Origin of the sequence: Enterococcus sp. DIV2449a, assembly GCF_051711225.1 — a bacterium.
Lineage (GTDB): Bacteria > Bacillota > Bacilli > Lactobacillales > Enterococcaceae > Enterococcus_D > Enterococcus_D casseliflavus.
Genome location: NZ_JBIOME010000001.1, coordinates 1 through 115,343, shown reverse-complemented (window position 1 = coordinate 115,343; position 115,343 = coordinate 1). Strand labels below are relative to the sequence as shown.

104 protein-coding genes, 1 pseudogene and 1 other annotated feature (1 of these 106 running past the window's edge) are annotated in these 115,343 nt (G+C 44.9%); of the genes and pseudogenes, 23 read left to right on the top strand and 82 right to left on the bottom strand.

Annotated elements, in window-relative coordinates; genetic code table 11:
• The 7 genes in view from fliI to flgB are tightly spaced (at most 27 nt apart) and all read right to left on the bottom strand, a layout consistent with a single transcriptional unit that may run on beyond the window.
• Nucleotides 1-550: the beginning of a flagellar protein export ATPase FliI gene (gene fliI / locus IGI76_RS00525; protein WP_005226590.1), read on the bottom strand. The gene continues 803 nt to the left of window position 1, outside the view; only the first 550 of its 1,353 coding nucleotides appear in the window; the start codon lies at nt 548-550; its stop codon lies beyond the left edge, outside the window.
• Nucleotides 547-1,305 (bottom strand): hypothetical protein, encoded by a 759-nt coding sequence (locus IGI76_RS00520; RefSeq protein WP_121260394.1) that lies wholly within the window; start codon nt 1,303-1,305, stop codon nt 547-549. Before IGI76_RS00520 ends, fliI begins: the two co-directional genes overlap by 4 nt.
• Nucleotides 1,289-2,293, bottom strand: a complete 1,005-nt coding sequence (fliG, locus tag IGI76_RS00515) for a flagellar motor switch protein FliG (RefSeq protein WP_005226586.1) — start codon at nt 2,291-2,293, stop codon at nt 1,289-1,291. The genes IGI76_RS00520 and fliG overlap by 17 nt, the downstream gene beginning before the upstream one ends.
• Nucleotides 2,294-2,303: 10 nt before the next feature.
• Complete coding sequence (fliF, locus tag IGI76_RS00510) at nt 2,304-3,926, bottom strand: flagellar basal-body MS-ring/collar protein FliF (protein ID WP_333718869.1); 1,623 nt, start codon at nt 3,924-3,926, stop codon at nt 2,304-2,306.
• A gap of 27 nt (nt 3,927-3,953) precedes the next feature.
• The gene (fliE, locus tag IGI76_RS00505; protein ID WP_081117647.1) at nt 3,954-4,277 is read right to left on the bottom strand and encodes a flagellar hook-basal body complex protein FliE; all 324 of its coding nucleotides are present in this window, start codon (nt 4,275-4,277) and stop codon (nt 3,954-3,956) included.
• A gap of 7 nt (nt 4,278-4,284) precedes the next feature.
• On the bottom strand, nt 4,285-4,701 hold the full coding sequence (flgC, locus tag IGI76_RS00500) for a flagellar basal body rod protein FlgC (protein WP_333718868.1): 417 nt from the start codon (nt 4,699-4,701) through the stop codon (nt 4,285-4,287).
• A 21-nt stretch (nt 4,702-4,722) separates the two neighbouring features.
• A complete protein-coding gene (flgB, locus tag IGI76_RS00495) occupies nt 4,723-5,082 on the bottom strand; it encodes a flagellar basal body rod protein FlgB (protein WP_017144455.1) in 360 nt (119 codons plus the stop codon).
• A gap of 620 nt (nt 5,083-5,702) precedes the next feature.
• On the opposite strand from flgB, the gene motA reads away from it, so the two are divergent.
• Nucleotides 5,703-6,467, top strand: coding sequence for a flagellar motor stator protein MotA (motA, locus tag IGI76_RS00490; protein ID WP_005232810.1), 765 nt, complete (start codon nt 5,703-5,705; stop codon nt 6,465-6,467).
• A gap of 13 nt (nt 6,468-6,480) precedes the next feature.
• Nucleotides 6,481-7,251, top strand: a complete 771-nt coding sequence (locus tag IGI76_RS00485) for an OmpA/MotB family protein (RefSeq protein WP_086294344.1) — start codon at nt 6,481-6,483, stop codon at nt 7,249-7,251.
• Nucleotides 7,252-7,284: 33 nt separating this feature from the next.
• On the opposite strand, the gene IGI76_RS00480 is transcribed toward IGI76_RS00485, so the two are convergent.
• The 3 genes from IGI76_RS00480 to IGI76_RS00470 form a co-directional block, all read right to left on the bottom strand.
• A complete protein-coding gene (locus IGI76_RS00480; protein WP_086294343.1) occupies nt 7,285-7,494 on the bottom strand; it encodes a hypothetical protein in 210 nt (69 codons plus the stop codon).
• Between the two features lie 272 nt (nt 7,495-7,766).
• A complete protein-coding gene (locus IGI76_RS00475; protein ID WP_005226571.1) occupies nt 7,767-9,812 on the bottom strand; it encodes a methyl-accepting chemotaxis protein in 2,046 nt (681 codons plus the stop codon).
• A gap of 285 nt (nt 9,813-10,097) precedes the next feature.
• Entirely contained in the window at nt 10,098-10,907 is an 810-nt protein-coding gene (locus IGI76_RS00470; protein WP_005226570.1) for an aldo/keto reductase family protein, read from the bottom strand.
• A 171-nt stretch (nt 10,908-11,078) separates the two neighbouring features.
• Between IGI76_RS00470 and IGI76_RS00465 the strand changes: the two genes are divergently transcribed.
• Nucleotides 11,079-11,471, top strand: coding sequence for a YbaN family protein (locus IGI76_RS00465; RefSeq protein WP_005226569.1), 393 nt, complete (start codon nt 11,079-11,081; stop codon nt 11,469-11,471).
• Between the two features lie 82 nt (nt 11,472-11,553).
• On the opposite strand, the gene ppdK is transcribed toward IGI76_RS00465, so the two are convergent.
• Entirely contained in the window at nt 11,554-14,187 is a 2,634-nt protein-coding gene (gene ppdK / locus IGI76_RS00460; RefSeq protein ID WP_333718867.1) for a pyruvate, phosphate dikinase, read from the bottom strand.
• A gap of 190 nt (nt 14,188-14,377) precedes the next feature.
• Here ppdK and IGI76_RS00455 point away from each other — a divergent pair, with 190 nt between their 5' ends.
• Genes IGI76_RS00455 through IGI76_RS00445 form a run of 3 tightly spaced genes read left to right on the top strand, consistent with a single transcriptional unit; the run spans nt 14,378 to nt 17,705 of the window.
• Entirely contained in the window at nt 14,378-15,013 is a 636-nt protein-coding gene (locus tag IGI76_RS00455) for a helix-turn-helix transcriptional regulator (protein WP_005232817.1), read from the top strand.
• 12 nt (nt 15,014-15,025) lie between these two features.
• On the top strand, nt 15,026-15,844 hold the full coding sequence (locus IGI76_RS00450) for a pyruvate, water dikinase regulatory protein (protein ID WP_086294341.1): 819 nt from the start codon (nt 15,026-15,028) through the stop codon (nt 15,842-15,844).
• Nucleotides 15,834-17,705, top strand: a complete 1,872-nt coding sequence (locus IGI76_RS00445; protein ID WP_333718866.1) for a fructose-1,6-bisphosphatase — start codon at nt 15,834-15,836, stop codon at nt 17,703-17,705. Before IGI76_RS00450 ends, IGI76_RS00445 begins: the two co-directional genes overlap by 11 nt.
• 33 nt (nt 17,706-17,738) lie before the next feature.
• On the opposite strand, the gene IGI76_RS00440 is transcribed toward IGI76_RS00445, so the two are convergent.
• From IGI76_RS00440 to IGI76_RS00410, 7 genes are all read right to left on the bottom strand, one after another.
• Nucleotides 17,739-18,152 (bottom strand): phosphate-starvation-inducible PsiE family protein, encoded by a 414-nt coding sequence (locus IGI76_RS00440; protein ID WP_005232820.1) that lies wholly within the window; start codon nt 18,150-18,152, stop codon nt 17,739-17,741.
• 296 nt (nt 18,153-18,448) lie between these two features.
• Nucleotides 18,449-19,015, bottom strand: coding sequence for a hypothetical protein (locus IGI76_RS00435; RefSeq protein WP_086294339.1), 567 nt, complete (start codon nt 19,013-19,015; stop codon nt 18,449-18,451).
• Between the two features lie 268 nt (nt 19,016-19,283).
• Entirely contained in the window at nt 19,284-19,787 is a 504-nt protein-coding gene (locus tag IGI76_RS00430; protein WP_005226556.1) for a general stress protein, read from the bottom strand.
• A gap of 242 nt (nt 19,788-20,029) precedes the next feature.
• A complete protein-coding gene (locus IGI76_RS00425; RefSeq protein WP_438780895.1) occupies nt 20,030-22,132 on the bottom strand; it encodes an SH3 domain-containing protein in 2,103 nt (700 codons plus the stop codon).
• A gap of 221 nt (nt 22,133-22,353) precedes the next feature.
• Complete coding sequence (locus IGI76_RS00420) at nt 22,354-23,583, bottom strand: L-lactate MFS transporter (protein WP_333718864.1); 1,230 nt, start codon at nt 23,581-23,583, stop codon at nt 22,354-22,356.
• Between the two features lie 90 nt (nt 23,584-23,673).
• Nucleotides 23,674-26,100, bottom strand: a complete 2,427-nt coding sequence (locus tag IGI76_RS00415) for a flavocytochrome c (protein WP_438780893.1) — start codon at nt 26,098-26,100, stop codon at nt 23,674-23,676.
• 18 nt (nt 26,101-26,118) lie between these two features.
• On the bottom strand, nt 26,119-26,724 hold the full coding sequence (locus IGI76_RS00410; protein WP_201690902.1) for an NADPH-dependent FMN reductase: 606 nt from the start codon (nt 26,722-26,724) through the stop codon (nt 26,119-26,121).
• Nucleotides 26,725-26,987: 263 nt separating this feature from the next.
• On the opposite strand from IGI76_RS00410, the gene IGI76_RS00405 reads away from it, so the two are divergent.
• Entirely contained in the window at nt 26,988-27,902 is a 915-nt protein-coding gene (locus IGI76_RS00405; RefSeq protein WP_438780891.1) for a LysR family transcriptional regulator, read from the top strand.
• 62 nt (nt 27,903-27,964) lie between these two features.
• Here the strand turns inward: IGI76_RS00405 and IGI76_RS00400 are convergent, their stop codons facing one another.
• The 3 genes from IGI76_RS00400 to IGI76_RS00390 all read right to left on the bottom strand — a co-directional run bounded on the left by IGI76_RS00400 (nt 27,965) and on the right by IGI76_RS00390 (nt 31,185).
• On the bottom strand, nt 27,965-28,906 hold the full coding sequence (locus IGI76_RS00400) for an FAD:protein FMN transferase (RefSeq protein ID WP_333718861.1): 942 nt from the start codon (nt 28,904-28,906) through the stop codon (nt 27,965-27,967).
• Between the two features lie 136 nt (nt 28,907-29,042).
• Complete coding sequence (locus IGI76_RS00395) at nt 29,043-30,251, bottom strand: NAD(P)/FAD-dependent oxidoreductase (protein WP_005226547.1); 1,209 nt, start codon at nt 30,249-30,251, stop codon at nt 29,043-29,045.
• Nucleotides 30,252-30,282: 31 nt separating this feature from the next.
• A complete protein-coding gene (locus IGI76_RS00390; protein ID WP_005226546.1) occupies nt 30,283-31,185 on the bottom strand; it encodes a prenyltransferase in 903 nt (300 codons plus the stop codon).
• A gap of 93 nt (nt 31,186-31,278) precedes the next feature.
• Between IGI76_RS00390 and IGI76_RS00385 the strand changes: the two genes are divergently transcribed.
• Nucleotides 31,279-32,259 (top strand): polyprenyl synthetase family protein, encoded by a 981-nt coding sequence (locus IGI76_RS00385; RefSeq protein ID WP_005226544.1) that lies wholly within the window; start codon nt 31,279-31,281, stop codon nt 32,257-32,259.
• A 54-nt stretch (nt 32,260-32,313) separates the two neighbouring features.
• On the opposite strand, the gene cydC is transcribed toward IGI76_RS00385, so the two are convergent.
• The 5 genes from cydC to IGI76_RS00360 form a co-directional block, all read right to left on the bottom strand.
• Nucleotides 32,314-34,071, bottom strand: a complete 1,758-nt coding sequence (gene cydC, locus IGI76_RS00380; RefSeq protein WP_010748518.1) for a thiol reductant ABC exporter subunit CydC — start codon at nt 34,069-34,071, stop codon at nt 32,314-32,316.
• Complete coding sequence (gene cydD / locus IGI76_RS00375; RefSeq protein ID WP_333718860.1) at nt 34,064-35,785, bottom strand: thiol reductant ABC exporter subunit CydD; 1,722 nt, start codon at nt 35,783-35,785, stop codon at nt 34,064-34,066. Before cydD ends, cydC begins: the two co-directional genes overlap by 8 nt.
• Nucleotides 35,782-36,801 carry a cytochrome d ubiquinol oxidase subunit II gene (gene cydB, locus IGI76_RS00370; RefSeq protein WP_005226530.1) on the bottom strand — a complete coding sequence of 340 codons (1,020 nt, stop codon included), beginning with the start codon at nt 36,799-36,801 and terminating at the stop codon, nt 35,782-35,784. The genes cydD and cydB overlap by 4 nt, the downstream gene beginning before the upstream one ends.
• Complete coding sequence (locus IGI76_RS00365; RefSeq protein WP_288723053.1) at nt 36,798-38,228, bottom strand: cytochrome ubiquinol oxidase subunit I; 1,431 nt, start codon at nt 38,226-38,228, stop codon at nt 36,798-36,800. The genes cydB and IGI76_RS00365 overlap by 4 nt, the downstream gene beginning before the upstream one ends.
• A gap of 188 nt (nt 38,229-38,416) precedes the next feature.
• Complete coding sequence (locus IGI76_RS00360) at nt 38,417-39,376, bottom strand: helix-turn-helix domain-containing protein (RefSeq protein WP_333718859.1); 960 nt, start codon at nt 39,374-39,376, stop codon at nt 38,417-38,419.
• A 95-nt stretch (nt 39,377-39,471) separates the two neighbouring features.
• Here IGI76_RS00360 and IGI76_RS00355 point away from each other — a divergent pair, with 95 nt between their 5' ends.
• Nucleotides 39,472-40,413, top strand: coding sequence for an ABC transporter ATP-binding protein (locus IGI76_RS00355; RefSeq protein ID WP_333718858.1), 942 nt, complete (start codon nt 39,472-39,474; stop codon nt 40,411-40,413).
• On the top strand, nt 40,410-41,162 hold the full coding sequence (locus tag IGI76_RS00350; protein WP_008376673.1) for an ABC transporter permease: 753 nt from the start codon (nt 40,410-40,412) through the stop codon (nt 41,160-41,162). Before IGI76_RS00355 ends, IGI76_RS00350 begins: the two co-directional genes overlap by 4 nt.
• Nucleotides 41,163-41,242: 80 nt before the next feature.
• Here IGI76_RS00350 and IGI76_RS00345 read toward each other — a convergent pair whose 3' ends face one another.
• From IGI76_RS00345 to IGI76_RS00325, 5 genes and pseudogenes are all read right to left on the bottom strand, one after another.
• A complete protein-coding gene (locus tag IGI76_RS00345; protein WP_333718857.1) occupies nt 41,243-42,682 on the bottom strand; it encodes a glycoside hydrolase family 1 protein in 1,440 nt (479 codons plus the stop codon).
• Between the two features lie 44 nt (nt 42,683-42,726).
• Nucleotides 42,727-43,992 (bottom strand): PTS sugar transporter subunit IIC, encoded by a 1,266-nt coding sequence (locus tag IGI76_RS00340; RefSeq protein WP_333718856.1) that lies wholly within the window; start codon nt 43,990-43,992, stop codon nt 42,727-42,729.
• Between the two features lie 110 nt (nt 43,993-44,102).
• On the bottom strand, nt 44,103-44,909 hold the full coding sequence (locus tag IGI76_RS00335) for a MurR/RpiR family transcriptional regulator (protein ID WP_167822585.1): 807 nt from the start codon (nt 44,907-44,909) through the stop codon (nt 44,103-44,105).
• A gap of 148 nt (nt 44,910-45,057) precedes the next feature.
• Nucleotides 45,058-45,348, bottom strand: a pseudogene (locus IGI76_RS00330) (type II toxin-antitoxin system RelE/ParE family toxin).
• Nucleotides 45,338-45,667, bottom strand: coding sequence for an AbrB/MazE/SpoVT family DNA-binding domain-containing protein (locus IGI76_RS00325; protein WP_218193011.1), 330 nt, complete (start codon nt 45,665-45,667; stop codon nt 45,338-45,340). The pseudogene IGI76_RS00330 and the gene IGI76_RS00325 overlap by 11 nt, the downstream one beginning before the upstream one ends.
• A 255-nt stretch (nt 45,668-45,922) precedes the next feature.
• On the opposite strand from IGI76_RS00325, the gene IGI76_RS00320 reads away from it, so the two are divergent.
• The gene (locus IGI76_RS00320) at nt 45,923-46,279 is read left to right on the top strand and encodes an MmcQ/YjbR family DNA-binding protein (protein WP_333718855.1); all 357 of its coding nucleotides are present in this window, start codon (nt 45,923-45,925) and stop codon (nt 46,277-46,279) included.
• 108 nt (nt 46,280-46,387) lie between these two features.
• Here the strand turns inward: IGI76_RS00320 and IGI76_RS00315 are convergent, their stop codons facing one another.
• From IGI76_RS00315 to IGI76_RS00255, 13 genes are all read right to left on the bottom strand, one after another.
• Nucleotides 46,388-47,830, bottom strand: coding sequence for a glycoside hydrolase family 1 protein (locus IGI76_RS00315; protein WP_333718854.1), 1,443 nt, complete (start codon nt 47,828-47,830; stop codon nt 46,388-46,390).
• 381 nt (nt 47,831-48,211) lie between these two features.
• Nucleotides 48,212-49,519: a PTS sugar transporter subunit IIC gene (locus tag IGI76_RS00310; RefSeq protein ID WP_333718853.1), complete on the bottom strand. Its 1,308-nt coding sequence runs from the start codon at nt 49,517-49,519 to the stop codon at nt 48,212-48,214.
• A gap of 325 nt (nt 49,520-49,844) precedes the next feature.
• Nucleotides 49,845-51,158, bottom strand: a complete 1,314-nt coding sequence (locus IGI76_RS00305) for a PTS sugar transporter subunit IIC (protein WP_086338869.1) — start codon at nt 51,156-51,158, stop codon at nt 49,845-49,847.
• A 7-nt stretch (nt 51,159-51,165) separates the two neighbouring features.
• Complete coding sequence (locus IGI76_RS00300; RefSeq protein ID WP_333718852.1) at nt 51,166-52,446, bottom strand: apiosidase-like domain-containing protein; 1,281 nt, start codon at nt 52,444-52,446, stop codon at nt 51,166-51,168.
• Between the two features lie 47 nt (nt 52,447-52,493).
• Nucleotides 52,494-53,351 carry an alpha/beta hydrolase gene (locus IGI76_RS00295; RefSeq protein ID WP_438780883.1) on the bottom strand — a complete coding sequence of 286 codons (858 nt, stop codon included), beginning with the start codon at nt 53,349-53,351 and terminating at the stop codon, nt 52,494-52,496.
• Between the two features lie 12 nt (nt 53,352-53,363).
• On the bottom strand, nt 53,364-54,812 hold the full coding sequence (locus tag IGI76_RS00290) for an FGGY-family carbohydrate kinase (protein WP_333718850.1): 1,449 nt from the start codon (nt 54,810-54,812) through the stop codon (nt 53,364-53,366).
• Nucleotide 54,813: 1 nt separating this feature from the next.
• Nucleotides 54,814-55,755 carry a transketolase family protein gene (locus IGI76_RS00285; RefSeq protein ID WP_333718849.1) on the bottom strand — a complete coding sequence of 314 codons (942 nt, stop codon included), beginning with the start codon at nt 55,753-55,755 and terminating at the stop codon, nt 54,814-54,816.
• Complete coding sequence (locus IGI76_RS00280; protein ID WP_333718848.1) at nt 55,742-56,578, bottom strand: transketolase; 837 nt, start codon at nt 56,576-56,578, stop codon at nt 55,742-55,744. Before IGI76_RS00280 ends, IGI76_RS00285 begins: the two co-directional genes overlap by 14 nt.
• Nucleotides 56,569-57,987: an L-fucose/L-arabinose isomerase family protein gene (locus tag IGI76_RS00275; protein WP_010748503.1), complete on the bottom strand. Its 1,419-nt coding sequence runs from the start codon at nt 57,985-57,987 to the stop codon at nt 56,569-56,571. Before IGI76_RS00275 ends, IGI76_RS00280 begins: the two co-directional genes overlap by 10 nt.
• Before the next feature lie 31 nt (nt 57,988-58,018).
• Nucleotides 58,019-58,306 carry a hypothetical protein gene (locus IGI76_RS00270; protein WP_010748502.1) on the bottom strand — a complete coding sequence of 96 codons (288 nt, stop codon included), beginning with the start codon at nt 58,304-58,306 and terminating at the stop codon, nt 58,019-58,021.
• 170 nt (nt 58,307-58,476) lie between these two features.
• Complete coding sequence (locus IGI76_RS00265) at nt 58,477-59,484, bottom strand: LacI family DNA-binding transcriptional regulator (RefSeq protein WP_010748501.1); 1,008 nt, start codon at nt 59,482-59,484, stop codon at nt 58,477-58,479.
• Between the two features lie 117 nt (nt 59,485-59,601).
• Nucleotides 59,602-61,623, bottom strand: coding sequence for a type I pullulanase (pulA, locus tag IGI76_RS00260; RefSeq protein WP_194185230.1), 2,022 nt, complete (start codon nt 61,621-61,623; stop codon nt 59,602-59,604).
• Nucleotides 61,624-61,968: 345 nt separating this feature from the next.
• Entirely contained in the window at nt 61,969-62,583 is a 615-nt protein-coding gene (locus tag IGI76_RS00255; RefSeq protein WP_179190610.1) for a TetR/AcrR family transcriptional regulator, read from the bottom strand.
• Between the two features lie 319 nt (nt 62,584-62,902).
• On the opposite strand from IGI76_RS00255, the gene IGI76_RS00250 reads away from it, so the two are divergent.
• From IGI76_RS00250 to IGI76_RS00240, 3 genes are read left to right on the top strand one after another with little or no spacing between them, the layout of a single operon-like run.
• Nucleotides 62,903-63,229 (top strand): PadR family transcriptional regulator, encoded by a 327-nt coding sequence (locus tag IGI76_RS00250; RefSeq protein ID WP_005226473.1) that lies wholly within the window; start codon nt 62,903-62,905, stop codon nt 63,227-63,229.
• Entirely contained in the window at nt 63,216-63,806 is a 591-nt protein-coding gene (locus tag IGI76_RS00245; RefSeq protein ID WP_010748498.1) for a DUF1700 domain-containing protein, read from the top strand. The genes IGI76_RS00250 and IGI76_RS00245 overlap by 14 nt, the downstream gene beginning before the upstream one ends.
• A complete protein-coding gene (locus IGI76_RS00240; protein WP_005226470.1) occupies nt 63,803-63,967 on the top strand; it encodes a hypothetical protein in 165 nt (54 codons plus the stop codon). The genes IGI76_RS00245 and IGI76_RS00240 overlap by 4 nt, the downstream gene beginning before the upstream one ends.
• A 292-nt stretch (nt 63,968-64,259) precedes the next feature.
• Here the strand turns inward: IGI76_RS00240 and IGI76_RS00235 are convergent, their stop codons facing one another.
• The gene (locus IGI76_RS00235; protein ID WP_005226468.1) at nt 64,260-64,745 is read right to left on the bottom strand and encodes a hypothetical protein; all 486 of its coding nucleotides are present in this window, start codon (nt 64,743-64,745) and stop codon (nt 64,260-64,262) included.
• A gap of 258 nt (nt 64,746-65,003) precedes the next feature.
• On the opposite strand from IGI76_RS00235, the gene IGI76_RS00230 reads away from it, so the two are divergent.
• Complete coding sequence (locus IGI76_RS00230) at nt 65,004-66,377, top strand: MFS transporter (RefSeq protein WP_194185231.1); 1,374 nt, start codon at nt 65,004-65,006, stop codon at nt 66,375-66,377.
• Nucleotides 66,378-66,498: 121 nt separating this feature from the next.
• On the opposite strand, the gene treP is transcribed toward IGI76_RS00230, so the two are convergent.
• Nucleotides 66,499-68,478 carry a PTS system trehalose-specific EIIBC component gene (gene treP, locus IGI76_RS00225; RefSeq protein WP_010748496.1) on the bottom strand — a complete coding sequence of 660 codons (1,980 nt, stop codon included), beginning with the start codon at nt 68,476-68,478 and terminating at the stop codon, nt 66,499-66,501.
• A 336-nt stretch (nt 68,479-68,814) separates the two neighbouring features.
• Here treP and IGI76_RS00220 point away from each other — a divergent pair, with 336 nt between their 5' ends.
• From IGI76_RS00220 to treR, 3 genes are read left to right on the top strand one after another with little or no spacing between them, the layout of a single operon-like run.
• A complete protein-coding gene (locus IGI76_RS00220; RefSeq protein ID WP_194185232.1) occupies nt 68,815-71,442 on the top strand; it encodes a glycoside hydrolase family 65 protein in 2,628 nt (875 codons plus the stop codon).
• Nucleotides 71,443-71,456: 14 nt separating this feature from the next.
• Nucleotides 71,457-72,107 carry a beta-phosphoglucomutase gene (gene pgmB / locus IGI76_RS00215; protein WP_010748494.1) on the top strand — a complete coding sequence of 217 codons (651 nt, stop codon included), beginning with the start codon at nt 71,457-71,459 and terminating at the stop codon, nt 72,105-72,107.
• 54 nt (nt 72,108-72,161) lie between these two features.
• Nucleotides 72,162-72,878 (top strand): trehalose operon repressor, encoded by a 717-nt coding sequence (gene treR / locus IGI76_RS00210; RefSeq protein ID WP_005226457.1) that lies wholly within the window; start codon nt 72,162-72,164, stop codon nt 72,876-72,878.
• Between the two features lie 298 nt (nt 72,879-73,176).
• Here the strand turns inward: treR and rny are convergent, their stop codons facing one another.
• The 7 genes from rny to yfmF form a co-directional block, all read right to left on the bottom strand.
• On the bottom strand, nt 73,177-74,751 hold the full coding sequence (gene rny, locus IGI76_RS00205; RefSeq protein ID WP_005232891.1) for a ribonuclease Y: 1,575 nt from the start codon (nt 74,749-74,751) through the stop codon (nt 73,177-73,179).
• Nucleotides 74,752-74,994: 243 nt separating this feature from the next.
• Complete coding sequence (gene recA, locus IGI76_RS00200) at nt 74,995-76,038, bottom strand: recombinase RecA (protein WP_005226448.1); 1,044 nt, start codon at nt 76,036-76,038, stop codon at nt 74,995-74,997.
• Between the two features lie 102 nt (nt 76,039-76,140).
• Complete coding sequence (locus IGI76_RS00195; protein ID WP_194185233.1) at nt 76,141-77,379, bottom strand: competence/damage-inducible protein A; 1,239 nt, start codon at nt 77,377-77,379, stop codon at nt 76,141-76,143.
• A 127-nt stretch (nt 77,380-77,506) separates the two neighbouring features.
• Nucleotides 77,507-78,088 (bottom strand): CDP-diacylglycerol--glycerol-3-phosphate 3-phosphatidyltransferase, encoded by a 582-nt coding sequence (pgsA, locus tag IGI76_RS00190; RefSeq protein ID WP_005226440.1) that lies wholly within the window; start codon nt 78,086-78,088, stop codon nt 77,507-77,509.
• A 132-nt stretch (nt 78,089-78,220) separates the two neighbouring features.
• Nucleotides 78,221-79,123, bottom strand: coding sequence for a helix-turn-helix domain-containing protein (locus IGI76_RS00185; protein ID WP_159161176.1), 903 nt, complete (start codon nt 79,121-79,123; stop codon nt 78,221-78,223).
• A gap of 464 nt (nt 79,124-79,587) precedes the next feature.
• On the bottom strand, nt 79,588-80,886 hold the full coding sequence (gene yfmH, locus IGI76_RS00180; RefSeq protein ID WP_438780878.1) for an EF-P 5-aminopentanol modification-associated protein YfmH: 1,299 nt from the start codon (nt 80,884-80,886) through the stop codon (nt 79,588-79,590).
• Nucleotides 80,879-82,147: an EF-P 5-aminopentanol modification-associated protein YfmF gene (gene yfmF / locus IGI76_RS00175; protein WP_010748490.1), complete on the bottom strand. Its 1,269-nt coding sequence runs from the start codon at nt 82,145-82,147 to the stop codon at nt 80,879-80,881. The genes yfmH and yfmF overlap by 8 nt, the downstream gene beginning before the upstream one ends.
• Nucleotides 82,148-82,308: 161 nt before the next feature.
• Between yfmF and mscL the strand changes: the two genes are divergently transcribed.
• Nucleotides 82,309-82,755, top strand: coding sequence for a large conductance mechanosensitive channel protein MscL (gene mscL / locus IGI76_RS00170; protein WP_005226421.1), 447 nt, complete (start codon nt 82,309-82,311; stop codon nt 82,753-82,755).
• A 95-nt stretch (nt 82,756-82,850) separates the two neighbouring features.
• Here the strand turns inward: mscL and IGI76_RS00165 are convergent, their stop codons facing one another.
• The 13 genes from IGI76_RS00165 to IGI76_RS00105 form a co-directional block, all read right to left on the bottom strand.
• Nucleotides 82,851-83,303 carry a GNAT family N-acetyltransferase gene (locus tag IGI76_RS00165; protein WP_010748489.1) on the bottom strand — a complete coding sequence of 151 codons (453 nt, stop codon included), beginning with the start codon at nt 83,301-83,303 and terminating at the stop codon, nt 82,851-82,853.
• 61 nt (nt 83,304-83,364) lie between these two features.
• Nucleotides 83,365-83,610 carry a Veg family protein gene (locus tag IGI76_RS00160; RefSeq protein WP_005226417.1) on the bottom strand — a complete coding sequence of 82 codons (246 nt, stop codon included), beginning with the start codon at nt 83,608-83,610 and terminating at the stop codon, nt 83,365-83,367.
• 87 nt (nt 83,611-83,697) lie between these two features.
• The gene (locus IGI76_RS00155) at nt 83,698-84,261 is read right to left on the bottom strand and encodes a sigma-70 family RNA polymerase sigma factor (protein ID WP_015508689.1); all 564 of its coding nucleotides are present in this window, start codon (nt 84,259-84,261) and stop codon (nt 83,698-83,700) included.
• Nucleotides 84,262-84,356: 95 nt separating this feature from the next.
• A complete protein-coding gene (locus tag IGI76_RS00150) occupies nt 84,357-84,875 on the bottom strand; it encodes an NYN domain-containing protein (RefSeq protein WP_010748486.1) in 519 nt (172 codons plus the stop codon).
• On the bottom strand, nt 84,872-85,711 hold the full coding sequence (rlmB, locus tag IGI76_RS00145; RefSeq protein WP_010748485.1) for a 23S rRNA (guanosine(2251)-2'-O)-methyltransferase RlmB: 840 nt from the start codon (nt 85,709-85,711) through the stop codon (nt 84,872-84,874). Before rlmB ends, IGI76_RS00150 begins: the two co-directional genes overlap by 4 nt.
• Entirely contained in the window at nt 85,677-86,099 is a 423-nt protein-coding gene (locus tag IGI76_RS00140; RefSeq protein ID WP_010748484.1) for a Mini-ribonuclease 3, read from the bottom strand. The genes rlmB and IGI76_RS00140 overlap by 35 nt, the downstream gene beginning before the upstream one ends.
• Complete coding sequence (gene cysS / locus IGI76_RS00135; protein ID WP_010748483.1) at nt 86,096-87,508, bottom strand: cysteine--tRNA ligase; 1,413 nt, start codon at nt 87,506-87,508, stop codon at nt 86,096-86,098. Before cysS ends, IGI76_RS00140 begins: the two co-directional genes overlap by 4 nt.
• Nucleotides 87,501-88,037 carry a serine O-acetyltransferase EpsC gene (epsC, locus tag IGI76_RS00130; RefSeq protein WP_034695645.1) on the bottom strand — a complete coding sequence of 179 codons (537 nt, stop codon included), beginning with the start codon at nt 88,035-88,037 and terminating at the stop codon, nt 87,501-87,503. Before epsC ends, cysS begins: the two co-directional genes overlap by 8 nt.
• 65 nt (nt 88,038-88,102) lie before the next feature.
• Nucleotides 88,103-88,301, bottom strand: a binding site (T-box leader).
• Entirely contained in the window at nt 88,298-89,755 is a 1,458-nt protein-coding gene (gene gltX, locus IGI76_RS00125) for a glutamate--tRNA ligase (RefSeq protein WP_010748481.1), read from the bottom strand. (Overlaps the previous feature by 4 nt.)
• Before the next feature lie 169 nt (nt 89,756-89,924).
• Nucleotides 89,925-91,064 (bottom strand): PIN/TRAM domain-containing protein, encoded by a 1,140-nt coding sequence (locus IGI76_RS00120; RefSeq protein ID WP_005226396.1) that lies wholly within the window; start codon nt 91,062-91,064, stop codon nt 89,925-89,927.
• A gap of 35 nt (nt 91,065-91,099) precedes the next feature.
• The gene (locus IGI76_RS00115) at nt 91,100-91,231 is read right to left on the bottom strand and encodes a hypothetical protein (RefSeq protein ID WP_254907872.1); all 132 of its coding nucleotides are present in this window, start codon (nt 91,229-91,231) and stop codon (nt 91,100-91,102) included.
• A gap of 1 nt (nt 91,232) precedes the next feature.
• Nucleotides 91,233-92,603, bottom strand: a complete 1,371-nt coding sequence (gene radA, locus IGI76_RS00110; protein WP_005226394.1) for a DNA repair protein RadA — start codon at nt 92,601-92,603, stop codon at nt 91,233-91,235.
• Between the two features lie 44 nt (nt 92,604-92,647).
• Nucleotides 92,648-93,157, bottom strand: coding sequence for a hypothetical protein (locus IGI76_RS00105; protein ID WP_010748479.1), 510 nt, complete (start codon nt 93,155-93,157; stop codon nt 92,648-92,650).
• Between the two features lie 189 nt (nt 93,158-93,346).
• Here IGI76_RS00105 and proB point away from each other — a divergent pair, with 189 nt between their 5' ends.
• Nucleotides 93,347-94,162: a glutamate 5-kinase gene (gene proB, locus IGI76_RS00100; protein ID WP_005226390.1), complete on the top strand. Its 816-nt coding sequence runs from the start codon at nt 93,347-93,349 to the stop codon at nt 94,160-94,162.
• Nucleotides 94,159-95,403: a glutamate-5-semialdehyde dehydrogenase gene (locus tag IGI76_RS00095; protein WP_005226389.1), complete on the top strand. Its 1,245-nt coding sequence runs from the start codon at nt 94,159-94,161 to the stop codon at nt 95,401-95,403. Before proB ends, IGI76_RS00095 begins: the two co-directional genes overlap by 4 nt.
• Nucleotides 95,404-95,506: 103 nt before the next feature.
• On the opposite strand, the gene IGI76_RS00090 is transcribed toward IGI76_RS00095, so the two are convergent.
• Nucleotides 95,507-95,908, bottom strand: a complete 402-nt coding sequence (locus IGI76_RS00090) for a DUF4809 family protein (RefSeq protein ID WP_194185235.1) — start codon at nt 95,906-95,908, stop codon at nt 95,507-95,509.
• Nucleotides 95,909-96,058: 150 nt separating this feature from the next.
• Between IGI76_RS00090 and IGI76_RS00085 the strand changes: the two genes are divergently transcribed.
• Entirely contained in the window at nt 96,059-96,262 is a 204-nt protein-coding gene (locus IGI76_RS00085; RefSeq protein WP_010748476.1) for a hypothetical protein, read from the top strand.
• A 55-nt stretch (nt 96,263-96,317) separates the two neighbouring features.
• Here the strand turns inward: IGI76_RS00085 and IGI76_RS00080 are convergent, their stop codons facing one another.
• Entirely contained in the window at nt 96,318-97,136 is an 819-nt protein-coding gene (locus IGI76_RS00080) for a ZIP family metal transporter (protein ID WP_194185236.1), read from the bottom strand.
• Between the two features lie 208 nt (nt 97,137-97,344).
• Here IGI76_RS00080 and IGI76_RS00075 point away from each other — a divergent pair, with 208 nt between their 5' ends.
• On the top strand, nt 97,345-98,967 hold the full coding sequence (locus tag IGI76_RS00075) for an ABC-F family ATP-binding cassette domain-containing protein (RefSeq protein ID WP_005226380.1): 1,623 nt from the start codon (nt 97,345-97,347) through the stop codon (nt 98,965-98,967).
• Between the two features lie 100 nt (nt 98,968-99,067).
• On the opposite strand, the gene IGI76_RS00070 is transcribed toward IGI76_RS00075, so the two are convergent.
• The 14 genes from IGI76_RS00070 to dnaA form a co-directional block, all read right to left on the bottom strand.
• Nucleotides 99,068-99,943 (bottom strand): DegV family protein, encoded by an 876-nt coding sequence (locus IGI76_RS00070; protein ID WP_194185237.1) that lies wholly within the window; start codon nt 99,941-99,943, stop codon nt 99,068-99,070.
• Between the two features lie 140 nt (nt 99,944-100,083).
• Nucleotides 100,084-101,376 (bottom strand): adenylosuccinate synthase, encoded by a 1,293-nt coding sequence (locus IGI76_RS00065; RefSeq protein ID WP_005232916.1) that lies wholly within the window; start codon nt 101,374-101,376, stop codon nt 100,084-100,086.
• 247 nt (nt 101,377-101,623) lie between these two features.
• Entirely contained in the window at nt 101,624-102,994 is a 1,371-nt protein-coding gene (gene dnaB / locus IGI76_RS00060) for a replicative DNA helicase (protein ID WP_005226374.1), read from the bottom strand.
• A gap of 108 nt (nt 102,995-103,102) precedes the next feature.
• The gene (gene rplI / locus IGI76_RS00055) at nt 103,103-103,555 is read right to left on the bottom strand and encodes a 50S ribosomal protein L9 (protein ID WP_005226371.1); all 453 of its coding nucleotides are present in this window, start codon (nt 103,553-103,555) and stop codon (nt 103,103-103,105) included.
• A gap of 15 nt (nt 103,556-103,570) precedes the next feature.
• Nucleotides 103,571-105,019, bottom strand: coding sequence for a DHH family phosphoesterase (locus IGI76_RS00050; RefSeq protein ID WP_005232918.1), 1,449 nt, complete (start codon nt 105,017-105,019; stop codon nt 103,571-103,573).
• Between the two features lie 240 nt (nt 105,020-105,259).
• The gene (gene rpsR / locus IGI76_RS00045; RefSeq protein ID WP_005226367.1) at nt 105,260-105,496 is read right to left on the bottom strand and encodes a 30S ribosomal protein S18; all 237 of its coding nucleotides are present in this window, start codon (nt 105,494-105,496) and stop codon (nt 105,260-105,262) included.
• Nucleotides 105,497-105,519: 23 nt separating this feature from the next.
• Complete coding sequence (gene ssb, locus IGI76_RS00040) at nt 105,520-106,044, bottom strand: single-stranded DNA-binding protein (RefSeq protein WP_005226365.1); 525 nt, start codon at nt 106,042-106,044, stop codon at nt 105,520-105,522.
• Between the two features lie 43 nt (nt 106,045-106,087).
• On the bottom strand, nt 106,088-106,387 hold the full coding sequence (rpsF, locus tag IGI76_RS00035; RefSeq protein WP_005226363.1) for a 30S ribosomal protein S6: 300 nt from the start codon (nt 106,385-106,387) through the stop codon (nt 106,088-106,090).
• A 263-nt stretch (nt 106,388-106,650) separates the two neighbouring features.
• Nucleotides 106,651-109,176: a DNA gyrase subunit A gene (gene gyrA, locus IGI76_RS00030; RefSeq protein ID WP_071859208.1), complete on the bottom strand. Its 2,526-nt coding sequence runs from the start codon at nt 109,174-109,176 to the stop codon at nt 106,651-106,653.
• 23 nt (nt 109,177-109,199) lie between these two features.
• Complete coding sequence (gyrB, locus tag IGI76_RS00025; RefSeq protein ID WP_005226359.1) at nt 109,200-111,149, bottom strand: DNA topoisomerase (ATP-hydrolyzing) subunit B; 1,950 nt, start codon at nt 111,147-111,149, stop codon at nt 109,200-109,202.
• Between the two features lie 5 nt (nt 111,150-111,154).
• Nucleotides 111,155-112,267 carry a DNA replication/repair protein RecF gene (gene recF, locus IGI76_RS00020; protein WP_010748471.1) on the bottom strand — a complete coding sequence of 371 codons (1,113 nt, stop codon included), beginning with the start codon at nt 112,265-112,267 and terminating at the stop codon, nt 111,155-111,157.
• Nucleotides 112,254-112,493, bottom strand: coding sequence for a S4 domain-containing protein YaaA (gene yaaA, locus IGI76_RS00015; protein ID WP_077453248.1), 240 nt, complete (start codon nt 112,491-112,493; stop codon nt 112,254-112,256). Before yaaA ends, recF begins: the two co-directional genes overlap by 14 nt.
• A 222-nt stretch (nt 112,494-112,715) precedes the next feature.
• The gene (gene dnaN, locus IGI76_RS00010; protein ID WP_005226354.1) at nt 112,716-113,846 is read right to left on the bottom strand and encodes a DNA polymerase III subunit beta; all 1,131 of its coding nucleotides are present in this window, start codon (nt 113,844-113,846) and stop codon (nt 112,716-112,718) included.
• Between the two features lie 159 nt (nt 113,847-114,005).
• A complete protein-coding gene (gene dnaA / locus IGI76_RS00005; protein ID WP_194185239.1) occupies nt 114,006-115,343 on the bottom strand; it encodes a chromosomal replication initiator protein DnaA in 1,338 nt (445 codons plus the stop codon).

Below are 115,343 nucleotides of genomic sequence, written 5' to 3'. Positions count from 1 at the left end.
AACGAGCCAACATCCCCAATAAAGTACTCTTACCGACCCCGCTGCCGGCAAAAATGCCGATCCGTTGGCCAAGGCCGACGGTCAAAAGACCATCGATCGCCCGGACACCTGTCGGCATGATCTCAGCGATTTTTTGACGGCGAAAGGGGTCAGGAGAATCTTGACTAACTGGATATTCTGGCGCACTTTCCAGCTCCAGCGCCATATCTAACGGTCGCCCTAGTCCATCTAAGGTGTGCCCTAGCAACGTATCATCGATTTTTACCGTCAATGATTTGCCAGTTGGCCGCACCAAACAGCCCGGTCCGATGCCTTCTAGCTGATCAAGGGGCATCAGGAGCACGGTTTTTTTCACAAAGCCTACGACTTCGGCTAAGGCTGTATGTGTCTTGTTTTGCAATGCGACTTCACAGATTTCCCCTATGAAAACCGCCAGCCCTTCGACTTTGATCAGCAGACCTACGACTTCGCTGACTTTGCCGTAGGTGGTAAAAAAAGGCTGTGCTTGCGCCGTTTTGCGCAGCGCTGTGATCGGTAATTCAAACGTCATTCCTTCACACTGCTTTCTAGAAATTGGCTCAAAAAGCGAGCGATTTCTTTCCTCAATTCAAAAACCACCAAGGCATTTTCAGATTCGATACAAAAATCGTGTTCCGCCAAGCTGTCATCTGCCATGAGTAAATAGCGAAACCCGCTGATCGTCTGCTTTTTGGTTTCCAACAATTCTCGCACCCCTGCAAGATGCTGCTCTTGGCTGCGAACAGTCACAAATTGATCGGGTTGTTCAAATTGCCATAGCACAGACTCCACAAAAGGCAGGAAGCCTGCTTGCTCGTCTGTAAAACGTTGATTGATCAAGGCTTCAGCGATTGCCGTGCCATAAGCGATCATCTCTTGCTTTTTCTCTGAGCGAAAGGCGTTGATCTCAGAGACGGCTTCAGCGACATTGGCTTGGGCTTGGGCCATCAATGCTTGCGCGGCTTCTTTGCTGGCATTGAGTCCTTCTTGATAGCCTTGTTGAAAGCCGTCTGCTTGTCCTGCTTGAAAGCCTTCCGTTCTCGCTTCTGCTAGAATTTGCGCCGCTTGTTCTTGTGCATCGGTCAAAATCTGCTGCTTCAAGGCTTCCATTTGCTGCAGATGCCGTTCCTGCTCCAACTGGCGTGCACGTCTAGCCGCTTGCAGTTCTGGGTCTAAGCTTGGTTTCTCAATCGGCGCTTTGATGGTCGTATCCGTCAAAATACTGCGCGCAGCTTCGGTCGTTTTGACCGCCTGCTGCTTCAATAAACTGCTATTTGACCACTGCATCTTGGTCGCCCCTTCCGATGTAGATCTCACCGGTTTCATCTAGCCGTCGAATCACAGCCACCACACTTTGTTGGGCTTCTTCTACAGCAGACAAGCGGGTAGGACCCATAAATTGAATTTCTTCTTGCAGATTTTCCACCGCCCGTGATGAGAGGTTGGAGAAAATAAAGTTCTTGATGTCATCGGTCGTGCCTTTAAGCGCTAAGACTAACACATCGTTTTGAACATCTCGCAAGACTTTTTGAACATCCAAGCGATCGAGGGTCACGATATCCTCGAAAGTAAACAAGCTGGATTTCACTTCGTTGGATAGTTCCGGTTGCCGCTTTTCTAAGTCGTTCAAAATGTTCTTTTCGGTGCTGCGGCTGACTGAGTTCAAGATTTCTACCAGTGTGTGCACACCACCGACATTTTCCGTATCGTTCTCAATGTAATTCGAGAATTTGTTCTCGATCACTTTTTCGATCCGTTCGATCACCAAAGGCGACGTACTGGAGATCGTCCCGATCCGTTCAGCGATCTCCACTTGCAAATGATCGGGAAACTGTGACAAGACGCTGGCCGCTTTGTCCGGCTGCATGTAGCACAAAATCAACGCTACCGTTTGTGGATGTTCGCCGATCAACAGATTGGTCAACTGTTGAACATCGGCTTTGCGAGCGATATTAAAGGGCCGTTCCCGCAGCTGGATCTGAGTCAATACGTCAATGACTTCTTTGGCTTTTTGAGGGCCTAATGCTTGGTTCAGCAAATTTTTGGCATAATCGATCCCGCCGTCTAAGACGTATTTGCGGGCCGTTGCGGTATGAGAAAATTCCTCCAATACTTGATCCCGCTCTTCGGGACTGACAAAGTCGATGTTGGCGATCTCATAGCTCACTTTTTGTATAAATGATTCTGGCAGCAGCTTCATGATCTTTGCAGAGGTATCTGATCCTAGAGAGATCAGAAGAATCGCTGCTTTTTTTACCCCGTCTATTGTATCCATGGCTGCCCCCTTATTTTTCTTTCATCCAAGCTTTGATCAATTCCGCCGCTACTTCAGGATTGCTTTCGGCATAATTTCTAGCCGTTTGGTCCAATGTTGGTTCTCCTGAATGTTCTGCTGCGGCTTCTTGTGTGGATGCTTCTGGCACCGCTGGTTTCGTTTCAGCAGACCGATTGCCGACACCGCCAAAAACGACTTCTTGTGCAACTGGGTTACTCGCTCCGGTGCTGACTGCGGACGGTTGTGCAAAGGAGACCATCTCCTCCGTCACATCGACTTCCAGCTCGTCTTCTTTGCGTCGGCGTCGGATCACGCCAACGATCATTAAGATCACCAAGAACAAGGTCAACACGATACCGCCGATAATGGCGTACTTGAGATAACCTTTGGCAGCTGCAATCGGTTCATTCCCTTGCGGATCAGCGGCTGGATCAACCTCTGCTTGGGCAAAGTCAAATCCTTGGATCGCGATTTGATCGCCACGGTCATTGTCATAGCCGACGGCACTAGCAATCAACTGCTGCAATTCTGCTTGATCTGCTTGCGAAAGGTTCGCATTGATCACGATCGAACTAGTCATTCGTTCGATCATGCCAGGGGCCGTAATAGTCGTAGTGGTCTCGGTATCCAATTCATTTTCAACGGAGCGACTGTAGGAATTGTTCCCCTCTCCATCCGTGCCCGTCACATTGGAGACATTGTCATCCACCGTCCCTGTTTGGGCTTCTTGGACGGTCCCTTGCGAACCAGCAGCCTGCACTGTCTCATTCTTGATCTCTGGGTCATCATAAGTAACTTTCTTCCGCTCAATCGAGTCAAAATTCAAGTCTAAATTGATCGACACTTGGAATTTGTCTGCACCATAGATCGGTGTCAGCAACTTCGCTACTTTTTCTTCTAGCGTTTTTTCATAGGAATCTTTGATGGCAATGTATTTATTGTTCAGGCCACTTAATTGACTGGCTTCATCTTCGGTTCTCGTCAAGGTATTGCCCGCGCTATCAACGACTTTTACATTTTCAGGCTTCAGCTTTTCCACTGCGCCGGAAGTCAAGGTAACGATCCCTTGCACGGACTCGTCTGAGATCTGCTGATTTTTCATGGTCAACACGATGGAGGCGGTTGGCGCACTTTCCTCAGAAGAAAAGACACTTTCTTCTGGCATCACGAGTAAAACTTTGGCGGATTTGACCGCATCGATCGACTCGATTGCTCGCTGTAGTTCGCCCGTTACTGCCCGTTGATACATGATTTTGCGGTCTTCGTCGGTTGTCATCATGTTGGCATCATCAAATAATTCAAAGCCTGTACTGGTATTTGGTAACTTATTGTCCACGGCAAGATTGATGCGGTATTCATCGACTTGGTCCTTATCGATCAAAATCGTCGTTCCATTGTCAGCTAATTTGTAGGCGATCTGCTGTTCCTCCAAATCCTTGCTGATCGTTCCCGCATCGGCATCGCTTAGATCCGTAAACAAGATACCGTATTCAATTCGCGTATTTAAATAATAAACAGCTGCTGTGATTCCGAGAACGCTGATAACGGAAAGAACAACGATCATTTTCTTTAAAGAGCTTTGCATTTGCCAACGGTCTTTGAGTTGTTCTGTCCATTCTTTCACTTTATCCATCATTTATCCTTATTCCCTCACCCACTGCTAAAACTGCATATTTTTCACGTCATTGTAAGCTTCTAAACACTTGTTTCGTACTTGAACGGCTGTTTGTAGCGCCAGTTGCGCCTCCGTCATGCGAATCATCACATTGCCTAGATCGCTTTCATCGCCGGTGATCAAATTTACAGTATCTTGATCCATGACCGCCGTTTTTTGATTCAACTGATCGACCGCATGGGTCAAGTAAGAAGAAAACTGATTTTCCTTGGCGCCTGCAACACTGGTCTCGTTTGAAGCAGCCCCCGTGCCTAGTGTCCGCAAAACGTTTTGGTAGTCTGTTAATCCTGTCGTTAAAAGTCCATCCATTTTCTCGTTACCCCTTTGATATTTCTAATGCTTTTTTCAAGATCGTTTTGTTCATTTCTGAAGCAGAGACATTGGCTTCGTACGTTCGAACCGCCTGCAACATTGCCACCATTTCATCGGCAATATCCACATTTGATTGACCGATATATCCCTCGTCGTTGGCAGCGGGATTGGTAGGATCATAGGTCAGCTTTTCTGTCTCATCGGCAGCGATCCCCGTCACTTTGACACCGTATGTAGCCGGTGTACCTTCACGGCTATTTTTTAAATTTTCTGAAAAAAGAATACTCTTTTTTTGATAAGCCGCGGTTGTTTGTGTTTGATTCGTATTTACATTTGCGATATTGCTGGAGATCGTATCTAGTTTTAACCGTTCCAATGCTAAACCGCTCGCGTTGATCGTTAGTCCGTTAAACATACCCATTTGTTTTTCCTGCGCTTTCTATCAATTACTCAATACAAGGTTCATCATTTGCAAGCGTCCGTTGACTTGTGCGGTCAATGCACTGTAATATAACCCATTGGCTGCTTGATCCAACATCTCCACTTCAAGATCCACGTTATTGCCGTTGTCTTTGATGCTGGTAGTTGCATTTTCAGTGATTTTCGGTTTTACTTGAGAAACTGACGCTTCGGTTGCAGCGTCGGTCCCTGACGAAGCGAGTGCCTGCTTTAATTCGCTTTCAAACACGATGCGTTTTGCTTTGTACCCATCCGTATTGACATTGGCGATATTAGACGAAATCAATTCTGCGCGTTGGGCAGAAACGTTCATGGCTGTTTTTAATAAATCATAGGTATCCAACAATAATTGCTCCTTCCACCTTCTGTACCAAACGTTTTTTTCAGCGATGGAACAGAAACAAATATATTTATTTATTTTTTTGTTATAGATTAAAAAAACAAGAAGACGTGATGTCATTATAGTAGAATTATTTTTATTTTACAATTTGATTTTTGCAACTTTACGGATATGACATTTAAGTTACAACCATGTTATGTTATTTGTTAAACACTGTTTCATCGCAATTTCGTCCCCAGTTATAAAAAGTAAACGATCGATATAAAGCGTTTTACAAGCATATCTATGCTTTTTGATCAAAAGATGATTTTTGATAAAAAAACAAGCATTATTCGAAAAATTGATTAAAACATTTTCATTTGTGCTGAATGACATGACAAACCCTGAGAAACGCTTCACGAAAAAAAACGGTACCATCTATAAATATTCACAAAAATTGCAAGCTGTACCATTTCAAAAATTTGCCGCAACTTGCCCAAAAAACAACAAAAAAAGAAGAAGCTGAAAATTTATTTTAGTTATTTTTAGGATTATTTTTTTTTGCTATTAAGAATGATTTTAATTCACCGATAAAATAAATGAGGGTTTAAAACCTGGAAATAGAATTTAGGAGGACGCAACAAATGGATTTTTTCTTGCTGATCGGTATTATTTTAGGATTGATATCTGTGGTGGTTGGGATGATTGTAAAAGGTGCCAATGTGGCCGTTTTGATCAATCCGGCAGCCGCGATCATCATTTTCGTCGGTGTGATCGCAGCCGTTATCAATTCATTTCCCAGCAGTGATATCAAAAAAATCCCGAAGATCTTCGGCGTTCTGCTGAAAAATAAAGAATACGACTTAAAAACAACCATCAATACCATCGTTGAATTAGCCAACCAAGCCCGGCGCGATGGTTTGTTATCTCTTGAAGGTGCCATCCAAAACTTAGAAGATCCTTTTTTAAAAAAGGGCTTGGAAATGGTGGTTGATGGCATCGCCGCCGAACAGATCCAAGAAATCATGGAGAATGAGATCTATGGGATCGAAGAACGGCATCGCATCGGCTCGGCTATTTTTAAAACCGCCGGCACGAGTTCCCCGACCTTAGGGGTGTTAGGAGCCGTGATCGGGCTGATTGGGGCGCTAGGTAATTTAGAGGATGTAGAGGCATTGGGGCACATGATCTCGGCGGCCTTCGTGGCGACCCTTTATGGTATTTTCTTCGGCTATGTCCTGTTCATTCCCTTTAGCTCACGCCTGACCTTGAAATCGGAGCAAGAGGTCCAAATGATGTCGATCATCGTGGAAGGGGTCTTAGCGATCCAAGCCGGACAATCGCCGAAAAGCATTGAGAAAAAATTATACAGCTTGATCGATCCGAAAAAACGGCAAGAACAATTATAAAGGGTGAAGCGACATGAAGCGAAAAAAGAAACATGAAGAACATGTAGACGAAGCGTGGCTTTTGCCTTACTCGGATATGTTGACCTTGCTGCTGGCTTTGTTCATCGTCATGTTTGCCATGGCGAAAGTCGATGATGAGAAGTTCCAAGAAATCCGAAGCGAATTCGGCACCATCCTTTCCAGCCACCACAGCAATTCATCTGTGATTGGGTCAGTGATCGATATGGGCGAGACCACGCCGCGAAAAAAAGCCGCCACTTCTGCCGAAGCACAAGCGCAAGAAGCAGCGGTTCGGACCCAACTAGAAAATCAGCAACTAGAAAAAATCAGCGACCAGCTGTCACAAGAGCTGGCAGCTTCTGGCTTAAAAGAGCAGACAGAAGTCCGCTTGGAATCCGATGGCTTGCATATCACGCTTGCCAGCAGTATCTTGTTTGCCTCTGGCAGCGCCGAGATCACGGACACCACTCGTCAGTCACTGGATCTACTATCGGACTCACTGAAAAAACTAAAAGCCAACAAAATCGTGATCGCTGGGCATACCGATAACGTACCTGAAAAAGGCAATGGCCGCTACCAATCTAACTGGGATCTTAGTTCCGCTCGGGCCATTACCGTTATGGAGTACTTCATCAGCAAAGGCGCCGTTTTAGAAAAAAATGCTGCCATCCAAGCCTTTGCCGATACCGAACCGAAAGCCGATAATAACACCCCCCAAGGCCGCTCGGAAAACCGCCGCGTGGAGATGATCATTCAGCGGACTGAAACGGCAGTTGCTCAATAAATAACCTTTTCCAATTAAAAAAACGATCCCCTTTCAAAGGCGATCGTTTTTTTTATCTATAAATAAATTGTAGTAGCCGTAACAAATGATGACAATGCCCACCAATGTGAAACGGTCAATAAAAGGAATCTCAAAAACCATAAAAAGCAACCCTTTTAAGCCTAAAATGATGATACCCATAACTAGCATCAGCCAAGAGGCGAGACGAATCAATTGGTATTCTTTTCCAAAAATCTTCAGCAACCGTACCCCTCCTTTTCTCAACTTAAAGTGTACGCTTTCTTAATGAGCAATCACAGTTGACCTGTCTGATGTTGCTGCTTGGCAAAAGTCGACAGCCATTGGTTGCTTCTTCTCATTATAACAGATGCTTCATGCCTCACCCTACGGTTCCCTAACTGACCTTCTTTTTTGCAGTTGGACAATTCTGATTTAACCTTACACATCAAAAAAACCCCATTACCAACGAATTTATTGGGAATGGGGGGGATGATCAGCTTTCGCTAGTCAATCATTTATTTTTCCACTTCAAACCGATTGGTCAATCGCTTCAACTCTTCTGCAATGTCCCTGAGATCGGCCACATGGTTGGTAAATTCATCCATGGTTGCCAAGACTTCTTCTGCATTTGCGGAAACTTCTTGTGTACCAGCGGCATTTTCTTCCGTTGATGCGGAAATGTTTTCTAAGTTTTCCAGTACACTGTTTTGAATGTTTTCGATACGAGCACTGGCTGCTTCAATATGATGGATGCCTTCGATCATATAGCTGCTGCGTTGGAAAACTTCTTTTGAAGAGGAGATCGCTTCTTTGATCAGGTTGGTTTGGCGAACGCCGCCTTTGACAGATGCCGACGTTTGTTTGACCATTTGACTAGACTGCTCACGAATTTCTTCAATGATCGCTTCGATCTCTTTGGTAGAAGCCTTGCTTTGTTCCGCCAATTTACGGATCTCAGCAGCTACGACGGCAAAGCCTTTGCCCGACTCACCTGCACTTGCGGCTTCGATCGATGCATTCAAGGCTAGCAAGTTGGTTTGGTAAGAAATATCGTTGATGACCCCAATGATCGAGTTGATGTTTTGGATACTATCATTCATTCCCGTCATGTTCGACATCAAGCGCTCCATCTGTGCCAACTCTTGTCGCCAGCTGTCATCGACTTGATCCATGATCGTTAAGTTTTCTTGATTGATCTTCGTAGATTCTTGCGACTTGCTGCTCATGCCGCCAACATTTTCTCGTAATTCTTTCACGACTTGCGACAGATTTTGCATTTGTGACACGCTGTATTCTGTTTCTTGGGCTTGAGCACCGGTCACTTCAGCAATACCCGTAATGGTTTGAGAGACTTCTTCTGTCGCAATATTGGTTTGTTTTGACAATTCTAATAAAGAATCCGACATTCCTGCGACACTGTTGCTTTCTTTTTGTACTTTTTGGATCAATGCACCCGTGCCTTCGATCATCACATTGTAATTGTCCGCCATTTGCTGGATCTCATTGCCTGCTTTGTCTGGATATACAACTCGGCGTGCCAATTGATCCCATGTCCATTTTTCGCCTTTGGCTCTTTTGGTTTTGCTCATCTTCTCTAGTTTGCCTTCACCGACTTTTCTAAAGTAACGATTGAAGCAATCGATGATCGCTGCGACTACTTTGATCGCGGCATAAGAAACCAGTCCTACAAAGAGCAGCATCAAGATCGTAACGATAATGGTGGTGCGGACTAACGCTCCTAACTCTTTGTCTAGATCACTAGCTTTGACTTCGGAGTACGCCCAAACATTGGAATCAGCAGACTTGTCATACAACACATCGTTGACTTTATTCGAGTCGCCTAAGCCAACCATGCCTGTCGGGTTTTTAGCTTCTTTGATTTTTTGGAACACTTCTTCTTCTTTGATATTCTTACCGATTTGTTTGGTGTTTTTTGAGGTCACGATGACCCCAGATTCTGAAACTAAGGTGACATTCCCAGTCCGCCCTACGGTAAAGGAAGACAAGATGTTTTGAATGCTTTCATAGGAAACATCGACGCTTAAAACCCCCACTTGATTATGGGAATTTTTGACCCTGATCGAAGCCGACGTCACAAATTGATTCGACACTGTATCTAAATAAGGTGCTGTCCAATACACTTCTCCTTCGGCTTTTACGGCCCCTTTGTACCATGGCCGAATCGTAGGCTTATAATCATCTGGTAAGGGATTGAAGGTTACATATTCATCATCTTCTGTTCCAAAAGTCACCGCTAAGAAGCTGTTGCTTCCAGCAATCGCTAAAGAAAGATCTGAACGGATGCGTCCCATGCTGAATTCTGTTTTCATCGCTGGCAGTTCAGCCATTGATTTCAATTTGCTTTCCGTCGATCGGCGCAAACTCTTTTCTTCCGCCAAGATCAAATTGACGGCACTTTCTTTGTTCAAATCATTTCGTTCAATCAATAAGTTCTTGGTGGTTAAATAGGAACTTGTCAGCATGACAATGATCGGGATCCCCGCAACCAGCATCAAGGTGATCATCACATAAATTCCTATCGTCTTTTTTCTTTTTTTCACAACTGTGCCACTCCTTCATTTCCAATTTCACACGATCCAATGAAGACTCGTCCGTAGACGACCCTTAGTAAGGATAATCGGTTATTTCTTTGAATGATTAAGAGGGTTCATTGGCAGAAACGGCTGCAAGCGCATTTTCTTTTTTGCTAAGGCTTACGGTTGCTGATCTAACGAATAGAAAAGCTCCTCAGTCATGAAGGAGCGTTGCGACTGCATAAAAATAGCCAGCACGGAAGTTTCCGCACTGGCTGTAGGGGCCCCTTTAATGGGGCTGCTTTTTATTGCCTATAATTCTTTGATGACAGCTTTTTCTTCCGCAGTCAAAGCGAAATCAAAGAGCGCTAAATTTTCGGCTTGATGTTTTTCTGAATGGGATTTCGGAATCACGATCACCCCACGCTCGATTTGGTAACGCAAGACCACTTGGCTCCAGGTTTTTTGATACGCTTCACCGATTTGGGTCAAGGTTTCCCGAGCCGCTTCTGAAATCCGTGAAAGTGGCCCCCAGGCTTCTGGAACTACCTGATTGGCTAAGGAATAGGCGATGATCGCATCGTTCCACTTGCCTGGATGCGATTCGATTTGATTGACCGCTGGTTTGATCCGACTGTTTGCCAATAAATAGCTAAGTTCTTCTTCTTGGAAATTGGACACCCCGATCGCTTTTAAGACCCCTTTATCGACATAAGCCTCAAGAACCGCCCAGACAGCGGCGATCTCTGCCAAGTTGTCCCACGGATGATGGATCAAATAAAGATCGATCGATTCCGTCTGCAAGGCTGCTAAACTCGCTTCGACTGACGCTTTCACGGCAGCTGCATCTTGCGTATGCTCTGGTTTCCCAGGAATCTTAGAAGTCAGGAAAAATTCGCTGCGGTCGATCCCGCTTTCTTTGATGGCTTTGCCTACTACGGCTTCGTTGCGGTAAGAAATCGCCGTATCAAAATGCCGATACCCAAGCTTGATGGCAGTCAACAGCTCTGTCGTATCATCATTGATCGCACCTTGGTATTCTCGGTTTTCTTTCCCAAATGTATTCGTCCCGCTGCCGATCACTGGAATCTGAATGCCGGTATTCAATTCAATCGTTTCCATGCTGCTTCCCCCTTTGTGTTGTTTCTAGTCTATCAAAAAAGCAGGAGTAAGGGGAAGAAAAACTCTTATTGCCGCTAAAAACGGGGAAAAGCACAAAACGCATGTTCAAGCAGCCCCTCCTCCGTTATACTGAGGGTAAGACACGAAACACCCAAATAAGGAGGGTTACTTTTGAAAAAAACACTGTTTTTTCTTTGTGGATCACTGACATTCGGTCTAGGTACGTTAGGAATCTTTTTGCCTTTCTTACCTACAACGGTCTTTTACTTGCTGACGGCTTATTTCTGGCTGCGGAGTTCCGATACCTATTATCAACGCTTGGTTCAATCAGAAAATTATCAAAAATACATTGAAAAACCACTCGTACAAAAACAGCTGAGCACCAAGGGAATGGTTCGGATGTTTGCCATGATGCTGGTAGTCTTTGCAATTCCTGCACTATTGATCCCTAATCTGCTGGTACGTTTCGTCCTCGCTGCCATCTACCTCGCCCATGTCATTGGGATCACTTGGTATTTAAAAGGACGCAAACCCGCGATTCAAAAAACGGATCAGCCCCTGTAAGAACGACGCTGCACGAACACACCGTAATCCACCAAGCAGGCGAGCCTTGCTAGTGGACTGCGGTGTATTTTTTTCTCCTATTTTAGCGGGAGCCCACTGACGCCTCTTCGATGATGGGGGCGGATTGGGCGATCGCTAACCAGGCAGCAGGGATTCGGTATGGGGAGCAAGAAACATAGTCGATGCCGATCTCTCGCAAAAATGCAATGGAATAGGGATCGCTGCCGACTTCGCCACAAACACCGATCGAGTGCTCTGGCTGACGATCTCTTACGCCAGTGATCGCTTGGCGCATCAAGGTGCCAACACCCGCCTGATCTAAGTGCTGGTAAGGATCTTCCTGTAAGATCCCCGACTGCAAATAGGCTTGAATAAAGCTGCCTGCATCATCCCGCGAAAAGCCAAACGTCATTTGGGTCAAGTCATTGGTACCAAAACTAAAGAACGCAGCATCTTCAGCACACTCCCCAGCGATCAAGCACGCTCTAGGTGTCTCGATCATCATGCCGATCTCGATGTGCAATGGTTGCTGCAGGGTTGCTTCTGCTTGAGCGATCACCTGTGTCAACGTCGCTTTCAACACCTGCAGCTCTGCGGGCAAACTGATCAGGGGCAATAAGATCGCCGCCTCTACCTCGACTCCTTGCTGCCGCAATTCCACAGCCGCTTCACAAATCGCCGCTGTTTGCATTTCATAAATTTCTGGATAGCTCAGTCCTAAACGGCTGCCGCGATGCCCCATCATGGGATTGACCTCTTGCAGCTCGTCAATTCGCCGCTCGATCACTGCCAATGATTTTTGACTACGGCGAGCCATTTCAAGGCGTTCATGCTCATGGGGCAAAAATTCATGAAGTGGTGGATCTAATAAACGAATCGTGCACTTCTTTCCTTGCGCGGCCTGCAGCATTTCTTGGAAATCGGCTTTTTGATAAGCCTTGATCTCAGCCAACGCCTTCAATCGTTCCGCCTTCGTTTCCGCCAAGATGACTTCCCGCATTTTCCACAAACGCTCTTCCCCAAAAAACATATGCTCCGTCCGTGCCAGACCGATGCCCGCTGCCCCAAAGGCCAGCGCAGCCTCAATGTCATTTTTCGTTTCCGCATTTGCGTAAACCTTTAGATCTGCCTGGGCTTGTGCCCACGTCAAAAGCTGATCCAGCAAGACCCGCTCCTGGACACTGGTCATAGGCAGCTGCCCTTGATACAGTTTGCCAGTGCTGCCGTCTACCGAAAGCACGTCACCTTCTTCAATCAGCAGCTCGCCGCAGCGAGCCTGCTTCAAAAATACATCGACACTTAATGCCTCGCACCCTACCACACAGCAGACCCCCAGACCACGGGCGACCACCGCTGCATGCGAAGTCATCCCCCCACGAGCGGTAATGATCGCTTCACTCACCACCATGCCTTCAATATCTTCAGGTGAGGTTTCCTGCCGCAGCAACAGGACTTTTTCTCCTGCGCGGCTGGCTTTTTCCGCCGCCTCTGCAGTGAAATAGACATGTCCTGAAGCTGCTCCTGGACTAGCCGGCAAGCCCTGCGCAAAGGCTTTGGCTTGCTGTAAGGCTTCGGGGGCAAATAACGGGTGCAGCAATTGATCGATCATTTCTGGTGCGATGCGATCTAGTGCTTGCCTGATAGTGATCCGACCTTCTGCGACCATATCCGTTGCGATTTGCGCTGCGGCAGCGGCGGTTCGTTTGCCGTTTCTCGTTTGCAAGACAAACAGCTGGCCGTCATCGATGGTAAACTCAATGTCTTGCATGTCTTGATAGTGATCCTCCAAACGCTCAGCCAGTTGCTTTAATTCCTGATAGATCATGGGATGCTGCTGTGCCAACGCTTGGATCGGTTGCGGTGTACGAATCCCTGCAACCACATCTTCCCCTTGGGCACACACTAAAAATTCGCCGAAAAGTCCCGGTTCCCCGGTTGCTGGATTGCGGGTGAAGGCGACACCCGTCCCGCTATTTATCCCGCTGTTACCAAAAACCATTTCTTGAATCGTTACGGCAGTCCCTAGATCATCAGGGATGCGATGGAGAGATCGGTAGGTCTTGGCCCGTGGGTTGTTCCATGAGCGAAAAACCGCCGTGATGGCTGCCAACAATTGCTGAAACGGGTCTTGCGGAAACGCTTCTTGAGTATGTTCCATATAAATACTTTGAAACACGCGGCAGATCATTTGCCAATCATTGCCGGTCATCATTTGGTCTGACGCATAATTCTGCTGTTTCTTATAATCTGTCAAGTAGGCTTCAAAGTGCTCTTTTGCTACACCTTTCACCACATCCCCATACATCTGGATCAAGCGGCGGTAACAATCATAAGCAAAAACGGGGTCCCCCGTCTGCTGAGCCAAGCCTTGGACGGTTTCATCATTCAACCCAAGGTTTAAGATCGTATCCATCATCCCTGGCATGGAAAACTTAGCCCCACTGCGGACAGAAACCAACAACGGCGACTGCAGTCCGCCAAATGTTTTGTTGCTGCGGACTGCCAATTCTTCGATGGCAGCTTTGACTTGCTTGATGATCGCCTCAGGAAGAACCTGTTCTTCTAAATAGGTCAGGCAAATAGTCGCAGGGACGATAAATCCCTGGGGAACAGGCAAACCCAAATTGGTCATCTCCGCAAGATTTGCCCCTTTCCCGCCTAATAGTGCTTTTTGCTCTTTTGTGCCTTCTGAAAACCATACGACTGCTTTTTCCATCATGTTCCTCCTTTTAAATGTTATATACCATTTCGATTAATTAGCAGTATATAGTATGACACATTTAATCGTCAAGCTGAAAAAAGAAAACTTTTAAGGGATTTATCCTTTTTAAAAGAGAAGGATTGCCTTTTTATTCGGAAAATCATATAATCAATAGCATAGCACATAAAAGAAAGAAGGTGACACATTGGAATTAAGCCAAAGACAAATGAAAATCATTGAGATCGTCAAAGAGCATCAGCCGATCAGTGGGGAGACCATTGCGAAGCAGTTGGGCTTGAGCCGCGCAACCTTGCGGAATGACTTATCGATTTTGACCATGACCGGTTTATTAGACGCCCGACCGAAAGTCGGCTATTTCTATACAGGACAAACCGTTGAGCCTTTGCTTTTCGAAAAACTCTATCATACCAAAGTTGCAGAAGTCATGATCCCGCCGTTGCTGATCTCACAAACGGTCTCCGTTTATGAAGCGGTCACGACTTTGTTTATGTACGATGTCGGTTCCCTCTATGTCAAAAATGACCAAGACGAGCTGATTGGGGTCCTCTCCCGCAAAGACCTACTGCGCTTTGCGATCAGCAATGCCGCACCAGAAAAAACACCTGTAGCGATGATCATGACTCGCATGCCAAACATCGTGACCATCACACCCGAAGAAACGATTTTGACGGCTGGTACGTTGTTAGGGCGACATGAAGTCGATACCTTGCCTGTGGTCGATCCGCAGGAACCAAAAAAAGTCATCGGCAAAATCACGAAGACACGGCTGATGAATTACTTTATTCAAGCAGGCAATGACAGTGACAACACACACTTTTAGGGGGCAAAAACAATGAAGAACGTTCGAATATATTTGATTTCAGATTCCGTAGGCGAAACGGCACAAAAGCTGATCGCAGCCGTTTCCGCGCAGTTTCCCACGATCGACCTTTCAGACATCCAGCTCTTTCCCTTTACTAATGATGAAGAGAGCTTAGGCGAGATCCTCAAAGATGCCTTGCTAGACAAATCGATCGTCGTTACCACCTTAGTCAATAAAGAATTAGTCGCCTTTGTTGATGCCTTTGCCAAGCGGACTGGTTTGCAGTATGTCGACTTTATGTCGCCCTTGACCACGATGCTGGAAAAAACATTCGGTTTAGAAGCCGTCCAAGAGCCTGGTGCCTTGCATCGCTTGAACCAAGCATATTTCAGCCGGGTGGCAGCGATGGAATTTGCGGTGAAATACGACGACGGCAAAGACCCACGGGGATTTCTCGATGCTGACTTTGTCCTCTTAGGGGTTTCGCGAACCTCGAAGACACCATTGAGTTTATACATGGCAAACCGCGGCTACAAAGTGGCAAATCTGCCTTTGATTCCTGAAGTTGCTTTGCCAGCCGAAGTGCACCAAGTCGACCCGCGAAAAATGGTCGGTTTGACCACGAATCCAGAATCTCTGACCGAGATTCGGCGATCCCGAATGCATTCATTGGGCTTAAAAGAAGAGACCCATTACACCAATTGTGAACGAATCGAAGCAGAATTAGCTTACGCGAATGAATGGTTCAAAAAGCTGAACATTCCGGTGATCGATGTCAGCAAACGCTCCATTGAAGAAAGCGCGATGCTGATTGAAGAACAAGCCAAAGAACAGGTCCATGTTCAATAAAGACGCCTTGGCAAACCTGACCGAGATCATCAACTTGGAAGCCATCCAGCAGCTGCCGAAAGCCACCGAGCACTTTGTCAGCGATCTGCATGGTGAATACGATGCCTTTGACCATATTTTGCGGAATGGTTCTGGCAGTATCCGAGAAAAAGTCGAGATTTTGTTTACTGGCGTCTTGACGAAAGAAGAACAGACCGAACTTTGTTTTGTCATTTATTATCCAGAGGAGCTATTACAAGAACAGGCATGGACCCCTGCCGATTGGCGCTTAAAGATGGCACAGCTAGTGAAAGTTGCCCGCTTTACTTCCAGTAAATACACACGCTCCAAGGTACGCAAAGCACTGCCGTCTTCTTTTGCTTATATCTTAGAAGAACTGTTGTACCAATATGATGCTGACTTCAATAAAGAAGCTTACTATCGGGCGATTTTTGATAAGATCATTGAATTAGAGGCAGCCCCGCTTTTTTGCCAAGAACTGGCGTACTTGATTCAGCGCTTCGTAGTGGATCATCTCCACGTCTTAGGCGATATTTATGATCGCGGACCAGCGCCAGACAAAATCGTCGATCGCTTGATGACTTTGCCCTCACTGGATATTCAGCTAGGCAACCATGATATTTTGTGGATCGGCAGCTTTTGCGGCTCGCTGCCCTGTTTGGCCAATACGATCCGCATCGCTGCTCGCTACGGCAATCTGGCATTATTACAAGATGGTTATGGGATCGATCTATCAAAAGCACTGGCTTTTAGCCAAAAATATTACACAGAAAATGAAGGCTTTTATCCGCAAAAAACAGTGGACCCTTTATCAAGCCAGCAAAAAAAAGCAGCCATGCTTTTGCAACAGGCGTTTGCCATCATCCAATTCAAAGTCGAAGCAGCCGTGATCCAGCGGCGACCAGCATTTGCGATGGCAGAGCGCTGCTTGTTGCATCGCTTGTCTCAAGATCGGCAACAAATCCAGCTAGACCAGACCTATCCTTTGATCAACGGCTGTTTTCAACTAGTAGATCCCGATGATCCTTACCGTTTGACAGCAGAAGAACATGAGGTACTGCAAGATTTGCTGAGCCAATTTCAACGCTCGCCTCGCTTAGCTGCGCATATGCGCTTTTTAGTTGAGCATGGCACATTGTATCAGCGCTTCAACGACAACCTGCTGTATCACGGCTGCCTGCCTTGTCAGGAAAACGGCGATTTCCTGGCCTTTACTTTCCAGCAGCAGCCCTTAGCAGGCAAAGCGTTGATGGACTTTTTTCAGCAATGTTTGCAGGAAAGCTTTGCCCAACCAGAAAAGCAAACAGACCTTGCCACCGATATGATCTGGTATCTTTGGTGCGGCGAAGGCTCTTCCCTCTTTGGCAAAAAAGCCATGAAAACCTTTGAGCGCTACTTTATAGCAGATCGCAACACCCATACGGAACAAAAAAATGCCTATTATTCTTTAAGGGAAAACGAAGACTTCTGCTGCCGTGTCCTAGCTGCCTTCGGTCTGCCGCCGACAGGTCACATCATCAATGGCCATACCCCTGTCAAAGTGCGTAAAGGCGAGACGCCCATCAAGGCAAATGGTCGTTTATTGGTGATCGATGGCGGACTCTCTCGCTCCTATCAATCCGTCACAGGCATTGCTGGTTACACGCTGTTGTCAAATTCCTTCGGCATGACCTTAGCAGCCCATCAACCCTTTACAGATCGCCAGCAAGCCATCCAGCAGCGACGTGACATCGTCACTCAGAAAAAAATCGTCGTGCGGCAAACGGAAAGAACAACGGTAGGCCAAACAGATATCGGCAAGCGGCTGCAGCAAGAAAGTCGAGTGCATTTTGAAGAATTAAAAAATCATCCGATCCCTTGACGAGTCATTCGTCAACCAATCGGATGATTTTTTTTACAGTCCTTTGGAACTATGAAAGGCTTTGAGTTTTTCCAACGCCTGCAGCACAATGATCAAGACCAAGATCGCTAACGCCAAAAAGAGCGTTTCTAACCCTTTTCCTTGCGCTAAAAGCAGCTCTCTTAAAATTGCTGTGATACTGATCAAAATCAAGTAACGCACCGGAATATGGTGACCTTCTTTTACGTAACGCAATAACATCAAAATAATTTCCAGTAAAATAAACAATGTGGCGATCTCTTCGATCAATAAAGAAAGATCGCTAACTTCATGCAGTGGGATCACATGGACAACGATTTTGTAGATCGCTTCCGCCATCACCACCAAAACCAACAGAACCAACAGTCCTAACATAATATCAACCACAACACTAATCAATTTTTCGAAGTGCTTAAAATACTTTCCCATAACACCCCTCCTCGCACTTATTATAGCGAAACTACTCAGAATCACTTTATGATATGCTTGCAAGTGCAGTTTTTTTATGGAGGCAGTGAATAAAAACGTAAGACAGCTCTTTTCTGTCCCAGCAATCCTCCAAAAAACCTTCCTCTTTGCTACTTTTTGAAGTCTCAGAGTGAGGAATCGCGCATCCTTCGTGCACTTGGTGTGTTCGTGGCTCTGAACATAAGCAAATAAAAAAGCTAGGCACAAGGCCTAGCTGAAATGGTCCCTTTAGATGAGATTGATTTTTACAGTCAGGCTCAGTGAGCCCCTTCGACTGTTAGATCAACATTTTCACTCGTATCTTCCGCGGCTTCGTCGTCGCTATTGGAGGTTTCTGAAGACGGCTCAGTCGTTTCACTGCTGGAGCTGCTTGTTGTAGTACTGGTCGAACTCGTACTGGAAGAGCTTGAAGAACTGCTGCTAGCGCTACTGCTAGAAGTATCGCTAGTGGTGGTTGATCCGCCACTCGGCGCGGTACTCGAACTGCTTTCGCTACTTGCTGAAGTGCTGACGCTAGGCTCTGTCTCTGCTTCACTTACAGAAACAGACGTGCCTTCATTTGTCGACGCTTCGATCGAGCGACTAGTCGTTGAAGAAGGTGTATACGAACTAACACTGGCTTCATAAAAAATCTGACTGGAATCAGAGGTTTCTTCGATACTGCTGCTTGCGGTCTGGTAAGGTGGCTCGGAGGAACTACTGGAAGAATCTCGAACAAAGGGCGCGGCAACAAAGGCATTGGCATCTTGATTGATTGCCACACTCAAAAAAACCGCAACAAAACAACTGACTAATGCCGACTGCATATTGAACTTGAATTTCATCGCACTCCCCATCCTTTCCCAAAAATATGGTTGGACCTTCCGTCAATGATCTATCTCATTCTTATATTATACAAAAAAAAGCAATCGTCAACAAATTAAGTTTTATTTTCAAAGATGACAAAGACATGAATGCCCGTTGCGCAACAAAAAAAGCCCGAGGGCGACGGTCGATCACCTGCGGGCCCATCCCTTCACTAAGGGTTGGCAGGTGCGACGGATGCTCGTTCCCCTGGCTTTAATGGTTCCTTTACTTAAGAAATTCTTTTACTTATAAGTTTCGCAGATGATTCGGGTCATGGATCGGTGCTTCAATATCACTGTCTCCCATGCGCGGTGTTGGATGAACGGACTCATCGGGCATCGCTGTTTCACCTGGTAACGGTTGATCGATGATTGGCTCAGTATCTGCATCACGATCCGTTATTTTGTCCATCGGCTGATAATCGTAGACGCCGACAACGAGTTTGTCTCGTTCGATGTCATCTCGGTAGCCGTATAATGGATCATGTTCATCGTCTCTGTGATCCGAATCGCCAAAAGAAAACGCATCTTTGATTTTTTCCCAAAGCGAACGATCTTCGTCTTCACTAGCAGCATGCTCCACTTCCACATCATCGATGGATTCTAACCCAAATTGATCGATGACTGTTTGATTCGCATACAGCACGATATCGTCTTTGCCATAGCCTTCGTTTGTCAATTGCTCAATAACCGGTAATACTTCTGTTCGAGTGTCGTAACTGCCAATAATCGTTAGGTTTCTGTTGTGCATGTGAAATCCTCCTTATTTTGTGTACGCTTCGATTGTTCTGGTTCTGAAGCAATTCTTTTAAAACTAGCAATTTCTATTGCTTCTTTCATTCTAACGCAGGGTTCTATGATTGACCAAATAGTTTGATTGCGCTTACGAAAAACAAGCGGTTTCTTGAAAAAAAAACTAGCTGCTCCGGAAGAAGCGGATCCATCATAAAAAAACCGCGTGAGCCAATGGCTTGCACGCGGTTTTTTTGCTTGTTACTTGGAAACGATCAGTTTTTGACCGACAAAGATCGTATAGCTGCTGTTGATGTTGTTCCATGATGCGAGTTGGCTGATGCTGGTGTTATATTTTTGTGCCAGTGACCATAAGCTGTCCCCTGATTTCACCGTGTGCGTCTTCGTTGAACTGCTGCTGGTATTCGTATTAGAAGACCCACTGCTAGCAGACGTCAAGTAGGCACCACTGACCCAGCCTTTGCCAGAAACATAATACCATTTGTTCGTGCCATTGACGGTCGTCCCGGTTTTTGTTGCGGTAACCGTGACGGTTGCTCCTTTACTTAAAGAACCAGTAATACTACTGCTGGTAGAAGCATCGGAACGAACATTTAAAATCTCGGTGGTTTTCATTTGCTGATTTGTGGTTGTTGAACCGTTATTATTGGAAGAGCTGCTGGTTGTTGTCAAGTAGGCACCACTGACCCAACCTTTGCCAGAAACGTAGTACCACGTTTTATTGCCTTCCACTGAAGTGCCGTTCTTTTTCGCTGTCACGGTAACGGTCACCCCTTGACCAAGCGTTGTCACGACACGGCTGCTGGTAGAAGCATCGGAGCGGACATTCAATGCGGCCGTCGTTTTCATTTGTTGATTGATACTTGAACCATTGTCTTCTTTTTCCGCTTCAGAAGCATTATTGTTGGTCACTTCAGTAAGGTAGGCACCGCTGACCCAACCTTTGCCAGAGACATAATACCAATTTTTGTTGCCGTTGACTGATGTGCCGGTTTTCATAGAAGTGGCTGTAAAGGTCGTGCCTTTGCTAAGTGATCCTACCACTGATCCGCTAGTAGAAGCGCTGGAACGAATATTCATCGCTTCCGTCGTCTTCATTTTTTTGTTGATCGTCGTGCCAGAATTGCTATTGTCAGAACCGGTGTTGCCTGATCCGCTATTGTTATTTGAAGAATCGGTCGAAACCTTCGTCAAATATGCACCGCTGACCCAGCCTTTGCCAGAAATTTTATACCACGTGGTGTTGCCGTTGACGCTGGTGCCCGTTTTGGTCGCCGTTGCCGTAAACGTCGTATTGGCTGCTAACGAACCAGTAATAGAGGCACTGGTGGAGGCATCCGAACGAATATTCATGGATGACGTGGTTTTCATTTGCTGATTGATCGCTGTTTCATCACTGACGATCGTTTCATTGCTATTGCCGCCGCCTGCATTTGAGCTGCCAGTGTCATATTGCGTTAAATTATACGTACTGATCAAATTGTTTAATTTGCTGGCATAAGAAGTATCGGTTGCATACCGCCCTTGCAGCCAAGCGGTCGCTTGCGTGTAAGAGGTCGTATTGCTTTTCCACGCACCTCTGTAATAGTAGTTGCCGCTAGAAAAACTCGTATTGCGCAACACATACGCATTGTCTTCAAAAGACTCTTTTAATGATGGGTATTTCCGAAACTTGGCGCTGATCAAATAATAATTGCCTGAACCATCATCTTCATACGTATCCATTGTCACGTATTGGCCATTATAGCTACCTTTGATCCCAAACATATTGTTGGCCGTGGTCGTCAAAGTTGATGCGCCCCAGCCAGATTCCAAAATCGCTTGTGCCATCATGACAGAGGCATACAGATCGTTTGCTGCCGCCACTTCCGTTGCATAGCCGCAAATCTGACTGATAAAGGCAGCCGGATCGATCGTTGCCCGTGAAAATAATGCCCGACTAGTCAAATCAGAAAGGGCTGATGGTACTTCATCTGCTTCTAAGACTTCATCACTAGCGACTGTTGTGCGTTCTGTCGTCGCTGTTTCTGATCCCTCAGTAACTGCTTCAGCTCCTGACTCCTCCGTTATTTCCGAAGTTTCTTCGGTCACAACAGGTGCTGTCGTCGATTCTGTCGTTTCCTCAACCGGCGTGCTGTCGGTTTCTGGTGTAGTGTTTGTTGTTTGTTCAACGACCTTAAGGTCATTGCTGGTTTCTGTCGTTGCCGTTTCAGCCGCATGCCCTAAGGTCGGGATAAACGTTGATCCCGCTACTAAAGTAGTAGCCATCGTAATACTTTTTTGGGTATATTGCGTGCGCTTCAAGCGCTTTTCTAAGCGGCGTCGTTCTTTACGAATTGTCATTTAATCCCTCCGTCGTATTAGCCTTTTTTTATTGTAACACGATTTATTAAAAAATGGGGGGTTAAGATGAAAAAACAGTGAAATCAACGAGATAAATTCTTGCTATGAAACAGTTTTCTCTTTTGCTTCATCAGCCAATACTCTGTTCTAAAAAAAGAAAAAAGAGTTGTTTTAGCACCAAAAAAGCAGCCTTTATCAAAAAGACTACTTTTGGTGAATTGTTATTTAATAACAGGTGCGGGCTTTTTGGCTTTTTTTAGCATCGCATAGCCTATGTTGAGAACAAGCCCAAAAACGGCCAAGAAAATTGCCGTATAGAAGGCTTTTGTATAATCTCCTTGGTTACTTTCTGCGATTGCTGCTGCCACTCTGGGGCCAAAGAATGCCGCCGTAGAATAACCAATAAAGACGATTCCATAGTTGACCCCTTGATTGATCGGTCCGTAATTTTCCATAACGATCGATGGGAATACCCCCATCACGCCCCCGAAGCACAGTCCTAAACCGATGATCCCGACAGTGAAGATCACAGTTGTTTGACCAAGCGTCAACAAGAATAAGGACAATGCCACCACGCCATAGATGATCATCAACGTATTCGTCCGACCAATTTTATCAGAAACGGTGCCCCAAAGGATACGACCAAAACAGTTGCTCAAAGAGTACAAGCTGACATAAAAGGCAGCGGCCGCTGCCGTCAAACCAAACATACTTTGCCCGATCACTGAGGCGTTGGAAGCAATCATCAAACCTGAGAAAGCCCCTACCCCTAACATAACGATAATCAAGTAAAAAGTTGGTGTCTTCAGCATGTCCAACCAATTTAGATTGATTTGAGGACCATTTTTTCCTTGATCCGCTGGTTGCCAACCTGCTGGACAGTAATTTTCTGGTGCTTTACGAATAAATAGACTAGCCACCAAGACGATCACGATATAGGCAATTCCTAAAATCCGAAACGCCGCTAAGACATCTTGTGATTCGATCAAACGATTCGCAATCGGTGCGGCAATAATCGCTGCCCCACCCATACCTGCTGTGATCAAGCCCGAAGCCAGTCCCCGTTTATCCGGGAATAACCGAATCGTATTGCTTAAACAAGCCGAATAGGCAAAGCCTTGCCCTAAACCAGCAAAGACTCCATAAGTCAGGTACAGCATAGCGGGTGAGTTGACCAAACCCGTCAGGAAGAAACCCGCTCCGAACAACACGCCTCCACCAGCGATGACCCATCTAGCGGCTCCTCGGTCTGTCAGCAAACCACCCAAAATCATGGTAATCGGGCCAACTGCGGCATTGATGGTAAAGGCTAGCATGATCTCTTCCATGGACCAACCTTTTAATTGACTAAGAGGTCCTGCAAAGACACTAAAGGCATATACAGCGCCCGTACACAGCAACACTGCGGTCGAAGCGATCAGAATCAGCCAGCGATTGATTTTTGTTTCCATTTTTTCTCTCCTTTGTTTTAAGCATGTTACTTTATTCACATGTTTTTTCAAAAGCTAGCGCGCGTGTCGAGACACAACGCGCAAGGCTTTTTATTCGAGATGTTCTGCGACTGCTGTTTTTCCAGCAATTCGGCCAAAAGTAAAGATGTCTGTCAACGAGTTGCCGCCTAAGCGATTGCCAGCATGGATCCCCCCAGCAACTTCCCCTGCTGCATACAGTCCTTCAATGATTTGATCTTCCTTCGTCAACACATGGGTTTGCGGATCGATCTTCAATCCTCCCATCGTGTGGTGAACCGCTGGTTTTCTTGGTGTGGCATAGAAAGGTGCTTTTTCCACTTTCAAGTCGAAAACATCTTTGCCAAACTCTGGGTCTTTCCCAGCATCCACATAGCTGTTGTATTTCGCAACGGTCGCTTCTAAGACGGTTGGATCGACATTGATCTGCTCTGCCAGGCCAGCCAAGGTCTCACTACGGAACAGCGTACCAGCAGCTACTTGCTTATCGATTTTTTCTTGGCTCGTGTTATAAGCGGTTTTCTTGATCTCTTCATCCGCGATCAAATAGAACAATCCGCCATTATCGATTGCCGCTTGGGTCAATACATCGCGGCTTTCGTACTCATTGACAAAGCGCTCACCCTTTTGATTGACCATCACAAAGTTAGCTGGCGGCACTTGCAGCCCACTGAATAAAGCCCCTGTGTTCGGATCAGATACGGGCATCATTTGTGAAAAGCCCATGCCAACAAGGTCCGCGCCAGCACTTTCCCCTAGTTTGATCCCGTCACCAGTGATCGCTGGTGAATTTGACGTTTTGATATCGTCTTCGATCTCTGTCCAATAGGTATTATATTGTTTCAACATTTTGGTGTTCGCTCCGAACCCGCCGGAAGCCAAAATCACTGCTTTGGCATGGATTGTGATTTTTTGACCGTTACGGCCTTCCCCGATGATTCCAGTAACCTTACCATCTTCGATCAATAATTCTTTGACAGGCGTATCGGTTAAAATCGTTCCCCCATGTTCTTTCACGAATTGATGCAAAGCCGATACAAAGGCATACCCTTCGTTTTTGACTGGTTTATGCCCACGGCGCCATTTCGCTCCTACTGGCATATCGACATTGTTCATATCAAATTCTACGCCGATTTCTTCTAACCATTTCACTGAGGCCAATGCTTGATCCGTCAAGATTTTCACTAGCTCGTACTTCCCATAGATCGGTTGCCCATTCAAATCTTTTCGTTTTCCGCCTAGATAAGTTTGGATTCGATGCCACAAAGCAGAATCAAACAAGTATTCTTTTTCTGGCGTCGTTTCTGAAAGATACGCAGTGATTTGTTCCTTCAAAGCTTTGAAGTCTGGCAAGTATTCTGCATCGATGTCTTGTTCATCGATCGTCAGAACTTCTTCTAAAGCACTGCGTTCGCCAGGCAATGCGGAGAAGCCGTTTTGCCATTTTGGATCCGCAGCATTCATCGGTCCGCCAGTACGTACGGTATTGCCGCCGATCGCTGGGAATTTTTCTACTAAGATCACGTCTTTATTGGCTTGCAGCACACTGGCAGCTGCACTCAGACCTGCGCCGCCGCCACCTACGACAACGACATCGGTAGTATACGTTTCATCTTCTGTTTGCAAAGCACTGGCGGCTTTTGGACGTTTGCGCAAGACATCTGGGTTCGCACCAGCCATTTTCACGGCTTTTGCTACCCCATCGACGACACCGTTACTAGTAACCGAAGCACCAGAGATCGCATCGACATTTAAGGTTTGCCCTTCAATAATCTCTTGAGGAATCCGTACGAAAACGACATCAGCGATCCCTTCTGATTCACCAGACGTATCGATATCGATGGCTTCGATCCGTTCTTCGCTCAATTTGACGACCATTGGTAGATCCCCGTTATGTCCTGGTGCTGTGACGGTGTATTCACCAGGCTCATAAACGACTTCTTCTGGTACGTTCAACAAATTAGCGACTTCCGTAAACCGAACGAACTTGCGGAAACAGCTTTCCAAAAAGTCGATCGTTCGTTGATCTTTTAAATTGCCTTGTTCATCAAAGGCTTGATGCGCACGCCCCAGCAAGAACTCATTTCCTGGCATGACTGTCGCATTGACACCTGGAGCGTCAAGGATTTGGCGCAAATGAAGCTGTGCTCGGGAGGAGCCTTGCACATCGTAGGATGCGCCGACGATCATCACTGGTTTGCCATCAAAGGGATGGAGATTGAAGGAGAGCCATTCCAAGACGCTTTTCAATGCGGAAGGAATCGAATGGTTATGCTCTGGTGTTGCGATAATCACTCCATCGGCTGCTAAAATCTTGCTATTTAACCGTTGGATCACTTCGCTATTGGTTTGATCTTGTGTTTCATTGAACATTGGAACATCCTTGATTTCCAGCAGTTCAATTTCTGCTAGGGCAGCAAATTCTCGCTGCATAAACGCTACTAATTGGCGATTGGTCGATTTTTTGGCGTTCGTTCCGATTAGGCCGACAAATTTCATGACTAGTTCCTCTCTTTCTTATGCTTGTTCCCACGAAAATTTCTTTGCTCGTTCTTTAGCCTTTGAATATTCACTGACCAGACGGTTCGTGATTTCGACGAACAAGACAAATTCATTGAAACAGTCTTCTAGTTCGGCAACTTTTTCGTTATCGATCAAGTTTCCTTGTTCATCGAAGGCTTGCATGGAATGCCCTAACAAAAATTCCGCACTCGGCATGATTCGGGCTTTTACTTCAGGCGCATCTAAGATCTGACGCAAGTGGGCTTGGGCTCTCGATGAACCTAATGCACCAAGAGAAGCACCCGTGATCATCACTGGTTTATCGATCAAAGGCCGCGTCGTATAAGAAAGCCATTCGATCATGCTTTTTAACACCGCTGGGATCGAGTGGTCGTATTCTGGTGTACTGATGATTACCCCATCTGCTGCTTCGATCTTCTCTGACAAGGCTTGGACTGCCGCTGGTGCCGTCCGATCTTCTGGTTCATTAAATGCCGGCAGATCACTGATTTCGCAAAGTTCGATCTCCGCTTGGTCACTAAAATGGCTTTGAATAAATTGCAGTAAGCGACGGTTGGTCGAACGCGTCGAGTTGGTTCCTACGATTCCAATCAATTTCATTATCATCTCTCCTAATTGTGAATAATTTAACATTTAACAAAAAATAAAAAGTTTTTGACCATTGGCTTTGATTTCTTTTTTCAATCGTTTCTCAAGTTGATTTTTACGACCTACTGAGATGAAAGGCTTCTTCCTAAACAAAAAAATCTTCCCCAAGTACCCATTAAGTGTACGGCTGAATTCTTTATTTGTGAAATATTTATTTAATTATCCATCGATAACAAATTTGTTATAATAAGAAAAATGACTAGGAGGACCACGCAATGGCACTTAAAGATTCCCATCTGATGCTGCAATACCTCGATACCTTGCTAAAACATAGCAACTATACCAAAGCCGCCAAAGACCTCTACATCTCACAGCCTTACTTGACACAAACCGTGAAACGTGCCGAACAAGAGCTAGGGACCCCCATCATCAATCGGCAGCCGGGTCATTTTCAACTGACGGAAGCTGGTAAAATCTATTATCAATATCTGGAAACCTTGGAAACAGAGTCTGCCAAATTGAAAAGTCGGCTGTCTTGGTATACCGCGACCGAGAAGCGTTCTTTGCGCTTAGGCATCTTGCCAAGCCTTGGTTCTTACCTGCTGCCGCTCTTTTTGCCTGCGTATTATGAACACTATCCCAACGTGCACTTTTTCTTGCGGGAAGACCTGCCGAAGCACAATGAAAAACGCCTGCTGAATGGGCAGCTGGACTTTTTTATCGGACAAAATCCTGAGACGATCGCACCGAATCTAACGGTCCACAGTACCAATCAAGAACGGTATCTAGCGATCATTCCGCCTTGTTCTTCCCTGTATCAACTAGGGAGGCGGTATTTAGCGCCTGATTCATTGGCCGTCAAAGACTTGCTGCAAAGTCCATTGATTTTGACCGCCAGCGGCTCGGCGATTCGGCGCCAAATCGATCAATTGCTGCAAAAATACAAAGTAGAGGCGACCGTTCTCATAGAAAGCAGCAATATTTATACAGCAGCAGCATTGGCAGAAAACAATCTTGGGATTGCGATCGTACCCGAAAGCGTGCTGCAAGCAGCGACTGCGACCCCTTTTAATCTTTATCCGATGCCAGAGGAACTCTTGTCCCTCACCTATTTTATTGCCCATCAAGCCGAACGGGCATTGTCAAACAGCGAAGCCGAATTGATCGAGACCTTTTTGCAACACGTCTAGCTTTCTTTTTACAAAAAAACAAGCAGCCACCACCTATATTCCTAGGTGATCGCTGCTTGTTTTCATTCTGCTGTTGGCGTTTCGATCAAACGGGCTAATTCTTGCGGATAGATCAACTCTCCATGTTTGGTAATGATTAACCCAGTGATTCCTTCTAACGGCGCCAGCTCCTGCAAGATGGCTTGTGGCTCTTTGCCGAACAAGCGGGTCGTCCAAATCTCTCCATCAACCGATTGGTCGGAGAGAATCGTGACACTGGCAATGGCTGACTCTAACGGATAGCCCGTATCTCGATCAAAAATATGATGATAGGTCTTGCCCGCTACCTGATAGGTTCGTTCATAGATCCCTGATGTAACGACTGATTGATTACGAACCTTCAACGCTGCGACAAAATTCCCTCTTGGCAAGAAAGGGTTTTGGATCCCGATCCGCCAATAGCCATCTTGATGGCTCGGGGCATCGCCGTAAGTCACCACATTGCCTCCAAGATCGATCAAAGCGGCTGTGACACCAACCTGTTTGAAATAGGTCATCAACAAATCAGCAAAATATCCTTTTGCCACAGCCCCTAGATCAAGCTTCATGCCAGCAGCTAACCCGACGGTCTGCAGCGTTTCATCCAAAACGATTTTGGCAGGATCAGTCTTTGGCAGCAGCTCCGCGATTTTCTCAGGCGTTGGTAGATGGGCATCTTGGAACCCGATCCGCCATTCCTGCACCAAAGGACCGATGGCAATATTTAAGTAGCTATCTTTGGGTACGCTATGGGCTTTCCCTAGTGCGATCAATTCAAACAATTCCTGTGTGGCAGCGATCGTTCCTTGTCCTGCCTGCTGATTGATCTGCATCAACTCCGACGTCGGGTCATTGGCACTAAAACGCTGTTCAAAGGCCGCAGCTCTTTTGGCTGCTTCCTCTAAAATCACTTCTGGGGTTTCATGCTGCACCCAAATCGTGATCACTGTTCCCATTCCCTGTAACACTCGTTGGCCTTCTGGCATTGTCCTTGCTCCTTTGTTCTGTTCTTTTGGCTATTATAGCAGTTTCTGGGAGAAAAAAGTAGTCTGCGGGATACCCCTGCTGCTTTTTTTGAAAAAAAACTGCGAGGTCAACCTCGCAGTCTCCTGTTTCTATTGCTCAATGATAAAAGTCGAAGCGGCCTTTCGCCAATACTTCTTTGACCCCACCGGTTTGGTACAAGGAACGGTCCATAATGGCTTTTTTCACCACGGAAGCGGGATAGCCTTTGATGCCCATTTTCCCTACTAAGCCAAAGGCATGGGTATTGCCGATCGACGCCACTGAACCTAATGATTCAAAGTGGAAATCTGCTGGTTTTTCCCCGTTCATTTGACGTAAGATATTTTTACCCGCATGCTGCCCCATCTTCAAAGCGATTTGAGCCGTTGTTGGATACGGGCGATTGGTCGCTGGGTCCATGACTGCTGAAACATCACCGACAACATAGACGTTACTATGATCAGGGTCTGTTAGGTCTTGATTGACCATCACGCGACCACGACGAGCAGAAAAGTCTGATTCAGCCATCACATGGCTACCGCTGACGCCTGTGGTCCAAACGATAGTTTTGGCTGATAATTCTGCTGTTGCTCCTGTATCGGCATCATTTTGATAGACAACGACACCTGGTTTGATTGCTTTGATGGGTTTACCTGTCAGGAAGTTTACGCCCCATTTAACAAGATTTTTGATCCCGTAATCCGATAGTTTTTCATCAAACATCGGTAATAAACGAGTCACTGCTTCGACACAATACAGTTTGATGTCTTCTGGTTTGACGCCTGCTGCTTTCGCAAAGGTTTTACGGTTTTCCACCAATGAACCTAGCAATTCGATTCCCGTGAAACCAGCACCGCAGACAACGATTTTTAGGTAGTCAGGATTTTGTGTTTCTTTGTATGCCTTCATTTGTTTCAACAAATGATGATAGATGTTTTCTGCGGAGTCGACATCCACCATTTCCAACGCATGCTCCTCGACACCAGGGATCCCAAATGATTCTGATTCAAAGCCTAACGCCACGATTAAATAATCATAGGTGCACGTGGATTGATCTTTAAAAACGATCACTTGCTGGTTACGATCGATCGACGCCACTTCCTTTTGAACAAAGGTGGTCTTTTGGGGACGAACGACATCATTGATGGGATAGCAAATGCGGTCTCTTGGTTGCGTACCGGCCGCAACTTCATGAAGATCGGTTGCCTCATAATGATAATCGTTTTTGTCGATCAATGTGATGTGAAACGCTTCTTTTGCTCCTTGCAGTACGTGCAATGCTCGCAATCCAGCATACCCTGCTCCTAAAATGACAACTTCCTTCATGTTTCCTTACTTCCTTTCTTTGCTGTAAAAATTATAAAATCAAACCAATCGCAAAACTCAGCACTTGTACGCATGCTCCGACCGCAAGGATCCGAACGGCACAAATGAAGGTCTCTCTTTTGATTTGTTTTTGCATAAATCGTTTTGTCTGCTGCCAGACAAAGGGCGCCGCGAAAAAGGTCAGAACCAGTGACCAAGGCGCAATGTTGAGGGCAACTGAGGCAATGATCGCAACAAACGCCAAGACGTTCATTGTGATAAATAATTTCAACGCACGGGCTTTACCAAGGTAATGCACCAGCGTATAGCGCTCATTTTTTTCATCCTCTTCCAGATCACAAATGTTGTTTGCCAGCATCAAGTTGGCGATCCATAATGTGTTGGGTAATGAGATCAAGAAAATACTGCCAATCGTGGCAATGTTCCATTCAAAGGTTTGATAGGCATTAAGGTAGACACAGATCAATGAGATCATAAAGCCCATCGTAAAGCCAGAAAAGAACTCGCCTAAAGGCAAACTAGAAAGCGGCCGTGGACCAGAGGAATAAAAGATCCCGACTAGGTAACAATACAGTCCCATCCAAAAGAGCGGCCAACCAACCACCATTGCCAAGGCGATTCCCATGGCGGCGGAAACGATGATCATGGAGACCATCAACCAAAAAACCAATTTGACAGACAACTGTTCCCGACCAATGATATTGGTCTTTTCTTTGTAATCATGCCCTTCTGTGGCATGATGGTAATCGTTGTAGTTATCTAAAATATCCACCGCCATATTGAAGATCAGCATGGCAATGAAATACAATAGGACATAGCCAAGATGAATCGTTTGATAATTGTACCAGCTGTAGCAGACACCAATGAAAAATGGCAAAATACTGGCGGTTTTTGCTTTAAATTCGACAAGTTCTAAAAATACAGGTAGCGTCACAACTTCACCTCCTTTAGTGAGTGCATTAAACTAGTCAATCACGCCCCTTTACGCTAGAATAAGGGCTGAATGACTGTTAGAAAGGGTTATACTATGTTTGACTTTTGGATCGATTATCCGACGATCGAACAACGATTGAAAACCGTATGTTCCATCATTGAAGAACACGTTACTGTTCGTAACAAAGAGATACAAGATGTTTTGATCGACTTTACTTATTCAGGTGGAAAAATGCTGCGGCCAGCGCTCTTTTTTTTGTTTGCTGACTTAGGCGATCCCCATTATAAAAAAACCGACCAATTAACAAAAATTGCTGCTTCTCTAGAAATTTTACACATGGCCACTTTGATCCATGACGACATTATTGACGATTCGCCGCTGCGGCGCAGTCAAGTCACTGTTCAAGCCAAATACGGCAAGGATATCGCGGTCTACACGGGTGATCTTTTGTTCACCCAATTTTTTGAGCTTTTGATCGAAAGTATGAATGGCTCCCCGTTTTTAAAAACCAACGCACAAGCCATGAAACGACTCCTTTTAGGTGAACTTGATCAAATGCACACTCGCTACAACATCCATGAATCGATTGACGACTATCTGCAAAGCATCAACGGCAAAACCGCTGAACTGTTTTGGCTCGCTTGTCTCGAAGGCGCTCATTTTGGCGGCCTCGACACAGAAAACCAAGAGCGGGCGGGTGAGATCGGTCGCAACATCGGGATCGCCTTTCAAGTATTCGACGATATTCTCGACTACACCTCTGATAGTGGCACCTTGAAAAAACCGATTCTAGAAGATTTGGCACAAGGAGTCTATACCTTACCGCTGCTATTTGCCAAAGAACAGGCACCTGCAGCATTCGCTCCTTATTTGAATAAAAAAGCAGCACTCTCCTTGGCAGAAGCCCAAGAAGTTGCGGATCTTGTCGTCCGTTACGGCGGTGTTGAAAAAGCGCGCGCTTTCGCGGTCACCTACACGCAAAAAGCCTTAGACGACATCGATCTGCTGCCCGAAGCACCTAGCAAAGCCAAAATTCGTTCATTAACTGAACTGCTCTTGCAGCGCAATTACTGAGCCATAGAGCAATGAGAAGAAAAGCGTCCATCACTGATTGATGGACGCTCTTTTTTATCGTCGTCCTTGGTCAATGGCCAATAAGTGTTGAAAATGTTTGTTTTCTGCTGCCAATTCGGCAGGTGTTCCGCTCATGGTCAACTGGCCATCTTCAATAAAAAGCACACGGTCCATCATCGAAATTCCTTGCAAGTGGTGGGTGATCCAAATGATCGTTTTGTTCTCCAGCACTTGGAAAAAGGTTTCGAGCACGCCTTGCTCCGTGATCGGGTCTAAGCCGACGGTTGGCTCGTCCAATAAGATGATCGGAGTGTCTTTTAGCAAGATCCGCGCCAATGCCAAACGATGCCGTTCTCCACCAGAAAAACGCAAGCCGGCTTCATCCACCATCGTCGCCAAGCCGTTAGGCAAAGCTGCCACCATTTCTTTCAACCCGACTTGCTCCAGTACGCGCCAGACTTCTTCTTCCGAAGCCGACTCATTGCCTAGCCGAATATTATTCAAGACGGTCGTATGGAAAAGATAGGGACTTTGATTGATAACACCGATCAAGTCACTGATCGACTCACTCAATGCCGTCACAGGCACGTCGTTTAAGGTGATCGACCCTTGCGTCGGTTGCAGATCACCTCGCAACAAGGAGGCAAAGGTACTTTTCCCAGAACCGCTGCGACCAAGGATCGCTAGTTTTTGATGCGCAGGAATCGTTAGATCCAGCCCATGAAGCACTTCTTTGCCTTCAGGATACTGAAAATGCAAGTCCTTGACTGTGATCGACACGAGGCCCGTCACTTCAGGTACTGACGGTTGCTCCATGGAGACTTGGCGATTTTCTTCTGGTAATGCATTGAAGCGATCGATGGAGTCTTTGTAGCGATTGGTTTCTTGAGCAGCAGACGGTAATGGCGCAAATGCATCAACTAAAGGAAAGACACACAGGACAAAGGCAGCGATCCAGTTGGCTGCTCCTCCGTGGTTACCTGGAAAGCGAATGCTGGTCCAAAGCAGCAATGCGACAGCGATCACTCCAAAGATGCTTTGTAAAAGAAAATCCCGTCGGCGATCAAAGGACAGCATCTGTTCATCCACCGCCCGCAACTGTGTTTCCAGTTCCTTATGGGCAGCCACGTACTCGCTGCCTCTTTGAGAGAAGACCCAATCAGAAACCCCTAATACATTATCCGTCAGTGTCGTATACAAGTTGTTTTTCATGTGTTTTTGCTTTTCTTGCCGCGCGCCGTTGATGATCACCGACCAAAGCGGCAAGACAAAGACGATGATCCCTAATAGCAGCAGCATGACCAAAGCAAACCACCAAGAAAAATAGCCGAGTCCAATGATCAAGAACGCATACAAGATCCAAGCGATCACAGTAGGAAAGATCGTCCGCAAATACAGGTTTTGAATATGGTTGATATCTTCTGCCAATAAGCCCAAGATATCCCCCGTGCGATGTGCTTGCTTAAAGAAGATCGCATCTTTTTCTACTACGTTGTACAATTTCAAACGTAAATTAGAGGTCATGCGCAAGACCCAGCTATGACTGGTCAACCGTTCCAAATAGCGAAAGACTGGACGGCCGATCCCAAACGCTCGGGTCAGTACGATGGGGATGTAAACCAATAGAATGTTTTCTGGGATCGATGCCGAGCGGCTGATCAGGTACCCCGAATTAAACATCAGTGCCCCACCACAGAAAAAGGTCAAGAAGCCTAGGAATAAGGCCAGCGCCAAAACGTTTTTGTATTTTGACAAGAAAGGCTTGACCCACGTATCAGTTTTCAATGAGCGCAATAAGCCGATTTTATTCAAGCTGTTCCCTCCTCATTCCATTAACTAGTTCTGTAAAAGCACCTTGCTTTTGCTGCAGTTGTGCCAAGGTCCCTTGTTCCACGATTTTTCCTTGATCCATCACGATGATTTCATCCATTTCCTCCATCCAGTGCAAGCGATGGGTTGCAAAAAAGACTAAACGGTTTTCCATCAGCGGTAGCATCCGTTCCTTTAAGGCCACTTCGGTTTCAATATCCAAATGAGCCGTTGGTTCATCAAACAAAAGAATCTTTCGTTGCTGGTCTAAAAAGGCACGGGCTAGAGCGATCCGTTGGGCTTGTCCGCCACTTAGATGCCGTTCCCCTTCTCCTAACATCGTATCCAACCCTTGCGGCAGCTCCGCCAAAAGCTCAGTCAAGCCTGCCACTTCAATGGCTTTCAGTACGGCTTCTTTGGTAGCTGTCGGCTGATAAAACGCGACATTTTCCTGCAAGGTCAACCGATAGATATAAGGATTTTGCGGAATATAGATCAGCTGTTCTTGCCAGCTTGCTTGGCGAAAGGCCGTGGTCTTCGCCCCTCCGAGAGTGATCTCGCCACTGTCTGGCACGAGAAAGCCACTCAAGGTATTGATCAAGGTAGACTTGCCAGAACCGCTCAGACCGATGATCCCGATCTTTTTGAAGCCAGTCACGTTCAAGTTGATATCCGTCAAAGCCGCTTTTTCCTCGTAGGAAAACGCCAGCTGATCGATCGTTAACTGGGCGTCTTCCTGCCAACGAGGCACCGTTACTGCCGGTACTTGGGCTTCGGGCTGATGCAAAATCTCCGTCACCGCAGTCATCGCATTTTTCCCGTCTAAGGTTGCATGATAATCACTGGAAAAGTCGCGGATCGGCAAGAAGTATTCTGGTGCTAAAATCAAGATGGTTAACGCTGGAAACAGCAAGATTCCTTCATTGATCAGCCGTAAGCCTAGCAAGACTGCCACGACGGCAATCGATAAGGTCGTGAAAAAGTCTAAGGCGAAGGTCGATAAAATACCGACTTTTAATGAAGCCATCGTCGCTTTCCGAAACCGTTCGCTGGAAGCAAAGATACTCTTGCCATATTTTTTACTGACCCCAAACAATTTCAGCGTGTCGATTCCTCGCAGGGAGTCGATGAAATGATTGGACAGTAATTGAAACGTTCGGTATTGTTTTTCCGCTTTGCTTTGCGCGGCATAGCCCAAGATGATCATAAAAATGATGATCAAGGGGAACACCAACAGCAAGACCAAGCCAGATTCCCAATCCAGATAAAAAACGAGTGCCAAAATGACCCAAGGAATGATCGACATATTCATGATTTTGGCAAGAATCAATTTCAAGTAGTTTTCGACTTGGTTGATCCCTTCCAAGACCATCGTTGTTACATTCCCCGTCCCTTGCTGTTGTGCGATCTGAGGACCGACCCGAAACAATTTCTCCAACAATTGATCCCGCAGATCGGCGGCTTGCTGGTAACTGTAATCATCGAGTCTTTTGGAACGGAAATAGATAACGGCTTGTCGGGCGATAAACGAACAAAAGAACAGCAGAATCCAGCCCCACTGTTCCTCTAATGGTCGTCCTTCCCATAAGCCAGTGATGGCACGTGCCAATCCATACGCCTGCCCAATAATGAAGAGCGCCTGCAGGAACGAAAGTCCCGCAAGCAGCCCTAAAAGTTGTTTCATTCCTGGGAGCTTCATGATTTGTTTATCAATCATTTATACCCCTCCAACGCCTCCGTATGACTGATCCGTTTACGGAAGATATAGTAACTCCAAGCCGTATAGGCCAAGACGAAAGGCAAGATCGTCAGTGAAAGATAACTCATGATCTTCAATGTGTAGCGGCTTGAAGACGCATCAGCGATCAACAGGTCATAGCTTGAATCGATCGAACTGATCAAGACTCTTGGGAATAACCCTGTGAAGATCAATGCCACCAAAGCGATCAACGTTAAGCCACTCGCAATGAAAGCCATCATTTCTTTGCCTTTAAAGACGCCGATATTTGCAATCAGTGTCAGTACAACGATCACAAGCAGCAAACCAAGCGTTGTCGCAAAATGATTCTCGAAGAAATCCGTTTGGAAGTAAAGCATCACAGCAAAGACGACTAAGCCTGCATATAAGATGCCATAAAAAATACTTGCATAGTTGCGTGCCCGTGCCCGAATCGGACCTTCCGTTTTCAAAGCGATATAGTTTAATCCGTGCAAGTAGCACAACAAGGTCAACGCGATCCCGCCAACGATTGAAAAGGGATTGACGTAATCCGTAAAGGTTGCCGTCATGTTGCCATCTTCACCCAAAGGCATTCCTTGGATCATGCTGACAAACATCAGACCGAAGAAAAACGGTACGATCGTACTGCCGATCGTCAACGTCCAGTTCCAAATGTTTTTGTGTTCTTTCGGGAAGTTTGCTCGAAACTCAAAGGAAACACCGCGAATGATCAACCCGACTAAGATCAATAACAAAATCAAATAAAAACCGCTGAACAAAGAAGCATACCAGTATGGAAACGAGGCGAACATCGCTCCGCCAGCGGTCAATAGCCACACTTCATTGCCATCCCAGACAGGCCCGATCGTTTTAACGATCTGGTCTTTTTCCTCTTCATTGTGGGCCAATGTCTGCACAGACATCCCCACACCAAAGTCAAACCCTTCTAAGAAGAAGAATCCGGAAAATAAAAGCCCAATCAACGTGAACCATAGTAATTGCAGACCGGTCATCCTTCAAACGCCTCCTTATCAAATGGGTCTTCGTACCCTTCTTGGTTGTCTCCTTGGCTGATTTCGCCGAAGGCTTCTTTTTCAGGTCCATGATCCATTTCCCGTTTCACAAGATAGACCATCGTTCCGCCTAAGCCAGAGAATAAGAGGAAGTAAACGATGTTTGAGATCAAGAGTGAGGTCACGGAAACGTTTGGTGACACACTATCTTCGATCGTAAACAAGCCGTAAACCGTCCATGGGTAACGCCCTAACTCCGTGATCAGCCAACCAGCTGTATTGGCAATAAATGGGGTGAACAAAGTGATTGCCACTACCCAAAGTAACCAGCGTTTTTCAAAGAGCCATGGTTTCTTCTTACGCGTAAAATACAACCCCAGACCAGAAACCAACAGCATCAAGGCACCAAAACCAGCCATGATCCGGAAGCTCCAAAAGAGTGTGTTGACCGGCGGGTAGTAATTACGGTCGCCGTAGGTTTCAATCAATTGCTGATTGACCGTATCCATCCCATCGATGGAGCCGAAGGGTTCATTGAAGGCTAAGATACTCAACATATAGGGAATCGAAACACCGAAGACTTGGTGATGTTCTGCTTCATTCGCCCAAGCAACGACGGTCCAAGCCGCAGGACTCCCGGTATCTTCATAAGTTCCTTCCATTGCGGCAAATTTCATTGGTTGTTCTTCAACCAAGTATTTCATTTGTTCATCCCCGGCTAGCAAGACGGTGAATGAACCGAACAATGCCACCGCAAAACCGATCCGCATTGATTTTTTGAAGAAGTCGCGGTCAATGTCTTTGTCTTTCTTCAACAGACGAAAGGCTGATAAACCAGCAACAATGATCCCACCCATCGTGATGGCAGCGGTGATCACGTGTAAAAACTCATACCACACCTGTGGATTTGCCAATAATGCACCGAAGTCAGTCATTTCTGCCCGGCCATTGTTCAAGGTATACCCCACTGGATGCTGCATAAAACTATTGGCAGCTAAGATCCAAAACGCCGATAGCATCGAACCTAGCGTCACCAACCAGAAAAAGGTGGCGTGCAGCTTGGGACTGACCCGATCCCATGTAAAGATCCACAATCCTAAGAACGTCGATTCTAAGAAGAACGCCAACAAAGCTTCTAAAGCCAAGGGCGCACCAAAAATATCCCCGACAAAACGAGAATAGTCTGACCAGTTCATCCCAAATTGAAATTCTTGAATGATCCCTGTCACGACCCCGACAGCAAAACTCAATAGAAAAATATTCCCCCAAAACTTCGTCATCCGGCGATATTTTTCATCTTTTTTGATCACATAAAGTGTCTCCATAATTGCAACGACGACACCAGTTCCGATCGAAAACGGTACAAAGAAAAAGTGAAAAATCGTCGTCATCGCAAACTGGATTCGCGCTAGTGTCACAATATCCATCCTACATCCTCCTATTTCATAAAAAAGTACATTAAAATAATTCTAAATAAAGAAAAATTCCAACTTCGAATATACTCCTCTAATCAGTAAAAAAGAAGCAAATTGCTTGCATTTACTGATTTTTAATCACTTCCTCTCCGATTCTTAAACATAAGGCGCTTTCATCAGCGGAATACAGCTTATTCTAGCTACTCCCAGCCATAACGGGTTCCTTCAGAAAGCAATGGATCACTCAATAAAATCCCCGGAAACTCTTCTTTCAATACAGATGTGCTTAATAATTGATACATAGCAAACGTGTTCTTCATCCCTAATATTTCCAGCTGATCTAACGTTTGCTGCATCAAGTCCGCCGCTTGTGCCTTATTTTGTTTTAATAGATGCGTCCAGCCTTCAAAAAACGGCATAAAGATCGCTTGTTCAAGGTGTTCTTTTTCATAAACATGATCTCGCCATAAATGAAAGGTCTTTTCCGCATAATTCGCCTCGTCGAAAACAGCAAAGACAGAAAATACCGTCTCAAACGTGTTGTACAAAATATCTTCATTGCCAGGAATTTTTGCAAAGCGCTGACTCTTTTTGATGGCGATCGTCAAGCAGCGCCAAAGCAAAGCTGGCTCCATCGAAATTGCTACGCGGGCAAACAGCCGCAGCTCATAAACACCCCATGTATCGGTATTCAGCAAGTAATGCTTGGCAGAGTCCAGACAGTAATTGTGTTTCAGGTAAGCCTCCTCGATGGGCACCCCTTTAAAAAGCTCCTCTTTCATCAAGTAGTCAAAACGGATCAGTTGTAAGAAGTGGTCCAGCTCCAAGGAGTAATGCTGTTGAAAGTACGTGGTCAGCTTTTGATATTTCTTTTTTAATTTAGGTACTTCATCAATGGATTCGATCCCCATCGAACGGACATAGTCAACCATTAGCTTTTGAGCCTCCGAATGATGCTCCCCCGTATGTAGCAGCTGAAATTCGGCAAAACTCACTTCTAGTTTATCTAGCAAACGATGAAATCGTTCGCAGGAAATCGTCGTTTTGCCATTTTCAAATTGCGATAACAAAGACATCGACAATTGTTCATCCACTAATTCCTTCAACAGCAAGCCTTTGCTTTTGCGAAGCTCTTTCACTGTCGCACCATAATTGTTCATTTTTTCACCTTCTTTTTCAATATATTGAAATAAGCAGTTGCTTTTCCCGAAGAGCCTTTATAGTTGAATTATCTTATAGAAACGAGGGAAAAGCTATGGATACCCATATAAAAAAGAAAATGCTTCACGTGAAACATTTGCAAAAAAGTTTCAAAAACAAAACCGTTTTGAAAGAGGTCACTTTTGACGTCACTCCTGGCGAAGTATTTGTCTTACTAGGATCAAACGGCGCTGGAAAAACCACTTTAGTCAAAATTTTGTCCACTATCCTACCTTTTGACCAAGGAACCGCGCTGATCGATGGGATCGACTTGACCAAAGATCCAGCAGCGATTCGCAAAAAAATCAGTCTGACAGGGCAATTTTCCGCCGTCGATCAAGAACTGACCGGACGAGAAAACTTGCTGATGATTGCTGCCTTGCGCCATGTCAAAAACAAACAGTTTATCGTCCAACATTTGTTAGAGCGTTTTGATTTGGTGGATGCCAGCAACCGACTAGTCAAAAATTATTCTGGTGGCATGCGACGACGCTTAGACATCGCCATGAGTTTTATCGGCGAACCTGACCTGCTCTTTTTGGATGAACCAACGACCGGGTTAGACCCGCAAAACCGCTTAGCCACATGGCACATGATCAAAGAGATCGCCGCTCAAGGACGAACGATTTTTCTGACGACCCAATACCTCGAAGAAGCTGAATTTTTAGCAGACCAAGTCGCCATCTTGCATGAAGGGAAAATCATCTTGCAAGGAACACCAACGGAAGTCAAAGCACTGCACCCTTCGCAAACAATGGAAATCAGCGTATTGACGAAAGAACACTTGCAGACCGTGCGTCAGCATCTGTCTGATTTTCCGCTGCAAGTCAATGAGTCCAGTCTCTCTCTGGCATTCCCCGTCAGTCAAGACTTCCAGCATTCCTTCACGCTGTTGCAGGAACTTAATCAACTACCGATCACTATCACTAGTTTTAATCAAAAGAATGCTTCGTTAGAAGATATTTTTCTAACACTTGTCCAAGGAGGAAACCAATGAAAGCAATTATAGAAACCAACACCTTATTCAAACGCAACCTCTTGCTATCGATTCGCAGTATGGAGACTTTGCTAAGTGGGATTTTGACCCCAGCGATTTTAATGATCCTCTTCGTCTATGTTTTCGGGGGAGCCATGAACGTCGGCGATACCTCTTATGTCGATTTTGTCGTTCCTGGTGTTCTCGTCCAATGTATCGCCCAAAGCGCCTCCTCCGTTGGGGTAACGGTGACGGAAGATTTGAAATCCGGCATGGTGGAACGGCTGATGACCTTGAACATCTCTAACTCAGCCTTTTTAAACGGGCATGTCTTCGCCGCGACCCTTCGGAGCTTGATCAGCACCTTGGTCGTGTTGATCGTTGCCATGGTCATCGGTTTTCGCCCTCAAGCCACAGTTGCTGGCTGGGGACTCGCCTTCCTATTGATCTTTTGCTTCACCTTCGCTTTTACTTGGGTCTCCGTTCTGGTTGGTCTCATCGCCAAAAGCCCCGAGACAGCGACCTTGTTTACTGTCTTGATCACCCTTTTGCCCTACTTAAGCTCTGGTTTCGTCCCTACGGAAACCATGCCGCGCCCATTAGCCATTTTTGCTGAATACCAACCAATGTCGCCGATCATCCATTCTTTGCGCGGGCTTTTGTTAAACTTAAAAGATACCACCTTGATCAGTGCCTTTAGCTGGTGTGGCGGTATCGTAGTGGTGAGCTGGTTCTTGGCACGAATGCTTTATCAGAAACGGTTACGCTGATGGCGCTGGCTCCCTTTTTTGACTCTCTTATAAAAAAACGGCAACGACTAAGCTCCTGCTTCGTCGTTGCCGCTTATTTTTTAATCGAGGACTTCTCCGTTAGAAGCCGTCACTTTCTTATACCAGTCAAAGCTGGCTTTTTTGTACCGTTTTCCTGAACCATTGCCCCAATCATCTAGATCCACGTAAATGAACCCATACCGCTTGCTCATTTCTGATGAGGAGCAGCTGACAAGATCGATCGGTCCCCAAGGATAGTAGCCGATCAGTTCTACGCCATCATAGATTGCTTCTTTCATTTGTTCAATGTGCTGTTTCAGAAAATCAATGCGATACGTATCATCGATCGTCCCTTCTTCATTCAATGTCTCATAAAAGCCCATACCATTTTCTGTGATCATGATCGGCAATTGGTACCGATCATAATACTCATTCAAAGCGATCCGCAGCCCAATCGGATCAATTGCCCAGCCCCAATCATTTGCTTCTAAATAAGGGTTAGGCGAAGCTGCATCTTCTTTCCCGTAGTTTTCACTATGAATGATTCGCGTGTAGTAATAGGAGAAAGAAACAAAATCAACCGTATGCTTAAAGTCCGCTTCATCGTTTTCCCCAAATTGAATCTCGATGCCGTTTTCTTCAAAAAAGCGATAGGCATAATTCGGATAAGTTCCCCGCACAAGTACATCTGAATAATAATATTCCATTTGATTATTTTTGAGAGCACTCAAAACATCCAACGGTTTACAAGTAGCTGGATAAACATTGCCATAATAAGACATCATACCAATTTGAAAAGAAGGATCAATTTCTTTCCCTATTTTGATCGCTCTCGCACATGCTACCAATTCATTGTGAACTCCTTGGTACTTAGCTTGCTTCAGATTGTCGACTCGGTCAGCGGGAATACCAAGGTGGTTAAACGATTCGTGGGTAATCAAGTTCATTTGATTGACTAAGATCCAATATTTGACCTTCCCTTGATACCGTTTGAATACGACTTGCGCAAAATGAACAAAGAAATCAATCAGTTTACGATTTGACCAGCCGTCATAAGCCATCGCTAAATGGATCGGCATTTCATAATGAGACAAGGTGATCAAGGGTTCCATGCCGTTTTCAAGGATACAATCGATCAATTCGTCATAAAAGCGCAACCCTTCTTCGTTAGGCGTTTGCTCGTCTCCCTTTGGAAAAATCCTCGCCCAGCTAATAGATGTTCGAAACGAATTCATGCCTGTTTCTGCCAAGAGTGCCAGATCCTCACGAAATGTATGGTAAAAATCGATCCCATCCCGTTTCGGGTAACGCCCTTCTTGATCATTTAAAGCAAATTCTACGTCTGCCGTCGTTATTTCTTTGTTGCTTTTCTTTTTTATATCGATATCATCACGAAAGCGATTGATGTCTGCCACGCTCCAGCCTTTTCCCCCTTCAAGATAGGCCCCTTCTAATTGATTTGCGGCAACTGCACCTCCCCAATAAAAATCGGTAGGAAATTGCTTCTTATTTTTCTTCATGTCATTGCTCCTCTTCTCAAAATTTGATTACTCGCCTCTTAGACTTATGCTTCGGTTTGACCTTCTTCAAGCACTAATTTGCGCTCATAGGCCTTGAAGAAAGGATAATAAATGCCCAAATAAATCAAGAAATTCACCACTACTAAGACAGCACCACGAATGCTGGCTGTTGCGATCACTGCCGAAAAAATACTCGGAACCGTCCACACAGCCGCTAATGGATACGCCATTCCGGGAACAAGGTTGGACACAAAAGCGAAATAGGTCACGAAAGTGGTCACGATTGGTGCCACGACAAAGGGAATCGCCAGCGCTGGATTCAAAACGATCGGCAACCCAAACAACAACGGCTCATTGATGTTGAAGACCCCAGGAATAAAACTGAGACGACCAAGCTGTTTTAAAAATTTTGATTTGGAGAAACACATCATTGCGCAAAGTGCTAAGGTTCCTCCGCCACCGCCGATCCATAAGAAAGTAAAGATAAACGGCTGTACCCCCAGATTGGGAATCGCTTGTCCGGCTTGTGCTGCTGCCATGTTTGCTTCAGAATTGACTAGCCAGATCGGCAACATCACCGTCGCTAATATTTGCGGATGAATTCCGAATAGCCACATGATACAAGTCAATCCTACATAGACCAAAGGTGCTGCTAACGAGTTGGAAGAAACACTTAACAATGGTGTGATCAAACTTGCAATCAGGGCATTGATGTCAAAGCTGATCAAGTGAACAATGATCCAAACGATCGTCATTGAAAAAAACACGGGTATAATCACTTCAAAACTGCTGCTGACATTCGTAGGGACTTGCTCTGGCAGTTTAAACCCAATATTGTATTTTTTACAAAGGCGCATGCACTCGACTGCTAATATAGCTGTCAAAATACTAGCAAACATGCCTTCTCCTCCAAGATATTGCGTCGAGATAAACGTTCCTTCATCTAAAGAAGTGAAGGTCAATGTAGTAAAAAAGGTAAAAATTGCAGAAACGCCCCCTGCCAAACTATCCAGTTGGTAGCTTTGCGCTAATCGTGCGCCAATGCCAAAAGCTGCATAGATCGAAAGCAGTCCCATGCTCATATTGAAGGGAATGATCAGTTTTGCCACTAAGTCGGGATGATTGCCCATAAATGATACATACGATTGAGGCCATGGAATATACGGAAGCAATAAAAAGATCGATCCGATCACTGTGATTGGAATCGTTGCGATCAACCCATCGCGAACAGCACTCAAGTGACGTTGGTTAGAAAGTTTCATCATTGGCGGCATCACTTTGGTTTCAATAAATTGCATTAATTTATCCATCAGTAAATCCTCCTAAATTTTTTAAGATATATCTTAACTTGAATATAAGCGCTTTCTCATAAGGAAACAATAAAAGCTATTTTCCAAAAATGGAAAATAGCTTTTTACGTTTACTCTTTTCTCATATTCATAATCATAAAAATCATCCATAGATGAAGCACTTTTTGCGAGTAATAATTCGACGACATCAATGGAACGACCTCTTTAAACAAGACACGCTCTTCAAAGAGACTGCTTTGAGCGGCTTGCTCGCTGAACGTCAATAAAACTTTCTGACAGGTATTTTTTTCAAGCAAGTAGGCCTTTTTGTCGATCCAGCTACCTGTTAGATTGATCACAAAACAGATATCTGTTTCCTGCAATACTTGATCAATCAGCTGGTCTTCCGCATTACGGTTCACTTCAAAAACGATATAGCCCATTTGACTAAGCAGTTCCCGTAGGAGATTAACAACCGAAAAAGAATAGCTGTTACCCAAGATCGCCACTCGTTTTTTTCGTTTCATTTCTTCTGCAATCCGTGTGCATTGGTGTTGATCAAATTGGTCAAAAATCTGTTTTTGGACCATGTACTCTCGGGCTAAAAATTGGTCAACCATTTCAGATACTTCACTCTTTGTATCGAGATTCGCTAGCATCCCTTCAAACATCGTATTCGCCAAATGGTACTCTTGTTCAAAATAAATCGTGAGGTCATTACGCATTTCTTTAAAACTAGCATAACCAAGTTTCTTACAAAATTTAGTGATACTGGCCGGGGTCGTCTGTGCAGCATAGGCGATTTCTTCAATATAGATCGCAGGAAATTCATCGATTCGCTCAATTAAAAGTTTTGTTATCAAAAAATTCAAATCGTATTTTTTGCATTTAAATAGATGTTCATTTAAACGAATGTATACTTGACTTGTCGTTTTCATAGCGACCACCTCACTTGCTTATTTACGCTGCTGGTTTCTTCTATCTTAGCATAGGCATCCATTTCTTAGAACCTTTCACTTATCGTACTTTTAATAGAAAGCAAAAAAAGAGTCCGCCTACGCGCAACTCTTCGATTCAGATCCCCAGTTATTTCATTAACTGCTTTAACTGTCCATAAAAATTCTCATGGGTGCCACATAACAAGTCTGGAATCACTTAGTTATCGATCACATCATAAGCAATACGATAGGTTGTCCTTGCATACTTAAAACCCTTTGACCAGATTTCAGCTAAATCGCCAGTTTTTTGATCGCCGCTATACGGTTCGACAGCTATTTCATCATAAATGACATGAAGAAACTTTTGTTTCAGCGGTTTCTCCTTCAACTTTTTTAAATAATTCACTACTTGTCTAGATGGAATCACCTCATAAGCCAGTTTCAGTTGCCAACTCCTCTTTGGTCATTGCTTTCCCGTCGGTAGCAGTCTCCTTTGCAATTGTCTTAAATGAAGAAATCAGCTTACTCTTACGCGCTTTAAATTCGGATAAAATATCTTCGTGTTCGTATCCCTCATTAATAATATCAGTCAAGATATCTTCACTGAAATCATCGAATGGCTTTACCGGTTCAATAAATTCATACAAGATTCCATTTTCTACTAGCTTTGCTTCTACTTCCACACCATTGGGAATACCAAAGTCTTTGGGCACCGTCAACATAATGGAATTCCCTTGTTTTCTTGTTTTCGTAATCATCGTTACACCCCTCCCTCTGCTTTAGTAATTACTCTGTAAGAACATTATATCATAATCGAATGTAATGATAAGTAATGCCGAAAGCTGAGTGTCAAATTGAGAAAATAAATCGCCTGCTACTTTGCCTTATTTATGACTATCGACAAAGCAGGTGATATGGCCTATTAAACCAAAGAGCCCAATCTTCTTTTCCAGCGAAATATCGGCAAAAATACGGTATACTGGATATGATTGAATAAAAAGGCAGGGATACCCATGGATCTTAAAAACCGTCTGATCGCCTTCGCTCAGACCTTCAATGATGTTCAGATCGACCATCCATTTGCAAAGTTTCCCGAGTACCAAGTCTTGCGGCACCGTAAAAGCGGTAAATGGTTTGGCTTGCTGATGACTGTAGAAAAGAAAAAATTAGGCTTGGAAGGAACGGAAATGATCGAAATTTTAGATGTCAAAGCGGCGCCCGAAATGGTTTCGATCATCAATCAAAGTCGCGGCTATTTACCCGCTTATCACATGAATAAAAACCATTGGCTCACCGCATTACTAGATGGCTCTGTATCAGAAAAACAACTCCAATCTTTGTTACGAGACAGCTATGAACGTACCCGTTAAACCCAAATATCACCAAAAAACCGATCAACGACGCGCCTGTATAGGAGCACCGTTGATCGGTTTTCTTTTATAACGGATCCTGTGTCATCCGTGAGTCTAACGAAACACTTAGGCCAACTCTTCTCCGTTTGTTGCAATGACTTGTTTGTACCAATCGAAGGATTTTTTCTTGGAACGATCCATCGTGCCGTTGCCTTCGTCATCAAAGTCAACATAAATAAAGCCATAGCGTTTGCTCATTTCGCCTGTTGAAGCACTGACAAGGTCGATACAGCCCCATGGGGTGTAACCGATCAAGTCTACGCCATCAGCGATCGCTTCCCCCATTGCTTCAATGTGGCGGCGCAAGTAATCGATACGATAATCATCTTCGATCTTACCTTCTTCGTTAAAGGTATCAATGGCTCCTAAGCCGTTTTCCACGATAAACAACGGTTTTTGGTAACGATCATACAGTTCATTCAACGCGATGCGCAGCCCTTCTGGGTCGATTTGCCAGCCCCATTCACTTGCTTCTAAGAATGGATTGCGAACGCCGCCCAACAAGTTTCCTTGCACTTCATCGGCTTCTTCTGTGGTGATATCCACGGCAGAAGACATGTAATAGCTGAAGCCAACATAGTCAACAGTATGTTCAGCGATCAAGGCTAAGTCTTCTTCGGTAATCTCAAGATCCTCTTTATTGACGCCGTGTTCTCTGTACAAACGATCCGTAAAGGATGGGTATTTTCCACGTACTTGCACGTCGGCACAGTAGTAGTTGAAGGCTTGATTATGGATCATCGTCGCCACTTGGTTGACTGGGTTCGCATCAATGCTGTAAGTCGTTGCATAAATGATCATACAACCAATCTGTAACTCTGGGTTTAATTCATGGCCGATTTTGACTGCCTTACTGCTGGCAACAAATTGATTGTGCCACGCTTGGATCACGTTTGTAAAGTCGCTGGCACCCGTGCTGTTGACCATTCCTTGACTCAATGCGGAGAAATGGAACGCAGAGTTGATCTCATTGAAGGTCATCCAGTATTTGACTTTGCTGTGGAACCGTTCCAAGACGACTTTTGCAAAACGTTCATAGAAATCGATCAATGCTCGATTTTTCCAGCCACCGTATTCTTTGGCTAAATGCAAAGGCATTTCATAGTGAGAGATCGTAACCACTGGCTCGATCCCGTATTTCAAACATTCATCGATCAGCGCATCGTAAAATGCTAGCCCAGCTTCGTTTGGTGTCGTTTCATCGCCATTTGGAAAAATACGTGTCCATGCGATGGAAAAACGATAGCTCTTGAAGCCCATTTCTGCAAACAACGCAATGTCTTCTTTGAAACGGTCATAATGGTCGATCCCGCGATGATTTGGGTAGGTGTATTTGTCCTCATCGATCGTCCAATCAAACGTATCACTGCCTAAAATCGCTAAACGCTGTTTGCCACCAGGCATTGCATCCGCCACTGACAATCCTTTGCCATCGCGATCGAACGCCCCTTCTAATTGATTCGCTGCGGTCGCGCCGCCCCATAAGAAATTTTCTGGAAATTTTGCCATTTGCTCGTTCTCCTTTTGTTTTCTTTTGATAAACCTACCTAGCTGATTACTGAAAAATCCCCGATAAAAAACAAAAAACCTAAATAAGAGCCGCTGCTAAAACGAGAAGAGCGCTTTCTTATTTAGGTCTTGCCTGATCGAGTCAGTAACAATCCACGTGGGTTTTCTTTCTTTAACTATAGCACTAACTCGGTGGCTTGTCATCATAAAATCGGTTTCTTTTAACCAGCGATCTTTTGAAAAAAGGGGAAATTTAACCAGTAAACCCTGTCAAATTAGCTTCTTTTAAAGAGTTTTTTATGAGTAGCCATTAAACAATTTCCTAACAATTACTGTTGACCCTTTCTATACGTTTAAGCAACTCCCTTTGATCTTCAACCATCAAGAAATCACTCGATCCATGCTTTGTTCTGCTGCTTTTTCTTGCGTTTCTTGCGCCAATTCTTGTTCGGCATTTTTCTTATCCAAAATGCGGACAAATGGGTAATAGATCAAGGCACACAAAGGAATCATCAGTAACTGAGCTACCCCGAGTTTCCAACTTCCTTGCAGAATACCTGAGAGAACGATCGGGGCACCAAAAGGCACTTGCATCCCGATAGGAATTGGTAAAATATTCGTGATGGTTAAGATATAGCCAATCACCACGCAAACAACTGGGCTTAAAATGTAGGGAATCGCCAGAATCGGGTTCATTACGATCGGTAATCCGAAGATCAGCGGTTCATGAATCCCGAAAAGTGCTCCTGGTGCTCCCAGCTTCCCGATAATTTTGAATTGTTTACTCTTTGATAAAAAGAGTAAAACTACTACTAGACCAAGCATGGCGGAAAAATTAGCATAAATACTCCAAAAAGAACCAGTCACTAAGTTAGGCATCGGTTCTCCTGCTTGATAAGCAGCCAAATTCTCAAGATCCAGAGCAGTCATTATTGGACGAATAACCGCTAATACAACGATTGCTCCGTGAATCCCAAAGACCCACAACAACTGCATGATCAATAAGGCGATACAAATCGACCAAATCGAACCTCCAAGACTTTGCAGTGGAATTTGTAGAATCGTGTATACAAATTGATGGAAACTACCGAATTCCGTCATCTTCCACAAACCGGCTGTTATCGTAAATAAGACTGCTACTAACACTGCTGGAACCAGTCCCGAAAATGTTTTGGCAATCGTTGGTGGTACACCCTCCGGCATCGTGATAACCAAGTTTTTATCGACAAAAAACACATACAAACGGGCAGTTAAGACACCCACGATCATCGCCGCAAACAACCCTCTAGCCCCTAGCCAGTCAAAGGTCAAGGCATTGATCACAAGCTCTCCATCTTCAAAAACACTGATTGGTGTTAAGACTAAAAAGGAAAATAAGGAAACAAAACCAGGGATCAAGCCTTCTTTTCCATACAAGCCTGCCAATTTGTAAGCGATGGAAAAAGCGGCATAAATAGCTAATGCATTTGTCGTAAATTGTGCCGGTAAGGCGATAATATCGCGAAACGGGGCAATCATTGATTGATAGACTTCGATTTGCATGGAAGACAACAGTGTACTGAATGCGCCGATGATCATGACCGGCAATAGCGACATCAATCCATTAGAGATTGCTTGCATATACTTATTTTGCTGAATCTTACTTGCGTAGTACTGGCCTTTTTCGGTGAACTTCTCTGCGAAAGTCATATAATACACTCCTTTTTGATCTGTGTCCGAGAAACAAAACGTCTTGATAGCAATTGTGGGGGAGCAGCTGGTCTTTTTTTAAAAAGACCCACACTGAGTAAAATCAAAAATCAGAAAATCTATTTGTGTCACATTTGCATTGGGATCATCGGCGTTTCCCCGAACCATTCGATTACTAAGTAGATCAATCAGAGCCTATCTGCTTTCGGGAATGGCCGATCATTGACTGGATTCATCGTCTTAAGAAATCAAGTGTGCAAAAATTCACCTTGTCCCTTGTTGAAGAAGAACAAGGTCTTGCCTTTTACGCATTGTTCCCCTGAAGTCAGACGGTTTCTCCAGCTGGATCGATACTTTCAGTTTGAACCTCCGCTTGCGCTGCTTCTGCTTCCGTTTTTAATTTTCCTTTATCTAATATTTTGACAAAAGGAATGTACAGCAAGCAGCCTGCCAAAACGCAAACGACTTGTAGAACTGCGACCTGCCAGCCTCCAGCTAGAAACCCATTTAGAAAAATCGGTGTGCCAAAGGGAACTTGTACGCCACTAAGTCGTGGGACGATCCCACTCCAGATCGCTAGGTATGCTACAAGCACTTGAACCAATGGTGTTAATATGAACGGAATCGCCATGATTGGATTCAAAATCAGCGGTAAGCCAAAAATCACCGGCTCATTAATGGTGAACAATCCAGGAACGGCACTTAGGTTAGCGACTGTCCGTGATTGTTTTGATTTCGCCAACAGCAAAATAACGATAATCAATGACAATGTTCCCCCAGCCCCACCAATACCAGCAAACAAATCATAAAACGACTTGCTCAAAATATTTGGCAGCTCGGAACGAGCAACACCGCTAGCTAAAGCATCCATATTTTCCACATCCATTGGTAAGTACAAAGCGGTGACAAAGCTACCCACCACCAACGAACCATGGATACCGAAGAACCATAGCACCATTTGGATCAGTACAATAAATAGCAACGAACCGACACTAGAAGACAAGCTTTGCAGCGGCATTGCCAAGATTTGATAGATGAAATCTGAGAATGAGCCATAAGAAGTAAAACTGAATGCCCAGCTAATGACGATCGCGGTAAACCCAGAAATAATTGCTGGAATCAAACCGGCGAAGGTATCCGTCACAAATTGCGGCACGCCTGCTGGCATTTTGATGGCGATATTTTTTTCTAAAATAAAGCAGTACAAACGAGCAAAGACTAAGCCACAGATCATAGCGGTAAACAAGCCTTGAGCACCGAGTTTGCTCATGTCGAGGGTCGTTGTTTCCTCTAAGGTAACCATTGGCGTCATCATCAAAAAGGCAAACAGTGAAACGATGCCGGCAGGAACCGCCGACTGCTTAAATTCTGTCGCTAAACGGTGACCGACCAGAAAGGAAGCGTACACGGAGATAACCCCGACGGTCATACTGTAACCGACGGAAAAATAGCCGCCAATATTGATCGAATTGATAAAGTCTGTCCATCCTTGAATCGGCAAAACTGCTAACAATAAGGCGATCGAACCAATAATGTTGATCGGCAGCGTCGCCATCAACCCGTTTGAAATTGCCTTTAAATACCGATTGTTGGAGATTTTATCTGCAAATACTAACACCTTATCCATATATTTATCCATTTTCTTTTCACTCCTTTATTTGGATGACAAACAATACATCTTCATGACAATTGTGGGGATGGAAAACAGTGATACCATCGGTAACTGTCAGTTTTGGTTTCAAGAAACGATTGGTATTCAAATCGATCAATGTGACAGTCGCTGTAGAAAGATCTCCTTGCAGGCGAACTGTTGTATTGCTTGGCAAGTAAAGCAACGCATCCTTCGATCCTGCGATGGCTGCCATACGAATCTGTTCATCTGCATCGATCAAGCGCTCTTGGCAAGGCACAAGCTCCTGAATATTTAATAATTCGAATAATTGCTTGATAAAGCCATAGTCATCTGCCCCAGGAAAAGATAAAGCTTCTGGCCAAATCATCGGACGGTCAAACGCTTCCCCGATTTCTTCCGCAAAGGTCGCCGTCGGGGTTTGCCAACTCCAGATGCCGTGGGCACCGTACGTGATCCCAGCCGAGCCGCCGGCTAACAGTGATTGCCATGCTGCTTTGCGGACATCTTTTTGACCAAATCGACCGTATACGTGACGGGCATAGCCCATTTGTTCATAGCAAGGTTCTGAGTTGATGATCGGCAGCTGCGGTTCTCGTTGATAAAAACGCTCTGCCAAATAATAAGGCATATTCAAAAAGGCGCTGTTATGACCTGATTGGTATAAAAATAAGTCCAAATGTTCGACGATAGGTTCAGGGATTTCTTCAAAACGTCCCTTGATATGAATCGTTTTCAGGGTATTGGGCGAATGCTTTTCAAAGAAAGCAAAGGCTTCTAGATACGTATCGATGGTTGGCTGTGTTGGGAAATCCGTATCGCCACCAATAAAGTAGATCGGATGGAAGGCATCAAACGTCTTAATCACTTTTTGATAGTAGACCTGGCGGCAATCCTCCGGCAACACGTTGCGTTCTTTGTCCAACTGGCTAGCCCACGTGCCGGCGACATAGTTTGACCACAAGACGACCAATGCTAAAGTAAAGCCTTTCTCATCGGCAATTTTACAAAGACGCTGAGCCCGTTCGAAATAGGCATCCTCCCAAACAGTAAAATCAAAGACGCCCGCATCAACAGGAAACGGCAAGCAGTCAAATTGACCACGGCTGCGATCCCATTGCGGTAACACATTGATTTGTAGGGTATTGAAGCCCTGCTCTTTGCGTTTGTCTAAGTAGGTGATCCAGTCATTTTCTTGAATACTTGTAAAGGCACTCCAGCAAGTATCGGCTAAATAAAAGAAATGCTGGCCGTCTCGCAATAAGGTGCGTTTGTTTTGGCTCACGGTGATTTTCACGGTGGTGCTCTCCTTTCATTGGCACAAGTTGTGCACTGGCGGTTTTTTTAATCAATATAACTGCTGAGCCAGCCCTCGCACAGCTCAAACCATTTAGCGACATGGGTATTGAGGTGACTTGGCTTGCGTGCCGTTGTTCGATCCGCTAATGCCAGTCCGTGTTCGCCTTTTTCAAAAATATGCAGTTCAAATGGAATCTCTGCTTCTCTTAATTTGACCGCCAACTTCAACGAGTGCGCCACATCGACTAAGACGTCTTCCGTCGTATGCCAGAGAAACATCGGAGGTGTCCACTGATCGACATGATACAAAATGTTCATGGATTGAATGGCTTCTTCCGTGGGTTGTTTACTCCCAAAAAAGCGTTCGTTGGCAGTTAAAGGTACTTCGATCAGACTAGCGGCAAAGCCCAGATCATCGATTGGAAAGGCATGCTCTTGATAAACCAATGGGTAGCCGGCGATCGCCAAATTCACTTTCAGTAAGTCACTGCTAACGCCCAACGCTTCTGCCAGCTCAGCATCGTGCCAGCGCGTCGCTAACTGCAACGCTAGATGTCCGCCTGCTGAAAAACCGCAAACGATGATTTGCTCCTCATCCACCAACCATTCTTGAGCATGCGCACGAATGATCTTGACGGTTTGGGCGGCTTCCATCAAGGCATTGTGGGGAACGTTTTTCACTTGGTCACCGGTGGTGTACCATAAAACAACGCTATTTAGCCCGATACTATTGAATTTCAAGGCAATGACTTCCGCCTCTCGATCACTGGTAAATGCGTAGCCGCCGCCTGGACAGACGATCACTAGCGGTCGTTTCTTGCCGACATTGTACTCTTTGGATTGGTGCAATAAATAGGTATCCACGTAAGCCGTTTGATTCAATTGGATTCGTTGGGTCTCCATATAGTTCCTCCTTTATCCTTCACTAAAAGCAGCTGATTTCTCAATGAACCGTTTCCATTTTTCATATTTCAAACGGATCACGGCCTGTTCGGCTTGCGGAACGATCGTGGTTTGCTGAATAGCTGGTTCATTCATGGTTGGATTGGCAACAAGCATCGTGCCGATGGCTGAAAATTCTTCGACTTCGCTGACGATGACGGGTTTATTGATCAAAGTCGCCAATAAGCTCATCAAGGCGCGGTTTTTCGAAACACCGCCATCGATCATTACCTGATTGATCAGTCGTTCAGCGACTTCTTCCATCACATCGATCACTGCTTTGATTTGAAAAATGATGCTTTCTAAAACGGCTTTCAACAGCTTATGAGTCGTCGTTGTGCGTTTCATGCCGACAAAGCTGGCAGTCATCGTATTATCCCAAAAAGGGGCACCCATTCCTTGCAATGCTGGGATAAAATAGATGTCTTCTTGACTGTCATTGGTCAGCACTTCTTGACAGATCTCAGCTACATCTGGCAGCGGAGCCACTTGCTCACTGAACCAGTTGATGGCGTCACCACAGGAACGGATGATGCCTTCTAGCGCAAACGCTGTTTCCTGGCTAGTTTGCCAGCCGACCGTCGTCAAAATGCGGCGATCCCGCAACGTCTGCTCCTGCTGCACTTGCATCATGATCGAACAACCGGTGCCCATCGTGATTTTTACATCCCCAAGGCTTTGACAACCTTCCCCGAATAATGCCGCTTGTGAATCGGCTAAGATCCCTTTGATAGGGATTCCGTGATAGCTACCGAAAACCGTATCAGCAGGTTTGATCGCTGGCAAGTCTGCTAGATGGATGCCAAAAAGTTTGACGAGTTCTGCATCCCAACGGCCCTCTTCAATATTGTAAAACAATGTTCGGCAAGCGTTGCTGGCTTCTGTCGCAAATACTTTCCCTTGCGTTAAATTCCACAACAGCCAGCTGTCCATCGTACCGATCGCCAACTCGCCAGTTCCCGACTTTTCCTTGATGGCCGATAATTCTTGTGCCAGCCATTTCACTTTGGTGCCAGAAAAATACGGGTCTAAGCGTAAACCGGTCTTTTGATTGATCGTCCTTTCCCAGCCTTGTGCCGTCAATTCTTCACAAATCGCGGCACTGCGGTTGCATTGCCACACGATCGCATTGTACAGGGGATTTCCAGTCAATCGGTCCCATGCAACGATCGTTTCTCGCTGATTGGTCAATGACAAGGAAACGATTTGATCTGTAGTGATCGCTTGTTCTTGAAACACTTGTGCCAGCAATTCTTGGACATTTTGCCAAATCTCGAGGGGATCATGTTCGACCCACCCGACTTTTGGATAAATTTGGCGGTGTTTTTTATCGTAACGCTGCAGGATTTTCCCTTCTTGAAACAGTAAGAGCTTGGTACCGGATGTACTCTGATCTAAAACCAGCTGATAGGTCTTGTCCATCTTAAGCTCCTAGAAACGCAACCGCTGTTTTCACTATGGAGGCACCGTCTAATCCATAATGGGCAAACAGTTCTGACGAAGAACCAGTAATCAAGGCTTCATCCGGAAAAGCAATGATTTTTTGTCGAATGTCCGTTTCTTCTGCCAGCGTTTCCGCCACGGCAGCTCCTAAGCCGTTGTATCGGCTGTGTTCTTCCACAGTGATCACGGTGCCTGTTTCTTTCGCCACTCGTTTGACCGTTTCTGAATCAAAGGGCTTCAAGGAATGAACATTTAAAACGGTAGCAGTGATGCCTTGTTTTTCCAATAGCTCAGCAGCATCCAACGCTTGGCGCACGGTTTCGCCGGTGGCGATCAATGCGACATCTTGACCACTTCTCAGCTCAATGGCTTTGCCGATCTCAAAAGGATAATCTGCAGAATCATAACAATCTTCAACAGGATTACGACCGAGACGGATATAGGCTGGTTCATTTGATGCCGCTAAGGCTTTAAACATTTGGATCGTTTCAAAGCGATCTGCTGGCAACAGCACTTGCAAATTAGGGATCGCTCGTGCCACTGCGATGTCTTGCAAGGAATGATGACTCATGCCTAATGCCCCATAGCTGACACCGCCGCTGATGCCTACGAGTTTGACATTTTTATTCGAATACGCGACATCGACTTTGATCTGCTCGATACTGCGCATGCTGAGAAAACAAGCAGGAGAGGCAACGAAAGGGCGTTTGCCCATATGGGCTAAGCCGGCCGCAATACTGACGATGTTTTGCTCTGCGATCCCTACTTCCACCAATTGTGTCGGTAATTCCTTGGCAAAAGCTGCTAACGAAGCGGAACCACGAGAATCACTGGTCAACACCGTGATCGCAGGATTCTTTTTTCCTTCTTCAATCAATACGTCGCACATCGCTTGGCGATTGGCAATATTATTTTTTCCCATGAGTCAAAACCTCCATTTGCTGATCAAGTTCGGCAATGGCTTGTGCAAGCTCTTCTGCAGTTGGCACTTTATGATGCCATTGCGCTTGATTTTCGGCTACAGAATAGCCTTTGCCTTTGATGGTTTTAGCAATGATCAGCTTCGGCTGATTGGGCTGATGCGGTTTTTCTAATGCAGCCACCAAGGCAGCCATATCATTGCCATCAACGATATGCACATCCCAACCAAAGGCACGCCATTTTTCATCTAGCGGCTCCACTGCCATCACATCTTCCGAGGCGCCAGTGATCTGCAAGCCGTTGCGATCAATGATGGCGGTCAAATTGTCCAGCTGATAGTTGGCAGCCGCCATGGCTCCTTCCCATACCGAGCCTTCTGCTAATTCGCCATCTCCCAACAACGTATAGGTTTGATACGTGCGGTGATCCAGTTTGCCTGCCAAGGCGATCCCTACTGCGACGGGTAAGCCGTGACCTAGCGAACCAGTATTCATCTCAACCCCAGCTACTTTATTGTTTGGATGACCGATCAGTCGTGAACCAAATTGCGAAAAGGTGGCTAATTCTTCTTTCGGCAAAAAACCTTTGTCCGCTAAAACGGCCCATAATACTTCTGCAGCATGTCCTTTACTTTGGATATACTGGTCACGATCTTGCTTTTGAGGATCTTTCGCATCGACATTCATTATCCGATAATACAAGGCCACTAAAATATCGGTACAAGAAAGATCCGAACCAGTATGACCCGTTTTTGCTTGATAGATCAGCTCTAACACGGATTTTCGAATCGTTAAAGCCTTCATCTCCAGCTCGTTTATTTCCATGATTGATCCCCTCTCAAGTATGCTTTGACGTCTTCTTCGATTGGATCATAAAAATCTGGCTGCACACCGATGTATTTGCACGCTTCGTACAAGATCGGCACCACATTTTTTCTGACCGCCGCAACATGATGAATATAAGGGCCTTCAACGAGTTTGAATTCCAAGCGATTCAAATTCGCAAATTCCAGATAGAGATAGGTCCCTTGATTGTATGGGCCATCGATCCCTTTACCAGTGCCCATCAGCAGTGAGTACTCGCCGTTGTCCCCATCAAAGCGACACAGCGTATACTCGTCTTTGATTGCCCGAAAAGCGACTGATCCTGGATAGTCAAAAACAAAATGCCGTTGCGGCAAGATTGGTTTGGTCTCTGCGGTGGAATAAGCAAAAACTCCTAAGTGCTGCAGCAATTCGCCATTCTCGTTTTCTGGATGGCGGCAGTTGACATCCGCAAAGATTGCTCGGTGTTCCCCCAACGAAGCGGCTTCGACCAACAGTTCCGAGATCGCCCCATGGACATCCGTCTCACAGACAAAAGGCAAACCTTCTTCTTGTAACAGCGACAAGGAGGCATACGGTAAAATACCGATTTCGTCTTGTAAGGCCGTCCAACACTGGATGACTCCTGCATTGCAGCCGTAGCTTTCACATAAGTTTTGCAAAGCCACTTTAAGGGCTGCCACCATCTCCAAATCTTTCGCCGAAATTTGGACTTCCGTATTGGTTTCGAAATAATCAATGACTGCTTGCACTTTATCTGGCTGCTGTTCTTTGACTTTCTTGATTTCTTGCACCACTTCTTGGATCGGTACTGGTGATAGCGAAATATTGAAACGCTCCAATAGTTCGCCTTCGTTGCAGATCACAGTCCAAAAATCAAAGGGACGTGGGCCAACTTGCAAGATTCGTGTTTGTTTGAAGGTCTTGACGACATTGCAGACTTTGATAAAGTCTTGCAAGCCGCGGGCAAATTCTGGTGAATCAATATCAGAATTTTTGACATAGGTGAAAGGTACCTTGAAACGGCGCAAGACTTTCCCAATAGCGAAAAGACCGCATTGCGTATCCCGCAAACGTGAACCGTCGGCGGCTGGCGTCTCATCTTTAGGTCCCCACAGTAAGACGGGGACATCTAGTTTTTTGGCTAGACGAGCACAGGCATATTCCGTACCAAAGTTTTCATTGGCTAGAAAAAGACCGTCGATCTTCGCTGCTTTGAATTTTTCGGCGATTTTTTCAACCCCTTCATCATCGTATAGTAAGCCGTCTTCGTTGATATCTAAAATATCTACATAATCAATGGCAAGTTCGTCCATTTTTTGTCGTGTCAGATTGGCGTACTCAATGGCTGCTTCTGCACTAAACAAATTTCTTCTAGTCGGGGCGAACCCGATGGTTACTTTATCCATAAAACCACCCTTTGCGTTTTAGTATATTTAGCTAAATTTTTATTTCTTCGACGATTCGTGCTACATTTTTGCTCAGAAATTCCTCATCCGTCAGTAAAACGATTTTTTTATCAGGAAAGGCTGCGGCGACTTTCGCTTGATTGAAGCGGGTTTGAGGAGCTAAAATCAAAAAATCATAGTCATTCCCCACCATAAATATTTCTGAAAAAGGCGCGGAATTGACTTGGTAATGCTGTTCATCCGCTAGTTGCTCTTTGAGCGCTTTGACGAGCAGTGCACTGGAGAGCCCAGTGGCACAAAAGAGACCGATCTGTGTCATCTATTCACTTCCTCAAAATGTAATCCCTTACTTTTTACACCTTAAATATAGCACAAGCTAAATATTTTGCAATAGTTTTAGATAAATATTTTTGTTTAATAACTAAAAAAGGACAAAACGCTTGCTAAACGTTTTGTCCTTCTTCTTATTTTTCATATTATTTTTTATTCTTAATTGATGCTTTCGCGTTCGACGATCGTCGTGGCGACCAGCATTTTCAGATGGTTTTCATCTTCACTCGTGATTTTCTCGATCAAGCGTCGCACGGCTTGGCGACCAAGGTACACTTTATCTACTTTGACGGTGGTCAGTGGTGGGTTGCAAAATTCCGCCAAAGGAATATCATCGAACCCAACAATGGTCAACGGATGATCGGGAAACACTTCGCGAATGGCTTTCATGGCACCGATGGCGATATTGTCATTGACCGCAAAAAAAGCGCTTGGCAACGGTCGCTGATCGGCACGCAAGGATTCCAAATAGACCTTCATGTCTTGATAGGAGCCTTCCAAGGTGGGTTCTACTAAGGCTTCCGTCTCTTCATAATGGATCAGATCATGCTCTTGGATCGCTTGGATGAACCCTTGCTTGCGTTCCCGAAAGTTGTTGATTTGAAAGGTTGAATTGATGATGCCGATGTCACGGTGGCCTTTTTCGATCATCTTTTCAACGATCTCATAGGCACTGTCACGATTATTGATGGCGACAAAATCAAAGTCCTGCGAATTAAACACCGTATCTAAAATCACTAACGGTACTTCCAAATGGCGAAAGACTGCTAAATCTTGTTTTTCCAATTCCGTTCCTAACAATAGCAAACCATCTGCTAATTCTGGACGGATCTTTTCAATCGGGTCTTCTTCTGGTGCCAGTGTGATATGGGAAATGACCAGTTCATAGCCTAACGCACTGCACTCCATTTCGATTCCTCGGATCAATTCAGAAAAGAAAGGCGTATCCCCTACGACATTTCCTTGTTTGTTCATTACGACAAATTTGATTTTTTGGCTTTCCGTTTTTTTAATTTCTCGCTGATCAAAATACCCCATATCACGAGCGATCTTCAAGATCGCTTGCCGTTTTTGTTCACTGATCCCCTTACGATTGTTGATCGCATTAGAGACTGTTCCGCTGGAAACGCCAGCTTTTCGGGCAATATCAGAGATCACAACTTTCATTTGCTCACCGCTTTCTGCTTCTCATTCTGTTAAAAGTATAGCAAAAGAATTGTTTTTTTACTACCAAAAAAGCTAAAACAAACTAAAATTTTTAGTTTGTTTTAGCTTCTACTTTGATTAGTTACTTTGTTCCGCCAAAATGCAGAAGGACAATGGGTCGATGGTTATCCTTGGCGCTGCTACGCCGCGAGAAGCGATCCCAGCTCCTTTGGGGTCAGCAACGAGGTGCCAAGAAGTATTTTCTGTTGTCGTCGGTAAGTCAAAGGACCAGCTTTCTTCCGTGCTGTTGAGTAAAACGAACAAGGAACGCCATGGATGCTGTTTGTCACGATTGGGTACTTGATACGCCAAGCGATTTTCATCCTTTGTCTCATAAAAGACCATGCTTTCAGTCGTTTGGGTCGTGGCATCTCTCAATGGTGCATAGGACTGCCGCAATGCCCACAAGCCCCGATACAGCTCGCGCAATTCTTTGAAGGTTTTGGCACGTGCCCAATCCAGCTGATTGACTACCAGTGGCGAACGGAAGGAGTTTTCATCGCCTTCTTTGGTACGGCCAAATTCTTCCCCAGCTTGGGTCAGCACGGCTCCTTGGCTAGTAAACAAAATGGCTGCTGCTAGTTTGTTACGGGCTAAAAGCTCACGATCAAAATCATAATTTCTTTCCTTCGCTGAAGCTTGCATGGTTGCCACCAGTTTGTCCCATAAGGTCAAATTATCATGGACTGACGCATAGGCGATCACTTGGCGGGACGATTTTGCCCAACGCTCGGCGCCTTCTTGCCCAGCAACTTTCGTATTTCCTTGAATCGCCGTTGCCAAATTTGCTGCATAAAAGGTTTGCTTGACTTGCGGTTGACCATTCATTCCTTGAATAAACGCGCCGTCTGTTTCTTCAAAGACATCGCCTTTGATACTGTCTCTTAAATCATTGCTAAAAACCGCAACGCCTTCTGACAGTGCCCAAACATTGCTTTTGTTCGCTGGGATATTCGGCTGAATAATTTGATTGCTGCCGGCATCCCATGGCTCGCCGTATAAAATCACATGGCTGAAGCCGGCATCATCTAGGCGTTGCCGCAACTGGTTCATGGTTTCCACATCGATCAAGCCCATCAAATCAAAACGAAAGCCGTCGATTTTGTATTCTTGCGCCCAATATAAAACTGAATCAATGATAAATTTGCGCATCATTTTCCGTTCAGAAGCCACTTCATTGCCGCAAGCAGAACCGTCCGCAAAATTCCCCGCATCATCTTGGCGGTAGTAATAATCAGGCACCGTCAAATTAAACCATGATTCTTCTGTGATCGCAGTGTGATTGAAGACCACATCCATTACAACGCCGATGGCTTCTTCATGCAGCGATTGGATCATTTGCTTGCATTCACGAATCCGCGCCTTGGGATCACTAGGATCAGAAGCGTATCGTCCTTCAGGGACATTGTAATTTTTCGGATCATAGCCCCAGTTGTAGGCAGACGAAGTTTCATCATTGTCAAAATCGAAGATCGGCAGCAGATGAACATAATTGATCCCCAGCTCTTTTAAATAAGCCATGCCAGTTGGTTGACTTTCATCCCCCACCAGATGGGTCTTTTTTTCAGTAAAGGCTAAATATTTCCCGCGATTTTCTGGTGAAATCCCGCTGTTTTCGGCGCCACTGAAATCTTCGACATGCAATTCCCAAATATAGGCATCTGTGATCGATTGCTGACCGACGCCGTGAGTCTCCTGCCAGCCTTCAGGATCTGTTTCCTTTAAATCAATGATGGCCCCACGGTTCCCGTTGATCCCTACTGCCTTGGCATAAAGATCCACCGCTTCGACTTTTTGACCGTCTCGTTGAAATTCAAACGTATAAAACAGCTCTTTGACGGTTTCTTCCGTCGTGACTTGCCAACAGTTGTCTTCTTGGACCATTGGCAGTGTCAGCAGGCGATCGTCAGTCCCAGCGACACCGCTTTGATAAATCAATACTGAAACAGCCTCTGCCTCTGGTGACCAGCATTTGAACGTGGTTTGCTGTCCTTGAAAAGTCACACCAAGATCATTCCCGTGATACGTATGTTCTTCTAAAAAACCGATCCTGCGATCGATCGCAATCTTTTTTTCTCCATACTGCGTGTTTTGTCCCATCAAAATTCCTCCATTCAACGTTGCTAACTATAAAACCCAGTTACTTTTCTGCTATTTCTACCTTCTCATATTTCTTGAAAATTGCCAACAATAAGCCGCCTTTTCTTTGACCTAAAAATAAGCCTTAACACTACAGACAAGCCCTTTTCTTATTTTGCTAAACGACTCCGCACCTCTTTTTATCAAAAGAAAAACCCCCACTCGTTGAACGGCTCTTAAAGAATAGCTATTGCTTCTAATCTTTAAGATCACTGCTCCGATGGGGATTGTTGAAAAAGAAGAAATCAATAATGGCAATGATAGCTGTCACAATATTCTGAAATCTCTTCCTCTCTTTCTCGCTATCTATTGATCACTTACAGCTAGACCTGATTCGAGTAAGGTTTTAGGTAAATCACCTTGATAAAAATCGACTGGTTCATGAAGGACTCGCTGCCAATAATTTTGTGTCTCTTTCAAAAAATTAGCATTATCTTGCGTATTTCCTTCACGAATAAACAGCAATACCAACCCACTAAAAAAGATCAAGGCTTCTTCATGATATTTTCTCAGATCGCTTTTATGCGCACATTGAAAAACAGCTGATTCAGCAATTGCTTCTTGAAAATAAGCAAAAGAACGCTCTTTTATGTAAGGACCACAGCCAATATCATTTAAAAAAAGTGCGAAAAAGAGGTTACGATTGCGGCTGGCAAATACGTAATAGTCCTGCCAAAAGCTGTATAAGGAATCGAGTGTCTCTTCTGACTCTTTTTTTGTTTCGTGAATGTCGCGAAATACATCATCAACCATCGCCTGTTTATAATTTTGCATGTTTGAAAAATTTAAATAGATCGGTTGGGTCGATGTTCGTGCATATTTAGCAATGTCGCGGACAGTGATTGGTCGATAAAGATATTCCACCAGATATTTTTTTAAGCAATTGATCAAATATTTTTTCGTAATCGTTGCTTTTCTCATAATACCCCTTCCTTTCTGGACGTCACCAATTCTTGCTGATGTTCGTCTCATTCACTTTGACTACTTGCAGCTTTTAGAAGCACAACCAACGCCCATTTTCTTACTGAAAGTAATCTTTATACTTCTACTTTAACAAAAAAGAGCACGTTAACCTATACTTTCCGCCGATTTTCTTAATTTTATTTTTTATTTTTGACCATTTTATTAAAGAAACTCTTGTTGTCTTATGGTGCTCAGACTTAAGGCTGATTTTGACTGGTGCTGCTTGTGGAATGATACTATGTAATGTATAGTATGAGTATGAACAGGAGGAGAGCCTTTGGATGCCCAATTAAAAAAAGGATTATTGGAAATTTGTGTTTTGGCTTATTTGCAGCATGGTGACTCTTATGGCTATGAATTAGTCAAAAACATATCTCCTTTACTGCCAATCTCAGAATCAACGCTCTATCCTATCTTGAAGCGCTTAGAAGCCAGCCGAGCGGTTGAGACTTATAATAAAAGCCATCAAGGACGGACCCGAAAATATTACCGCTTGACCAAAATCGGAAAACAGCGGATCGACGATTTTTTAACCAACGACTGGCCCCAATTGACATTGATCCAGCGATTTATTAAAGGAGGAACATTAGATGAACAGAGTTGATTTTATCAAGGCATTGGCTGCGGAATTATCTGAAAAAGTCAGACCTAGCGAGATTCATCAGCTGATCAACTATTATGACGAGATGATCGAAGATTTGATGGAAGAAGGATACACCGAAGAAGAAGCCGTGGCACGCCTTGGCTCCCCAAAAGAACTGATCCAAGCAGTTACCGAAACGGAAGAGGTCGTAGTAGAGATTCCCCGCCGCTTTCATCCCTTTTTGCTCTTGATTTTAGTACTGGGCTTCCCATTGTGGGGCAGCCTCTTGTTAAGTGCCGCTTTGCTGATCCTAAGCTTTTTAATAATCATCTGGTGTGTGCCTTTCACCACTGGCATGATTGGTGTCACTACGTTTATCGGTGGGATCGCCAGCGTTGTCTTAAGTCCCATGCTGATGGCGGATGGTTTCTATCTCTTTTTAAGTCAATTAGGCATGGGGATTTTCTTATTTGGTTTAGGGCTGCTTTGCCTGATCGCCACTTATAGTATGAGCCGACCTTTTTCCCGTCTTACCCACTCCCTTGTCGTTTGGCCGAAATCATTTGTTCAAAACTATCGAAAGAAGGCAGTCCTATGATCAAAATCAATAAGCGCTTTTTCGTTTTTCTCAGTCTGTTGTTTATTATTCTCGGACTGGTCATCACCTTTATCGGTTTTTCAATGTCAGGCTACTCACCTGATGCCTACCATATTGAGCATCGTCGCTGGTATCAACTCGTTGGTTTCTATACGGAATAACAGACGGAAAATAATTATAAGTTGATTTTTTCGTCAGAAAAACTAGCAATTTGCATTAATTTCATGTATCGGTGAAAAAATTGAACTTCTCTTTTTGACGGAACCATATTACTATATAGGTACATCCTGTATCCTATTTCATAGGGTAACCAGAAAAACCCATACCATCCTATGGGTTTTTTTGCTGTCTATAAAAGCAAAAAAACGTGCCGCAAGTCCAGGTATCGCCAAGCCAGCTGTTTTAGCTAACCTTGGCAGAACCTGTCTGCAGTACGTTTTTTCTAATGATCGATTATTCCCCTAGTACTGGCTGTTCTTGCACAGTGCCAATAGGAAACAAGGCGCGAAACACCCGGCGAACGATTGGACCTGCAATGAACAATTGCAACGGCAATGCGACGATCACATTTTTCCCAATGTTGCTTAGCCAATTGACGAACACCGAGTGATCAGGGTTTGGGTGCATCAACGCACCAAAGAGTGACATACAGATCACCATGCCGGCGATCATCAATGAAGAAATCAAACCGATTTTTTTCCAAGTAGCTGATTGATGGTCCAAAAATCGAAACGCCAAACCTTTTGCCGGACCAGAAACAATGAACCAATCCAAAATAAAGGCGACACAAAGGGCTAATGGCAATTCATTCCACGCCAATTGGAATGCCAATGCCGAAACACCGACTTGAAACATGAGGTTATAAACACTCATAAAATACACCATGAAAATACACATAAGTGTCGTATAGATCAAACTTTCTTTTTTATTGATGGGCATGTAACAACTTCCTTTCTCTTTTTCGTACTCGACTATTCTAGCAGAAGAAAATTTTTCGTGTAAGTAAAAGTTTGAAAACTTTCAAAAAAGTTTTTTGCTATTTTTTTATCCACTTCTCTTGACACTTTCTTATGAAGTCAGTAGAATAGCGATAGATTAAATCGTACAGATAACAAGCGGGTTCGCTTGTCGAGAGAGAGGCGGTTTCTATGAGAATAGAAACGGTCTCTTTTTTTGCGAATTTTTAGAGGTGAGAATATGGAAAACAACAAAAAACTCGTGGGGGCGATCCTCGCAACCGGATTGATGTCATTTGCAGGTGTGCTGATTGAAACAGCCATGAATGTAACGTTTCCGACATTGATCGATCAATTTACGCTTTCAACATCCGATGTTCAATGGGTGACGACCATCTACTTACTGGTCATCTCCATCATTGTCCCAATATCGACCTACCTTTTGAAACGCTTCTCATTGAGAACCTTGTTTCTAGCTGCCAACGCCTTTTTCCTTGTTGGCTTGGTGATCGACTTTTTATCGCCGACGTTTGCCATTTTGCTGATTGGCCGCTTTTTCCAAGGTGCCAGCACAGGGATCGCACTGCCTTTGATGTTCCACATCATTTTGACTTACTCCCCCTTTGAAAAACGGGGAGCGGCAATCGGCTTAGGGAATTTGACCACTTCCATCGCTCCAGCGATCGGACCGACATATGGGGGCTTATTGACCGCCCATTGGTCTTGGAATGTGATCTTTCTTTTCTTGATCCCAGTCTTGCTGATCTCCCTAGTACTCGGCCTTTACTCGATCCCTAAAACGGCTGGGGCAAAAGACACTTCCCTGGATTTACTGAGTGTATTAGGAATCGTCTTGATGTTCAGCGGCTTCTTATTGTTCTTGAATCAAGTAGGCACCTTAGCGAGTCTACTGCCGCTGCTTTTCGGTTTCATTGGTGCTGGCTTGTTTTATCAACGCTCAAAAGGCCCGAACCCTTTGATTCGTTTGGCTGTTTTGAAAAACCGTAGCTTCAGTTTGTTTCTGTTTGGCTTTCTTGTTTGTCAGTTCCTTTTACTGGGCATTTCCTTTGTCTTGCCGAACTTTGTCCAACTCGTCTTGGGAAAAGATGCCTTTACTGCAGGATTAGTTATGCTTCCTGGGGCGGCGATCGGGGCGATCCTTGCGCCGATCTCTGGTCGGTTGCTGGATAAAGTTGGACCGAAAAAACCGATCCTGTCTGGTTTGACGTTGATTGCCATCGGTTGGCTCGCCTTAGCCCTCGTTTTGCGTTCGCCTTTCATTTGGAGCCTAGTTGCTGGACATGTCTTTTACATGATCGGGATCGGCTTAGCCTACAGCAATATGATGACCACCGGCTTAAACAAGCTGACTCCTGCGTTGTACGCGGACGGTAATGCGATCTTTAATACGCTGCAGCAATTTTCTGGTGCAGTGGCGACGGCTGTGGTGGCGACCATTATCAATTTGGCACAAAATGCGGCGACCGATTACACCCAAGGGACGGTCATCGGCTCTCAAATCGCCTTATTCTTTTTGTGGGCCTTAGTCTTACTGACTTTCCTATTAACGATCAACTACTTCCGCAAAAGCACCGACAAAAAAGCCGTCAGCTAACTGCGGCTTTACCCATTGAAAACCAAGAAAAAAGCCGCTCTCCCTTGAGGGCGGCCATAAAAAAATCCGCTTCCGATCCCCCTTCTTAGTCAAAGGGCGCTCTCGGAAACGGATTATTTTTTTAGTTTAATTCAGCGGAACCAACCGCTGTTTTGGCTGTCACTGTGCCTGTGGTCGTCAATGAAAGCTGACGCACTTTTTCGGCATTCGTGATGACTGTTAAAACATCTGTCTGTTTGCCAGCTGCGGTCACTGCATCTAGATCCATCACTGCAATCTTCGTTTCTGGTGTGACCGTGTCACCTTCAGAAACAAGGACCTCAAATGGCGCACCTTTTAATTCCACAGTATCTAAGCCCATATGAACAAGAACTTCCGCGCCACCAGGCGTTAAAATCCCAATTGCATGCTTTGTTTCAAAAATGCTAGAGATCGTACCTGCAACAGGAGCATAAATCGTTCCATTCGTTGGCTGAACAGCAAAGCCGTCACCCATCATTTTTTGAGAAAAGACAGGATCAGAAACTTCAGTGATGGCAACTACTTTCCCATCAGCTGGAGCATAAAGGGTTTCTTCTGAAACTTGTGCTGCTTCTGGGGCTGCAGTTGTCGGTGCAGCCGTCGTTGGTGCAACAACCGCTGCTGCAGCTGTATCAGCAGCCAATTGCGGTTCTAATTTATTTAAGAAGGTAACTTTTCTAAAGATGATGGTGCAAACAAACGTGATGGCAATCGTCACCGCCATTGAGATGAAGACCATTGGATAGTTTTCAATTTTAAATGATAAGAAGCCAGGCAGTCCCCCTACACCAATACCTAATGCACGGGTATTCGTTGCAGTGATCAGCATTCCACCAAAGGCAGAACCTACCATTGCTGCGACAAATGGGTAAACATATTTCAAATTGATCCCGAACATCGCTGGTTCAGTAACCCCCATGTAAGCAGAAATCGTTGCTGGAACAGAGACTTGTTCTTCTTTTTTATTGCCACGGTGAAGGAACCAAATCGCCAATACTGCCGTACCTTGCGCAATATTTGACAGCATGATCATTGGCCAAAGGTTGGTTGTCCCAAAATCCGCTACTAATTGAGAGTCGATCGCTAGCGTTGTATGATGCAATCCGGTAATAACCAAAGGCGCATACAAGCCACCGAAAATGAAACCAAATAACCAGTTTAATGGTGAGGTCAAGCCAGCATTTACGACCCAAGAAATGCCTGATCCGATTTGCCAACCGATTGGACCTAACACCATGTGGGCTGCTAAAATAGTTGGCAGCAATGAGAACAATGGAACGAAGATCATTGAAACCGCTTCTGGAATCCATTTCCGGAAGAATCTTTCAAGATAAACCAATAAGAAACCTGCCAGCATTGCTGGGATCACTTGTGCTTGATACCCAATTTTATCAATAGTGAAGAACCCGAAGTCCCACGTATAATTTTGAGCAATTTCTGCAGCAGAAGTTGAACTTACTGAATAAGCATTTAATAATTGCGGTGAAACCAATGTAATCCCTAAAACAATCCCTAATATTTGCGTGGTTCCCATCTTACGTGTAATACTCCAAGTAATCCCTACTGGTAGAAAGTGAAAGATGGCTTCACAGGGCAGCCATAAAAAGCCGTTGACACCGTTCCAAAAAGTAGAAGCTTGTGTAATGGTTTGTCCACCTAGAGCTTCTAGCGGTACACCTTCTAAGAAATTTCTCAGCCCTAGCATCAAACCACCGACAATAATCGCTGGTAATAACGGGGTAAAGATCTCAGCTAACGTAGCGATCGCTCGTTGCACGATATTTTGATTGTTTTTTGCAATCGCTTTACTTTGTTCTTTAGAAACACCTTCTATTCCTGATACATCGGTAAAATCATTGTAAAACGTTGAGACATCATTGCCGATAATGACTTGGAATTGTCCCGCATTGGTAAACATTCCTTTGACACTTGGAATTTCTTCAATTGCCTTTTCGTTTGCTTTTGACTGATCGTTCAAAACAAAACGCATCCGTGTCGCGCAATGTGTTACTGCGGCGATATTTTCTTTGCCGCCAACATATTCCAGCAGCTTCTCAGCATCATCACGATACTTTCCCATAATTAATAAACCCCTTTCATCTCCACTTGTATATATATGTTTTGATTACGCACTAATCATAACTTGATAATTTTGATATTGCAAGCGTTTCAAACCAATTTTTTTTACTTTTTCTATAAACAATACAAGCAAATAGCAAAGGTACCATATAAAAACCTTGATAAATAAACGTTTTTTAAAATGTTTCATTAATATAAAATAATATTGCCAACAACTTTATTTACTGTTTATTTGACAAAAAAGAATAAAAAAACAGGCTAGATAAATTGAAATAGCTTACAATTTACGTTATAATCATTTTGCATGTATAGACAAGTTTAAAGGAGGACAACTACTGTGAATACGATTATATTATCTAAGGAACAATGGCTGTTAACGGATCAAACTGGTACGACCTATCCGTTTTCTGGGACTGACAGTGAACGCGTTGCCGCACTGACCGCGCAGCTGCAGCAAATGGAAGGTGGCGGGATCGTCTCTGAATCGCTGGTGTTTACAAATGAAGAAGGGACTTTTTCACTGGACCAATGGTTGACAGAAAAATTGAATCGTCCCTTTGTTTGCACTACGAAAGAACAGTATGAAGAAAAAACTGCTGAAATTCCTTGGCGCCTCGAATACTATGGCTACACCCCTGGTAAAGATGAATACTCGGTGGAGTCACTTTTAACCGTCGGTAACGGCTATTTAGGGCTGCGAGGCACAACGCCTGAGATGACCATTTGTGAAGCGAACTATCCAGGACTGTATTTAGCAAGTCTTTACAATACGGTGGAATCGGATGTTTCTGGTCATACCATCAGCAATGAAGACTTCGTCAATGCACCGAATCTGCAAAAAATGTACGTAAAGATCGATGATGAAGTGATCGATATCGCCAACAATCAGCTCCTTTCCTTTAAACGGACATTGGATCTGAAGACCGGCTTGTTCCAATCAGTGGCAGAAATTGAAACCAAAAAACAAAAGCGTCTGCGAATCGAAACGAAGAAGATCGCCAATATGCAAGACGTTCACCAATACAGCTTGGTCTATCAGTTTACCCCGCTGAACTTTTCTGGCACCGTTACCTTCGTCAGTGAAGCCGACGGATCGGTCTATAACTATAACGTCGCTCGTTACCGTAGTTTAACCAACCAGCATTTGACCGTGAAAGAGGCAGCAGCTGAACAAAACAAAGCGCATTTAGTGGTCACCACTAACCAATCACAGATTACCGTTGTCCAATCCTCTGAACTGTTTTCACAGGACCTGCCATTGGCTGAGCTGCAAGCTGAAACAAATGACCAGCTCATCCGTCAGCAAGTAACCCTTGAGGTGACGGAAGGACAAACTTATCGGGTCGAAAAATCAGTCACTGTTGCCGCTTATCGCCAAGAAGAGCCGCAACCGGCATTTACGTTTTCTTCCTTAGCATTACCTGATTTTGCGACGATGTATACCGCCTCAAAACAAGCCTGGGCTGAATTATGGGCAAAAGCGGCCATCGAAGTCACTGGTGACTTGATGTCGCAAAAAATGCTGAATCTGCATACGTATCATCTGCTGGTCTCCGCAGCACCGAATGCTTATCAGGAGTCCTTAGATGCCAGTATCACTGCCCGTGGCCTACATGGTGAAGCCTATCGCGGTCATATTTTCTGGGATGAACTGTTTATCTTACCGTTTTACATTCTACATTTTCCTGACACCGCCAAAGAAATTCTGCTGTATCGCTACCGCCGCTTAGCTGCTGCCAAAAAAGATGCCCAAAAAGCTGGCTACCAAGGCGCCATGTTCCCATGGCAATCAGGATTGGATGGCAGTGAGCAATCCCAAGAACTGCATTTGAACCCTATCAGCGGCGAATGGAAAGAAGATCACAGTCGCTTGCAACGCCATGTCTCCTTAGCGATCGCTTATAACATTTGGCAATACTGGCACAACACGCAAGATCGAGTCTTCATGGAACAATATGGGTTAGAATTGATGTTAGAAGTCGCTCATTTCTGGCAAAGTGCTGCCACCTGGGATGATGCTGCTCAACGTTACTTTATCGATAAAGTCATGGGACCAGATGAATTTCATGAAAGCTACCCAAATAGTGAACAAGGCGGCTTGAAAAACAACGCCTATACCAATATGATGGTAGTATGGTTGTTTGAAGAGATCGAGAACCTTCAACAACAACTTTCAGCAGAGAGCTTCCAAGCGGTATTAGAGAAAACGGCTTTAACCCCTGCAGATATTGCTGCTATGGCAGATATTCGTACCAAGCTGGGCTTAGAGATCGATCCAGAAGGCATCATTGCACAATTTGAAGGGTACTTCCAGCTGGAAGATCTGGATTGGGCTCACTACAAAGAGAAATATGGCAACATCTATCGGATGGACCGCATCTTGAACGCTGAAGGCAAGAGTGCTGACAGCTACAAAGTCGCGAAACAAGCGGATAGTTTGATGATTTTCTACAATTTCTCAAAAGAGCAAGTCAATCAGATTTTGGCAGATCTTTCTTACCAGCTGCCAACAGACTATATTGAAAAAAATCTCCATTATTACTTGGCTCGTACCTCCCACGGCTCGACGTTGTCACGCATCGTTCATGCCCAGTTGGCGGCAATGGTAGATGATCAGGAGTTGGCTTGGTCATTATACCAAGAAGCCCTCTCTTCTGATTACCGTGATATCCAAGGCGGGACTACAGCAGAAGGCATTCACGCCGGTGTCATGGCTGCTACGTTGTTTATTCCATTAACCACTTTTGCTGGGATCGATATTCGAGAGGAGCAGCTGCAGATCACGCCAAACTTGCCGAAAGCTTGGGACAGCTTAGCCTTTCAGCTAGAAGTTCGCGGCACCCGCTTTGCGATGAATGTTACACATGAAACATTGACGATTACCGCTGATCAGCCAGTCATGATCTTAGTGAATGGGCAACAAGTTTCTCTAGAAGCAAAGAAAGAAGCAACGATTACTTACTAAAAGGAGTGTTACACATGAAAAAAGGATTTATTTTTGATTTAGACGGCGTTATCACGGATACGGCCAAATACCACTACATTGCATGGAAAGAATTAGCTGCGGAGATCGGGATCGAGATCGATTTGAAGTTCAACGAGCAGTTAAAAGGCATCAGCCGCATGGACTCTTTAGAGCGAATCTTAACCCTAGGCAACAAAAATGATGCCTACACAGAAGTCGAAAAAGAAGCGTTAGCGACGAAGAAAAATACCCACTATGTACAATTGTTACAAAGCTTGACTCCTGATGATCTATTGCCAGGGGTGAAGACATTCCTTGATGAAGCCAAAGCAAAAAACATTCCTTGTGCGATCGCTTCGGCATCCAAAAATGCGCCGTTTATTTTGGACAAACTTGGGGTCATGCAAGACTTTGATACGATCGTTGACCCAGCAACCTTGAAAAAAGGCAAACCAGATCCAGAGATCTTTATCCAAGCAGCGCTGGCACTAGGCATTGAACCGGCAGAAGCAGTTGGCTTTGAAGATGCTCAAGCTGGGATCGACGGCATCAAAGCTGCTGGTATGTATGCGGTAGGCGTTTATTCAGGAGAAGAATTACACGGTGCAGATGTGATCGTTGAAAAATTAACGGACCTAAACATTGACGAACTTTTGGCGAAATAGTCGATTGCATTTCCAAATTGGCCTCGCTATAATAGCCAAAGAGGGGGCAATCCGATGAACAAGTTCAAAGAAATATTTTTAGATTTAGAACAAAAAATTCTAGCAAACGAATACCCTCCGCATTCTTTGCTGCCTAGCGAAAACCAATTGATCAAAACTTATGGTGTCTCCCGCGAGACTGTCCGTAAGGCATTGAATTTATTGCGGGATGCTGGTTATATCCAAAAGAAACAAGGGAAAGGTTCGATCGTTTTAGACTTGAATCGCTTTGATTTCCCGATTTCTGGCTTGACGAGTTTTCGAGAGCTGCAAGATACCCAACGCATTCCTAGTGAAACAAAGGTTGTCGAGATCCGCAAGATCGCCGTTTCGCCAAAGCTGCACGAGACCACTGGTTGGCCTGTTGCTTCTGAGGCATGGAAACTGATCCGTCAGCGGAGAATTGATGGAGAAGTGGTGATTTTGGATAAAGATTACCTTGATGCTTCTATCATCGAAGAGTTGCCAGAAAACCGAGCGAAAGTATCGATTTTTGATTACTTTGAAAATGATCTTGGCCTTGAGATCGCTTATGCACAAAAAGAAATCACTGTTGACCCCGTCAACAAAGAATTGCGGGATCTAATGGATCTGCGTCCTGAAGATCAGCATGTCGTTACGGTTCGCAGCCTCGTGTATCTAGAAGACACGCGCTGTTTTGAATACACCGAATCGATCCACCGACTGGATAAATTCCGCTTTGTGGACTTTGCCCGCCGACGCAAGATTTGATGGACGTATAGACGTGAAACACATGAAACAGACCTGGACTTCCCCGAGAAGTCTGGGTCTGTTTTGTTTTTCAATAGCCCCCGACTCGATAATACTGGATCGATCCTCCCATTTTTCGCCTCTGTCGCTATCGAGCCATCCTTTTGCTTGTTCGTTGTTCTGTTGCCGACGAATAAAAAAGGCACGATCATTTATGGGACTGATGAAATAGAGTCGATTTTGCACAACTCAGCCGTCCTTATTGACAATCAGCTACACAAAAAAGCAGTATCCTCTCAGAGGATACTGCTTTTGCTTGCTATTTGGCGTAATCCGTTGCGCGGGTCTCGCGAATAACGGTTACTTTGATATGACCTGGGTAATCCAAATCGTCTTCGATCTTCTTGCGGATGTCGCGAACCAATCGTACAGCATCCAAATCAGAAATCTCTTCTGGTTTGACCATTACACGGACTTCACGTCCGGCTTGGACTGCAAAACTGGAATCGACCCCTTTGAAGCCGTTGGCGATATTTTCTAGGTTTTGCAAGCGGCGAATATAATTTTCCAATGATTCGCTGCGGGCACCTGGACGGGCTGCTGACAAGGCATCTGCGGCTGCAACTAAAACAGAGATAACCGATGTTGCTTCAACATCTCCATGGTGAGAAGCAATCGCATTGATCACCACACCATTTTCTTTGTATTTGGCAGCTAACTCAGCCCCGATCTCAACGTGAGAGCCTTCAATTTCATGGTCAAGGGCTTTCCCGATATCATGCAAGAGTCCGGCACGTTTGGCTAACTGGATATCTTCGCCTAATTCTGCGGCAAGAACACCGGTTAGTTTTGCGACTTCGATCGAGTGGTTCAAGACGTTTTGTCCGTAGCTGGTACGGAAACGCAAACGACCTAAAATCTTGATCAAGTCTGGATGAAGGGTGTGGGCGCCGACTTCAAAGGCTGCTTGTTCCCCATATTCACGAATATGCTCATCCATTTCTTTCCGAGATTTTTCGACCATTTCTTCAATTCGAGCTGGATGGATCCGGCCGTCTTGAATCAGTTTTTCAAGGGTCATACGAGCAATTTCACGGCGAATCGGATCAAATCCTGATAAGACGACTGCTTCTGGCGTGTCATCAATGATCAAATCGATCCCTGTCAATGTTTCAAGGGTGCGAATGTTCCGACCTTCTCTTCCGATGATTCGACCTTTCATCTCATCGTTTGGTAATGATACGACCGATACCGTGGTTTCAGACACTTGGTCTGCGGCACAACGTTGGATTGCTAAGGACAAGAGATTTTTTGCTTTTCGATCTGCTTCTTCCTTCGCACGCTGTTCAGATTCTTTGACCATGATCGTTAATTCATGGTTCAATTCCTCTTCCGTTGATTTCATGATCAACTCTTTTGCTTCATCTCTAGACAGCGCAGCGATGCGCTCTAATTCTTTCTGTTGTCCATCGATTAAGTTTTCTACTTCTTTTTCTCGCTCGTCAATTAATTGTTGTTTCTCACTAAGTCTGCCTTCTTTATCTTCAAGTGAGCGTTCTCGTTTTTCCAAAGAATCGTCCTTACGATCAAGAACTTGTTCTCTTTGGAGTAAACGATTTTCTTGTGATTTTAAATCAAGTTTGCTTTCTTTCAACTCACTTTCAATCTCTGACCGATACTTCTGATTTTCTTCCTTAGCTTCTAACAATGCTTCTTTTTTAAGAGTTTCTGCTTCTTTCTTAGCGCTTTCGATAATTCCAGCTGCAGAATTTTGGGCGCCGTTGATTTCTTTCTCATGACGAGATTTCGTCACATAAACTCCTAATCCAAGACCGACAATTAAACCGATGATAGCGAGGAGAATGTAAAGTAGTTCCAATGAATCCACCTCCATACTATCTTTTTAAATATTTTGTAATTTTGATTAACAAAGGATAACAAAATTATCAATTCGCTACTTCTTATGTGGAAATCCACATACGTTTATTCTACTGTTTGAACCCAAGAGTGTCAACTTTAAATAATAAAGTAAACTTTCGCAACCCTTCCTTTTTACGGATGTTTTTTCAACAATGGACGAATCTAGCAAAAAGCCACAAAAAAGCCAAACAACGAGGTTGTTTGGCTTTTTCAAGACTTAGTCGTCTAATGGTAATTCTTCTTGCGCTTCCTCAAGGGTTACGGTCTCTCCTGTTCCAATCCCGTAAGCATCGCGGACGCGAGCAGAAACTTCTAACATCATTTCTTGGTGTTCACGCATGTAGTTTTTGGCGTTTTCACGACCTTGACCGATACGATCCCCTTTATAGGCATACCACGCACCGCTTTTATCGACGATGTCTTGTTCCACAGCCATATCCAGCAATTCGCCTTCTTGGGAAATCCCTTGACCATACATCATGTCGACTTCTGCTACTTTAAATGGTGGCGCTACTTTGTTTTTGACTACTTTGATCTTCGTGCGGTTCCCGATGATATCTGTACCGGATTTCAATTGCTCAGCACGACGTACTTCCAAACGGATGGTTGAATAGAATTTCAACGCACGGCCACCAGGCGTCGTTTCTGGATTCCCGAACATGATCCCAACTTTTTCCCGAATTTGGTTGATAAAGATCGCGATCGTTTTCGTTTTGTTGATGGAACCAGAAAGTTTCCGTAATGCTTGTGACATCAAACGTGCTTGCAAACCAACGTGGGTATCACCCATTTCACCGTCGATCTCCGCCCGTGGGACTAAAGCTGCTACCGAGTCAATGACCACGATATCAACCGCACCACTTGAAACTAAGGCGTCAGCGATCTCTAATCCTTGTTCCCCTGTATCTGGTTGTGATAACAAAAGATCATCGATATTTACACCTAATTTTTGCGCATATTGAGGATCTAACGCATGTTCGGCATCGATAAATGCTGCTGTTCCGCCATTTTTTTGGACTTCCGCAATGGCATGTAAAGCAACTGTCGTTTTACCAGAACTTTCTGGGCCGTAAACTTCTACGATCCGTCCTCGTGGGTAACCACCTACACCTAATGCAACATCCAAGGCCAATGAACCACTTGGGATCGTTGAAATTTGTTGATCAACTTTTTCGCCAAGCTTCATGATGGCACCTTTACCATAGTTCTTTTCAATCTTCTTTAGTGCAGCATCTAAGGCTGCTTTACGATCATCTGCCAAACGGATAATCCTCCTTATATTCATCACTTTCGTGTGTCGTTCATAAGATAATAATAGTCCTTCTGACGGGAAATTGCAAGAAAAAACGAACAAACATTCGCATTAATTTAATAATTCCTTACGTATTTGATTTAAGCCCGCCATGACAGCACTATGCCGAATATAGGCGCGGTCGCGGTTGAAGTGATACAGCTGGCTCGAGACGCCTTTGTCAGAAGCTAAGGCGATCCAAACGGTACCTTTAGGCTGACCTTCTAACTCGTCTGGACCAGCAACACCCGTAAACGCCACCGCATAATCGGTCTCGGCTTGTTTGCGGGCATAGACGGCCATTGCTTCCGCACACTCCTGACTAACAGTCCCATAGCTTTCCAAAAGCCCTGGATCGATGCCTAAGAGCTTGCTTTTTGTTGCAGCAGAATATGTCACGAACCCACCGGGAAACACCTCAGAGACGCCAGGAATCCCTCCTAGGGTCGCTTGGAACAAACCAGCGGTCAAACTTTCCGCTGCGGTGACGGTTTTCTTTTTCTCGATCAGTCGCTCGACGACTGTTTCTGCCAGCGAATTTTGTTCCCCATACCCATAGAAATACGCACCGACCCGTGCTTGGACGGTTTCTTCTAACGCATCCAATTGTTTGATCCCTTGCGCCTCGTCTGCGGTTTTGACCGTCAGACGCAGCGTGACCTCATTGGGTTTGGCATAAGGAGCGATGGTGGGATTGACTTGATTCTCGATCAAATCGGCCAATTCTGTGACCAACGCCGATTCCCCGATCCCGTAATAGCGCAAAACGCGAGAAAGCAAGACTTCTTCTTGGGGAAACTGCTCTAATAGAAGTGGTTTTGCGTGGGTAAGAAACATCGCCTGCAGTTCACTTGGTGGTCCCGGCAGCAGCAAATAACTGGTAGCGGTTGTCTGATAAAAGATCCCGATCGCTAGTCCATTGGGATTTGGCAAAGACACACCGTCTTTAAAAACGAGGGTCTGCCGCAAATTGTTTTCCGTCATTCTCCGTTGACTGTTTTCAAAGAAGGCTTTCAATTGGTGATAACCTGGTTCATCTCTGACTAACTCTTGTCCCACATGACGGGCAGTGACTTGTTTCGTCAAGTCATCGTCGGTGGGCCCTAAACCGCCACATAATACGATCAAGTCGCTGCGTTTGTCGGCGATCGTCAGCAATTCCTCTAAGCGATTGGGGTTGTCCCCGACAACACTATGATAAAAAACATCGATCCCAAGACTTGCCAGTTCTTCTGACAAGAAGGTCGCGTTCGTATTCACCACCTGTCCTAAAAGTAATTCGGTCCCGACTGCAATAATTTCTGCTTTCATTCGTTTACTCCTTCATTTATCAGATACGTAAAAGTCTTTCATATTGACAAAAAAAGTCCAGAAAACTTCTGAACTTTCGTGACTTGTATCCTTGTTTTTATCGCTTCTTTATCTAGATCTAGAAATTTTACATAGAATCTTTAAAAACATTCGTATTTTTTATGAAATAATCGACCCCGGAATAGATCGTGAAGATCAAACATAGATACAACATGATTTGATCGATAGGCAAACCGATCATTGAAAAGGGAATGTTGTTCAAGAACAAGAAAATGATCGCAACCATTTGTGTCGCGGTTTTGATTTTCCCTGGCCACGCAGCAGCCATGACTTCCCCGCTTTGTTCCACTAACAACAAGCGTAAACCCGTCACTGCCAACTCGCGGCAAACGATGATCGAAACTACCCAGCCTGGGGCTTTGTCTAATTCAACCAGCATGATAAAAGCCGTCATGACGAGCATTTTATCTGCTAACGGGTCAGCAAACTTCCCGAAGTTGGTAACAAGGCCTCTGGAACGAGCGATCTTGCCATCTAGCCAGTCTGTAATGCTGGCTGCCGCAAAAAGGATCGCTGCAATAAGGTGCGTGTTTTCTAATTGTGTCGTACCAACGGTCAGCGTGCCAAGATCGATTGGCAAAACCAAGACCAAAATAAAGATGGGGATCATAATGATCCGTAATACAGTTAATTGATTGGGTAAATTCACGAAATAGACTCCTCTCTGCCGACTATTGTACGAAATAACGGCAAATCATGCCACTACTTCTGCTTTTCAATGGTCGGATGCAACAGATAACTTTTTAGCTAATGATACCTCAATAAGGCGCATTTGTCAGATTTATGCCGCATCGTCTTGGTATTCAATCACGAGGCGGACTGTCTTTTGTAACAATTCAAATTGCGGGTCAGAAAAGTCCACTTCCTGACCATTGGCAGTGATGGAGATATTTTGACTTGCGCCCAGGGTCAAGGTCGCATTCGTGGCGCCTTCTGGCAGCGTCATCGATTGCGTTTCTCCCGCTTGAACAGTGTATTGGTACACATAAGCGTTGTCGACTTGTACACCGACCCAACAAGAAGCATCTAGCCCAGTAAATGCTAATTCAATAGGATTTTCCGCATCTTTCATCGTGATCGTGATCGACGATTGCGTCGAATCACTGGCAGTCATCGTCATTTTCGCTTCGCTGGATTCCGTCGTACTTGAAGACTCCGTCACTTCACTCGAAGTACTGGTTTCTTCCGTACTTGACGTGGTGGAAGCGGTAGACGCTGAATTTTCTACCACAAGAGAAGAGCTTCCTTGGATCATCGGCGTTGTATTCCGGTCTTGCCAAGCCATGTAGCCCACGATACTCACGATCGTAATGGCCACCAAGCCTAATAGAATCATCGGCAAATAGCGGACGACAAATGAGCCGCTTTTTTCTTCTACGTGCTGTGCTTTTCGTGAGCCGCTGACGGTTTCAGGCTGCGGTCTTTTTGGTAAGGGGGCGTCTAACGTATCTTTGCCATCAAAAACGGCTACCAATTTGTCGCCGTCTTCTCCAACCGCTGCTGCATATTGGCGAATAAACGCACGGACATAAAAAGTGCCTGGCAATTGATCAAAACGCTCTGCTTCAATTGCTTCTAAATAGCGTTTTTGGATCTTTGTCATTTGTTGTAATTCAATCAATGAAATGTTTTTATCTAAACGGGCTTGCCGTAATTTTGCTCCAATCGTTGTTTCGTTGGCCACTCGATCATCTACTCCAGTCTTTTATTCATCTTTAAAAAAAGCCCTAAAATCGCTTCGCTGCTTGTCGTAAGGTCAGCAAAGCTGCTCTATCATTTTAAAACAGGGGTTCCCTGTATACGTCAATAAAAAAAACTCCGTCACGCAGATTGCCATCTGGGCGCGCCGTCTACTAAATATAACATTTTTTCCGTGATTTTTTGTAAAAAAACAAAAAAAGATTTTGCTTCAATAATTAAAGAATACCATAAAATAAAAAGTCTGAGGATAGCCTAACCACAACTCGCAAACAAATTTTAATACTTTTCGCCAAATTGGCATCAAATTGCAAGAAAAAACCACCTTTTGACGCAAAAAGAAAACACTGAATGACTCAGGAGTTGGCCAGCCCTTGTTCTGTTGGGCGTTCCTCCTTGAATCAGTCAGTGTCGCTTAGATGACAGCTGTTTGACAAAACCAGCCTTCGCTTAGGCTTTTTCTGTTGGATACATGTAAAAACGACTAAACGCTTTGGGGTCGATAAAGGAACGAGCCGCTTGCTGGACATCTTCCAAAGTGATCGATTGGATCACTTCTGGCAGATCAAAGAGCGTCGTTTCACCAAATAAACTTTGGGTAAACTGGTTTGCGATAAACTCCAGTGAGTTCAGTGATTGGAAATATTTCCCTAGCATTTTCTTCTTCAATAACGTCAAGTTTTCTTCATTGATCTCTGGATCTTGCGGGAAATTCATTACGATCGCTTCGATCTCTGCCAACATTTTTTCTGGCTCTTCAGAATCCCCCGAGAAGTCGGCAAAGTAAAAGCCGCGATCCAAGTTCACTTCAAACCCAAATGTGTCGTCGATGATGCCTTGATCATACAAATGCAAATAATTGGCGGAAGTATTGCCTAACACCAATTGGCAGAAAAGATTCAACGCATTTTTGAAGCGCAAGAGCTCTCTTCCTGATTTCGGCAGTTTGTTCAAGTCTCCTTTGATCCCTAATACACCTTTGGCACGTGTCACTGGCATGGTAAGACTTGATTCTGCTTGAATATCGGCAAAGGTTTCTTCAGGAAACTGGCGAATGATCGCCTGCGTTTCTGGAAAGGTCTTGGCCGCTTGATTGGTCCGAATCCACGCCATCGTTTCTTCAGGATCGATATTGCCTACCACAAAAAGCGTCATGTTGCTTGGGTGATAGAAGGTATTGTAGCAAAGATACAAGTCTTCTGCGGTGATCTGCGCAATGCTTTCCACCGTACCAGCGATATCGATATGCAAGGGGTGCTTCGGATACAGATTTTTGATGATGCCGAAAAACTGCTGCCAGTTTGGATCGTCATCATACATTTGGATTTCTTGACCAATGATCCCTTTTTCTTTTTCGACGGTTTCTTCTGTGAAATACGGGGCTTGAACGAAATCGATCAACGTTTCAAGGTTCAGCTTGATTTGATCGGTTGCCGAAAAAAGGTAGCTGGTTTTCGTGAAACTGGTAAAGGCATTGGCAGAAGCCCCCTGCTGACCAAAGGTATGAAAGACATCGCCGTCTTCTTTTTCAAACAGTTTGTGCTCTAGAAAATGGGCAATGCCATCAGGGACTCGATGCAATGCTTCGGGTGAAAACCCGAAATGATTGTCGACAGAGCCATAGTTCGTACTGAAAAGTCCGTAAGTTTTATGGAAATCGGCTTTTGGCAGCAAATAAACTTTCAAGCCGTTTGGCAATACTTCTTCATAAAGGGTCTCATTGATTTGCTGATAGACTTTTTTATTCATGGGTCGTCTCCTTATCCAGGAAGAATACAGCTTGCAAGGACACGTTTTGAGCCAATGCTTGGACATCTGCCACGGTCACTTGTGCCAATTTCTGCATAAATTCATCTTCCGTCATTTTCGTATTCGGTACCCACTGATTCAGATAGGCTGTTTCGATCAGTGCTTGTGGGTTATCCAATGAAAGCAAGTACTGGTTTTTCAACATCGCTTTTGTTTGCGCCAGTTCTTCCGCGGTGACTTCGCCACGCTGCAAGCTTTGCAGCTGCTGTTCGATCAATTTGAAGACCTTATCGCGGTTTTTGCCATCGATCCCCGTTTGGACCGACAAATACCCACGAAACGTATCGATACTGCTAGAAGCATAATACGCCAAACTTTCTTTCTCTCGGACATTCATAAACAGTTTTGAATGAGGGAATCCGCCAAACAACCCGTTGAAGACCATAAAGGCGATCCGCTCGGTTTGGTCATAATACACGCCAGTATGATAGCCTAAGTTCAATTTGGCTTGGATGATTGGTTCTCGCAAGATTTTCTCGCGAATGATGTTTTCCGCCGCTTGCTGATAAAAGACCGGCATTGCTTGGTCTGGCCGATCGGTAAAGGCCATGTTTTGGAAGAGCGCCGCAACTTCTGCTTCAACCACATCGCCGATCACGAAAATATCGATTTGATCATTGTCCATCATTGAGCGATAGGTTTGGTAAAGCTCTTTTGCGGTCACAGCTTCTAAGTCTTGGGGACGGCCAAAGCTCGGATACTTCTGATTCTGATCGTTTTCGAAATACAACTCTTGCAGCCCTAAAGAAGCCAATGCTTGCTTATCTTCTGCCACGCTGTTCATATAGGCGATCAAGTTGTGCTTTTCGATGGTGAAGTTCTTTTCTTCAAACTGTTCCTCGTGGGCATTCGGATGGAACAAAACTTCTGCTAAAAAAGCGGCTGCTTGCGGCAATACTGCTTCATCTGACACGTACTTCCCGTTGACAAAGGACATCGCTGCATTGATTTGATGCAGATTGCCCCGTTTGTTAACATTCATACCAAAGCTGGCACCGTAAAGCTCTGCCAGCTGACTGCTAAATGCGGTCTGTGTCGGATAAGCCAAACTAGTCGTTTCTAATAAACTGGTCAATAAGGTCCGTTTGGCGGTCATTTCAGCCTGCAATGGTGCAGTAAACCGAACGAAAAAACGGATCGTTTTATACTTTTTGGTCGGTAGCACCGTTAACCGAACACCTTTTTTTAATTCAATAGACATGTGACACCCCTTCTAGAAGCAAAATTATCTCTTCAATTATAGCATAGCTGACAAACTTTCTCCTCGGCTCACTGATCAAACCTGTTGCAGCGAGCGTTTTTTTTTATAAATCCCGCGTTTTTCGCTATACTGTCAGTAAGATTTAGAAGGGAGGATACAGGATGATTAAAGAATTTAAAGAATTTATTTTACGAGGAAACGTCATTGACTTGGCGATCGGGGTCGTGATCGGGAGTGCCTTCACCGCAATCGTCACTAGTTTAGTTGAAGGATTGCTGACACCATTGGTTTCATGGATCTTATCACTCTTTGGTAACGCAGATGCCTTTTCTGGCTTGGTCTTTGAACCAGCCAAAAATGTGGTCTTTGATTTCGGCCGCGTAATTACTGCCATTATTACGTTCTTGATTACCGCATTTGTCTTGTTCTTGATTGTCAAAGCAGTCAACAAACTACGCAATCTGAAACAACAACCTGAGGAAGAAGAAGTACCAGAAGTCACTGCAGAGGATTATTTAGAAGAGATTCGTGACCTTCTAAAAGCGCAAACGCCTCCTGCCAACACTGTGGATCCACGTCCAACATCATTGGATGATACGATCCGATAAAAAAACGGCTCTTAGTCAATAAGGTCGAAAGAAGCGATTCGGATTCATCCGATCCATCAATCATAGCGCTAAAAGAAGCAAGCACGCGAACCTCGCTAGAGAGTCGCTGTGCTTGCTTCTTTTTTCATCCCGACATGCAGGATCCCGTCTTCATAAAAAGGCGGTGTAATGGTTTTAAAGCCATACTGGCCGTAGAATTTTTCTAAGTGGGCTTGTGCTTCGATCTCAATAGGCAAAGCTGGATAACACTGCTCAATGCGATGCAAAACTTCTTTGATCAGACGATGGCCTTCTTTTTGCCCCCGGTATGCTGGTGCCACAATGACCCGACCAAAATGCACCGTTTGTTCCTGCTGGAAAATACGGGCGTACGAAACGATCTGCCCTTCCTCATCAAGGGCCCATAAATGTTTGGCTTGTGCATCGATCGCATCGATCTCTTGATACGCACACGCTTGTTCCACCACAAAAACCGCTGTACGCAAACGGGCAAGCTGATAAAACTCCACCCCAGTCATTTCCCCTAACTCTTTTAGAAAAAACGCCATCCCATCACTCCTTATCTTATTGAACCAAAAAAGAGTCAACAAAGTGTCAACTCTTCTTGTTTCAAACAGCTTCTGATAAAAATTCAATCTCAACAGTTCTAGTTAAAATATCTGAATAACTATAAGAAACCCGCTCGAATGAATTCTCATTTGGATCCAAATCTACAACAAAAACTGAAGGATAAGTTTCTGTCAAAACGCCGCGACGTTCAGTTTGACGCTTACGTCCAGTCTGAGCAACTAGCATAATCTCACTACCGATACGGCCTTCTAAATCTTTCTTGATCGTAGCTAAAGTTGTTGGCATCGCATTCACCTCGAGCATCATCATACCACGAAAAGCAGAAAATTTCAAGTTTACCATAAAATAATTCTACTTTCAATAAGATTTTTGTTAAACACCCTTGATAAGCGCTATCAACTTTGTCCGACCGCGACTGAAAGCGCTTTTTATTTTTTCATAAGGCAGCTTTTCTTGAGCGGCAATCTGATCAAGTTCTAATCCTTTTAAATAATTCATTATAACCATTCGTTCTAAAGACGATAAACTTTTCGGATACTCTGCCAACGATTCATTAACGAACAAGTAGGTCTCTGCAGTTTCCGCACAGCGATTATGATCGGTCAAAAACCGATTGCCTTCTTGTAAAAGCTTTTCTTCCAGCGAGCAGGCATCGACTTGGGCTTTGCGTTTTTGGGCATGTTGCGCCCGCAACAGGCTGCAGATACGGTTCTCAAAGGAACGCTTAAACAAGATACCGATGGTCGTTCCTTTGTCCTTATCGTAAGTCTTTAGACACTTATTAAAAACGATCCTGCCTTCTTGCAGCCAATCGTCTAAGTCATAATCCCGCAGATAATATTTTTTATGCAAAATCTCAACGATCGGTCGATATTTTCTGAACAACTCTTCAAATCTATCTGAACGGTGCGATACTTGTCTTTCCTTTGTGCGCATCGAGATCACTCCTTTTGTTTTTGTTTCATTTGCTACAAAAGGAGCGTATCATAAATGGCTGGGACATCTTCTAATTTACCAGACCAACTTTGTCCCTAACTAAGGTCTTGCAATTTCTTTTCAAGTTCGGCTAATTGTTCAGGTGACCAAGGGGAATTGCGTCGAAAATTTTCAAATCGCAAGTCGGTTTGATGCTCGTGGATGTCTTTTTCCGTTTTTTCCACGCTTTTGTACAATTCCCGTGCCGAAGTTCGCAAAGCACCTTGAGAGAAGATCACCCACTGTTCGGCTAAATCGCTGGTAGCGACGGTGACTTGCGTCAATCGATTGTTTAATTCACCAGCGATTCGTTCGATGTAGCTGTCGGCGGTCTCTCCTTCTTCGGTAAAAATAACTTCCAGCTGATATTTGGTGTAACTTTGGGTCACACCAGGCACCAGTTGGGCGTCAAAAACAACGATGATTTTCAACCCTTCATATTTTGCATAATTCGACAGCCGATTCAGTAAGGCTTCTCGGGCATCTTCTAAACGGTCCTGATTTTTCAAAAGAACCAGCTCCGGCCAAGCGCCAATCATATTGTAGCCATCCACGATCAGCAAAGGGGTTTTCATTGGGACGCCCCATTTCGGCTAGTAAAGGCCTGATACATCAACAAGCCTGCCGCCACACTGGCATTTAAGCTCTGCACGTGCCCAGTCATTGGGATCGTCAGCATTTGATCCACTTCTTTTTTCAAACCTTCCCCCATGCCGCGTCCTTCGTTGCCGATGATCAAACCGACCGCCCCTTGGGCATTCCATGTGCGGTAATCACTGCCACTCATATCCGTACCGAAGATCCAAAAACCAGCTTTTTTCAGCTGCTGGACTGCTTGGGTCAAGTTGGTCACGCGGGCCACAGGGATATGTTCCACTGCGCCGGTCGACGTTTTCACCACGATTGGCGTGATCCCCACCGCACGGTGTTTTGGAATGATGATCCCGTCTACGCCGCTGGCATCAGCGGTTCGCATGATGGAGCCGAAATTATGGGGATCTTCTAGATTATCTAAAATCAGATACAGCGGCTGTTCTTTCGTTTGGGCCAACAATTCATCCAAGGTCAAATACTGATAAGGGGTGATCGCCAAGATCATGCCTTGATGGACCCCTTGGTCACTCATCGTATCCAGCTTTTGTTTTGGCACCCATTTGACTGGAACTGCCTGTTCCCGCGCCATTTCTTTCAAACGATCGATTTTTTCTCCCCGTGCTTCTTCGGAAAGAAACAGCTTGTTGCCTCGCCCTTCTTTCAAGGCTTCAGCAACCGCATGATAGCCGAAGACAAAATTATCTTCGATGGCTTCTCCAGCGGCTTCTTTGCGGCGATCCGGTCTATTTTCTTGTCTGGCTTCTGATCGGCCAGCTGTTTTTTTATTTGGACGCTTTCTTTGCGGTTTTTCTCGCATCTTCTTCTCCTACTTTCTTTATACACCAGTCTATTAGCTCGTCTAAGCGTTCTTTTTGCTGCGTGAGGTGCAAATACCCGATCAGCGATTCAAAGCCAGTAGCGATACGATACGTCGTGACATCGGCATTTTTGGCACCCGTATGGCTTTTACTATTACGGCCGCGGCGGTAAAAATCATATTCTTCTTCGGTCAGGATCTCTTCATCCAACATCTTTTGGATCAATGCCGCTTGGGCTTTGGCCGACACATAGTGGGTCGCCATATGGTGCAGTTGGTTCGGGCGGGTTTGGCCTTGGGCGACTAAATAATCGCGAATATAGACTTCATAGACCGCATCCCCCACATAGGCCAATGCCAAACCATTCAATTGTTTATAATCTCTCATGCTTCTCGTCTCCATCGGGTTCCTTGCGGGGTATCTTCTAAGATGATCCCTTGTTCTTTCAACTCATCACGGATTTGGTCGCTGCGGGCAAAATCTTTGGCTTTGCGTGCGGCGATCCGTTCATTGATCAGCTGTTCGATTTCTTCATCCAGCAATTCTTCGGATACAAAATAAATCCCGAAAATCGTCAGCCATTCGCTGAATTTGGCTAATCCAGCGGCTAATAAAGCCAAATCTGTTTCTGGGTCTTCGCTAGCTAAGTTCAGCCACTTCGCCAATTCATAGACCACAGTGATCCCGTTAGCCGCATTGAAATCGTCGTCCATTTCTTTGACGAAACGTTCTTCAAATTCTTCCAGAACCGCTGCATTGACTTCCTCATCGCTGGCTTGATAATGACTGCTATTCAAGCGGAATTTGGCATTTTCATAGGTCGTCCGCAATTTTTGCAGGTTGGTTTGTGCTTCATGCAAGGTAGTCTCACTGTATTTGATTGGTCGGCGGTACTGGGTCGTTGCCAAAAAGAAACGCAGCACCTGCGGATCAACTTTTTTGACCATCTCATGCACCGTGACGAAGTTGCCCAGTGACTTACTCATTTTTTCTTCGTCTTCACCGATCGTCACATAGCCGTTATGCATCCAATAGTTGGCAAAGGTCTTGCCAGTTTTCGCCTCGCTTTGGGCGATCTCATTTTCATGATGCGGGAAGGTCAAGTCTTGTCCGCCTCCATGAATATCGATGGTCTCGCCTAGGTGTTTGGTCGCCATCACCGAGCATTCGATATGCCAGCCAGGACGACCGACTCCCCAAGGAGATTCCCAAGCGATCTCATCGCCTTTTGCCGCTTTCCACAAAGCAAAATCCAACGGATCTTCCTTGATTTTTTGTTCTTCACCGGTCCGCTGACTTGCGCCGACTTCCAGCTCATCGATGGATTGGTCGCTTAATTGCCCATAGTGAGCAAATTTGCGGGTACGGTAATAAACATCGCCATTGACTGGATAGGCATAGCCTTTTTCTACAAGAGCAGCAATAAAGGCAATGATGTCTTCGATATGATCCATCACACGAGGATTCATCGTAGCAGGTTTGACGTTCAGCGCTGCGGTATCTTCATTGAAGGCGTTGATAAAACGCTCTGCCACTTCTGGGGCCGTCGTGCCTAATTCTTTTGCCGCACGAATGATTTTATCATCGACATCGGTAAAATTCATCAAATAGTCCACTGTATAGCCGCGGTATTCAAAATAACGGCGCACGGTATCAAACGACACAGTACTGCGGCCATTCCCGATATGGATGTAGTTATAGACGGTGGGTCCGCAAACATACATTTTTACTTTCTTTTCTTCTAATGGCTGAAACACTTCTTTTTCCCGTGTCAGCGTATTATAGATTTTAATCATCGTGGATAACCTTCTTTCCTTTGATTCGAACGATCTTTGCTGGGATTCCGACAGCAGTTGCTTCTGCAGGGATATCCTTCAAAACCACTGCATTGGCGCCGATCTTTGCACGCTCACCGATCGTGACAGGGCCTAAGATCTGCGCATGGGCTGAGAGAAACGCACCGGTTTTAACCGTGGGATGACGCTTGCCCCGCTCTTTACCGGTTCCCCCTAAGGTGACACCGTGAAACAAGACGACATCATCTTCAATGATCGCCGTTTCCCCGATCACGACGCCCATCCCATGATCGATAAAGACCCCTTGGCCGATCTGCGCACCAGGATGAATCTCGATCCCAGTCAAGAAACGCCAAAACTGGGCCGTCAGTTTTGCCAAAAAATACCAGCGATGCTGAAACAAAAAATGCGACCAACGATGCCAAAACAAGGCATGAAATCCTGGGTATGTGATGATGATCTCCAACGTTGATCGTACCGATGGATCATGTTTTTTTGTTGCCGCAATTGCTTTTTTGAACCAAGTCATCTTCTCACCTACTTTATCCAAACTTCTTGATACGAAAAAAGCGTCTTTCAAATAAGTTTCCTTATTCAAAAGACGCTTTTTTGCGTGGTCCCACTTTTGTTCGCAGTTCGGCACTGCCTTCAAGCGGGTAACGTCCGCTGCTTCGTCTTTGACTTGCGCCAAAGCCACTCCTAGGTGCATTTCCTAGCCTTTTTTGACCACTCTCACCTTCCGTGGTCTCTCTGAAAAAAATCGGCTAGTACTTCGTCTATTCGCTGTGTTTATAACACGTTATTCAAATGATCAAGGGCTTTTTCTTTCCCTAATAATTCAACGGTATCTGGTAGTTCTGGTCCGTGGGTTTGGCCTGAGACCGCCACGCGGATCGGCATGAATAAATTCTTGCCTTTGATGCCTGTTTCTTTTTGGATCTCTTTGATGGCTGCTTTGACTGCCGCAGCCTCAACGACTGGCATCGCCTGTAATTTTTCTTTAAAGGCTGTCAAAACCGTCGGTACAGTTTCTCCTGCTAAGACTTCTTTGGCTGCATCATCTAATTCAGGGTGTTCTTCGAAGAACAATTCCGAAAGGTCGACGATTTGTGCCGCAAAACTCATTTGCGGTTGATACAAGGAAACGATTTTTTTCAACCAAGCAGCTTTTTCTTCGGTCAATGTTTCTTCGATGCGACCGGCTTTTGCCAAGTAAGGGACGCACATTGCCGTCAATTCATCCAGATCCATTTGTTTCATGTACTGGTTATTGACCCATTCCAACTTCTTGGCATCGAAGGCAGCTGGTGATTTGCTCAACCGTTCAGGATCAAAGATTTTGATCAATTCTTCTTGAGAGAAGATTTCTTCTTCCCCTACTGGTGACCAGCCTAAAAGTGCAATGAAGTTGAACATAGCGTCTGGTAGATAACCCAACTCACGGTATTGCTCGATGAATTGGAGAATCGATTCGTCCCGTTTGCTTAATTTTTTCCCGGTTTCGCTATTGATGATCAACGTCATATGCCCGAATTCTGGTGCTTGCCAGCCAAATGCTTCATAGATCATCAACTGTTTTGGTGTGTTGGCGATGTGGTCATCTCCACGCAGCACATGGGTGATTTTCATATGATGGTCATCGACTGCTACTGCAAAGTTGTAAGTCGGCATACCGTCACGTTTTTGAATGACAAAATCGCCACCGACATTATCTGATTCAAAAACGATCTCGCCTTTGACCATGTCGTGGAATTTGTATTCAGTATTGCGAGAGACACGGAAACGAATCACTGGTTTCAAGCCTTGTGCTTCTTTGTCGGCTTGCTCTTCTGGTGTTAAGTTGGCACATTTCCCTGCATAATGGGGCATTTCGCCACGAGCTCTTTGGCCTTCACGTTCGGCTTCCAATTCTTCTTCCGTACAATAACACTTATACGCACGATTGCTTGCAAGCAATTGATCGATCAGTGGTTGGTAGATATCGCCGCGTTCTGATTGACGATACGGACCGTATTCTCCTGGATTTTCAGGTGATTCGTCCCAATCCATTCCTAACCATTGCAAGTTTTCAAGCTGGCTTTTTTCACCATCTTCAATGTTTCTTTTTTGATCGGTGTCTTCGATTCGGATAATAAATTCACCGTCATTATGACGAGCAAACAAATAATTGAATAAAGCCGTCCGAGCATTCCCGATGTGTAAATGTCCTGTTGGACTTGGCGCGTAACGTACACGTACTTTTGTCATTGTTTTCCTCTTCCTTCATCTGATTTCCAAGCCAGCCAAGCTGCTTGGGGCTTATTGTTCAGTTTAGTGGGAAAGACCCGCGTAAAAAACAGAACCCTCAAGTTGAATTGTACAATCAATAACCCAATTAGTAAAGGCAGCTGGCATATTTTACGCCAGCTGCCTAGGATTATTTCTCTGATTTCGATCCTTCTTTGTTGTCGATGCCGCGACCAGAATGGGCTGGTTTGGCAAAAATCATCCGCCCAGCTGCCGTTTGCAAGGCGCTGGTGACGATCACTTCGATGTGTTCATTCATGTAATGCTGGCCATCTTCCACCACGACCATCGTCCCGTCATCTAGATAAGCGACCCCTTGCTGGCGCTCCGTGCCAGCTTTCACCACTAAGACGTGCATGCTTTCTCCTGGAATCACCACTGGTTTGACCGCATTGGCTAACGCATTGATATTCAAGACAGGCACATTTTGAAATTCAGAAACTTTGTTTAGATTGTAATCATTGGTCACGACGACACCATCCAGCATCTTCGCTAACTTGATCAGCTTGCTATCGACTTCGGAGATGTCTTCAAAATCGCCTTCATACATCTCAACTGCGATGCCTTCTTCTTTTTGCAAAGCATTCAAAATATCCAAGCCGCGGCGGCCCCGAACCCGTTTCAAACTATCGCCAGAATCTGCGATGTATTGCAATTCATACAAGACAAAATTCGGGATCAGCAAGACGCCTTCTAAAAAGCCCGTTTTAGCAATGTCATAGATCCGACCATCAATGATCACGCTGGTATCCAAAATTTTGTATTTGTGGAAATGGTCCGCGATTTTTCTTTCCAGCATCTGCTGTTCATCTTGCTCTTGGGGCTCTGCCTTTTTGTTTTTTGGGGCAAAGACTTTTTTCCATTCATCGATCCGTGTCGTCCCGATCTGAAAACCGAGATACCCTAACAGGACCATCACTAAGATTGGGGCGATCCCGTTGATAAAAGGAATATCCCAATTGTAAAAAGGAATCGACACGATCACACCGATCATCAGACCGATGATCGAACCAATTGCGCCAAACAAGAGATAGGTTAAGCTCAATTCACTTAGTTTTTCTTCAATTTTGCGAATACCGGCTGCAATATATTTCGCTAATAGTAAAGATAATAAAAAGAAAATAAGGGCTCCAAGCAAACTATTAGTGATGTTATTATTCAGCCATTCATTTTGGGTTTGCCCAATGGCTTGCCATGCGATAGGCATCAGTGAGATCCCCAGACTTGCTCCGGCAAGTACCATTAGTGCGGTAATGACTCGTTTCTGCATACATGTTCCTCCATACTCCAGTAAGTTTCTTTTGTTCAAAAATCCGTGCTGCCAGACAGGCTCCTTCCGCCAGTCAGCGGCTGTCGGTCGGTTGGTTCAAACGAATGAATCAGCAGCGTCAGGGCAAGAGGAGAGGCGATTGCCCCTTGCTCTTGCATTGACTCCACTTTAACGGAAGACTTTCCGCAAGGTTTCGGCTAAGGTAGACACGCCTTCGACTTCGATGCCTTTGGGCGGCTGCCAGCCAGTCAGATTATTTTTCGGCAAATAAACTTTCGTAAAACCTAGTTTTTGCACCTCTTTGACCCGTTGCTCGATCGCGTTGACTCGGCGAATCTCACCCGTCAAGCCAATTTCACCGATAAAACACTCCGTCGGGCTGGTGCCTTTTTCTTTGTAGCTAGACGCGATACTAACAGCGATCGCTAGATCGATCGCGGGTTCATTTAATTTGACCCCGCCGGCTGCTTTTAAGTAGGCATCTTGATTTTGCAGCAGCAAGCCTGCCCGTTTTTCTAAAACCGCCATGATCAGCGAGACGCGGTTGAAGTCTAGCCCCGTCGTCGTGCGTTTGGCATTGCCGAACATCGTTGGCGTGACCAGTGCTTGGATTTCCACCAAGATTGGCCGACTGCCTTCCATTGCCACTACGATCGCCGATCCAGTTGCGCCTTCTAAGCGTTCTTCCAAAAAGACTTGTGACGGATTGGCGACTTCTTTCAACCCGCCTTCTTCCATTTCAAAAATCCCGATCTCATTGGTGGACCCAAAGCGGTTTTTTACGGCCCGCAAAATTCGAAAACTGTGGTGCTTTTCGCCTTCGAAATACAAGACGGTATCCACCATATGCTCCAGCATCCGCGGTCCTGCGATCGAGCCTTCCTTCGTCACGTGGCCAACGATAAAGATGGCGATGCCATTGGTTTTGGCGATTTTCAGCAATTCTGCGGTCGTTTCTCGCACTTGGCTGACACTGCCTGCCACGCTGGTGATATCCGGTTGGGTCATGGTTTGGATCGAATCGATGATCACATAATCTGGGCGGATGTTTTCGATCGCTTTACTGATCTCTGACATGTCCGTTTCCCCATAGAGATAAAATTCTGTGTCGATGGCGCCTAAGCGCTGCGCCCGCATTTTGATTTGTTCGGCACTTTCTTCTCCTGACACATACAAGACCGTCCCGCCGATCGCTGCTAATTGCTGGGAAACTTGCAAGAGCAGCGTCGATTTTCCGATCCCTGGATCCCCACCGATCAAAATCAAGGAGCCTGGGACCACGCCGCCGCCTAAGACGCGATTCAACTCAGCAAGTTTCGTTTGGACTCGCGGTTCTTTTTTCGGTACGACATCGGCGATTTTCGTCGGCTGCATCTTTTGCCCCGTCAATGTCGTACGTACTCGACGATCGGCGGTTTCTTGGATCACTTCTTCCACCATTGAATTCCAGCTGCCGCAATTGGGGCATTTCCCTAAATATTTAGGGGAACTATACCCACAATTTTGACAGACAAATTGACTTTTTGCTTTTTTTGCCATTGATCTCCTCCACTACTTCTATCAAACAGACCCCCAGGCAGGATTTACTGATTCGAGGAGCCAAAGCCGCCGGTTCGGCTGGCAGTGGTTGTATCTTGATCAGCTTTTAAGAACGGCAAGAAAATTCCTTGGCCGATCCGTTCGCCTTTTTTAATGACGACATCTGTGGGGCCGAAATTGGTAAACTGAAACATGATATGCCCTTCATTATCTGGATTGTCATAGTAATCGCTGTCGATGACGCCGACACCATTCGTCAAGACTAAGAAACGTTTCAAAGGATTGCTGGAACGATTTGTCAGCTGCAAATACTCGTCTTCCCCCATATAGGCTTTGATCCCCGTGGGAATCAAGGTTGGCTTCAACTGTTTTGCGGTCTCTTTCGCAAAAAGCGCTTTGACCCCGTCGATCACGCCCGCTTTCCAAATGCTTGGCACCACGATTTCTTCCGCTGCTTCAAAGTCGTAACCAGCCGCATGATGGGTGGCACGTTGAGGCAAGGTGATGCTTTTTTCTTTATATGCTGTAATAATTTCAAATCCTCGTAATTTCATGGGTTCCTCCAATAATAAAACATATAGCTATTTTAGCATAGGAAGAACTATTTTCTTCATGGAAAACACAATTATCGAAAAGTCTTTACAATTTCTTCGTTTAAAAATAGCCCAAAAAGAAAAAAGGACATGACGAAACGCCCGTTTGCGAGTACAATAGAAAAAATATCAAAAAATAGGCGGTGGCATATGCGCGCAGATCTTTCAAACAAAAACCGAATCGTTGTAAAAATCGGCACCAGCTCGTTGATTTATCCCAATGGTGCCATCAATCTAGCTGGCATCGATGAATTAGCCTTTGTCTTAGCAGCTTTGCAAAACCAAGGCAAAGAAATCATCTTAGTTTCTTCTGGTGCGATCGGTGTTGGCATGAACAAGTTGAATTTGAAAGAACGACCCGTGGAGATCCCGCAGCAGCAAGCCGTGGCCGCCGTTGGCCAATCGGAACTGATGACGATCTACAACCAGCGTTTTCAAAGCTATAGCCAGCAGACTGCACAGATCCTGCTGACCAGAGACATCATCGAATTTCCCCAAAGCCGTCAAAACGTTAGCAACACCTTAGAGCAATTACTTACGATGGGGATCATCCCGATCATTAATGAAAACGACACGGTAGCAGTGGATGAATTGGATCATCTCACCAAATTCGGCGACAATGACCAGCTGTCAGCGATCGTCGCTCAGTTGACGAAAGCCGAGCTTTTGATCATGCTTTCTGATATCGACGGCTTTTATTCCGCCAATCCGCTGAATGATCCTGAGGCCGTTTTGTATTCCGAGATCAATGAAATCACCCCAGAACTTTTAGAACAAGCTACGGGAAAAGGCAGTCCTTATGGAACCGGCGGTATGACCAGTAAACTAAAAGCCGCCCAACGTATCTTAGACTTGAACAGTCACATGCTGCTGGCTAACGGCAAGCAGCCGAAAATTATTTTTGACTTGCTCGCAGGGGAACCTGTCGGCACCCACTTTTATCAACGAACGGAGGATGAGCAATGAGCAACTTGCAAACGATCGGTCAACAAGCTCAAGCAAGCGCCCAGACATTAAGCTTACTGAGTGCCAGTGAAAAAAACCACCTACTGGCAGCGATGGCCGATGCTTTAGAAAAAGCTGCCGAGACGATTTTAGCTGCTAATCAACAAGATCTAGCCGCCGCAAAAGCCAAAGGAACCAGCCAGACGATGCTGGATCGACTGTTGCTGACAGAACAACGGATCACCGAGATGGCTAACGGCATCCGAGAAGTCGCCCAATTGCCCGACCCAATCGGTGCCGTGGATAAAATGTGGCGCAATGCTGACGATCTTTTGATTGGTCAACAACGAGTGCCTTTAGGGGTCATCGGCATCATCTACGAAGCCCGCCCTAATGTCACCACTGACGCAGCTAGTCTGTGTTTCAAATCAGGAAATGCCGTGATTTTGCGTGGTGGAAAGGAAGCCTTCCACTCCAATCAAGTCCTCGTGACTATTTTACAAGAGGCTTTAGCTGCCAATGGACACTCCCGCCATGCGATCCAGTTTATCGAAGACACGAGCCACGAAACAGCGGCTGAGCTGATGCGGCTGACAGATTACTTGGATGTTTTGATCCCTCGGGGAGGCGCCGGCTTGATTCGTCGTGTCAAAGAGACCGCCACGGTGCCAGTGATCGAAACCGGCACCGGCAACAATCATATCTACATCGACCAAGCAGCCCAGCTGCCGATGGCACTGGCGATCGTCACGAATGCAAAGACTCAACGCCCTTCTGTCTGCAATGCCATCGAAACGATCCTCGTCCATGAAGCAGTGGCAGCGGAGTTTTTGCCTATGGTAGAAAAGCAGTTTGCCGATCAAGTCGAATTGCGAGGGGATCAAAAAGCATTGGCGTTTTTGAACAATGCACAGCTTGCCACTGAAGAGGACTGGGCAACCGAGTTTTTAGACTATATCTTAGCGATCAAAGTGGTGGCTTCGCTAGAAGAAGCCATTGCTCACATCAATCGCTACAATACGAAGCACTCCGAAGCGATCATCACCGATGATTATTTCGCTTCCCAACGCTTTTTGAAAGAAGTTGATGCGGCGGCGGTTTACGTCAATGCCTCGACCCGTTTCACGGATGGCTTTATGTTTGGCTTTGGTGCCGAGATCGGCATCTCGACGCAAAAACTCCATGCTCGTGGGCCAATGGGGTTAGAAGCACTGACTTCTACCAAATACATTATTTATGGCGAAGGCCAGATCCGTAAGTAACGATACGAAAAAACAGCCACTTGCTGTCATGACTTCCAATAGTTAGACTAAAAAGCTAACTTTAAAAGGTCGGTACATGCGCAAGCGGCTTTTTTTCGTCCTCTTATGCTTGTGCAGCCCGCAGAACGAAGGAAAGCGGTTCGATGCCAAACAATTCTGTCAGCACTCGATTGGTTGTGGCAAAAACGTCAGCTTCGCAACTCTTTTTCGGACAAGCAATCGTCTGTCCTTTGCTGGAAAACGTATCCTGACGGCTGCCCTCTACGAAAATTACTTCTTGCGTTCCTTTTTGATAGATCAATCCTTCGTCTTCTTCTAATAATAAGCGAGTCTGCCACTGATTGATCTGGGCAATTGGCATCACCAATGCAGCAGCATCCAAGTTTTCTAACGAAAAACTACGACCCTCCGGCAGCTGCAGCGTGAAGGTATTGAGTTCATAAGGCAAACAGGCATTGCACCCTCCTTCTGTGATGACTTGGCTCGTGAGAATTTCTGCATTCATTCTTTTTGACTCCTTTCATGATTCATTCATGTTTAGTTTATCACAAACCTATGGCGCACGGCGGAGCAATTATTCCGTCTTAAGTTGGATGTGTTTCTTTTTCTTTCTTGCTATGCTAGGGATAAGAAAAAAAGTCTAGGAGGAGTCACAATGAATACAGAAAGTTTATTAGGAAGAATCGTTACTGTCGTGGCAGTTTTAATCGCAGCATCCCTTGTTTTATCCGTTGTATTAGGCATTATTGGTGGGTTGATCGGATTGGTCTTCCGTTTCGGGATTCCTTTGCTGCTAGCCGTTTTGATCGTTCGCTGGTTAACATCGATTCGCCAAAAGCCAAGAAAATATTATCGTTAATTACAAGTAAATCAAAAACACCTGACTTTTGGAAAGTCAGGTGTTTTTTTATCGATCAGCCTAATGCTACATCTAAAACCATCATTAAGATAAAGCCTAGCATGACGCCAAAGACCGCAAAATGGCGGCGACTAGACAAGGTTTGCTGCGCTTCTGGAATCAATTCTTCCACCACTACATAGATCATAGCACCCGCTGCAAAAGCCAACGCATACGGCAAGACAGCGGACATACTCGTTACTAGCAAAGCCCCGATCACACCGGCGATCGGTTCTACGATCCCTGACGCTTGCCCATACATAAAGGCTTTGGTTCGGCTTAACCCTTCTTGGCGCAAGGGGATCGAAACGGCTGCGCCTTCTGGAAAATTCTGGATCCCGATCCCGATCGCTACCGAAATCGCCGCTAAGATCGCTGCTCGCGGATCATCGGCACTAGCCGCCGCCCCAAACGCTACCCCTACCGCCAAGCCTTCTGGGATATTATGCAGCGTGATGGAAAAGACCAGCAAGATCGTTCGCTTCAAATGACTGGGCAAACCTTCTGTTTCATGATTCGGCCCAAAATGCATATGCGGGAGCGTCTTATCTGCTGCATATAGAAACAAACCACCCAAACCAAACCCGATGCTGACCACAAGCCACGGAATGTCGCCATTTTCTTCGGCTCGTGCGATCGCAGGATCTAATAACGACCAGAAACTAGCAGCGATCATCACGCCAGAGGCAAACCCCAGCATCGTATTCAGGACATTTTTATTGATTTCTTTGAAGAAAAAGACTAGCGCTGCCCCAAGCGCCGTCATACCATACGTAAAGATCGTCCCCGCCAGCGCTTGCTGCCATGGCGATAATCCAACCAACCAATCCACCATTCGTCTGCTCCTTTGTCTAACTATTCTACCAATACTCTAGCATAGGAAGCCGTCAGGTTCTACTAGGAAGGCAGCAGCAGCCAAAATTTTTCTTTCACCAGCCCTAAGCCTTTCCTGATGAAATCCTCGGCTTTACTTGAAAGTTTCAACATTCATCGCTATAATGCTAGGAGACTCCATGTCAATTTATATAAAGTGAGGAAAAGAATTGATTACAGTAAGTGATGTAAGTTTGCATTTTTCAGACCGCAAACTGTTTGATGATGTTAATATTAAGTTTACGCCTGGTAATTGTTATGGTTTGATTGGTGCAAATGGTGCTGGTAAATCAACTTTTTTAAAAATTTTATCTGGTGAGATCCAACCTTCGACTGGGAATGTTTCTTTAGGTCCTGATGAACGGATGGCTGTCTTGAAACAGAACCACTATGATTACGAAGAGTTTCCAGTGATCGAAACGGTCATCATGGGCCACAAACGTCTCTACGAAGTGATGAAAGAAAAAGACGCGATCTACATGAAGGAAGACTTTTCTGATGAAGATGGGATTCGTGCCGCCGAACTAGAAGGCGAATTTGCGGAACTTGATGGTTGGGAAGCAGAGCCCGAAGCAGCTGTTCTTTTGCAAGGCTTGAACATTCCCGATGAATTGCATCATGTCTTGATGAAAGATCTAACTGCTGGTCAACGGGTGAAAGTCTTACTGGCACAAGCCCTTTTCGGTAAGCCAGACGTCTTGCTCCTAGATGAGCCTACCAACGGATTGGATATCCAATCTATCAACTGGTTAGAAGAGTTTCTGATCAACTTTGACAACACCGTCATTGTTGTTTCACATGACCGCCACTTCTTAAATAAAGTTTGTACCCATATGGCCGATCTAGACTTCGGCAAAATCAAATTGTTTGTCGGCAACTATGATTTCTGGTTGGAATCAAGCCAATTAGCTGCGAAATTACAATCCCAATCAAATGCCAAAAAAGAAGAGCAGATCAAAGAACTGCAAGACTTTATCGCACGCTTTAGTGCCAATGCATCAAAATCCAAACAAGCAACATCTCGGAAAAAAATGTTGGATAAAATCACTCTTGATGATATTCAACCTTCGTCTCGCCGCTACCCGTTTGTCGGTTTTAAACCAGAACGTGAAATCGGGAATGACTTGCTGCAAGTCGACAATGTCAGTGTGACGATCGACGGCAAAAAGATTTTAGACAATATCTCTTTCACCTTGAACAAAGACGACAAAGTCGCTTTTGTTGCCAATAGCGATATCACCACCACAACGCTATTCAAAGTCATCATGGGGGAAATCACTCCTGATACAGGTAGTGTTCGTTGGGGCGTGACCACGCAGCATGCGTACTTGCCAAAAGATACGACCAGCGAATTTGATACGGATACCCCGATCGTTGATTGGTTGCGTCAATACGCAAGCAAAGAAGAAGACGACAATACCTTCTTGCGCAGCTTCCTAGGTCGCATGTTGTTCTCTGGTGACGAAGTATTAAAACCCGTCAACGTTCTTTCCGGGGGCGAAAAAGTTCGCTGCATGTTGTCGAAAATGATGCTTTCAAAAGCCAACGTATTGGTATTGGATGATCCAACCAATCACTTGGACTTAGAATCGATCACCGCATTAAACGATGGCTTGATGGCCTTCACCGGCTCATTGTTGTTTGCTTCTCATGACCACCAATTTATTCAAACCCTTGCGAACCGTATCATTGCGGTCTCTAGCAAAGGCGTGGTGGATCGTGCCGAAACGACCTACGATGAATTCTTAGAAAACAAAGATGTCCAAAAACGCGTAGCAGAAATGAATCAATAAGCTGCTTTTGAAAAAAAGAACGCTCCAGTTGCCCGCCACCAAGGCTGCAACTGGAGCGTTTCTTTTATTTTTCCTAGGTGCTTCGGGTATTTTTGGCAGGTTACGCTTGTTCTAAACGGGCTTTGCCGAATGAAAACAGCGCCAAGCAGCCGTAGCCGGTATGACTGGAGATCGTTGGACCTAATGGATAATGATGAATAATAATGTCAGGAATTTTTTCGGTCAAACGTTTGATGACTTTCTCCGCCGCTTCGGCATCGCCAGCATTGGCAAAATAAACCGTATTGGTTTTTGATTCGTGAAGATTGGCGATGGTTTGATCTACGATTTTTTGGATCGCTTTGTTGCGTCCCCGCACTCGATCAACGCTGCGTAATTTTCCCGCAGTATCGACGGTAATGATTGGTTTCACGTTCAGCAATCCGCCGATCGCTGCCGCTGTTTTTGAGATTCTGCCGCCGCGTTCCAATTGTTTTAAATCGTCGACGGTGACCCATGAATCTAAACGCAGTTTGTTTTCTTCTACCCATTGGCTGACTTCTAGCAACGAACGTCCTTGGGCTTTTTGTTGGGCTGCTTCAGCCACTAAGAAGCCTTCGCCTAAACTCGCAGAGCGCGTATCGATCAAGGTGATCGCAACTTCTTTGTATTCTTCTTTTAGTAAGGCTACGGCTTGGACGGCACTTTGGAATGAGCCGCTCATTCCTGAAGAAAAACCTAAATAAAGGATCGGTGTGCCCGCTTCGACATACGGCCGAAAATACTCCATATAACGTCCGACATTGATTTGAGAAGTTGTCGGCTGCGCATGCTCTTTTAGTTTTCCTAAAAACCATTCCGTATCAAATTCTTTGCCCATATCATCGATATATTCTTTGCCGTCTAATTCGATCAGCATCGGAATATACGCAACATCTAGCTCCGCTAATCTTGCTGCTGGTAAATCACAGCAGGAATCTGTCATGATTTGAAACATGGTTTCACCCCTCTCGTTACCCCCTATTATAGCAAAAAAAGAACAAGACAGAAGAAATTCTCATCAAAAGCAGCCAAACTTATCGTTGACTGCTTTTGACACAGGAGTTCTTCGTCTTGTTCTGAAGCTTTTGCGTCAGATTAGATTTGCGCCCAAACACTTTCTAAGATGTTGGTTTGGCTGCGATCTGGTCCTACCGAGAAGGTCGAAATGCGGACACCGACTAATTCAGAGATGCGGTGAACGTAATTGCGTGCATTTTCTGGCAGATCTGCTAATGTTTTGCAGCCAGTAATGTCTTCAGACCAGCCAGGAAGTTCTTCGTAGACTGGTTTGCAGCGGTTCAACTCTTTCAAGCTTGCTGGGTAATGATAGATCAATTCGCCGTCTAGTTCATAAGCGGTACAGATCTTCACGGTTTCTAAACCGCTCAAAACATCGATCGAGTTAAGGGATAGGTTTGTAATCCCTGAGACCCGTTTTGAATGGCGCATCACGACGGTATCAAACCAGCCCACACGGCGAGGACGTCCTGTCGTTGTTCCGTATTCACGACCGATCTTACGAATTTGTTCACCTGTTTCATCAAACAGTTCCGTTGGGAAAGGACCATCTCCTACCCGAGAAGTGTAAGCTTTGCAGACACCAACGACTTTGTTGATTTTTGAAGGACCCACACCACTACCAATGGTGACACCTCCAGCAACAGGGTTGGATGATGTCACGAAAGGATAGGTTCCTTGGTCGATATCCAGCATCACGCCTTGTGCCCCTTCAAATAAAACCCGTTTGCCTTCATCTAAGGCATCGTTAAGGATCACCGAAGTATCCGTCACATATTTTTTGATTTGTTGGCCATATTCGTAATACTCTTCAAAAATGTCTTCAAAAGCGATTGGCTCTGCGTCAAACATTTTCACGAATTGACGATTTTTTTCTTCTAAGTTGATACGCAGACGTTCTTCAAAAATTTCTTTGTCTAAAAGATCAGCGATCCGAATGCCGACTCTGGCAGCTTTATCCATATAGGCTGGTCCGATCCCTTTGATCGTGGTACCGATCTTGTTGTCACCTTTGGCATCTTCTTGCAGCTGATCCAAATGGATATGGTAAGGTAAAATAACATGTGCACGATCAGAAATCTTTAAGTTTTCTGTTATTATATTGTTTTCTTTCAAGTATGCTAATTCTTTAACTAATGATTTCGGGTTCACAACGACCCCGTTTCCAATGACACTGATTTTATCTGCATAAAAGATCCCAGAAGGAATCAAATGCAGTTTATAGGTCACACCGTCAAATTTAATCGTATGGCCGGCATTGTCTCCACCTTGATAACGTGCAATGACTTCCGCGTTTTCACTCAAAAAGTCCGTAATCTTTCCTTTACCTTCATCGCCCCATTGTGTACCTACTACTACTACAGATGACATATAATGACCTCTTTCTTTAATTAGTGCATTCCTTAAGTATTGTAACAAGATTCGCAAGCTCTTTCAATCTAAAATCGAATAATCGTTTTAAATTCTCATTTTTCAGGGGTAAAAAACGAACTATTTTCTTCTCAACAATTATTTATACACGTAAAAACGAATAAAGTCAGCACATAAAAAAAGCCCTGCTGCCATCAGCGCAATGCAGACGGCTGCAGGAGCCTTGGTTTCTCACATCGTTGGTGTCTTACCCGAACTCTTCTCGCGGCGAGACCGAGGAGAACTTATTGTATTCTTTGATAAATAGAAGTTCGACGGTCCCCCGGGCACCACTCCGGTTTTTCTCGATAATGACTTCGATCACATTGTTGTTTTGTTGTTCTTCTGGTTCATCGTCATCGTCGCCTTCGCTGCGGTAGTAGTCATCTCGGTACAAGAAAGCAACGATATCGGCATCCTGCTCAATCGATCCTGATTCTCGGATATCACTTAAAACAGGACGCTTGTCTTGTCGTTGTTCCACACCCCGAGAAAGCTGAGACAGTGCGATCACTGGCACTTTTAATTCCTTCGCCAGTTTCTTTAATTGGCGAGAGATCTCAGAGACTTCTTGTTGGCGGTTTTCGCGACCCGTTCCTTCAATCAGCTGCAAGTAGTCGATCAAAATCAAGCCGAGATTGCCTTTTTCTTGCGCCAGTTTCCGACAACGTGCCCGAATCTCAGAGATCTTGATCCCAGGGGTATCATCGATATAGATATTGGCGTTAGAAAGACTGCCCATGGCAACGATCAAATTGCGCCACTCTTCTTCTGAGAGCTGCCCCGTCCGCAAGTGACTGGCCTCAATCGAGCCTTCCGCACACAGCATCCGATTGACCAATGATTCAGCCCCCATTTCCAGACTAAAGATCGCTACGGAACGATCGGTTTTCGTTCCGACATTTTGCGCGATATTCAAGGCAAACGCGGTTTTCCCTACCGCGGGGCGGGCAGCGAGAATAATCAGCTCTTCTTTTTGCAGCCCCGCCGTCATTTTGTCTAAAGCCGCATAACCCGTAGGTAATCCGGTGATTTCTTCATTGTTTTGCGCCAACTGATCGATCGTTTCGATCGTCCGATTCAAGACTTCCGCTATCGATTGGAAGCCATTGCTATTGCGCTTTTCGGATACTTCTAAAATACTTTTTTCTGCTTGATCAATGATCGACTGCACATCTTCATCTTGTTCAAAGCCTTTGGTTACGATGCGGCTCGCTGTTTGGATCAGATTGCGTAACGTGGCTTTGTCGTCAACGATCTTCGCATAATAAGCAATACTTGCTGCTGATGGTGAAGCTTGACTCAATTCAGTCAGATACGTCAGGCCGCCAACATCTTCAAGACTGTTGCTTTTTTCAATTTCTGCTTTCAACGTAATCAAGTCGATCGATTCACTACGGTCGTTCAACTGGATCATTGCTTGAAAAATTATTTGATGGCTGCGGCGATAAAAATCTTCTGGGGCGATTACTTCCATTGCATCGATGATCGCATCGGCATCTAAAAAGACTGCCCCTAGGACCGCTTGTTCCGCTTCAATATCTTGTGGGGGAACTTGATTTTGCCAAACTTCATTCATGCCATTCGCTCCTTCGTCCATTCATTCTACAAGATTCCCATCCAAAGTACAAGATTGCTTGGACGTTTGCCGAAAAAAACCCCAACATGTGACTGTTGGGAGTAATGCTTATTCTTGGATGGTATGAACATTGATCGTTGCTGTTACTTGTGGGTGCAATTTTACAGGTACTTGCGTAAAGCCTAATGCACGGATCGGCTGATCCAATTCGATTTTGCGTTTGTCGATCTTGATTTTATATTGCTTGTTCAAGGCATCTGCGATTTGTTTTGATGGGATCGAACCGAACAAGCGGCCATCTTCCCCTGCTTTGGCATTGATCTTCACAACGGTTTCTTCCTTTTCAAGAAGTGCTTTTAACTCTTTCGCTTCTGCTAAGACTTCTGCGTCTTGTTTTTCTTTGGCTTTTTGTTTGCCTTTTAATTCTGCCATGCTTTCATTGTTGGCAGGTTTGGCTAAGTTGTTTTTGATCAGAAAGTTTTGTGCGTAGCCATTAGGGACTTCCTTGATATCGCCTTTTTTGCCTTTGCCTTTGACATCTTGTAAGAAAATAACTTTCATCTTGGTCACTCCTTGTTATTGTTCATTTTTCGTTAATTCCGCTCGCAGCTGGTTTTCTACATCACCAATGCTGCTGTTCTTTATTTGCGTGGCTGCGTTGGTAAAATGTCCGCCGCCGCCTAATGCCTCCATCAAGGTTTGTACATTGACTTTACCAGTGCTTCTAGCACTGATACCGATCAAATCTCCTGGTTGTTTCGTAATGACAAATGCGGCATGGATCCCATTGATCGATAGCAGAGTATCGGCCGCTTTCGCAACGGTGACACTATCGTACACCCGATCTTCATCCGCTGCAGCAATCACGATATCTTCTCGGAAATGCTGGCTGCGAGAAACCAATTCACTGATCATCAAATAGGAATCGAGATCCGTACTCAACATGTATTGAACCAATGACGTATCTGCGCCTTGGTTTTTCAAATAACCAGCAATATCAAAGGTCCGACCAGTGGTTCGCACCGTGAAGTTCTTCGTATCCACGTAGATGCCCGCTAATAAAGAAGTCGTAATAAATTTCGGGACTTGCGATCTGCGAGAAGCACGATACTGGATTAATTCTGCTACCAGTTCCGATGCCGAAGACGCGGAAGATTCAATATACGTCAATAGTGGCTTATCGGGAAACTCATCCCCGCGACGATGGTGATCGATCACTGCGATTTTGTCAAATTCATCATAGACCGCTTGCGAGATCGACATCGATGGCTTATGGTAATCTACCATCACTAGCACACTTTCTTCATTTGATAAATTAACTGCTTCTTCCCCAGTGATCACAAATCGTTCCAGCTCGGGGTATTTTTTCAATTCTTCCAATGCCCGCTGAATGTCTGCGGTGATCTCTTTTGGATTTAAAATGATGTAGCATTCTTTGTCGCTCATCATCGCCATGTAAGCCACCCCAAAAGCCGAACCTAAGGCATCCATGTCTGGGTAACGATGACCCATGATAAAGATCCGCTGGTTTTCAGCAAAAATCTTTCTCAACGCCGTACTCATGGCACGCGAACGAACACGCGTTCTCTTTGGTGTGCCGTCTGTATTGCCGCCAAAGAATTGCGGTTTCGCTTCTTCTTTGGCTTCTTTTAAAACGACTTGATCGCCGCCGCGAACTAACGCAATGTCGAGATTGTTTTGTGCCACTTCCCCGATCTCTTCAAAAGACTCTTCCCCGTAGGAGATTCCCATACTGATCGTTAATGCCAGATCATTTTTTTCCGCAACTTGCCGTACTCTAGTCAAAAATTGGAATTTTTCTTCCTTCATCCGCTCAATATCTGAATACTTCGCGACGAAAAGAAACCGCTCGGAATTGATTCGTTTGTAAAAAACATGATTCTCACTTGCCCAATCAGAAATCAATGTTGTGATCAGCGAGTTCAAATAAGAAACTTGTTTGTCGTCTTTTTTCTCAATCAAATCATCGTAATTATCAATTGAAATCAACCCAATTGCTGCCATCTTTTTTACCCCTCAATGTATCATCCCATTTTTTTGAAGCTTTGTTCCTTATTTTACCACAAAACAATCAAATAGGCGATTGATGCAAAAAAGTTCCACGTGAAACTTTTTTGGTGAAACAACCAGGAAAAAATTTCTATCATTCGTTATTCTATCTATATATAAAATAACAAGTTACTCTTCGATGGATAAAAAAATTGACAAGCTTCAAAAGAAACTTGTCAATGAAAATCATTCGATTTATTCTTCGCCTACGAATGGAAGTAATCCCATGATACGCGCACGTTTGATTGCAATGGTAAGTTTGCGTTGGTTTTTCGCACCAGTACCAGTTACACGACGTGGTAAGATTTTACCGCGTTCTGAAATGAAACGTTTTAGTAATTCAATATCTTTATAATCGATATGTTCAATATGGTTTGCAGCAATGTAGTCTACTTTACGACGTTTGCGTCCGCCTCTTCTTTGTTGTGCCATCCTATTTCCCTCCTATCAATTTCTTAGAATGGTAAATCATCGTCTGAAATGTCGATTGATGAGTTTCCGAATGGATCGGAGTTGTCTCGATCAAAATTAGGCATTCCTGATGGTTGAGAGGATTGAGTTTGATTTGAGTTATTGTTACCAAATCCAGAAGAACTGTTTGAGTTATACGTATTGTTACTGCCAGATCCGCTATCAGTTGTGCGTCTTTGCTCGGAAGCATTCCGCGACTCTAATAATTGGAAGTTGTCAGCAACGACTTCTGTTACATAAACACGTTGGCCTTGTTGGTTGTCGTATGAACGGGTTTGAATACGTCCAGTAACCCCTAATAAAGTTCCTTTGCGTGCATAGTTTGCTAATGTTTCCGCTGGTTTTCTCCAAATAACACAGTTGATGAAATCAGCTTCGCGCTCTCCACTTTGGTTGGTAAAATTGCGGTTTACCGCCAAGGTAAAGGTTGCGACACCAGTGCCATTAGAAGTGTAACGTAAATCAGGATCTTTGGTTAGTCTTCCTACTAGTACAACATTATTAATCAAAGTTCATCATCTCCTCATCGCTTTTGTTTCATGTGAAACAATATTATGCTTCTTCTTTGACAATCATGTGACGGATAATGTCATCATTGATTTTTGCAAGACGGTCAAACTCGTTGATTGCACTTGCAGTTGTTGAAGAAGAAACTTTAACGATGTGATAGATACCCTCACGGAATCCATCCATTTCATACGCTAGACGGCGTTTTTGCCAATCTTTTGATTCGATAACTTCAGCGCCGTTATCAGTTAAGATTGAGTCAAAACGAGCGATCAATGCGGCTTTTGCTTCTTCATCAATGTTTGGACGAATGATATATAAAATCTCATATTTCGTGTTTTCCATTGATTTTTCACCTCCCTGTGGACTTTGGCCCCTAGTTTTCTAGGAGCAGAGAGAGTGGTCTAATTAGACTACTCACAAATAATTATTATACACTTTTTTCGTCCTTACTGCAAGCTGTTTTTTTGCGTCCCTGCATCTACCCATCACCGCAAACAATCGCTTACACTGATAAATACGTCAGCTGCTGCCGATTTTTTGAAAAAGAGTAAGAAGACAGCAAGCTGCAGGTTCGCAGGTTGCTGTCTTCCTAGAAAACGTATTGCTTATTCTTGTGTATCCGTAGTGTCTTCCGTTGTTTCTTCCACAACTGGCACGTCTTGTACCGCTGTTTCTTCAGCAGTCGCTAGTTCTTCTTCGACTTCTGGTTCAACTGTTGCCATCGTCACTACTTTGGCATTATTTTCCATCTTCATCAAACGAACCCCTAAGGTTGCCCGACCAGTTTGGGAAACAGTCGCTACATTGAAACGAATCAAGACGCCTTTATCGGTGATCACCATGATGTCTTCCTCACCGCTGACCGTCGTCAAGCCGGCTAATGGACCGTTTTTCGCCGTAATGTTGGCTGTTTTGATCCCTTTTCCGCCCCGACCTTTGATTGGGTATTCAGAGCCTTTGGTACGCTTGCCATAGCCGTTCTCAGTGATGACCAAGACTTCACTGTCTTCTGTGATCACAGCGGCGCCTACCACGTAGTCTCCGTCTCTTAGACGAATGCCTCGCACACCAGCAGCTGTTCGGCCCATATCCCGCACAAGCGCTTCTTTGAAGGTCACAGAGTAGCCATCGTGGGTTCCGATGATCACGACATCTTCGCCGTGGGTTTCAATTACATTGACCAACTCATCATTTTCCCGAAGACCGATCGCAATCAGACCATTGGCACGGATATTTGAAAAGGCGGTCACTGAGGTCCGTTTGACCACACCTAGACGCGTCGTGAAGAACAAGTAGCGTCCTTCTTGAGGCCCACCAGAAGCCGAAATGATCGCTTCGATCCGTTCGCTAGAATCGATCCCTAGGAGATTGATCACAGGGATCCCTTTGGCTGCCCGACCATACTCAGGAATTTCATAGCCTTTGGCTTTGTAAACTTTCCCTTTATTGGTGAAGAACAGTAATGTGTCATGAGTCGAACAAGAAACCAACGTCTTCACGAAGTCTTCATCGTGGATCCCCATTCCTTGAACGCCACGTCCGCCGCGGCGTTGTGCACGGAATTCAGACTTAGCTACTCGTTTGATGTACCCATTGTTCGTCAAGGTAATGACGATTTCTTCTTCTTCGATCAAATCTTCATCTTCAAGACTTAAGACTTCCCCAACCAATAATTCAGTCCGGCGATCATCACCAAAGCGTTGGCCTAATTCTTGCAACTCCGTTTGGATGATCTCTAGGACTCGTTGTGGATTTGCTAAAATGTCTGTCAAATCAGCGATAAATTCTAACAAGCCTTGGTACTCGTTTTCGATCTTGTCACGTTCCAAACCAGTCAAGCGACGCAAACGCATATCTAAAATCGCTTGCGCTTGGCGATCGGACAATTTGAAGCGCTCCATCATGCTATTTTTCGCTTCATCATCAGAATTTGATGCCCGGATCAAAGCAATGATCTCATCGATATGATCCAATGCGATCCGTAATCCTTCCAAGATGTGGGCACGAGCTTCTGCTTTGTTTTTATCAAACTGTGTCCGACGAGTCACCACTTCTTGTTGGTGCTCGATGTAGTTTTCTAAAATTCGTTTCAAGCTCAAAATCTTCGGCACGCCTTTTTCAATGGCTAACATATTAAAGCCAAAAGAAGATTGCAGTGCAGTCATTTTGTAGAGATTGTTTAAGATCACCGACGCACTGACGTCGCGACGAACATCGATCACGATCCGCATGCCTTCACGAGATGATTCATCCCGCAGATCGGTGATTCCTTCGATCCGTTTGTCACGGTGCAGCTCAGAGATCCGTTCGATCAACTTCGCTTTATTGACCATATACGGCAATTCAGTCACTAAGATCCGTTCTTTGCCGTTGGGCATTTCAGTCACTTCGACTTTTCCGCGAACAGTGATCGAACCTTTCCCTGTTTCATAGGCACGGCGAATACCGGATTTTCCCATCACGATCCCGCCAGTTGGGAAGTCTGGTCCTGGTAGGACTTCCATCAATTCACTCGTTGTGACTTCTGGATTTTCCATCAATAGATCGATAGCTGCAATGACTTCATTCAAGTTATGAGGAGGGATATTGGTCGCCATCCCAACAGCGATCCCAGTCGTCCCGTTGACCAAAAGGTTCGGGAAGCGGGCAGGTAATACCGCTGGTTCTCGTTCTGTATCATCATAGTTGCTTTGGAAATCAACGGTATCTTTGTTGATGTCCCGCAGCATCTCCATCGCCAGTTTACTCATGCGGGCTTCGGTATACCGCATCGCAGCGGCACCGTCACCATCGACTGAACCAAAGTTTCCGTGGCCATCGACTAGCATGTAGCGATAGCTAAAGGGCTGTGCCATCCGCACCATTGATTCATAGATCGCACTGTCCCCATGGGGATGGTATTTCCCCATGACATCGCCGACGATCCGGGCTGATTTTTTATGGGGCTTATCTGGTGTGACCCCTAATTCATTCATTCCATATAAAATTCGGCGGTGAACCGGCTTTAAGCCATCCCGCACATCTGGTAAAGCCCTAGCAACAATTACACTCATTGCATAATCGATAAAGGACTCGCGCATTTCACTGGTCAGATTGACGTCATGAATATTTTGTTTTGCTTCTTCACTCAAGCTGTTTCCTCCTCTACGATTGGCTAGATGTCAAGATTTTTCACGTAGTGCGCGTTTTCTTCGATAAAGGCCCGTCTTGGTTCGACGCGATCCCCCATCAGCATTTCAAAAATTTGATCGGCTTCTATGGCATCATCTACGCTGACCCGCAGCATCATCCGGTTTTCAGGGTCCATCGTGGTTTCCCATAACTGGTGGTCATCCATTTCCCCTAGACCTTTGTAGCGTTGAACCGTTGGTTTTGGTGTCGCAGGCAGTGATTCAATCGTATTTTTCAAATCTTGTTCGGCATTCTTGCCGGGTTGGATATAGTGGATATTTTTCCCTTGTTTGACACCGTACAATGGCGGTTGTGCGATATATACATAACCAGCTTCAACGATTGGACGCATATAACGATAGAACAGCGTCAAAAGTAGGGTCCGGATATGGGCACCATCGACATCGGCATCGGTCATGATAACTAGCTTGTGGTAACGGGCTTTTGCTACATCAAAATCAGCACCAAACCCAGTTCCCATTGCCGTAAACAGCGAACGGATCTCTTCGTTTGCTAAGATTTTGTCCATGCTGGCTTTTTCGACATTTAAAATTTTCCCGCGGATCGGTAAGATCGCTTGGAATTCGCGACTGCGGCCTTGTTTTGCTGAACCGCCGGCAGAATCTCCTTCGACGATAAACAATTCGCATTTTTCTGGATCATTACTGGAACAGTCGGCTAATTTCCCAGGTAAGTTACTGATTTCTAACGCACCTTTTCGGCGAGTCATTTCCCGCGCACGTTTGGCTGCTTGACGGGCTTTTGATGCCAAAAGTCCTTTTTCCACGACTTGACGACCCACATTCGGGTTTTCCATCAAGAATTTCGTGAAATGTTCGGAAAAAAGACGATCAGTGACTGTCCGCACTTCGGAATTTCCTAATTTGGTTTTCGTTTGTCCCTCAAACTGAGGATCTGGATGCTTGATAGAGATAACTGCCGTCAATCCTTCCCGAACATCTTCTCCGGTCAGGTTTTCGTCGTTTTCTTTCATCAATTTTGACTTGCGGGCGTAATCATTGATCACCCGTGTCAAGGCAGTCTTAAACCCGAATTCATGGGTTCCGCCTTCATAGGTATGGATGTTGTTGGCAAAACTCAACAGGTTGCTGTGGTAGCTATCGGTATATTGCATGGAAACTTCAACCGTGATTCCTTGTTGTTCTCCTTCTAAGTAGATCGGATCTGGGAAAATCACTGTCTTACTTGCATTCAAATGCTCCACATAGCTCTTGATCCCGCCATCGTAATGATATTCTTTCAAGACGGGTTTTTCTTCCCGTTTGTCTTCGATCGAGATTTTTAAGCCACGGTTCAAGAAGGCTAATTCCCGAACCCGTGTCGCTAATTTATCAAAATTGAATACGGTTGTTTCCGTAAAGATCTCTGGATCTGGAACAAAGTGGACGGTCGTTCCGTGGCGGTCGGTTTCATCAATCACTTTCAAGTCATCAACGACTGCCCCACGATGGTATTCTTGATAATACACTTTGCCTTCTTTATAGACTTTTACGTCTAAAGTCGTGGATAACGCATTAACGACGGAGGAACCTACCCCGTGCAGTCCACCAGATACTTTGTAGCCGCCACCGCCGAATTTCCCGCCGGCATGCAGGATCGTAAAGACGGTTTCTACCGCTGGACGGCCTGTTTTGGCTTGGATATCAACGGGGATCCCCCGACCGTCATCGACGACCGTAATACTATTATCTGGTTCAATGATCACTTGAATACTTGAGGCAAAGCCTGCTAGTGCTTCATCGATCGAGTTATCGACGATTTCCCATACTAAGTGGTGCAAACCTTCTGAACTGGTAGAACCAATGTACATCCCAGGTCGTTTGCGGACGGCTTCTAGTCCTTCCAACACTTGGATCTGACTGGCATCATAGGCTTTCGCACGTTCAACTAAGCTTTTTTCTTCTTCTGTCATTCAGTCTATTCTCCTTTAATATGTCCTTGCTCTACATAAAAAATCTCTGCTTCCACAGACATTTTGTCTTTCACATGTTCTAATGTCGTCGTTGTCAGAAAGGTCTGAACTTTTCCTTCAATGGTCTCCAATAAATGCAGTTGTCGGGAATCATCCAGCTCACTCATGACGTCATCTAATAAAAGGACGGGATATTCCCCCGTTTCTTCTTTCATCAAATCGATTTCTGCCAATTTAACACTTAAGGCGGTCGTTCGCTGCTGTCCTTGCGAACCAAAGGTCTGAACATTTTTCTCATTGATCAAAAAATCCAGATCGTCTCGATGCGGACCTGCCAACGTGACTTGCCGAAATCGTTCACGGTCTTTGACTAGTGCCAAAGCTTTGACAAATTGCTGTTGGATCTCCTCCAGCGTACTCGCCTCACCGGGCACATTCGATAAGTAGTCGATCTGCAAGGTTTCTTTTCCTTGGCTGATCTTTTGGTGCAGCTGATTTGCCCAATACGCCAAGCGCTGAACAAACCGTTGTCTGGCTAAAATGATTTTACTGCCGAAAGCCACCAGCTGTTCCGTTAAAACATCTAAATAGATCTCATCGGTCTGTTTTTTTTCATTCAGCTGTTTTAAGTATTGATTGCGCTGTTTCAAAACGGATTGGTATTGAACGAGATCATAAAGATAGATTGGATCGATCTGCCCTATTTCCATATCGAGAAATTTGCGGCGGACTTGGGGACTTCCTTTTACAAGGGAGAGGTCTTCTGGAGCAAATAAAATGACATTCAACTGCCCTATGTAACTACTGAGCTTTTTTTGCTCAATGTGGTTTACTTTCGTTTTTCGTCCTTTTTTTGACAAAAACAGTTCTAACGGGATCGTTGAGCGTCCCCGACTGACACTGCCAGAGATCCGCGCCCCTTCTGTGTCCCAGCGGATAAGCTCTTGCTCGCTGGAGGTGCGGTGGCTTTTGGTCATCGCCAATACATAGATGCTTTCTAAAATATTGGTTTTTCCTTGCGCGTTTTCGCCTAAAAAAATGACCAGACCTTTCTCAAAAGTCAGTGTCAGCGAATCATAGTTCCGATAATTGCTTAAATGCAACTCATTCAGCCGCATCGGCGTCTTCCTTCTTCACCATAAAAAAAGTACCTTCATCAGGTAGCTCAATACGCATTCCCGCATACAATTTGCGCCCTCGTCGATTTTCTGGCTCGCCGTCGACAAAAACGGTGTGCTCTGCAAGGTACCATTTCGCTTGGCCGCCGCTGCTGATCACACTGACTTCTTTGAGCATTTGTCCAAGTGTCATGTATTCCGTTTCTAACGGTATTTGCATTTTCATAATTCCCCTCAATTCTATCAAAGAGCGTTTAGCTCTATTATACTCTTTTTTTGCCAAGAAAACAAATTCATCGGCATATTTTTCATTCTCAGAAGACTTACTGCTTTTAGACAAAAAAGAAGCCAAAATAGAAAAAAGGGCTTAAAAACGATTTTAAGCCCTTTTAACTCATTTATTCATTTTCAGATGATTGTTTCAACTTTTTTCAAAAGACATGAAAAACTAGTTGGTTCGCACCGGTGTGATCAGCTGGATAAAGCTGCCTTTGCTCTCTGTTGGCTCCAATGTAAAGGGACGGATCGCTGAGATAAAGCGGATCACGATGCTCGTGTCACCAAAGGCTCGGAGTGCTGCTTTCATATAGTCAGGATTGAAAGAGATCTCTAATGGGTCGCCGGTCACTTTTTCAAAAGAAAGATCTTCTTCGACTTTCCCGATTTCTGGTGAGTTTCCATATAAGACAACGGCTTCTTCGGAGATCGCCAAACGAACGATGTTGTTACGGCCTTCATGAGAAAGCAATGACGCCCGTTCGATGGCTTGTAACAATTCTGGGACAGAAAATTCAATCTCAGTATTGAAGCTTGAAGGAATCAGACGGTTGGTATCTGGGTAAGTTCCTTCCAATAAACGAGAATAGAATTTCATGGTTTTCGTTTGGAACAACACTTGGTTATCCATAATGCTGATTTGGATCGCTTCTTCTTCATCTGTTAAGGAACGAGAAAGTTCCGTTAAGCTTTTGCCAGGAATCACGATGTTGAAGGCTGTTTCTCCGCTTTCCAATGGAATCACCCGTTGGCTCAAACGGTGTGAGTCCGTCGCAACAGCTAATAATTTTTGATTTTCTAAGACAAAGTGAACCCCAGTCAAGATCGGACGGCTTTCGTGTTGCGAAACCGCAAAGACTGTTTCACTAACGACCTTATTCAATACGTGCGCTGGAATCTCGATCGAATCTTGACTTTCGACAACTGGTAAATGTGGATAACTATCGGCATCCAAGCCGTTGACGGTAAAGTTGGCTTTTCCAGAAGTGATCGCTACTTGATTATTGTCTAATACTTCTAAGGTTAAGGTACTTTCAGGCAAACGACGAACGATTTCACTGAAGAAACGTGCTTGTAAAACGATCGCTCCTGTTTTTTCGATTTGCATTTGCGCTTTTTCGTTTTCCACACTTAAAAAAGTTTCAATGGAAATATCGGCGTTGCTCCCAGTCATGGTCAATCCTTTTTCTGAAAGGGATAATTTTACTCCAGTTAAGATCGGGATGGTGGTTTTGGTTGAAATCGCCCGTTGGACAGTTTGTAATTCTTGCATGAACTCTGTTCGGTTTAAAGTTAGCTTCATAGCGATACTCCTTTAATTTATAGTTATTAAATAAAAGTAATAGTAGTAATAGGCTTGTTAGTAATGTGGATAACTCGAGAAAAGAGTGATTAGACTAACGAAAATGCCTGTGAATAACTTGTGGACAACTTTTTTGGTTCTTCTTTTCTTATCCACAGATCAGCTGAAGAGGATTTGTTTGATTTCAGCGATCTCATTTTTGATCGTGGGATCTGTTTCGACTAAATGCTGAATTTTTTCATGGGCATGAATGACCGTTGTATGGTCTTTGCCGCCAAATTCGCCGCCGATTTTTGGTAAAGAACTATCGGTCAGTTCTCGAGAGAGATACATCGCGATCTGCCGTGGGACCACGATGCCTTTGACCCGTTTTTTCCCTTTTAAATCATTGACATGAATGTGATAGTATTTTGCGACTTCTTCTTGGATTTGCAAAATCGAAACTTGGGTCGAGCCATGGCTTGATTTCAAGGCTTTGATGGCTTCAGCTGCCAAGCTCGTTGTAATGTCTGAGTTTTGCATCGTAGCAAAAGCTTGCACCCGCACGAGTGCTCCTTCAAGTTCTCGGATATTCGAATCGATCTGCCCAGCGATATAACTTAAGGTATCGTCGGGGATCTCCAAGCGTTCGGCTTCGGCTTTTTTCCGCAAAATCGCAGTCCGCGTCTCTAGATCCGGCGGGGTGATATCAACGGATAAGCCCCAAGCAAAACGGGAAACCAAACGTTCCGGCAAAGTCGGGATCTCATTTGGCAAACGATCACTTGTCAAGACGATCTGTTTATTATTGCGATACAGTTCTTCGAAGGTATTAAAGAATTCTTCTTGGGTTCCTTCTTTATTGACTAAGAATTGAATATCATCCACCAGCAAAAGATCAACATTGCGGTATTCGTTTCGAAAATCTTCCATTTTGTTCTTTTGAATAGAAGTAATGAAATCATTGGTGAAATTTTCACTACTAACATACTTGATTTTGGCATTGGGACGTTTCAGCAACATTTGATGACCGATCGCGTGCATCAAGTGGGTTTTCCCTAAACCAACGCCACCATAGAAGAACAGCGGATTATAAATAGACCCAGGATCTTCTGCAACAACTAAAGCAGCAGCGTGGGCCATCTGATTGCCTTTCCCGATGACAAAGGTATCAAATGTGTATTTTTCATTTAAGATCGATTTCGGCGGCCGCTCGTTTTCTTCTGCAACTGTTTGAATAGTAGAAGGGGCTGTTTTTAAAGCTTCTGCTTCTTCGACAGTCACAAAACTAGGAATCAATTCTTCACCAGTTTTCATAAATCCCATTTCAACAATTTTGGCAGCTAGATTTTTTTCCCAATAAGATTTATGAAGATCGCTGGGTACTTCGATCAGCAGCTGATTTTTTTCAAACGACAAGACATTGGCAGTCTCGATCCAAGCACTATAACTGGCCGGATTCAGCTCTTCTTTAAAGGAACGTTGAAGATCTTGCCAAATAGAATCAGCAGATGGCAT

What these genes read in the sequence shown, in the direction of transcription:
- IGI76_RS00520 (WP_121260394.1), bottom strand. Translation starts at nt 1,305, where the DNA reads ATGCAGTGGTCAAATAGCAGTTTATTGAAGCAGCAGGCGGTCAAAACG.
- fliG (WP_005226586.1), bottom strand. Translation starts at nt 2,293, where the DNA reads ATGGATACAATAGACGGGGTAAAAAAAGCAGCGATTCTTCTGATCTCT.
- fliF (WP_333718869.1), bottom strand. Translation starts at nt 3,926, where the DNA reads ATGGATAAAGTGAAAGAATGGACAGAACAACTCAAAGACCGTTGGCAA.
- fliE (WP_081117647.1), bottom strand. Translation starts at nt 4,277, where the DNA reads ATGGATGGACTTTTAACGACAGGATTAACAGACTACCAAAACGTTTTG.
- flgC (WP_333718868.1), bottom strand. Translation starts at nt 4,701, where the DNA reads ATGGGTATGTTTAACGGACTAACGATCAACGCGAGCGGTTTAGCATTG.
- motA (WP_005232810.1), top strand. Translation starts at nt 5,703, where the DNA reads ATGGATTTTTTCTTGCTGATCGGTATTATTTTAGGATTGATATCTGTG.
- IGI76_RS00485 (WP_086294344.1), top strand. Translation starts at nt 6,481, where the DNA reads ATGAAGCGAAAAAAGAAACATGAAGAACATGTAGACGAAGCGTGGCTT.
- IGI76_RS00470 (WP_005226570.1), bottom strand. Translation starts at nt 10,907, where the DNA reads ATGGAAACGATTGAATTGAATACCGGCATTCAGATTCCAGTGATCGGC.
- ppdK (WP_333718867.1), bottom strand. Translation starts at nt 14,187, where the DNA reads ATGGAAAAAGCAGTCGTATGGTTTTCAGAAGGCACAAAAGAGCAAAAA.
- IGI76_RS00450 (WP_086294341.1), top strand. Translation starts at nt 15,026, where the DNA reads ATGAAGAACGTTCGAATATATTTGATTTCAGATTCCGTAGGCGAAACG.
- IGI76_RS00445 (WP_333718866.1), top strand. Translation starts at nt 15,834, where the DNA reads ATGTTCAATAAAGACGCCTTGGCAAACCTGACCGAGATCATCAACTTG.
- IGI76_RS00440 (WP_005232820.1), bottom strand. Translation starts at nt 18,152, where the DNA reads ATGGGAAAGTATTTTAAGCACTTCGAAAAATTGATTAGTGTTGTGGTT.
- IGI76_RS00435 (WP_086294339.1), bottom strand. Translation starts at nt 19,015, where the DNA reads ATGAAATTCAAGTTCAATATGCAGTCGGCATTAGTCAGTTGTTTTGTT.
- IGI76_RS00430 (WP_005226556.1), bottom strand. Translation starts at nt 19,787, where the DNA reads ATGCACAACAGAAACCTAACGATTATTGGCAGTTACGACACTCGAACA.
- IGI76_RS00425 (WP_438780895.1), bottom strand. Translation starts at nt 22,132, where the DNA reads ATGACAATTCGTAAAGAACGACGCCGCTTAGAAAAGCGCTTGAAGCGC.
- IGI76_RS00420 (WP_333718864.1), bottom strand. Translation starts at nt 23,583, where the DNA reads ATGGAAACAAAAATCAATCGCTGGCTGATTCTGATCGCTTCGACCGCA.
- IGI76_RS00415 (WP_438780893.1), bottom strand. Translation starts at nt 26,100, where the DNA reads ATGAAATTTGTCGGCCTAATCGGAACGAACGCCAAAAAATCGACCAAT.
- IGI76_RS00410 (WP_201690902.1), bottom strand. Translation starts at nt 26,724, where the DNA reads ATGAAATTGATTGGAATCGTAGGAACCAACTCGACGCGTTCGACCAAC.
- IGI76_RS00405 (WP_438780891.1), top strand. Translation starts at nt 26,988, where the DNA reads ATGGCACTTAAAGATTCCCATCTGATGCTGCAATACCTCGATACCTTG.
- IGI76_RS00400 (WP_333718861.1), bottom strand. Translation starts at nt 28,906, where the DNA reads ATGCCAGAAGGCCAACGAGTGTTACAGGGAATGGGAACAGTGATCACG.
- IGI76_RS00395 (WP_005226547.1), bottom strand. Translation starts at nt 30,251, where the DNA reads ATGAAGGAAGTTGTCATTTTAGGAGCAGGGTATGCTGGATTGCGAGCA.
- IGI76_RS00385 (WP_005226544.1), top strand. Translation starts at nt 31,279, where the DNA reads ATGTTTGACTTTTGGATCGATTATCCGACGATCGAACAACGATTGAAA.
- cydD (WP_333718860.1), bottom strand. Translation starts at nt 35,785, where the DNA reads ATGATTGATAAACAAATCATGAAGCTCCCAGGAATGAAACAACTTTTA.
- cydB (WP_005226530.1), bottom strand. Translation starts at nt 36,801, where the DNA reads ATGACCGGTCTGCAATTACTATGGTTCACGTTGATTGGGCTTTTATTT.
- IGI76_RS00365 (WP_288723053.1), bottom strand. Translation starts at nt 38,228, where the DNA reads ATGGATATTGTGACACTAGCGCGAATCCAGTTTGCGATGACGACGATT.
- IGI76_RS00360 (WP_333718859.1), bottom strand. Translation starts at nt 39,376, where the DNA reads ATGAACAATTATGGTGCGACAGTGAAAGAGCTTCGCAAAAGCAAAGGC.
- IGI76_RS00355 (WP_333718858.1), top strand. Translation starts at nt 39,472, where the DNA reads ATGGATACCCATATAAAAAAGAAAATGCTTCACGTGAAACATTTGCAA.
- IGI76_RS00350 (WP_008376673.1), top strand. Translation starts at nt 40,410, where the DNA reads ATGAAAGCAATTATAGAAACCAACACCTTATTCAAACGCAACCTCTTG.
- IGI76_RS00345 (WP_333718857.1), bottom strand. Translation starts at nt 42,682, where the DNA reads ATGAAGAAAAATAAGAAGCAATTTCCTACCGATTTTTATTGGGGAGGT.
- IGI76_RS00340 (WP_333718856.1), bottom strand. Translation starts at nt 43,992, where the DNA reads ATGGATAAATTAATGCAATTTATTGAAACCAAAGTGATGCCGCCAATG.
- IGI76_RS00335 (WP_167822585.1), bottom strand. Translation starts at nt 44,909, where the DNA reads ATGAAAACGACAAGTCAAGTATACATTCGTTTAAATGAACATCTATTT.
- IGI76_RS00325 (WP_218193011.1), bottom strand. Translation starts at nt 45,667, where the DNA reads ATGATTACGAAAACAAGAAAACAAGGGAATTCCATTATGTTGACGGTG.
- IGI76_RS00320 (WP_333718855.1), top strand. Translation starts at nt 45,923, where the DNA reads ATGGATCTTAAAAACCGTCTGATCGCCTTCGCTCAGACCTTCAATGAT.
- IGI76_RS00315 (WP_333718854.1), bottom strand. Translation starts at nt 47,830, where the DNA reads ATGGCAAAATTTCCAGAAAATTTCTTATGGGGCGGCGCGACCGCAGCG.
- IGI76_RS00310 (WP_333718853.1), bottom strand. Translation starts at nt 49,519, where the DNA reads ATGACTTTCGCAGAGAAGTTCACCGAAAAAGGCCAGTACTACGCAAGT.
- IGI76_RS00305 (WP_086338869.1), bottom strand. Translation starts at nt 51,158, where the DNA reads ATGGATAAATATATGGATAAGGTGTTAGTATTTGCAGATAAAATCTCC.
- IGI76_RS00295 (WP_438780883.1), bottom strand. Translation starts at nt 53,351, where the DNA reads ATGGAGACCCAACGAATCCAATTGAATCAAACGGCTTACGTGGATACC.
- IGI76_RS00290 (WP_333718850.1), bottom strand. Translation starts at nt 54,812, where the DNA reads ATGGACAAGACCTATCAGCTGGTTTTAGATCAGAGTACATCCGGTACC.
- IGI76_RS00285 (WP_333718849.1), bottom strand. Translation starts at nt 55,755, where the DNA reads ATGGGAAAAAATAATATTGCCAATCGCCAAGCGATGTGCGACGTATTG.
- IGI76_RS00280 (WP_333718848.1), bottom strand. Translation starts at nt 56,578, where the DNA reads ATGGAAATAAACGAGCTGGAGATGAAGGCTTTAACGATTCGAAAATCC.
- IGI76_RS00275 (WP_010748503.1), bottom strand. Translation starts at nt 57,987, where the DNA reads ATGGATAAAGTAACCATCGGGTTCGCCCCGACTAGAAGAAATTTGTTT.
- IGI76_RS00270 (WP_010748502.1), bottom strand. Translation starts at nt 58,306, where the DNA reads ATGACACAGATCGGTCTCTTTTGTGCCACTGGGCTCTCCAGTGCACTG.
- IGI76_RS00265 (WP_010748501.1), bottom strand. Translation starts at nt 59,484, where the DNA reads ATGAAAGTTGTGATCTCTGATATTGCCCGAAAAGCTGGCGTTTCCAGC.
- pulA (WP_194185230.1), bottom strand. Translation starts at nt 61,623, where the DNA reads ATGGGACAAAACACGCAGTATGGAGAAAAAAAGATTGCGATCGATCGC.
- IGI76_RS00255 (WP_179190610.1), bottom strand. Translation starts at nt 62,583, where the DNA reads ATGAGAAAAGCAACGATTACGAAAAAATATTTGATCAATTGCTTAAAA.
- IGI76_RS00245 (WP_010748498.1), top strand. Translation starts at nt 63,216, where the DNA reads ATGAACAGAGTTGATTTTATCAAGGCATTGGCTGCGGAATTATCTGAA.
- IGI76_RS00240 (WP_005226470.1), top strand. Translation starts at nt 63,803, where the DNA reads ATGATCAAAATCAATAAGCGCTTTTTCGTTTTTCTCAGTCTGTTGTTT.
- IGI76_RS00235 (WP_005226468.1), bottom strand. Translation starts at nt 64,745, where the DNA reads ATGCCCATCAATAAAAAAGAAAGTTTGATCTATACGACACTTATGTGT.
- IGI76_RS00230 (WP_194185231.1), top strand. Translation starts at nt 65,004, where the DNA reads ATGGAAAACAACAAAAAACTCGTGGGGGCGATCCTCGCAACCGGATTG.
- treP (WP_010748496.1), bottom strand. Translation starts at nt 68,478, where the DNA reads ATGGGAAAGTATCGTGATGATGCTGAGAAGCTGCTGGAATATGTTGGC.
- pgmB (WP_010748494.1), top strand. Translation starts at nt 71,457, where the DNA reads ATGAAAAAAGGATTTATTTTTGATTTAGACGGCGTTATCACGGATACG.
- treR (WP_005226457.1), top strand. Translation starts at nt 72,162, where the DNA reads ATGAACAAGTTCAAAGAAATATTTTTAGATTTAGAACAAAAAATTCTA.
- rny (WP_005232891.1), bottom strand. Translation starts at nt 74,751, where the DNA reads ATGGAGGTGGATTCATTGGAACTACTTTACATTCTCCTCGCTATCATC.
- IGI76_RS00195 (WP_194185233.1), bottom strand. Translation starts at nt 77,379, where the DNA reads ATGAAAGCAGAAATTATTGCAGTCGGGACCGAATTACTTTTAGGACAG.
- yfmH (WP_438780878.1), bottom strand. Translation starts at nt 80,886, where the DNA reads ATGAATAAAAAAGTCTATCAGCAAATCAATGAGACCCTTTATGAAGAA.
- yfmF (WP_010748490.1), bottom strand. Translation starts at nt 82,147, where the DNA reads ATGTCTATTGAATTAAAAAAAGGTGTTCGGTTAACGGTGCTACCGACC.
- mscL (WP_005226421.1), top strand. Translation starts at nt 82,309, where the DNA reads ATGATTAAAGAATTTAAAGAATTTATTTTACGAGGAAACGTCATTGAC.
- IGI76_RS00165 (WP_010748489.1), bottom strand. Translation starts at nt 83,303, where the DNA reads ATGGCGTTTTTTCTAAAAGAGTTAGGGGAAATGACTGGGGTGGAGTTT.
- IGI76_RS00160 (WP_005226417.1), bottom strand. Translation starts at nt 83,610, where the DNA reads ATGCCAACAACTTTAGCTACGATCAAGAAAGATTTAGAAGGCCGTATC.
- IGI76_RS00155 (WP_015508689.1), bottom strand. Translation starts at nt 84,261, where the DNA reads ATGCGCACAAAGGAAAGACAAGTATCGCACCGTTCAGATAGATTTGAA.
- IGI76_RS00150 (WP_010748486.1), bottom strand. Translation starts at nt 84,875, where the DNA reads ATGAAAACCCCTTTGCTGATCGTGGATGGCTACAATATGATTGGCGCT.
- rlmB (WP_010748485.1), bottom strand. Translation starts at nt 85,711, where the DNA reads ATGCGAGAAAAACCGCAAAGAAAGCGTCCAAATAAAAAAACAGCTGGC.
- IGI76_RS00140 (WP_010748484.1), bottom strand. Translation starts at nt 86,099, where the DNA reads ATGAGAGATTATAAACAATTGAATGGTTTGGCATTGGCCTATGTGGGG.
- cysS (WP_010748483.1), bottom strand. Translation starts at nt 87,508, where the DNA reads ATGATTAAAATCTATAATACGCTGACACGGGAAAAAGAAGTGTTTCAG.
- epsC (WP_034695645.1), bottom strand. Translation starts at nt 88,037, where the DNA reads ATGACTTGGTTCAAAAAAGCAATTGCGGCAACAAAAAAACATGATCCA.
- gltX (WP_010748481.1), bottom strand. Translation starts at nt 89,755, where the DNA reads ATGACAAAAGTACGTGTACGTTACGCGCCAAGTCCAACAGGACATTTA.
- IGI76_RS00120 (WP_005226396.1), bottom strand. Translation starts at nt 91,064, where the DNA reads ATGCAGAAACGAGTCATTACCGCACTAATGGTACTTGCCGGAGCAAGT.
- radA (WP_005226394.1), bottom strand. Translation starts at nt 92,603, where the DNA reads ATGGCAAAAAAAGCAAAAAGTCAATTTGTCTGTCAAAATTGTGGGTAT.
- IGI76_RS00105 (WP_010748479.1), bottom strand. Translation starts at nt 93,157, where the DNA reads ATGAAATTACGAGGATTTGAAATTATTACAGCATATAAAGAAAAAAGC.
- proB (WP_005226390.1), top strand. Translation starts at nt 93,347, where the DNA reads ATGCGCGCAGATCTTTCAAACAAAAACCGAATCGTTGTAAAAATCGGC.
- IGI76_RS00095 (WP_005226389.1), top strand. Translation starts at nt 94,159, where the DNA reads ATGAGCAACTTGCAAACGATCGGTCAACAAGCTCAAGCAAGCGCCCAG.
- IGI76_RS00090 (WP_194185235.1), bottom strand. Translation starts at nt 95,908, where the DNA reads ATGAATGCAGAAATTCTCACGAGCCAAGTCATCACAGAAGGAGGGTGC.
- IGI76_RS00085 (WP_010748476.1), top strand. Translation starts at nt 96,059, where the DNA reads ATGAATACAGAAAGTTTATTAGGAAGAATCGTTACTGTCGTGGCAGTT.
- IGI76_RS00080 (WP_194185236.1), bottom strand. Translation starts at nt 97,136, where the DNA reads ATGGTGGATTGGTTGGTTGGATTATCGCCATGGCAGCAAGCGCTGGCG.
- IGI76_RS00070 (WP_194185237.1), bottom strand. Translation starts at nt 99,943, where the DNA reads ATGTTTCAAATCATGACAGATTCCTGCTGTGATTTACCAGCAGCAAGA.
- IGI76_RS00065 (WP_005232916.1), bottom strand. Translation starts at nt 101,376, where the DNA reads ATGTCATCTGTAGTAGTAGTAGGTACACAATGGGGCGATGAAGGTAAA.
- dnaB (WP_005226374.1), bottom strand. Translation starts at nt 102,994, where the DNA reads ATGAATGAAGTTTGGCAAAATCAAGTTCCCCCACAAGATATTGAAGCG.
- rplI (WP_005226371.1), bottom strand. Translation starts at nt 103,555, where the DNA reads ATGAAAGTTATTTTCTTACAAGATGTCAAAGGCAAAGGCAAAAAAGGC.
- IGI76_RS00050 (WP_005232918.1), bottom strand. Translation starts at nt 105,019, where the DNA reads ATGGCAGCAATTGGGTTGATTTCAATTGATAATTACGATGATTTGATT.
- rpsR (WP_005226367.1), bottom strand. Translation starts at nt 105,496, where the DNA reads ATGGCACAACAAAGAAGAGGCGGACGCAAACGTCGTAAAGTAGACTAC.
- rpsF (WP_005226363.1), bottom strand. Translation starts at nt 106,387, where the DNA reads ATGGAAAACACGAAATATGAGATTTTATATATCATTCGTCCAAACATT.
- gyrB (WP_005226359.1), bottom strand. Translation starts at nt 111,149, where the DNA reads ATGACAGAAGAAGAAAAAAGCTTAGTTGAACGTGCGAAAGCCTATGAT.
- recF (WP_010748471.1), bottom strand. Translation starts at nt 112,267, where the DNA reads ATGCGGCTGAATGAGTTGCATTTAAGCAATTATCGGAACTATGATTCG.
- yaaA (WP_077453248.1), bottom strand. Translation starts at nt 112,493, where the DNA reads ATGAAAATGCAAATACCGTTAGAAACGGAATACATGACACTTGGACAA.
- dnaN (WP_005226354.1), bottom strand. Translation starts at nt 113,846, where the DNA reads ATGAAGCTAACTTTAAACCGAACAGAGTTCATGCAAGAATTACAAACT.
- dnaA (WP_194185239.1), bottom strand. Translation starts at nt 115,343, where the DNA reads ATGCCATCTGCTGATTCTATTTGGCAAGATCTTCAACGTTCCTTTAAA.